Annotated in this window: 74 protein-coding genes and 6 pseudogenes (1 of these 80 only partly in view); 41 read left to right on the top strand and 39 right to left on the bottom strand. The window is 47.8% G+C overall.

Annotated features, from left to right (window positions below; translation table 11 throughout):
• Positions 1-78: 78 nt before the first annotated feature.
• Both BEB42_RS16490 and mdtI read left to right on the top strand, forming a co-directional pair.
• Positions 79-237, top strand: a pseudogene (locus BEB42_RS16490) (multidrug transporter subunit MdtJ); the annotation flags it as partial.
• Complete coding sequence (mdtI, locus tag BEB42_RS16485; RefSeq protein ID WP_105267473.1) at positions 224-553, top strand: multidrug/spermidine efflux SMR transporter subunit MdtI; 330 nt, start codon at positions 224-226, stop codon at positions 551-553. The pseudogene BEB42_RS16490 and the gene mdtI, both read left to right, overlap by 14 nt.
• A 38-nt stretch (positions 554-591) precedes the next feature.
• Here mdtI and BEB42_RS16480 read toward each other — a convergent pair whose 3' ends face one another.
• The 3 genes from BEB42_RS16480 to asr form a co-directional block, all read right to left on the bottom strand.
• Entirely contained in the window at positions 592-1413 is an 822-nt protein-coding gene (locus BEB42_RS16480) for a trypsin-like serine peptidase (protein ID WP_105267472.1), read from the bottom strand.
• Between the two features lie 99 nt (positions 1414-1512).
• Complete coding sequence (locus BEB42_RS16475) at positions 1513-1596, bottom strand: hypothetical protein (RefSeq protein ID WP_000233092.1); 84 nt, start codon at positions 1594-1596, stop codon at positions 1513-1515.
• 92 nt (positions 1597-1688) lie between these two features.
• Complete coding sequence (gene asr, locus BEB42_RS16470; protein ID WP_236942408.1) at positions 1689-1997, bottom strand: acid resistance repetitive basic protein Asr; 309 nt, start codon at positions 1995-1997, stop codon at positions 1689-1691.
• A gap of 255 nt (positions 1998-2252) precedes the next feature.
• Between asr and BEB42_RS27205 the strand changes: the two genes are divergently transcribed.
• Positions 2253-2372 (top strand): KPN_01571 family protein, encoded by a 120-nt coding sequence (locus BEB42_RS27205; protein ID WP_001299090.1) that lies wholly within the window; start codon positions 2253-2255, stop codon positions 2370-2372.
• Positions 2373-2419: 47 nt separating this feature from the next.
• On the opposite strand, the gene BEB42_RS16460 is transcribed toward BEB42_RS27205, so the two are convergent.
• Positions 2420-3673, bottom strand: a complete 1254-nt coding sequence (locus tag BEB42_RS16460) for an MFS transporter (protein ID WP_000091858.1) — start codon at positions 3671-3673, stop codon at positions 2420-2422.
• 106 nt (positions 3674-3779) lie between these two features.
• Here BEB42_RS16460 and BEB42_RS16455 point away from each other — a divergent pair, with 106 nt between their 5' ends.
• From BEB42_RS16455 to bioD, 3 genes are all read left to right on the top strand, one after another.
• Positions 3780-4673 (top strand): LysR family transcriptional regulator, encoded by an 894-nt coding sequence (locus tag BEB42_RS16455; protein ID WP_001019560.1) that lies wholly within the window; start codon positions 3780-3782, stop codon positions 4671-4673.
• A gap of 134 nt (positions 4674-4807) precedes the next feature.
• On the top strand, positions 4808-6028 hold the full coding sequence (gene mlc / locus BEB42_RS16450; protein ID WP_105267470.1) for a sugar metabolism global transcriptional regulator Mlc: 1221 nt from the start codon (positions 4808-4810) through the stop codon (positions 6026-6028).
• Between the two features lie 124 nt (positions 6029-6152).
• Positions 6153-6848 carry a dethiobiotin synthase gene (bioD, locus tag BEB42_RS16445; protein ID WP_000919226.1) on the top strand — a complete coding sequence of 232 codons (696 nt, stop codon included), beginning with the start codon at positions 6153-6155 and terminating at the stop codon, positions 6846-6848.
• Here the strand turns inward: bioD and BEB42_RS16440 are convergent.
• The 7 genes from BEB42_RS16440 to BEB42_RS16410 all read right to left on the bottom strand — a co-directional run bounded on the left by BEB42_RS16440 (position 6801) and on the right by BEB42_RS16410 (position 15197).
• Positions 6801-7484 (bottom strand): chloride channel protein, encoded by a 684-nt coding sequence (locus BEB42_RS16440; protein WP_172954549.1) that lies wholly within the window; start codon positions 7482-7484, stop codon positions 6801-6803. The two genes, bioD and BEB42_RS16440, sit on opposite strands and share 48 nt — an antisense overlap.
• A gap of 157 nt (positions 7485-7641) precedes the next feature.
• Positions 7642-8256, bottom strand: coding sequence for a Tat proofreading chaperone DmsD (gene dmsD, locus BEB42_RS16435; protein WP_105267468.1), 615 nt, complete (start codon positions 8254-8256; stop codon positions 7642-7644).
• A 42-nt stretch (positions 8257-8298) separates the two neighbouring features.
• Positions 8299-9153, bottom strand: coding sequence for a selenate reductase membrane anchor subunit YnfH (gene ynfH, locus BEB42_RS16430; protein WP_105267467.1), 855 nt, complete (start codon positions 9151-9153; stop codon positions 8299-8301).
• A gap of 1 nt (position 9154) precedes the next feature.
• Entirely contained in the window at positions 9155-9772 is a 618-nt protein-coding gene (ynfG, locus tag BEB42_RS16425; protein ID WP_032184287.1) for a DMSO reductase like molybdoenzyme iron-sulfur subunit YnfG, read from the bottom strand.
• 10 nt (positions 9773-9782) lie between these two features.
• Positions 9783-12206 carry a selenate/tellurate reductase subunit YnfF gene (gene ynfF, locus BEB42_RS16420; RefSeq protein ID WP_105267474.1) on the bottom strand — a complete coding sequence of 808 codons (2424 nt, stop codon included), beginning with the start codon at positions 12204-12206 and terminating at the stop codon, positions 9783-9785.
• Positions 12207-12266: 60 nt separating this feature from the next.
• Positions 12267-14693 (bottom strand): selenate/tellurate reductase subunit YnfE, encoded by a 2427-nt coding sequence (gene ynfE, locus BEB42_RS16415; protein ID WP_105267466.1) that lies wholly within the window; start codon positions 14691-14693, stop codon positions 12267-12269.
• A gap of 198 nt (positions 14694-14891) precedes the next feature.
• Positions 14892-15197 (bottom strand): DUF1161 domain-containing protein, encoded by a 306-nt coding sequence (locus BEB42_RS16410; protein WP_105267465.1) that lies wholly within the window; start codon positions 15195-15197, stop codon positions 14892-14894.
• Between the two features lie 107 nt (positions 15198-15304).
• Between BEB42_RS16410 and BEB42_RS16405 the strand changes: the two genes are divergently transcribed.
• Positions 15305-16015, top strand: coding sequence for a YnfC family lipoprotein (locus BEB42_RS16405; RefSeq protein ID WP_077760064.1), 711 nt, complete (start codon positions 15305-15307; stop codon positions 16013-16015).
• A gap of 2 nt (positions 16016-16017) precedes the next feature.
• Here BEB42_RS16405 and speG read toward each other — a convergent pair whose 3' ends face one another.
• Together speG and BEB42_RS16395 are read right to left on the bottom strand one after the other, a co-directional pair.
• Complete coding sequence (gene speG / locus BEB42_RS16400; RefSeq protein WP_001138584.1) at positions 16018-16578, bottom strand: spermidine N1-acetyltransferase; 561 nt, start codon at positions 16576-16578, stop codon at positions 16018-16020.
• 34 nt (positions 16579-16612) lie between these two features.
• A complete protein-coding gene (locus BEB42_RS16395) occupies positions 16613-16954 on the bottom strand; it encodes a DUF1283 family protein (RefSeq protein ID WP_000705193.1) in 342 nt (113 codons plus the stop codon).
• Between the two features lie 134 nt (positions 16955-17088).
• Here BEB42_RS16395 and BEB42_RS16390 point away from each other — a divergent pair, with 134 nt between their 5' ends.
• The 5 genes from BEB42_RS16390 (at position 17089) to BEB42_RS16360 (ending at position 22841) form a co-directional block, all read left to right on the top strand.
• Positions 17089-17415, top strand: a complete 327-nt coding sequence (locus BEB42_RS16390) for a YnfA family protein (protein ID WP_105267464.1) — start codon at positions 17089-17091, stop codon at positions 17413-17415.
• A gap of 205 nt (positions 17416-17620) precedes the next feature.
• A complete protein-coding gene (gene rspA, locus BEB42_RS16380; RefSeq protein WP_001354684.1) occupies positions 17621-18835 on the top strand; it encodes a starvation-sensing protein RspA in 1215 nt (404 codons plus the stop codon).
• Positions 18836-18846: 11 nt separating this feature from the next.
• Complete coding sequence (locus BEB42_RS16375; protein ID WP_000836045.1) at positions 18847-19866, top strand: Zn-dependent oxidoreductase; 1020 nt, start codon at positions 18847-18849, stop codon at positions 19864-19866.
• Positions 19867-19923: 57 nt separating this feature from the next.
• Positions 19924-21291 carry an MHS family MFS transporter YdfJ gene (ydfJ, locus tag BEB42_RS16370; RefSeq protein WP_000151245.1) on the top strand — a complete coding sequence of 456 codons (1368 nt, stop codon included), beginning with the start codon at positions 19924-19926 and terminating at the stop codon, positions 21289-21291.
• A gap of 89 nt (positions 21292-21380) precedes the next feature.
• Positions 21381-22841: a mannitol dehydrogenase family protein gene (locus BEB42_RS16360; protein WP_105267462.1), complete on the top strand. Its 1461-nt coding sequence runs from the start codon at positions 21381-21383 to the stop codon at positions 22839-22841.
• A 35-nt stretch (positions 22842-22876) separates the two neighbouring features.
• Here BEB42_RS16360 and ydfZ read toward each other — a convergent pair whose 3' ends face one another.
• From ydfZ to ydfG, 3 genes are all read right to left on the bottom strand, one after another.
• Positions 22877-23080 carry a putative selenium delivery protein YdfZ gene (gene ydfZ, locus BEB42_RS16355; protein ID WP_000214712.1) on the bottom strand — a complete coding sequence of 68 codons (204 nt, stop codon included), beginning with the start codon at positions 23078-23080 and terminating at the stop codon, positions 22877-22879.
• A gap of 176 nt (positions 23081-23256) precedes the next feature.
• Positions 23257-23943 carry a DNA-binding transcriptional regulator rspR gene (rspR, locus tag BEB42_RS16350; RefSeq protein ID WP_000215540.1) on the bottom strand — a complete coding sequence of 229 codons (687 nt, stop codon included), beginning with the start codon at positions 23941-23943 and terminating at the stop codon, positions 23257-23259.
• A gap of 88 nt (positions 23944-24031) precedes the next feature.
• A complete protein-coding gene (gene ydfG / locus BEB42_RS16345; protein ID WP_096305759.1) occupies positions 24032-24778 on the bottom strand; it encodes a bifunctional NADP-dependent 3-hydroxy acid dehydrogenase/3-hydroxypropionate dehydrogenase YdfG in 747 nt (248 codons plus the stop codon).
• A 136-nt stretch (positions 24779-24914) separates the two neighbouring features.
• Here ydfG and dcp point away from each other — a divergent pair, with 136 nt between their 5' ends.
• A complete protein-coding gene (gene dcp / locus BEB42_RS16335; RefSeq protein WP_105267461.1) occupies positions 24915-26960 on the top strand; it encodes a peptidyl-dipeptidase Dcp in 2046 nt (681 codons plus the stop codon).
• A gap of 44 nt (positions 26961-27004) precedes the next feature.
• Here the strand turns inward: dcp and BEB42_RS16325 are convergent, their stop codons facing one another.
• Positions 27005-27523, bottom strand: coding sequence for a 2-oxo-tetronate isomerase (locus BEB42_RS16325; protein WP_105267460.1), 519 nt, complete (start codon positions 27521-27523; stop codon positions 27005-27007).
• A gap of 278 nt (positions 27524-27801) precedes the next feature.
• Between BEB42_RS16325 and ydeI the strand changes: the two genes are divergently transcribed.
• Together ydeI and dgcZ are read left to right on the top strand one after the other, a co-directional pair.
• Positions 27802-28194: a YdeI family stress tolerance OB fold protein gene (gene ydeI / locus BEB42_RS16320; protein WP_000671737.1), complete on the top strand. Its 393-nt coding sequence runs from the start codon at positions 27802-27804 to the stop codon at positions 28192-28194.
• 254 nt (positions 28195-28448) lie between these two features.
• Positions 28449-29339 (top strand): diguanylate cyclase DgcZ, encoded by an 891-nt coding sequence (gene dgcZ / locus BEB42_RS16315; RefSeq protein WP_000592808.1) that lies wholly within the window; start codon positions 28449-28451, stop codon positions 29337-29339.
• 114 nt (positions 29340-29453) lie between these two features.
• Here the strand turns inward: dgcZ and mgtT are convergent, their stop codons facing one another.
• The 3 genes from mgtT to ydeE form a co-directional block, all read right to left on the bottom strand.
• Positions 29454-29558, bottom strand: a complete 105-nt coding sequence (gene mgtT / locus BEB42_RS26755; protein ID WP_211180496.1) for a protein MgtT — start codon at positions 29556-29558, stop codon at positions 29454-29456.
• Positions 29558-29653, bottom strand: a complete 96-nt coding sequence (gene mgtS, locus BEB42_RS16310) for a protein MgtS (protein ID WP_000901367.1) — start codon at positions 29651-29653, stop codon at positions 29558-29560. Before mgtS ends, mgtT begins: the two co-directional genes overlap by 1 nt.
• Before the next feature lie 126 nt (positions 29654-29779).
• Positions 29780-30967: an efflux MFS transporter YdeE gene (gene ydeE / locus BEB42_RS16305; protein ID WP_105267459.1), complete on the bottom strand. Its 1188-nt coding sequence runs from the start codon at positions 30965-30967 to the stop codon at positions 29780-29782.
• Between the two features lie 194 nt (positions 30968-31161).
• On the opposite strand from ydeE, the gene eamA reads away from it, so the two are divergent.
• Positions 31162-32061, top strand: a complete 900-nt coding sequence (gene eamA, locus BEB42_RS16300; protein ID WP_000087195.1) for an O-acetylserine/cysteine exporter — start codon at positions 31162-31164, stop codon at positions 32059-32061.
• A 30-nt stretch (positions 32062-32091) separates the two neighbouring features.
• Here the strand turns inward: eamA and marB are convergent, their stop codons facing one another.
• The 3 genes from marB to marR are packed head-to-tail and all read right to left on the bottom strand — an operon-like array spanning position 32092 to position 33180.
• A complete protein-coding gene (gene marB, locus BEB42_RS16295; RefSeq protein WP_088541881.1) occupies positions 32092-32310 on the bottom strand; it encodes a multiple antibiotic resistance protein MarB in 219 nt (72 codons plus the stop codon).
• Between the two features lie 31 nt (positions 32311-32341).
• Positions 32342-32725, bottom strand: a complete 384-nt coding sequence (gene marA / locus BEB42_RS16290; protein ID WP_000091199.1) for an MDR efflux pump AcrAB transcriptional activator MarA — start codon at positions 32723-32725, stop codon at positions 32342-32344.
• Positions 32726-32745: 20 nt separating this feature from the next.
• Positions 32746-33180: a multiple antibiotic resistance transcriptional regulator MarR gene (marR, locus tag BEB42_RS16285; protein ID WP_000843424.1), complete on the bottom strand. Its 435-nt coding sequence runs from the start codon at positions 33178-33180 to the stop codon at positions 32746-32748.
• Between the two features lie 211 nt (positions 33181-33391).
• Here marR and marC point away from each other — a divergent pair, with 211 nt between their 5' ends.
• Entirely contained in the window at positions 33392-34057 is a 666-nt protein-coding gene (marC, locus tag BEB42_RS16280) for an NAAT family transporter MarC (RefSeq protein WP_000885028.1), read from the top strand.
• A gap of 24 nt (positions 34058-34081) precedes the next feature.
• Here marC and ydeA read toward each other — a convergent pair whose 3' ends face one another.
• From ydeA to ptrR, 3 genes are all read right to left on the bottom strand, one after another.
• On the bottom strand, positions 34082-35272 hold the full coding sequence (gene ydeA, locus BEB42_RS16275) for an L-arabinose MFS transporter (protein ID WP_088541882.1): 1191 nt from the start codon (positions 35270-35272) through the stop codon (positions 34082-34084).
• Positions 35273-35419: 147 nt separating this feature from the next.
• Entirely contained in the window at positions 35420-36535 is a 1116-nt protein-coding gene (gene yneK / locus BEB42_RS16270; protein WP_000258549.1) for a putative protein YneK, read from the bottom strand.
• Between the two features lie 77 nt (positions 36536-36612).
• Complete coding sequence (ptrR, locus tag BEB42_RS16265; protein WP_105267458.1) at positions 36613-37494, bottom strand: putrescine utilization regulator PtrR; 882 nt, start codon at positions 37492-37494, stop codon at positions 36613-36615.
• 100 nt (positions 37495-37594) lie between these two features.
• Between ptrR and sad the strand changes: the two genes are divergently transcribed.
• The 6 genes from sad (at position 37595) to BEB42_RS16225 (ending at position 44679) form a co-directional block, all read left to right on the top strand.
• Complete coding sequence (sad, locus tag BEB42_RS16260; protein ID WP_105267457.1) at positions 37595-38983, top strand: succinate-semialdehyde dehydrogenase; 1389 nt, start codon at positions 37595-37597, stop codon at positions 38981-38983.
• Between the two features lie 63 nt (positions 38984-39046).
• Positions 39047-39973: a glutaminase B gene (glsB, locus tag BEB42_RS16255; protein WP_105267456.1), complete on the top strand. Its 927-nt coding sequence runs from the start codon at positions 39047-39049 to the stop codon at positions 39971-39973.
• Positions 39973-40332, top strand: coding sequence for a DUF4186 domain-containing protein (locus tag BEB42_RS16250; RefSeq protein WP_001191038.1), 360 nt, complete (start codon positions 39973-39975; stop codon positions 40330-40332). Before glsB ends, BEB42_RS16250 begins: the two co-directional genes overlap by 1 nt.
• Before the next feature lie 138 nt (positions 40333-40470).
• Entirely contained in the window at positions 40471-41889 is a 1419-nt protein-coding gene (locus tag BEB42_RS16240; RefSeq protein WP_000558452.1) for a sensor domain-containing diguanylate cyclase, read from the top strand.
• 227 nt (positions 41890-42116) lie between these two features.
• A complete protein-coding gene (uxaB, locus tag BEB42_RS16235; RefSeq protein ID WP_000854647.1) occupies positions 42117-43568 on the top strand; it encodes a tagaturonate reductase in 1452 nt (483 codons plus the stop codon).
• 196 nt (positions 43569-43764) lie between these two features.
• Positions 43765-44679: a bestrophin family protein gene (locus BEB42_RS16225; protein ID WP_001353193.1), complete on the top strand. Its 915-nt coding sequence runs from the start codon at positions 43765-43767 to the stop codon at positions 44677-44679.
• A gap of 3 nt (positions 44680-44682) precedes the next feature.
• Here BEB42_RS16225 and tam read toward each other — a convergent pair whose 3' ends face one another.
• Genes tam through lsrA form a run of 7 tightly spaced genes read right to left on the bottom strand, consistent with a single transcriptional unit; the run spans position 44683 to position 51297 of the window.
• Complete coding sequence (tam, locus tag BEB42_RS16220) at positions 44683-45441, bottom strand: trans-aconitate 2-methyltransferase (RefSeq protein ID WP_001286549.1); 759 nt, start codon at positions 45439-45441, stop codon at positions 44683-44685.
• A gap of 56 nt (positions 45442-45497) precedes the next feature.
• Positions 45498-45788, bottom strand: a complete 291-nt coding sequence (lsrG, locus tag BEB42_RS16215) for a (4S)-4-hydroxy-5-phosphonooxypentane-2,3-dione isomerase (protein ID WP_000558527.1) — start codon at positions 45786-45788, stop codon at positions 45498-45500.
• 23 nt (positions 45789-45811) lie between these two features.
• Positions 45812-46687 carry a 3-hydroxy-5-phosphonooxypentane-2,4-dione thiolase gene (lsrF, locus tag BEB42_RS16210; protein WP_000774178.1) on the bottom strand — a complete coding sequence of 292 codons (876 nt, stop codon included), beginning with the start codon at positions 46685-46687 and terminating at the stop codon, positions 45812-45814.
• 26 nt (positions 46688-46713) lie between these two features.
• A complete protein-coding gene (gene lsrB / locus BEB42_RS16205) occupies positions 46714-47736 on the bottom strand; it encodes an autoinducer 2 ABC transporter substrate-binding protein LsrB (protein ID WP_000172468.1) in 1023 nt (340 codons plus the stop codon).
• 11 nt (positions 47737-47747) lie between these two features.
• Positions 47748-48740: an autoinducer 2 ABC transporter permease LsrD gene (lsrD, locus tag BEB42_RS16200; RefSeq protein WP_001222709.1), complete on the bottom strand. Its 993-nt coding sequence runs from the start codon at positions 48738-48740 to the stop codon at positions 47748-47750.
• Positions 48740-49768 carry an autoinducer 2 ABC transporter permease LsrC gene (gene lsrC, locus BEB42_RS16195; protein WP_000911194.1) on the bottom strand — a complete coding sequence of 343 codons (1029 nt, stop codon included), beginning with the start codon at positions 49766-49768 and terminating at the stop codon, positions 48740-48742. The genes lsrD and lsrC overlap by 1 nt, the downstream gene beginning before the upstream one ends.
• Positions 49762-51297: an autoinducer 2 ABC transporter ATP-binding protein LsrA gene (gene lsrA / locus BEB42_RS16190; protein ID WP_000958013.1), complete on the bottom strand. Its 1536-nt coding sequence runs from the start codon at positions 51295-51297 to the stop codon at positions 49762-49764. The genes lsrC and lsrA overlap by 7 nt, the downstream gene beginning before the upstream one ends.
• Positions 51298-51546: 249 nt before the next feature.
• On the opposite strand from lsrA, the gene lsrR reads away from it, so the two are divergent.
• The 6 genes and pseudogenes from lsrR (at position 51547) to BEB42_RS27100 (ending at position 62498) form a co-directional block, all read left to right on the top strand.
• Positions 51547-52500: a transcriptional regulator LsrR gene (gene lsrR / locus BEB42_RS16185; protein WP_000154346.1), complete on the top strand. Its 954-nt coding sequence runs from the start codon at positions 51547-51549 to the stop codon at positions 52498-52500.
• Between the two features lie 78 nt (positions 52501-52578).
• Positions 52579-54171, top strand: a complete 1593-nt coding sequence (lsrK, locus tag BEB42_RS16180; RefSeq protein WP_105267455.1) for an autoinducer-2 kinase — start codon at positions 52579-52581, stop codon at positions 54169-54171.
• Between the two features lie 528 nt (positions 54172-54699).
• Positions 54700-60120, top strand: a complete 5421-nt coding sequence (locus tag BEB42_RS16175; RefSeq protein WP_105267454.1) for an ECSE_1600 family autotransporter — start codon at positions 54700-54702, stop codon at positions 60118-60120.
• Positions 60121-60334: 214 nt separating this feature from the next.
• On the top strand, positions 60335-60601 hold the full coding sequence (hipB, locus tag BEB42_RS16170) for a type II toxin-antitoxin system antitoxin HipB (protein ID WP_001296726.1): 267 nt from the start codon (positions 60335-60337) through the stop codon (positions 60599-60601).
• Complete coding sequence (gene hipA, locus BEB42_RS16165; protein ID WP_105267453.1) at positions 60601-61923, top strand: type II toxin-antitoxin system serine/threonine protein kinase toxin HipA; 1323 nt, start codon at positions 60601-60603, stop codon at positions 61921-61923. The genes hipB and hipA overlap by 1 nt, the downstream gene beginning before the upstream one ends.
• Before the next feature lie 190 nt (positions 61924-62113).
• Positions 62114-62498: pseudogene (locus tag BEB42_RS27100) on the top strand (hypothetical protein).
• A 115-nt stretch (positions 62499-62613) separates the two neighbouring features.
• On the opposite strand, the gene BEB42_RS16155 reads toward BEB42_RS27100, so the two are convergent.
• The 3 genes and pseudogenes from BEB42_RS16155 to BEB42_RS26740 all read right to left on the bottom strand — a co-directional run.
• Entirely contained in the window at positions 62614-62808 is a 195-nt protein-coding gene (locus BEB42_RS16155) for an MbcA/ParS/Xre antitoxin family protein (protein WP_000956368.1), read from the bottom strand.
• Positions 62809-63758: 950 nt separating this feature from the next.
• On the bottom strand, positions 63759-65201 hold the full coding sequence (locus BEB42_RS16140; RefSeq protein ID WP_105267452.1) for a hypothetical protein: 1443 nt from the start codon (positions 65199-65201) through the stop codon (positions 63759-63761).
• A gap of 243 nt (positions 65202-65444) precedes the next feature.
• A pseudogene (locus BEB42_RS26740) lies at positions 65445-65591 on the bottom strand (helix-turn-helix domain-containing protein); the annotation flags it as partial.
• Positions 65592-65911: 320 nt separating this feature from the next.
• Here BEB42_RS26740 and BEB42_RS16130 point away from each other — a divergent pair.
• On the top strand, positions 65912-67867 hold the full coding sequence (locus BEB42_RS16130; protein ID WP_105267451.1) for an ankyrin repeat domain-containing protein: 1956 nt from the start codon (positions 65912-65914) through the stop codon (positions 67865-67867).
• Positions 67868-67922: 55 nt separating this feature from the next.
• Here the strand turns inward: BEB42_RS16130 and BEB42_RS16125 are convergent.
• The 3 pseudogenes from BEB42_RS16125 to BEB42_RS16115 form a co-directional block, all read right to left on the bottom strand.
• A pseudogene (locus BEB42_RS16125) lies at positions 67923-68060 on the bottom strand (helix-turn-helix domain-containing protein); the annotation flags it as partial.
• Between the two features lie 85 nt (positions 68061-68145).
• Positions 68146-68292, bottom strand: a pseudogene (locus tag BEB42_RS16120) (IS481 family transposase); the annotation flags it as partial.
• A gap of 89 nt (positions 68293-68381) precedes the next feature.
• Positions 68382-68552, bottom strand: a pseudogene (locus BEB42_RS16115) (alpha/beta hydrolase); the annotation flags it as partial.
• A gap of 455 nt (positions 68553-69007) precedes the next feature.
• Between BEB42_RS16115 and fimA the strand changes: the two are divergent.
• From fimA to BEB42_RS16060, 11 genes are all read left to right on the top strand, one after another.
• Positions 69008-69571, top strand: a complete 564-nt coding sequence (gene fimA, locus BEB42_RS16110; protein WP_024218640.1) for a type 1 fimbrial major subunit FimA — start codon at positions 69008-69010, stop codon at positions 69569-69571.
• A 361-nt stretch (positions 69572-69932) separates the two neighbouring features.
• Positions 69933-70643 carry a fimbria/pilus periplasmic chaperone gene (locus BEB42_RS16105; RefSeq protein ID WP_105267450.1) on the top strand — a complete coding sequence of 237 codons (711 nt, stop codon included), beginning with the start codon at positions 69933-69935 and terminating at the stop codon, positions 70641-70643.
• Positions 70644-70686: 43 nt separating this feature from the next.
• Positions 70687-73338, top strand: coding sequence for a fimbria/pilus outer membrane usher protein (locus BEB42_RS16100; RefSeq protein WP_074500969.1), 2652 nt, complete (start codon positions 70687-70689; stop codon positions 73336-73338).
• 13 nt (positions 73339-73351) lie between these two features.
• A complete protein-coding gene (locus BEB42_RS16095; protein WP_000682252.1) occupies positions 73352-73882 on the top strand; it encodes a fimbrial protein in 531 nt (176 codons plus the stop codon).
• 12 nt (positions 73883-73894) lie between these two features.
• The gene (locus tag BEB42_RS16090; RefSeq protein ID WP_001082282.1) at positions 73895-74398 is read left to right on the top strand and encodes a fimbrial protein; all 504 of its coding nucleotides are present in this window, start codon (positions 73895-73897) and stop codon (positions 74396-74398) included.
• 58 nt (positions 74399-74456) lie between these two features.
• Complete coding sequence (locus tag BEB42_RS16085) at positions 74457-75371, top strand: fimbrial protein (RefSeq protein WP_000516692.1); 915 nt, start codon at positions 74457-74459, stop codon at positions 75369-75371.
• Between the two features lie 348 nt (positions 75372-75719).
• Positions 75720-77999, top strand: a complete 2280-nt coding sequence (gene ydeP / locus BEB42_RS16080) for an acid resistance putative oxidoreductase YdeP (protein ID WP_000726740.1) — start codon at positions 75720-75722, stop codon at positions 77997-77999.
• A gap of 247 nt (positions 78000-78246) precedes the next feature.
• Positions 78247-78444, top strand: a complete 198-nt coding sequence (gene safA, locus BEB42_RS16075) for a two-component system connector SafA (RefSeq protein ID WP_000543389.1) — start codon at positions 78247-78249, stop codon at positions 78442-78444.
• A gap of 74 nt (positions 78445-78518) precedes the next feature.
• On the top strand, positions 78519-79280 hold the full coding sequence (gene ydeO / locus BEB42_RS16070; RefSeq protein WP_000060466.1) for an acid stress response transcriptional regulator YdeO: 762 nt from the start codon (positions 78519-78521) through the stop codon (positions 79278-79280).
• 398 nt (positions 79281-79678) lie between these two features.
• Positions 79679-81361 carry a sulfatase-like hydrolase/transferase gene (locus BEB42_RS16065; RefSeq protein WP_001353200.1) on the top strand — a complete coding sequence of 561 codons (1683 nt, stop codon included), beginning with the start codon at positions 79679-79681 and terminating at the stop codon, positions 81359-81361.
• Between the two features lie 51 nt (positions 81362-81412).
• On the top strand, positions 81413-81542 hold the 5' end (the start) of the coding sequence (locus BEB42_RS16060) for an anaerobic sulfatase maturase (RefSeq protein WP_010360803.1). The gene runs 1031 nt beyond the window's last position; 130 of the gene's 1161 nt are visible here — the first part of the coding sequence; its start codon is at positions 81413-81415; its stop codon lies off the right edge, out of view.

Here is an 81542-nt window from a genome sequence, read left to right as displayed (position 1 = left end):
AGCTGATAGAAACAGAAGCCACTGGAGCACCTCAAAAACACCATCATACACTAAATCAGTAAGTTGGCAGCATCACCTTTATTGATTACCTTGTTTAGCGTTTTGTTATTCGATGAAAGTTTATCGCTGATGAAAATTGCCGGGTTAACGACCCTGGTGGCTGGGATTGTATTAATCAAATCAGGTACCCGTAAAGCGCATAAACCTGAACTGGAGGTGAACCATGGCGCAGTTTGAATGGGTTCACGCCGCCTGGCTGGCATTGGCAATCGTGCTGGAAATCGTTGCTAACGTTTTTTTGAAATTTTCTGACGGCTTTCGTCGCAAAATCTATGGTTTGCTCTCCCTGGCGGCGGTGCTGGCTGCCTTTAGTGCGCTTTCTCAAGCCGTTAAAGGGATTGACTTGTCTGTAGCCTATGCATTGTGGGGCGGATTTGGTATTGCCGCCACGTTAGTTGCAGGTTGGGTTTTGTTTGGTCAACGTTTAAATCGCAAAGGCTGGATTGGTCTGGTCTTGCTGTTGGCTGGAATGATTATGGTGAAGTTTGCCTGATGAACACGCTGCCCGTGCTGTCGGGCAGCGTTTGAATACTATTTTTGCAAAAGTTGGTCTAGCTTGTCGCGAAAACCAGTGACAGAAATGGCCCGGTTATCGGCACGCCAGCGATCTTTCGCGGCAGGAGCCGAACTTTGTACCCCAATTAATTGCCAGCCGTTATCGGTATGCAACATCAGAGGCGAACCGCTGTCACCCGGCAAGGTATCGCACTGATGTGACATCACCGACGTTTGCGCCCAGCCAGTTACTTCACAGTTTTGATGACTGTACAACGTATCGAGATGATCTTCAGGGTATCCCGCCTGAGTCACTTTACGACCTGCCTCTTTTAATGCGGCGGTAAGCGCGGCTTTATCTCCCTCAAATAACGGCAATGGTGTAATGCCAGAAGGGGGATTACGTAGCACAATCAAACCGAAGTCCCACGGCGCAGCTGCGGGAGGAACAATCCAACCATCCCCATCTGCTTTTAACCGCTTTCCCAGTGTCGGGTCAACGCGGCCTTCTATGTCGTGGATCTCATAGCGCCAAAGACCTTTATTTGACACAAAACGCAGCGCCACCGCTTTATCGGCTTTACCCTTTGGCGGCGTCAATAAACAGTGTCCTGCCGTTAATGCCAGATTGGGTGCAATCAGCGTCGCCGTACATAAATTGCCGCTTGCCGTTTCCAGTTGCCCAACCGCATCCCACGGTGATTGGGTCGTGTCATTCACGGGCACACGATCATCATGACCAAAAAACAGGGTGCTGACCTCATCGTTTGCCGATTTGGCAACGTCTGGTTTATCTGCAAACACAAAAGCAGACGTCAAACTAATTGCACCCAACACTACAGCAATGGTTGTACGCATATCACACTCTGGTGGGTAATTATGATTATTAAAAGCAAACCCTCATAAATACTATAGACGGGACGGGATGAAAGTGGGAGTAAAATCAGATAACTACGATCAGGAAAGATAAAAACGGGTGGCAATCAGTGCGCATAAAATAAGGATGATAAGAATGAACTCAAAGCGATAACGACCCACCATACTACCCTCCGCTAAAGGCGGTGCTAAACGTTACCCGCTTAGCACCGTAATTTTCAGGCGCGAGGGGGCGCGCCAGCATTACTGTTGAAAACTTACGCTGCGGGTTGTGCAGCAGGTTTTGCCGGTTGCTGATGGCTGTGTTTCTTGGCGTGTTTTTTCGCTGCCTGCGCTTTTTGTTCAGGGGCTTTCTGTTCAACTTTCGCATTTTTATGATGCTTTTTAGCCGCCTGCGCTTTCTGGGCAGGTGCTGCTTTATGCTGTTTTTTATGATGTGTAGTTTTCGCCGGCGCTGCTTTGGTGGTCGTCGCAGTCGGAGCAGGTGTGGTCGCAGTCTCTGCAGCAAAGGCGGCAGAAGACAGACCCATAGCAGCGGCAACAACCAGAGCTAATACTTTTTTCATTGTCATACCCTCAATTTGTTTTTTCATTTAACCCCACTGCGGGGCCGTTGAAATAACTATATCCCTGGGAATGGCAGACTTCCGTGAGTGGTTGGTTTCAGCGTGTAACGATATGTACAAACGTTAAATAAATTACAGCGTTGATAATAACGTATTGTGACTTAAGGGAAATTTAGCTACCAATAATAGTAGTCTTGATCGGGTTAACTATTTTACTACTTACAAAGCGGTAGAATAACTGCGCATCAGTAATAAATGACACACAGCAAAATGAATCCGTTTATTTGGGTACTTATAATCCTGATGACACTAGATGCGCTGCGGGAATTGGCTGGCGCTTCGTCTATTTTAGGATGGCTATTAACGTTGGTTTGAGCAGGCAATAAGTCCGGATGGGTATTTACCGCAGTCCGGACTTATTTTTAGGCGTGCAGACGACGATGCAAACGCGTCCCGACCAGCAGAGCAATGACCAGCATCAGAGCAATAAATGCGCCGACGCCGTTCCAGCCATAGTTATGCCAGAAAACACCACCCAGCGTCCCGGCAATACTCGACCCCAGATAGTAACTGAACAGATACAGCGAGGAGGCCTGGCCTTTAGCGCGTTTTGCGCGGGGGCCGATCCAGCTGCTGGCAACTGAGTGGGCTGCGAAGAATCCGGCTGAGAAGAGTAACATTCCGGCAAAGATTAGCCACAGCGAGCTGAATAAGGTCATCAGTAAACCAAACAGCATAACCCCCGTCGAAAACAACATCACCGGACCGCGCCCATAACGGGTGGTCATGGTTCCGGCTTTGGGTGAGCTCCATGTACCGGTCAAATAAGCCAGCGATAATAAGCCAACCACGGCCTGACTGACATGCCAGGGGGAGAGCATCAACCGATAGCCGATGTAATTAAACAGCGTGACGAACGACCCCATCAGCAAAAAGCCTTCTGCGAACAATAACGGCAATCCCCGGTCACGCCAGTGCAGACGAAAGTTGATAAATAACGTCTTAGGTCGCAGGGAAGTTGGACGAAAATGGCGTGATTCCGGGAGGATCTTCCAGAACATTAACGCCGAGGCCAGTGCGAAACAGCCGATTGCCGCCAGTGCAATTCGCCAGTTGAAAAAGTCCGTGAAGACACCGCTAATTAAGCGTCCGCTCATGCCGCCAATTGAGTTGCCGCTGATATACAACCCCATCGAAAAGGCCACGAAACTGGGGTGGATTTCCTCGCTAAGATAAGTCATGCCAACAGCTGCCACGCCACTTAACGAAAGCCCAATCAAAGCGCGCATAATCAAAATGCCGTGCCAGCTGGTCATCATTGTCGAAAGTAACGTACAAATGGAGGCCAACAGTAGCGCCGTGACCATCACTGGTTTGCGACCAATGGCATCGGATAGCGGGCCAGTAAACAGCAAACCGATAGCCAACATCGCCGTTGAAATGGACAGTGAAATACTACTGTTCGCAGGCGTTAAGCCAAACTCCTGCGAAAGCACCGGAAGGATAGGTTGCACACAATAGAGAAGTGCGAAGGTTGCCAGTCCGGCAGAGAAAAGCGCCAGGGTGACGCGCATAAATTGCGGCGTACCGCGTTTAATAAATTGATTTGGCTGAGAAATGCTTTGCTTGTCAGTGACGCTTGCCGGAGCGCCATCAACAGTTGTAGTACGGCTCACTTGAAATCCTTGCTAAATATGCCTGTGGATCAGGCTTATGAATAGATTAGGAAAATCGAATTGTTCTGTCTAATATATTAATAATCTCAAATAAGATGTTTTAAATATGAATATTGAACTTCGTCATCTGCGTTACTTTGTTGCTGTTGCGGAAGAGCTGCATTTCGGGCGCGCCGCTGCCCGCCTGAATATTTCGCAACCACCGCTAAGTCAGCAGATTCAGGCGCTGGAGCAACAAATTGGTGCCCGACTGCTGGCAAGGACCAATCGCAGTGTATTGCTGACGGAAGCAGGAAAACAGTTTCTTGCAGATAGTCGGCAAATCCTGTCTATGGTGGATGACGCTGCCGCTCGCGCTGAAAGGCTGCATCAGGGCGAAGCGGGGGAGTTGCGCATTGGTTTTACTTCGTCCGCTCCTTTTATTCGGGCGGTGTCCGATACGTTATCGCTGTTTCGTCGTGATTATCCCGATGTCCATTTACAAACCCGCGAAATGAACACTCGCGAGCAAATCGCTCCGCTCATTGAAGGAACGCTGGATATGGGATTGCTGCGTAACACAGCGTTACCGGAGACGCTTGAACACGCAGTCATCGTCCATGAACCGCTTATGGCGATGATCCCGCACGATCATCCCCTGGCAAATAACCCGAGTGTAACGCTGGCTGAACTGGCGAAAGAACCCTTTGTCTTTTTTGATCCGCACGTAGGGACAGGGCTGTATGACGATATTCTCGGGCTGATGAGACGTTACAATTTGACGCCCGTCATCACTCAGGAGGTGGGTGAGGCAATGACCATCATCGGTCTGGTTTCCGCTGGTCTGGGTGTTTCAATTTTGCCTGCGTCATTTAAACGTGTTCAGCTCAACGAAATGCGCTGGGTGCCGATTGCTGAAGAGGATGCGGTTTCTGAAATGTGGTTGGTCTGGCCGAAACACCATGAACAAAGTCCGGCTGCGCGTAACTTTCGTATTCATCTGCTGAATGCTCTCAGGTGAGGGAAATTTCAGCGAAAAAGCCCGAAAAATGTGCTGTTAATCACATGCCTAAGTAAAAATTTGACGACACGTATTGAAGTGCTTCACCATAGCCTACAGATTATTTCGGAGCGCGAAAATATAGGGAGTATGCGGTGGTTGCTGAAAACCAGCCTGGGCACATTGATCAAATAAAGCAGACCAACGCGGGCGCGGTTTATCGCCTGATTGATCAGCTTGGTCCAGTCTCGCGTATCGATCTTTCCCGTCTGGCGCAACTGGCTCCTGCCAGTATCACCAAAATTGTCCGTGAGATGCTCGAAGCACACCTGGTGCAAGAGCTGGAAATCAAAGAAGCGGGGAACCGTGGCCGTCCGGCGGTGGGGCTGGTGGTTGAAACTGAAGCCTGGCACTATCTTTCTCTGCGCATTAGTCGCGGGGAGATTTTCCTTGCTTTGCGCGATCTGAGCAGCAAACTGGTGGTGGAGGAGTCGCAGGAACTGGCGTTAAAAGATGACTCGCCATTGTTGGATCGTATCATTTCCCATATCGATCAGTTTTTTATCCGCCATCAGAAAAAACTTGAGCGTCTGACTTCGATTGCCATTACCTTGCCGGGAATTATTGATACGGAAAATGGTATTGTACATCGCATGCCGTTCTACGAGGATGTAAAAGAGATGCCGCTCGGCGAGGCGCTGGAGCAGCATACCGGCGTACCGGTTTATATTCAGCATGATATCAGCGCATGGACGATGGCTGAGGCCTTGTTTGGTGCCTCACGCGGGGCGCGCGATGTGATTCAGGTGGTTATCGATCACAACGTGGGGGCGGGCGTCATTACCGATGGTCATCTGCTACACGCAGGCAGCAGTAGCCTCGTGGAGATTGGTCACACGCAGGTCGACCCATATGGGAAACGCTGTTATTGCGGGAATCACGGCTGCCTCGAAACCATCGCCAGTGTGGACAGTATTCTTGAGCTGGCACAGCTGCGTCTCAATCAATCCATGAGCTCGATGTTACATGGACAGCCGTTAACCGTGGACTCATTGTGTCAGGCGGCATTGCACGGCGATCTGCTGGCAAAAGACATCATTACCGGGGTAGGCGCACATGTTGGGCGCATTCTTGCCATCATGGTGAATTTATTTAACCCACAAAAAATATTGATTGGCTCACCGTTAAGTAAAGCGGCAGATATCCTCTTCCCGGTCATCTCGGATAGCATCCGTCAGCAGGCCCTTCCTGCGTATAGTCAGCACATTAGCGTTGAGAGTACTCAATTTTCTAACCAGGGTACGATGGCAGGGGCTGCGCTGGTAAAAGACGCGATGTATAACGGTTCTTTGTTGATTCGTCTGTTGCAGGGTTAACATTTTTTAACTGTTCTACCAAAATTTGCGCTATCTCAATTTGGGCCAGGAAAGCATAACTTAGACTTTCAAGGTTAATTATTTTCCTGGTTTATATTTGTGAAGCATAACGGTGGAGTTAGTGATGCTGAAGCGTTTCTTTATTACCGGTACAGACACTTCTGTAGGGAAAACGGTGGTTTCCCGCGCATTGCTACAAGCGTTAGCCTCCCAGGGAAAAACGGTTGCGGGATATAAACCCGTAGCGAAGGGGAGCAAAGAGACACCCGAAGGGCTGCGTAATAAAGATGCCCTGGTGTTGCAGAGTGTTTCAACTATTGAACTGCCTTATGAAGCAGTTAATCCTATTGCGTTAAGCGAAGAAGAAAGTAGCGTGGCGCACAGTTGCCCAATCAATTACACCCTCATTTCAAACGGCCTGGCAAACCTGACCGATAAAGTCGATCATGTGGTGGTCGAAGGTACTGGCGGTTGGCGCAGTCTGATGAATGATTTGCGTCCGCTCTCTGAATGGGTGGTGCAGGAACAACTGCCGGTGTTGATGGTTGTCGGTATTCAGGAAGGTTGCATTAACCATGCACTGCTAACAGCTCAGGCGATTGCCAACGACGGGCTGCCGCTCATTGGCTGGGTGGCTAACCGAATCAACCCAGGACTGGCGCATTATGCGGAAATCATTGATGTGCTGGGTAAAAAACTTCCAGCACCGCTCATTGGTGAACTGCCTTATTTACCGCGCGCCGAACAGCGTGAACTGGGGCAATACATCCGCTTAGCTATGCTGCGCAGTGTGCTGGCGGTAGATAGAGTCACGGTGTAACGTCCGCGAAATTACCGACGCAATTACGCAGGCAATCAATAAACCGGGGAGTAGCTGATACTCCCCGGTCATTTCACATATCATCAACGTCGACATAATCGGCGCGTGCGTGGTTGCCGCCAACAGTGTCGCCATCCCGGTCAATCCGAGTAAAAGCGTAATTTCTTCGCCATCAGGGAACCATAATCCCAGGCTACGACCATACAACATGCCAATGGCAAGACCGATAAATAGCGTCGGTGTAAAAACACCACCGGGCGCGCCAGAACCACTACTCGCCAGAACGGCAAACAGTTTGCAAAGGAAGATCCCGCCAATGATCATAAACAGTGGCGGGGCGGTTAAAAAGGATTGTACGGTGCTATAGCCGTTGCCCCACACGGCAGGGGTGAACAGAGAAAGCAGGCCCACGATCAACCCGCCGAGCGCCGGAGTTAGCAGCCGTCGCCACGGAGAAAGATTCGTCGCTGCATTGACCAGACTGCCGGAGTCATTATTGAGGAACAGCCATTCCAGTAGCAGCATCGCGTGACGAAACGCGGCAACGGCAAAGGCCGCAAGAATACCGACTATTGTTGCGATAAGCAGACGGCGGAACATAGTGCGCAGATCCGGATAGCTGTGTAGATGGTGCATGAGCAGAAATGGACAATGAAACACGAGCGACTATTTTGCGGCAAAACAGGTTATCGGCAAAAGCAGTGCGTGCTTAAAGCGATAAAATACGTGACGTTGTAACGTATTATTGCCGAATGACGCGTGATTGTCGCCATCCGGCACTATTGCGGCAACTTTATCGAAACAGTGGTTTAACCGCGACAGGAATCAACAGTTGTGATTGCCATTGCGCCAGCGTTAAGCGAGCCAGTTCACCCAGCGCACGGTAGAAAGGGTGTTCTGCTTTTTCGATAAAAATGTCAAGAAATCGTGTTGACCACGGAAAAAGGTGCCATGCCAGCAATTCTTCACATTCTGTCTGGCGACCATTCTCCGCCAACCACGCAGCCATCAACAGCAGTGAACCAAAATGATCTTCCGGTTCGTTTTGCTTCATTTCGAACTGAATGCCTTTCTCGCGCATCCATTGACGAAGTGCCAATGTTGAATCGCCAAACAGCACAGATTCGCGATCCAGCCAGACCGACCCCCACGGCGGAGACGGCAGTTCCCACGGGCCGACAAACAAACGCTGCCAGGCCTGGGCGCGAGTCTCTTCACTCTGTGCCTGAAAAGCCGTCACCAGCGGCGCTAATGACGCTTCTGGTAGAGGCCACTGAGTTTCCCAGCCGTCACTGGTGAGTACCGCAACCAGAGGTGCGGCTTCTGCACTCTCTGGAGCGTAATAAAACAGCGCGCCCAACACGCGCGCCGCGACAGAAAAATTATCTTGCTGTGAAAAATGGGTCATTCCTAACATCCTGAAATGTGCGGGTTGCCCCGCACCAATTTGTTAACCTGCAATAGCCATTCCTACTGTCATGTGCAGGCCATAAAAGAGCACACGCCCGATCATCTCACCGCCAAGTATGAGGATTAGCCCCAGAATAAGTCCGGCAACGTGAGGTTCGCGGCGACGAATGAGCGGGCAAAGCCAGCATCCAAGACCTGCGCATAACAATACCACACGCCAGACCTGTAAGGAGGCGTAATCTGGTACCAGTGCGCTGGCTTGTTGCACGGATGAGTGAATAGACGCCAGAGACAAACCTTGCAGCACAATCACCCCGGCACAAGCGATCAGCGCCAGAACGCTAATGATGGCAAATGGTGTGGTATTAAATGTAACGCGAGCTGCCCGCAGAATTGCGGCAGCAAGTATTGGACCGCTCAACAATACCGTCAGGAAGAAAGCCAGCGTAGTGTAACCGTTATGCCAGGTTGGCACGGTGTCGATTTGATACACGCAGGTCATCATCCAGACGAAAATGACGCCGAGCGCCATGCTGACAAGTAACCAGAGTTTCCCCAACGCTTGCGGCATTTTACCGATGACCGCTACCAGCCACCATAATCCGCCAACGGCAAAAAATATTGAACCGGCAGCAATCTCGTTACTCAGACCAGAAGCACCGATTCGATTCAGCGAGTTAAACGCCCGCAGTGGCGATCCCAGGTGCATGACAGAGGCAATAAACCCGATGGCCATCAACAGCCAGAGGAAAAACATGCCACGAACAATGTGCTGACGGTCTGCGTCATTTTTGGCGGCGAACCAGCCAATTCCGCTAACAATCAGCGCGCCTACTACGCATTGACCCAATACGGTAAAGATAACCAGTGGCCATTCATGCCATCCATTTCCCATTTTACACTTCCTCCGGATTAGCCAGATAACCAGTGGTATCGCCGGTCGGGCGGCTGTTGGCGTTAGGTTTGATAACGATATTGGGTTTTGTGAAATGCGCGCGCGGCAGTGGCGCGACGGCAGCCAGAGTGCCGTGCTTCTGGCGTAGCTCTTCAATTGGACCGAACTCAAGTGCACGCAGCGGGCAGGATTCGACGCATATGGGTTGTTTCCCCTCGGCGACGCGCGAATAACAACCATCGCACTTCGTCATGTGCCCTTTTTCAGCATTGTACTGTGGTGCGCCGTACGGACAAGCCATGTGGCAGTAGCGGCAGCCGATACAAACATCTTCATCAACCACCACAAAGCCATCTTCACGCTTATGCATTGCGCCGCTGGGGCAGACTTTTGTACATGCGGGGTCATCGCAATGGTTACAGGAGATGGAGAGATAATAAGCGAACACGTTCTGGTGCCAGACGCCATTATCTTCCTGCCAGTCGCCGCCAGCATATTCATAAACACGGCGGAAACTGACTTCCGGGCCAAGATCTTTAAAATCTTTGCACGCCAGTTCGCAGGTTTTACAGCCAGTACAGCGGCTGGAATCGATAAAAAATCCATATTGTGTGGTCATGGGCTACTCCTTAAACCTTTTCGATCTGGACGAGATTGCTGTGCGACGGGTTTCCCTTTGCCAGCGGTGAAGGGCGGTGAGAGGTCAGAATATTGATACTGCCGCCGTGATCGACCCGGTCACCAAACATATCCGCTTTAAGCCACGCACCTTGCCCGATGGCGGTAACGCCAGGCAGAATACGCGGAGTCACTTTTGCGGCAATCAGCATTTCTCCATTATTGTTAAATACCCGCACTGTATCGCCATGACGGATACCGCGTGCCTGAGCATCAATGGGGTTGATCCACACCTCTTGTGGGCAGGCCTGCTGTAACACATCAATATTGCCGTAGCTGGAGTGGGTACGTGCTTTGTAGTGGAAGCCCGTTAGCTGCAGTGGATAGGTTTTCCGCAGGGGATCGTCCCAGCCATCAAAACCTGGGGTATACGCAGGAAGGGGATGAATAATTTCATCTTTTTTCAATTCCCAGGTATCCGCAATCGTCGCCAGTCGTTCAGAATAAATTTCGATTTTCCCCGAAGGTGTTTTCAACGGGTTTGCCTGTGGATCTTCACGGAATGCGCGGAAAGCGACGTAATGTTCTTCCGGGCATTTTTTCTTAAAGATCCCGGTCGTTTTCATCTCCTCGTAGTCCGGCATCTCAGGGTTACGTTCCTTCGTTTTCGCATGGAGATATTTGATCCATTCATGCTGGCTGCGACCTTCAGTAAAAGTTTGATAAACGTCTGGTCCTAAGCGTTTCGCGACTTCACTCAGAATCCAGTAGATGGGTTTGCGTTCAAATTTTGCCGAGGTGGCGGGTTGGGCGAGGATCACATAGCCCATATTCCCTGCAGATTCATGAGAGATAAGGTCTTCTTGCTCTGTTGGCATCAGGTCGGGCAACAGGATATCGCAATACTTAGCCGAGGCCGTCATGAAGTGGTCAATGCCAACAATCATCTCGCACTTGCTGTCATCCTGAAGCACCTCATGGGTGTGATTGATGTCGCCATGTTGATTGATCAATGTGTTACTGGCGTAGCACCATAAAAACTTGATGGGGACATCCAGTTTTTCTTTTCCACGAATACCATCACGGGTCGCGGTCATTTCCGTACCGTGGTCGATGGCATCTGTCCATGTAAAGACGGAAATCTGCGTTTTAACGGGATTATCAAGCATCGGGAACCATTCGACCCCCAGATCCCAGCTACCTTCGCGTACACCTGAGTTGCCGCCGTTTATGCCGACGTTACCGGTGAGAACGGAAAGCATGGCAATAGCGCGGGACGTTTGCTCGCCGTTGGAGTGTCGTTGTGGCCCCCAACCCTGACAAATATAAGCAGGTTTTGCTGAACCGATCTCTCGTGCCAACTGGATAATTTTTTCTGCCGGGATGCTGGTGATTTTTGCTGCCCATTCCGGCGTTTTAGCTATGCCGTCAGGCCCTTCGCCCAGAATATAGGCTTTATAATGCGCGTTACGTGGTGCGTTGGCGGGCAGCGTTTTTTCATCGTAACCAACACAATATTTGTCGAGAAATGGCTGATCGACCATGTTTTCCGTAATCAGTACCCAGGCAATCGCACAGGCCAGTGCGCCATCGGTGCCGGGGCGAATGGGCAGCCATTCATCTTCACGCCCGGCAGCTGTGTCGTTATAACGTGGATCAATGACGATCATGCGTGCGTTTGAACGTTCGCGGGCTTGCTCGACGTAGTAAGTGACACCACCGCCGCTCATCCGGGTTTCTGCCGGGTTATTTCCGAACATAACGACCAGCTTCGTATTGGCGATATCATCCGGGCTGTTGCCATCATTGGCACCGAACATATAACTCATTGCGGCACTGATCTGTGCGGTACTGTAGCTGCCATAGCGACTGAGAAAACCACCACAAGAGTTCATCAGACGGTACGGGACGTTTGAGTTGGTGATGTTTCCGCCATCTACGCCTGTTCCGTACAGGACATGTACAGCCTCATTGCCGTAATCTTTTAGGATCCGCCGAAGATTATCACTGATGGTCTCCAGGGCTTCGTCCCAACTTATCCGTTCAAATTTACCTTCACCGCGCTTGCCGACGCGCTTCATGGGATATTTCAACCTATCAGGATGATTCATCCGTCGGCGGATAGAGCGCCCGCGTAAACACGCGCGAACCTGATGATTACCGTAGACGTCGTCACCTGTCGTATCAGACTCCACCCAGTACACGGTGTCATCTTTCACATGCAAACGTAACAGACAGCGGCTCCCGCAGTTAACGGTGCAGGAACTCCAGACCGCTTTCTCTTCTACCGGAGCCTCTGCCGCTCGGACCATTTGGGAAAATGGCAGAGTGAAAGCACTGCTTGCCAGCGCGAGACTGCCAAGTGCGGAGGTTTTCATCAGACTTCTACGGCTGATTTCAGCCTTCATGAGCGCCTCTGTGGTATGGATTTTCATCATTACTCACTTATTGCTTTTCAAAAAAAATGTCATGCCAGAATTTATGGTTGTAGTGGGTTATATTTTTTCGATCTCGACCAGATTAGTGTGCTGCGGGTTTCCCTTCGCCAGTGGTGAAGGGCGCAGAGTGGTTAGCGTATTCACACAGCCGCCGTGGTCGATTTTATCGCCAGACATATTGGCCTCGTGCCAGGCTCCCTGGCCCATAGCGCTAACTCCAGGGAGAATGCGTGGTGTCACTTTGGCTGGTAGCCGAACTTCGCCACGATGGTTAAACACCCGCACCATATCGCCGTTGGCAATCCCACGTTTCTGTGCATCTATAGGGTTGATCCACACTTCCTGACGGCAGGCTGCCTTCAGGACATCAATGTTGCCGTAGGTCGAGTGAGTACGAGATTTGTAATGGAAACCAAACAGTTGTAGCGGGAAGGTACTACGTTCAGGGGCGTCCCAGCCTTCGAAGGTTGAGGCATAAACCGGCAGTGGGCTTATTACTTCATCTTTTTCGAGTTCCCAGGAACGGGCAATTTCCGCCAGCTTGCTGGAATAAATTTCAATCTTACCGGAAGGCGTTTTAAGTGGATTTGCCTCGGGGTCGTCACGAAATGCTTTGTAGGCGACAAAATGACCATTGGGATCTTTACGCTTATAGATACCCATTTTTTTCAGTTCGTCGTAAGACGGTAACGCCGGATCTTTGGCAAGCATTTTGGCGTACAGATGTTGTAACCATTGTTCCTGAGTGCGGCCTTCAGTGAATTTTTGGTAGACGTCAGGGCCAAGACGTTTCGCGACTTCACTTAGGATCCAGTAAATCGGTTTGCGTTCGAATTTTTCGCTGGTGACTGGCTGGAGGAAAATGAGATATCCCATGTTACCGGCGTAATCGTTAGGAATAATATCTTCCTGCTCAACGGTCATCAGGTCTGGCAGCAGAATGTCGGCATATTTTGCCGATGAGGTCATAAAGTTTTCGATGACCACAATCATTTCGCATTTCGATTCGTCCTGCAGAATTTCATGCGTTTTGTTAATGTCAGAATGCTGATTAACCAGGGTATTTCCCGCGTAGTTCCAGATGAACTTAATGGGCACATCCAGTTTATCTTTGCCGCGGACGCCGTCGCGGATTGCCGTCATTTGCGGGCCATGATCGATAGCATCTGTCCAGCTGAAGCAGGAGATTGATGTTTTGACCGGACTATCCAGCACCGGCAGGCGTTCTATGGTAATGGTATAGGTGGATTCACGCGCGCCACTATTTCCGCCGCTGATGCAGACATTGCCCGTCAGAATAGGCAACATCGCAATAGCGCGTGCAGTCAGCTCGCCGTTTGCCTGGCGTTGCGGTCCCCAACCCTGGCAAATATAAGCGGGTTTTGCTGTGCCGATTTCACGCGCCAGTTTGATGATACGGTCCACCGGGATACCGGTAATTTGCGAAGCCCACTGCGGCGTTTTTGCTGTTTTATCGTCACCATCACCAAGAATATAGGCTTTATAGTGGCCATTTTTTGGTGCATCTGCGGGTAAGGTTTTTTCGTCATAACCGACGCAGTATTTATCGAGAAAAGGTTGATCAACGAGATTTTCGTTAATCAATACCCAGGCAATGCCTGCTACCAGCGCGGCATCAGTGCCCGGGCGAATAGGAAGCCATTCGTCTTCACGACCGGCAGCCGTGTCGGTATATCGCGGATCGATAACAATCATTTTTGCGTTCGATTTCTCGCGCGCTTTTTCAAGCAGATAAGTGATCCCACCACCGCTCATGCGGGTTTCTGCCGGGTTGTTACCAAACATCACGACCAGCTTGCTGTTTTCAATATCCGAGGTGCTGTTGCCATCATTACTGCCGTAGGTGTAGGGCATGGCACAGGAAATTTGCGCGGTGCTATAGGAGCCATACTGATTGAGTGAACCGCCGTAGCAGTTCATCAGGCGTTTGACCGCCGAGGCTGATGGCGAAGAGCGGGTCATATTGCCGCCAACGATCCCCGAAGAGTACTGAATATAAACAGCCTCATTGCCATATTGTTCGACGGTTTTTTTCAGGCTACTGGCGATAGTATCCAGGGCTTCATCCCAGCTAATCCGTTCGAATTTGCCTTCGCCACGTTTGCCCACGCGTTTCATTGGGTAATTCAAGCGATCGGGATGATTAATACGTCGACGGATGGACCGACCGCGCAAACAGGCGCGTACTTGATGATTGCCATACTCGTCGTTGCCGGTGTTGTCAGTTTCCACCCAAGTGACTTCATTATCTTTAACATGTAGACGAAGTGCACAGCGGCTACCACAGTTGACGGAACAGGCACCCCAGACCACTTTTTCGCTGGCCTGTTGTACCGCTGCCGCTGCACTGCGCAGGGTGAACGGTAAAGAAAAACCGCCTGCAGCCAGCGCCAGAGAACCTATCGCGGTAGATTTAACGAGTGTTCTGCGGCTGATGCCCACCATTTGTTCATTTTTGGACATAACTCACTCCCTGTTCTTTATCGTTATATAAAAGTTTATATATTGAATATTTAGCGCGCTAACAATAGAGGGAGTCTACCCATTTTGGGTTAAGAATTATTAATCCATATCAATAGAAGGGTATGAGTAATAAGGCGGGATTATGTTGTATGTTCATATCGCCGGACCTGTTGAATCCGGCGTTTAATCAATAATGTGTTACTGCGGTTCGGCAGGCGCGCCATCCTGGGTAGACTGCGCGGGGGCAGAGACGTTACCGCTGGTGGTGCGGGTATAGAGAATTTTATGCGTATCATTAGCACAATGCCCGACGACCTGGGAATCAGGCTGATCAACCTGGTCATTGGGTACAATACTTAACGTGAAGCTGCTTTCAGGTACGCCATTATTGATAATACGCTGTGATATATCGCTCTTTATGCGCTCACAGGAAACCGGGACGGCGAGTACCGCGGGTGAGGTGAGTGCGAGCAGAAGCGCGGCACAGCAAGTTGAGAGTTTCATCATAAGCTCCTTACGCGAATATAACTTCTTTAAGCATAGCATTTAACGTGTAAAGTACTGTATTTGCTACTATGATTGAGAATCATCTCTACTGTCTGGTGACTGTTGTGAAATACAAATTACTGCCATGCTTACTCGCGATATTACTCACAGGATGTGACCGCACAGAGGTAACACTTTCATTTACCCCTGAGATGGCCAGTTTCTCTAATGAATTCGATTTTGATCCGCTGCGTGGTCCGGTAAAAGATTTCACTCAGACATTAATGGATGAGCAAGGTGAAGTGACGAAACGTGTTTCGGGGACTTTGTCGGAAGAAGGCTGTTTTGATTCACTCGAATTACTGGATCTGGAAAATAATACCGTGGTTGCCCTGGTATTGGACGCCAATTATTACCGTGATGCCCAGACGCTGGAGAAAAGAGTACGTTTACAGGGAAAATGCCAGCTAGCAGAATTACCTTCTGCCGGGGTGAGTTGGGAAACCGATGATAATGGCTTCGTGATTAAAGCCAGCAGCAAACAAATGCAGATGGAATATCGCTATGATGAGCAGGGGTATCCGCTGGGTAAAACCACGAAAAGTAACGACAAAACATTATCTGTCAGCGCCACGCCATCAACGGATCCGATCAAAAAATTAGATTACACCGCGGTTACTTTACTGAATAATCAACGGGTAGGTAATGTAAAACAGAGCTGTGAATATGACAGTCACGCCAATCCGGTGGACTGTCAGCTAATCATTGTTGATGAAGGAGTAAAACCCGCCGTCGAACGGGTTTATACCATCAAAAATACTATCGATTATTATTAATGCTATTGTGCGGTCGGCTTCAGGAGAGTCTGACCCGGTGTTTTGTGCTCTGCCAGATACTGATGCTGGAATATGCACATGCGAATGGCATTCCGATATTGACCATTAATAAAGAACTCATGCATCAATTCACCTTCAACCGTAAAGCCAAGCTTGCGGTAAATGTGAATTGCTTTTTCGTTCTCTTTATCGACGATCAGATACAGCTTATAGAGATTGAGAACGGTGAAGCCATAGTCCATTGCTAATTTTGCGGCACGCGTTGCCAGACCTTTCCCCTGATACTCCGGGGAGATAATTATCTGAAATTCTGCGCGGCGATGGACATGGTTAATTTCCACCAGCTCCACCAGACCGGCTTTTTCGCCGTCACATTCCACCACAAAGCGCCGCTCGCTCTGATCGTGAATATGCTTATCATACAGATCAGAGAGTTCAACGAAGGCTTCGTAGGGTTCCTCAAACCAGTAACGCATCACACTGGCGTTATTGTCGAGTTGATGTACATAGCGTAAATCTTCACGCTCCAGCGGACGTAGCTTAACACTGTGGGCGCTTGGCATAACGTGTCCTTACATTCCTTAAATCAATAACAGGTTAGGGGGTAATAACGCGGCCAGTTCGACGGTCCAGGCAGCGCAATGTATTTGGCTCCCAGTAGGCATTGATGTTGGCACTTTGCTCGCATTTATCGCGGTTATCAAAAGCGGCGTCGGCTTTATCCCACTCTTTTTCAGTGCGTTTATTCACTTTCTGTCGCAGATTGCGCGTGTCATTCCATTGTTCTTTTTCCATTGCTGCGTGCTGGCGGCTTTGTGCACTGTCGCCAGACTCAATCACCAGTTTGTTAGTTTCGGCATGGGCCGTTGTGCTCAATGCCAGTGCGCAAGGCAGCAGAAAAGCGAGCAGGCCAATTCGTTTGCTGAGAGTAATTTTCATAATTCATTCCCTGTATGAATGATTAAAGGTGATTCTACACCATCCACTGCGAACGCAAAACGTACCAGGAGGATGTTTATATTGATGATATTATGTCGTCCTATAACTATACATGATGTCAATAAGTGACAAAGATGATTAAAACAACGTTACTATTTTTTGCTACTGCGCTGTGTGAAATTATTGGATGCTTTCTGCCCTGGTTGTGGTTAAAACGAAACGCCAGTATCTGGCTGTTGCTTCCGGCGGGGATTTCACTGGCGCTATTTGTCTGGTTGTTAACGTTGCATCCTGCGGCGAGTGGGCGTGTTTACGCGGCTTATGGTGGCGTTTATGTCTGCACGGCGTTGATTTGGCTGCGCGTTGTGGATGGCGTGAAGTTAAGTCTTTATGACTGGACGGGGACGTTGATTGCGCTTTGCGGCATGTTGATCATTGTTGCGGGCTGGGGGCGCGCGTAAGGACATAAATCCATTTTATCAATAAGATACAAGGAAGTGTCAGCTGACAAAAGGTATTCTATTTCATCTTTTGTCAACCATTCACGGCGCAAATATACGCTTTTTTTTGTGATCACTCCGGCCTTTTTTGATCTTCATACTTGTATGGTAGTAGCTCAGTTGCGTAGATTTCATGCATCACGACAAGCGATGCAAGGAATCGAACATGAAAATCGTAAAGGCTGAAGTTTTTGTTACCTGTCCGGGGCGTAATTTCGTCACATTAAAAATCACCACTGAGGACGGTATTACGGGCCTTGGGGATGCCACCCTCAATGGACGTGAGCTTTCCGTGGCCTCTTATTTGCAGGATCACCTTTGTCCGCAGCTTATTGGTCGCGATGCACAGCGTATCGAAGATATCTGGCAGTTTTTCTATAAAGGTGCTTACTGGCGTCGCGGTCCGGTGACGATGTCGGCCATTTCAGCGGTTGATATGGCGCTGTGGGATATTAAAGCCAAAGCTGCCAACATGCCGCTTTACCAGTTACTCGGCGGCGCGTCTCGAGAAGGGGTGATGGTTTATTGCCATACCACCGGTCACAGTATTGATGAAGCTCTGGATGATTATGCCCGTCATCAGGAGCTGGGATTCAAAGCCATCCGCGTGCAGTGCGGAATCCCTGGTATGAAAACCACCTACGGCATGTCGAAAGGCAAAGGTCTGGCTTATGAACCCGCAACCAAAGGACAGTGGCCGGAAGAGCAGCTGTGGTCGACGGAGAAATACCTCGATTTCATGCCGAAATTGTTTGACGCGGTACGTAACAAGTTTGGTTTTAATGAACATTTGCTGCATGACATGCACCATCGCTTAACGCCTATTGAAGCAGCACGCTTTGGTAAAAGCATTGAAGATTATCGCATGTTCTGGATGGAAGACCCGACGCCTGCGGAAAACCAGGAATGCTTCCGCCTGATTCGCCAACACACCGTCACGCCAATTGCAGTGGGTGAAGTCTTCAACAGCATTTGGGACTGCAAACAGCTGATTGAAGAACAACTTATCGACTATATCCGCACCACGCTGACTCACGCGGGGGGGATTACCGGTATGCGCCGGATTGCCGATTTTGCTTCGCTGTATCAGGTACGTACTGGCTCACACGGTCCTTCCGATTTGTCGCCAGTCTGCATGGCTGCAGCGCTGCACTTTGATCTGTGGGTCCCCAATTTCGGTGTCCAGGAATACATGGGTTATTCCGAACAAATGCTTGAAGTCTTCCCGCACAACTGGACTTTCGATAACGGCTATATGCATCCGGGCGATAAACCAGGTCTTGGCATCGAATTCGATGAAAAGCTGGCGGCGAAATATCCCTATGAACCTGCTTATCTGCCAGTCGCACGTCTGGAAGATGGCACGCTGTGGAACTGGTAAGGAGTAAGATAATGAAAAGCATTTTAATTGAAAAACCGAATCAACTGGCAATTATCGAACGCGAAATACCCACCCCGTCAGCGGGTGAAGTACGAGTAAAAGTGAAACTTGCCGGAATTTGTGGTTCAGATAGCCATATTTATCGTGGGCATAATCCTTTTGCGAAATATCCGCGCGTCATTGGACATGAATTCTTTGGCGTCATTGATGCAGTGGGTGAAGGCGTGGAAAGCGACAGAGTCGGTGAACGCGTTGCTGTCGATCCGGTGGTCAGCTGTGGGCATTGCTATCCGTGCTCTATAGGTAAGCCGAACGTTTGTACGACACTGGCTGTATTAGGTGTGCACGCTGACGGTGGTTTCAGTGAATATGCAGTGGTGCCGGCAAAAAATGCGTGGAAAATTCCTGAAGCAGTGGCCGATCAATATGCGGTGATGATCGAACCTTTTACCATTGCGGCTAACGTTACCGGTCATGGTCAACCGACTGAAAATGATACCGTTCTGGTTTACGGTGCAGGTCCAATCGGCCTGACGATCGTTCAGGTATTAAAAGGCGTCTATAACGTTAAGAATGTGATTGTTGCCGATCGCATTGATGAACGACTGGAAAAAGCGAAAGAGAGCGGGGCAGACTGGGCGATTAATAACAGCCAGACACCGCTTGGCGAGATTTTCGCTGAAAAAGGCATAAAGCCGACATTAATTATCGATGCGGCTTGTCATCCTTCAATCCTGAAAGAAGCCGTAACGCTGGCTTCTCCAGCGGCACGTATTGTATTGATGGGCTTCTCCAGTGAACCGTCTGAAGTGATTCAGCAAGGAATTACCGGAAAAGAACTCTCTATTTTCTCTTCACGCTTAAATGCAAATAAATTCCCGGTCGTTATCGACTGGTTAAGTAAAGGGTTAATTAAACCAGAAAAACTAATTACCCATACGTTTGATTTCCAGCATGTTGCTGATGCCATTAGTTTATTTGAACAGGATCAAAAGCATTGCTGCAAAGTCTTACTCACTTTTTCTGAATAATACCAATAACGGCGAGTAAGTAGTACGCATCTTACCTCTTTTTTAGAGATAACCATTATGACAATAGAAAAACACGAAAGAAGCACTAAGGATTTGGTGAAAGCAGCAGTATCGGGATGGCTGGGCACTGCGCTTGAATTCATGGATTTCCAGTTATATTCGCTCGGCGCAGCGTTAGTGTTTCATGAAATATTTTTTCCTGAATCATCAACGGCAATGGCGTTAATTCTGGCAATGGGAACCTACGGTGCAGGTTATGTGGCGCGTATTGTCGGAGCATTTATTTTCGGCAAAATGGGCGACAGAATCGGGCGTAAAAAAGTGCTCTTTATTACCATCACTATGATGGGGATCTGTACCACCTTAATTGGTGTGCTGCCGACCTATGCACAAATTGGTGTGTTTGCGCCAATTTTGCTGGTGACGCTGCGTATTATTCAGGGGCTGGGGGCAGGCGCGGAAATTTCCGGTGCCGGTACGATGCTGGCGGAATATGCGCCAAAAGGTAAGCGCGGAATTATCTCCTCATTTGTTGCTATGGGGACTAACTGCGGAACCTTGAGCGCAACGGCAATCTGGGCCTTTATGTTCTTCATTCTCAGTAAAGAGGAACTGTTGGCGTGGGGATGGCGTATACCGTTCCTGGCGAGCGTTGTCGTGATGGTCTTTGCTATCTGGTTGCGTATGAATCTGAAAGAAAGCCCGGTCTTTGAGAAGGTTAACGACAGCAACCAACCGACAGCAAAACCTGCACCTGCTGGTAGCATGTTCCAGAGCAAATCCTTCTGGCTGGCAACAGGGCTGCGTTTTGGTCAGGCTGGTAACTCAGGTTTAATTCAGACTTTCCTTGCAGGCTATTTAGTGCAGACGTTATTGTTTAACAAAGCAATTCCAACAGATGCATTGATGATCAGTTCGATTCTCGGCTTTATGACCATTCCGTTCCTTGGTTGGTTATCCGATAAAATTGGTCGCCGGATCCCGTATATTATTATGAATACCTCTGCGATTGTGCTGGCGTGGCCAATGCTTTCTATCATCGTAGATAAAAGCTATGCCCCGAGCACCATTATGGTTGCACTGATTGTGATTCATAACTGTGCGGTGCTGGGATTATTTGCTCTGGAAAACATTACCATGGCAGAAATGTTCGGCTGTAAAAATCGCTTTACCCGGATGGCCATTTCTAAAGAAATTGGTGGTCTTATCGCTTCCGGTTTTGGTCCTATCCTGGCGGGTATTTTCTGCACCATGACGGAATCCTGGTATCCGATCGCCATTATGATCATGGCATATTCAGTGATTGGTTTAATCTCTGCGCTGAAAATGCCAGAAGTGAAAGACCGTGATTTAAGTGCACTGGAAGATGCCGCGGAAGATCAACCGCGTGTTGTAACAGCTGCGCAACCTTCAAGAAGTCTGTAAATCCTCCATCCCTTCTCTTACCGGAGAGGGGATTTTTTATTCATATAACAAAACATGCAGCTTGCCATATTTAAATTTAAGGAATTGTTATGGGAAATAATTTGTTATCAGCAAAAGCGACGCTCCCTGTTTATGATCGTAATAACCTGGCCCCAAGAATTGTTCATTTAGGCTTTGGTGCATTTCACCGTGCGCATCAGGGCGTGTATGCCGATATTCTTGCTACGGAACATTTCAGTGACTGGGGATATTATGAGGTCAATTTAATCGGCGGCGAACAGCAAATTGCCGATTTACAACAGCAAGATAATCTTTATACCGTTGCGGAAATGTCGGCCGATGCGTGGACGGCTCGCGTCGTTGGCGTCGTTAAAAAAGCCTTGCACATACAAATAGATGGCTTAGAAACCGTGCTGGCTGCGATGTGTGAACCGCAAATCGCGATTGTCTCTCTGACAATCACCGAAAAAGGGTATTTCCACTCTCCGGCGACCGGACAGTTAATGCTCGATCACCCGATGGTCGTTGCCGACGTGCAAAATCCCCACCAGCCGAAAACTGCAACAGGGGTGATTGTTGAGGCGCTGGCTCGCCGTAAAGCGGCAGGACTTCCCGCATTTACCGTCATGTCATGTGACAACATGCCAGAAAACGGTAATGTTATGCGTGACGTTGTCACTTCCTACGCGCAAGCTGTTGATGTAAAACTGGCACAATGGATCGAAGAAAACGTGACTTTCCCATCAACAATGGTGGACCGTATTGTGCCCGCAGTGACAGAGGATACGCTGGCGAAAATCGAACAACTTACCGGTGTGCGCGATCCTGCTGGCGTTGCCTGTGAACCTTTCCGCCAGTGGGTAATAGAAGATAACTTTGTTGCCGGACGTCCGGAATGGGAAAAAGCGGGAGCCGAACTGGTTAGTGATGTGCTGCCTTATGAAGAGATGAAGTTGCGCATGCTCAACGGCAGTCATTCATTCCTGGCGTATCTTGGATATCTTGCGGGATATCAGCACATTAATGACTGCATGGAAGATGAAAATTATCGCCGTGCGGCACATGCCTTGATGTTGCAGGAACAGGCGCCGACGCTGAAAGTGCAGGGCGTGGATCTGCAAAATTATGCGGATCGACTAATTGAACGCTACAGTAATCCAGCGTTACGCCATCGAACCTGGCAGATTGCGATGGATGGCAGCCAGAAATTGCCACAGCGGATGTTGGATTCTGTTCGCTGGCATCTGGCGCATGACAGCAAGTTCGATCTGCTGGCGCTGGGCGTCGCGGGTTGGATGCGTTATGTCGGTGGTGTTGATGAACAGGGAAATCAGATAGAAATCAGTGACCCACTGTTACCTGTTATTCAGAAGGCAGTACAAAGTAGTGCTGAAGGGACAGCGCGCGTCCAGTCATTGCTGGCAATTAAGGCGATCTTTGGTGATAATTTACCAGGCAATAGTTTGTTTACGACAAAAGTAACGGAAGCGTACTTGTCTTTATTAGCGCATGGCGCGAAAGCGACCGTGGCGAAATATTCCGTGAAGTAAAAAAAGCAATGCCGCCATCGGCGGCATTCACACGCTTAGTTCATGCCGAGACGAATCAGGTCCAGAGGTGCCAGTTTCTCTTCACAACCTTCAACAACGACGGTTTTTCCGCGGCGGATTTGCTCAGCGGTCAGACCTTCAGTATCAATCGACAGGATTTTGCCAGTGTGACCGGTGCCGCTAACCATAACACGGCTGCCAGTGGTGATTGCGTTACGGTTACGATCGTAGGTCGTCATAGGTGTTTTCTCCTTTCTGATTTACAGTCGAAGCCCACGTAACGGGCGCAATATAAATACTCCTGTCGAGTGAAATATTTTTTGTTTTTGATCAAGCTCACATCTTTTTTGATGCATGCATGAGCCATATGACGGAGGGAAAAACTCTCACCCCGGATGGGATGAGAGGAAATGAATTACTCTTCGCTAAACCAGTCGCTGTTTTCCTGGCGGATCTGGCGCACGGATTCGCTGATTTCCTGCAAATGTTGCGTCATTGCACGTTCTACCGCATCGCCATCACGTTTTTGCAGGGCAGAGAAAATCTCAAGATGCTGGCGTAACAGCATTTCTGGTGGAGAAACGTGGTCGAAACTCATATAGCGCACGCGATCAACGGTCGCTTTCAGGTTCTCAATGGTATCCCACGCCAGTTGACAGTCGGCAATCTGCGTCAGGAGTTGATGGAAGTTGTCATCAAGTTCAAAAAAATCATCCAGTTGCTTGCGCTCAATGGCAATGCGTTGCTGGTGAAGATTTTGTTCCAGTTGGTAGCACTGGCTTTCGGTAATCATGCTCGCCGCCCGACGCGCCACCGCGCACTCAATGGCCTGACGGATAAAACTGCCGTTGTGCACCTGGGCCATGGAAATTTTGTTGACGTAGCTGCCACGCTGCGGACGAATTTGAATCAGGCCGTTTTCCGCCAGTTTAATAAAGGCTTCACGAACCGGCTGGCGTGACACATTGAAACGAACAGAAACTTCTTTTTCCGACAACGGTGTGCCTGGTGCAATCAGGCAATGGACAATGTCGCGGCGAAGAATACGATAAATCTGCTGATTGACAGGCTGTGTGGGATTAAGTTGCGTTTCGACGGTCATTCGTTCTTGCTTGTGAGTGAGTTAACTGCATGAGTCTACCACTTTTTTGTGACAAGCAATAACCCGGCAGTTACGCCGGGTATAAAAATTACTGACGGTGGACATTCAGTCCGGCATAGCTTTGGGTAACCGGCATCATTTCCAGGGTATTGATATTGACGTGAGCAGGCAGCGTTGACACCCACCAGACGGCTTCGCTGACATCTTCTGGCGTCAATGCAACTGTGTTTTGATAGGTTTTTTCGGCTTTACCGTCATCACCTTTAAAGCGGACATTAGAAAACTCGGTGCCACCCACCAGTCCCGGTTCGATGTCTGTGACACGTACTGCCGTACCGTGCAGATCTGTGCGTAGATTAAGGCTGAACTGACGAACAAACGCTTTCGTCGCACCATAAACGTTACCACCAGTATACGGCCAGCTGCCTGCCGTGGAGCCAATGTTAATGATATGACCATGATTACGTTCAACCATACCCGGTAAGACGGCCCGCGTCATATATACCAGGCCTTTGTTGTTGGTATCAATCATCGTTTCCCAGTCTTCAACGCTGGCTTTATGCGCAGGTTCCATGCCCAGCGCCAGACCGGCATTGTTTACCAGGATATCAATATTGCACCACTCGGCAGGAAGCGATGCCAGCATCTCTTCAATAGCGGCGCGATTACGAACGTCCAGTTGGGCGATATACAGATTATCACCCAGTTCGTCTTTTAACTCCTGCAACCGCTCCTGGCGACGGCCAGTGGCGATAACTTTATGCCCTTGTTGAATAAAACGACGAGTAATGCATTCACCAAAACCTGCCGTTGCTCCAGTTACTAAAACGATCATCTCACTGTTCCTCAACGCTTTTGTGTGTCAATAACATAGCACGTGATGCTTAAGAGCGGGTAATACTGGTTTGCAAGATTGCACTCCGTTATCAGTAAGCCTACGCTATGGAACACCTCGCGTTCAGGAGAAGAAAATGACAACAATGAATCCTTTCCTTGTGCAAAGCACACTGCCGTATCTGGCTCCCCATTTTGATCAAATTGCCAATCATCACTATCGACCGGCATTTGATGAGGGAATGCAGCAAAAGCGGGCCGAAATTGCCGCCATTGCGCTCAACCCGCAAACACCTGATTTCAACAATACTATTCTGGCACTGGAGCAGAGTGGGGAACTGCTGACCCGCGTCACCAGCGTTTTTTTTGCGATGACTGCGGCGCATACCAATGATGAATTACAGCGTCTTGATGAGCAGTTTTCCGCTGAACTGGCAGAACTGGCTAATGATATCTATCTGAACGGTGAATTATTCGCGCGAGTAGATGCTGTCTGGCAGCGCCGTGAATCCGAGGGGCTTGATAGTGAATCCATTCGCCTGGTGGAGGTTATTCATCAACGTTTTGTCCTTGCCGGAGCCAAACTTGCACAAGCTGATAAAGCAAAATTAAAAGTTCTTAATACAGAAGCTGCGACCCTGACCAGCCAGTTTAACCAGCGGTTACTTGCGGCAAATAAATCCGGCGGTCTGGTTCTGGACGATATTGCGCAACTGGCTGGGATGAGCGAACAGGAGATTGCGCTGGCGGCAGAGGCGGCTCGCGAGAAAGGTCTGGATAACAAATGGCTTATTCCGCTGCTGAATACCACCCAGCAACCGGCGCTTGCTGAACTGCGCGATCGCGCGACGCGTGAAAAACTATTCACTGCGGGCTGGACGCGGGCAGAAAAAAATGACGCTAACGATACCCGTGCCATTATTCAACGGCTTGTGGAGATCCGCGCGCAGCAGGCAAAACTGCTTGGTTTCCCTCATTATGCTGCATGGAAAATCGCCGATCAGATGGCAAAAACGCCAGAAGCAGCACTCAACTTTATGCGGGAAATTGTTCCAGCGGCGCGTCAACGTGCGAGCGATGAATTAGCCTCCATACAGGCGGTTATCGATAAGCAGCAGGGCGGGTTTAGCGCGCAGCCGTGGGACTGGGCATTTTATGCCGAACAGGTACGGCGGGAGAAATTTGATCTTGATGAGGCGCAGCTCAAGCCATATTTTGAATTAAACACGGTGTTGAATGAAGGTGTATTCTGGACCGCGAATCAGCTCTTCGGTATTAAGTTTGTCGAACGTTTTGATATTCCTGTCTACCATCCTGACGTTCGTGTGTGGGAAATTTTTGATCATAATGGCGTGGGGCTGGCGTTATTTTACGGTGATTTCTTCGCCCGTGATTCAAAAAGCGGCGGTGCATGGATGGGCAATTTTGTTGAGCAATCAACGCTGAATGAAACGCATCCGGTAATTTATAACGTCTGCAATTATCAGAAACCCGCCGCTGGGGAGCCTGCGTTGTTACTCTGGGATGATGTGATAACCTTATTCCATGAATTTGGTCATACGCTGCACGGCCTTTTTGCCCGCCAGCGTTATGCCACGCTTTCCGGTACCAACACGCCGCGTGATTTTGTCGAATTTCCATCGCAAATCAACGAACACTGGGCAACGTATCCGCAGGTATTCGCTCGCTACGCCCGGCATTATCAGAGCGGGGCAGCAATGCCTGACGAACTGCAACAGAAAATGCGTAATGCCAGCCTGTTCAATAAAGGGTATGAGATGAGCGAACTGCTTAGCGCCGCGCTTCTCGATATGCGCTGGCATTGCCTGGAAGAAAACGAAGCAATGCAGGATGTCGATGATTTCGAATTGCGGGCGCTGGTGGCGGAAAATATGGATCTTCCTGCTATACCGCCACGCTATCGCAGCAGTTATTTCGCCCATATTTTTGGTGGCGGATATGCCGCAGGTTATTACGCTTATCTGTGGACACAAATGTTGGCCGATGATGGTTACCAGTGGTTTGTTGAGCAGGGCGGATTAACGCGTGAAAATGGGCTGCGTTTTCGCGAGGCGATCCTTTCCAGAGGTAACAGCGAAGATCTGGAACGCCTGTATCGACAATGGCGCGGTAAGGCTCCTCAGATTATGCCGATGCTGCAACATCGTGGCTTGAACGTATAAACACCACCAATGGCTGTCCTGGAGATATCGCCAGGCCAGCCTGGTTATAGCAGTAATTGCAGCAGCTGGGCGAGGGCAAACCTCACCGCTAAAGCTAATACCGTTTCGCAGTCGCCAGCAAAATGCATAACCGCAGTGTAGTTCTGGCCTTTAATATGCCACGCGAACCAGACGGTACCCGCTGGCGTACCATCTTCACCGCCCTCCGGTCCGCCGTAGCCGGTAATGGCAATACTGACATCAGCATCCGCACGCTCTATGGCACCGGTTGCCATTTCTGCTGCCACTTTCTCACTCACCGCAGAATATCGTTCAAGAGATTGCTGGCTTACGCTGAGGATTTTCATCTTTGCCTGATAGGTGAAAGTAACAAATCCTGCACCGTAAAATTTTGGTGTATCTTCAGCTGCACACAGGGCGCTAGCCAACTTACCGCCGGTGCATGATTCGGCGGTAGTTAAGCGTAATTGATCCGCAATAAGTTTTTGACTCAACGCGGATGTCAGGTTTTCAATAGTGTCGGTATCTGCAAGTTGTACAATTTTATCTCTATTAATGTTCACTGTTGTTTGTCCACGCTATTATTTACAAAGGTAATTTACTTTTTCTGTATACTCTTCCGTTATAATAATTTTCAAATTTATAAATCCGATTATTCTGAAAATGAGTTTAAGACTCTTTAATCTTCTTCTTAACTTTAGTGAGTAAAATTCTCTGAATATTTGACAGCTAGTTGCCTGATTTTAAATGCCTTATAACAATTGGCAGTATTCTTATTTGGCAATTATAAAAATAGCAACCAGACTTAATAAGTCAAACCAAACGCAATTAAGGAGTTAGTATGAAATTTCAGGCCATTGTATTAGCAAGTTTTCTTGTCATGCCTTATGCGTTGGCAGATGACCAGGGCGGTTTAAAACAGGATGCAGCGCCACCGCCGCCTCATGCAATAGAAGATGGCTATCGCGGAACCGATGATGCAAAAAAAATGACCGTTGATTTCGCAAAAACCATGCATGATGGCGCTTCGGTTTCACTACGCGGTAATTTGATTTCTCACAAAGGAGAAGACCGTTACGTTTTTCGCGATAAGAGCGGTGAAATTAATGTTGTTATTCCTGCGGCAGTCTTTGATGGACGAGAAGTTCAGCCGGACCAGATGATCAACATTAGCGGCAGTCTGGATAAGAAAAGCGCGCCGGCCGTCGTTCGGGTCACTCATTTGCAGAAATAAAAATAAATTAGCCTGATGGCCTGAACAACTGGGCCATTAGGGTATTGGGTTATGCTATTTGTCATCCTTTTAATTGCGATAATGCAGAGTTACTTTATAGAATTAAACACTTTTTTATCTGCTGATTTTGTTTTAAATCACAATGTTATCTCAGAGATGGCTCATAACTTCGGATTTCTATGAAAATATTGACGTAATTTTGCTTTTCTCTCGTTAGAATAGCGCGCACAAGGAACTGTGAAAAAGGAGTGGCAATGATCAAGAAGACAACGGAAATTGATGCCATCTTGTTAAATCTCAATAAGGCTATCGATGCCCACTACCAGTGGCTGGTAAGTATGTTTCACAGCGTGGTCGCGAGAGATGCCAGTAAGCCAGAAATAACGGATAACCATTCTTATGGACTGTGCCAGTTTGGTCGGTGGATTGATCATCTGGGGCCACTCGATAACGATGAATTACCTTACGTTCGGCTAATGGATTCTGCCCATCAACATATGCATAACTGTGGTCGGGAATTAATGCTGGCTATTGTTGAAAATCACTGGCAGGACGCGCATTTCGACGCCTTTCAGGAAGGGTTGCTTTCTTTTACTGCGGCATTAACTGATTACAAAATTTATTTGCTGACGATCCGTAGCAATATGGATGTTTTGACGGGTTTGCCGGGTCGTCGGGTTCTTGATGAATCCTTTGATCATCAGTTACGCAACGCTGAGCCTCTGAATCTTTATTTAATGTTGTTGGATATTGACCGATTTAAATTGGTTAATGATACCTACGGGCATTTAATCGGCGATGTAGTATTACGCACCCTGGCAACTTACTTAGCCAGTTGGACGCGCGATTACGAAACGGTTTATCGCTACGGTGGCGAAGAATTTATCATTATTGTCAAAGCGGCTAATGATGAAGAAGCATGTCGTGCAGGTATCAGAATTTGCCAGTTAGTCGATAACCATGCCATCACACATTCTGAAGGGCATATCAACATTACCGTGACTGCAGGTGTGAGTCGCGCATTTCCTGAAGAGCCTCTGGATGTGGTCATTGGAAGAGCGGACCGGGCAATGTATGAGGGTAAGCAAACCGGAAGAAATCGCTGCATGTTTATTGACGAACAAAATGTGATTAACCGAGTTTAAGCTCCGTTTAACATTCATTGAGAAAACTGATGCTACTGTGTCAACGATCCGTTATCAGTGCAGGAAAATGCCTGTTAGCGTAAAAGCAAAACACAAATCTATCCATGCAAGCATTCACCGCCGGTTTACTGGCGGTTTTTTTTCGCCGTCATAAAAATCAGGCCCCTTGTACACAACTGTAACAAGGGGCCGGTTAGGTGAGGGATTATCTCCGTTCATTAGTCATCCCATTTGTGGCTGAAATACGCGGCCAGAAAACCAGAAAATAAAATTATTCCCAGTACGGCCATAAAAACATTCATATTACCCAGCATTATTTGCCTCCGTTTATGGTGTGGTGTGTTTCCTCGCTTACCTTAATTTTCATCTCAATGTGAAAGATATTAGCAGAGGTAACCTAAACGAAGGCTGAATTAAATTTTTATTGTGTTCGACTTAAATCAACAAAGCGCGGGCTGCCCCCACGGTCTTGCACGAATTCCTTTTAACATCAGCACCCACGCAGCAACGATCACCAACGCTAAGATGATAAACAGCGAGAAAGGCGGCATACTGGTAAGCACTATGCCACTCACTAATGGGTTAATCGCAGCACCAAGCCAGCCTAAAGACTGGGCGGAAAAATAGCTGGCTTTCATTCCTGGCGGCGCAATATGGTCAATCAACATATACTCGCCCGGCGCATAAATGATTTCACCGACAGTAAATACCGCAGCTGACATACCCCACAATAGTAGGCTGTTGCCGGAAAAAATAAAACCGACCAGCCCGATGACGAAACAGAGGGTGCCTGCTGTCATCAGCGCGCGGATGTTAGCCGGATTAAGGCGGCGGCCCACGGAATACTGCAATGTAACCACCATCGCAGCATTAACCGGAAGAACAACCGCGACCACCTTTTCGGCAAAATCACCATCAGCAATTACCATCACATATTGTGAAATGCATGAAGCAAATGCGCCGCTAACAAAAGAAGCCAGAAAGCCAGAGCAGGTAAACCACAACAGTGCTTTATCTTGTAATAAAACTTTCGGCGACCAGACACTGCCTGTTTCCGTGGCGATGATTTTCTCGCTGCGCTTTACCCAAATTTGAATGAAAAGCATGGGAAACGCGGAACAGATAGCTGCCAGCCAAAAGGGCAGATTGATGCTCTGCATCACCAACAGCGTGCCGAGCGGCGGACCGATGGTCCAGCCAATGTTGAGCATGGTGTAGTTGATTGAGAAGATTTTCGTTTTGCTGGTGGACGAAAGATTGTCGGCAAACCAGGCTTTCAACACGGTAGCAAAAACGGAATAGGCGCAGTTAATAAGGGCAAAAAAGAGCACCACCAGCGTCACGTTATTCACTAAAGGAATGGCAATAAAACCGCTGGCGAAGGCGGTAATTGACAGTAACATATAGCGTTTCTTGTCGAACTTATCCGCCAGGATACCAAAACCGAGGCTAAAAACGACGCCAATAGTGAGCGCAATTGTCATCGCATAACCAATGAGATCGACACTCAGGCTGTACTGGCGACTCAAGTAAATAGTCATAAATGGCAGCGTGGCACCGCGTCCGATAGTTAATAACAACGACGAGGCGAGAAGGGCGCAAGTAGAGCGTCTCAGAGATAAGTTCATTTGGCTGTCCGGCAGTGCGTTTCGTTATGTTTTGTTTTAGAGATGTAAAGAAATAGCATGGCAAAAATCCGAAGTATAGCGACTTATTTGCGCATTAATGCCGTCGTAACCGGCGACTAACGAATCAACTGTTAAAGAAAAGTAAATTCAGCTAAGTTGATTGCTTACAAAAGATGAAATTCAGAGGCGGTAGAATGTCGCGAAAAGATGGGGTGTTGGCGCTACTGGTAGTGGTCGTATGGGGGCTAAATTTTGTGGTCATCAAAGTGGGGCTTCATAACATGCCACCGCTGATGCTGGCCGGTTTGCGCTTTATGCTGGTCGCTTTTCCGGCCATCTTTTTTGTCGCACGACCGAAAGTACCACTGAATTTGCTGCTGGGGTATGGATTAACCATCAGTTTTGCGCAGTTTGCCTTTCTGTTTTGCGCCATTAACTTTGGTATGCCTGCTGGACTGGCCTCGCTGGTGTTACAGGCACAGGCGTTTTTTACTATTGTGCTCGGTGCGTTTACTTTTGGCGAACGGCTGCACGGTAAGCAACTGGCGGGGATCGCGTTAGCGATTTTTGGCGTACTGGTGTTAATCGAAGATAGTTTTAACGGTCAGCATGTGGCGATGCTCGGCTTTATGTTGACCCTGGCGGCAGCATTTAGTTGGGCGTGCGGCAATATCTTCAATAAAAAAATAATGTCACACTCAACGCGTCCGGCAGTGATGTCGCTGGTCATCTGGAGCGCATTAATCCCGATCATTCCTTTCTTTGTTGCCTCGCTGATTCTCGATGGTTCCGCAACCATGATTCACAGTCTGGTCACTATCGATATGACCACCATCTTGTCTCTGATGTATCTGGCGTTTGTGGCGACAATTGTTGGTTATGGGATCTGGGGGACGTTACTGGGACGCTATGAAACCTGGCGGGTTGCACCGTTATCGTTACTGGTGCCCGTAGTAGGACTGGCAAGTGCGGCACTATTGCTGGATGAACGCTTAACGGGTCTGCAATTTTTCGGTGCGGTGCTCATTATGACCGGGCTGTATATCAATGTATTTGGCTTGCGGTGGCGTAAAGCCGTGAAAGTGAGAGGCTAAAAGGCCCCGAGATGTCGGGGCCAGAATAAATTACATAGCGTGTTGATTATAATAGGGCACGCCGAGCGCATCCGACTTATCACTGCCAGTACCCATGTGATTTAAATCAAACGGTGGTTGTTCCTGCGATGGAGGAACAACCACCACATTGGCACAGGAAGTAACAACCGGCTGCGTGGTTTGTTCCGCAAAGCTCTGCGCGGAGAAGAGAATAAGCGCAGTTACCATTGCGGATAAAAGTGGTTTCATGATTGCCTCAGTGACGTTGTCACGTTATCAACTAGCTGTTGTAATGATTTAATGGATGTAAAAAGCGCGATTCGCCCTGCATATTGGTCATCCGGTATTTATGTGGCGGAACATCAAAGTAATTTTTGAAGGTTCGGGTCAGAGTTTGTTGCGACTCGAAGCCATATCGTTCTGCCAGATAGAGTATCGGCTCGTTACTTTCCTTCAGCTTTTGCGCGATTTCCGTCATCTTACGGCTGCGGATGTATTGGCCTAGTGAATGACCGGTTTCTTTTTTAAACATCCGTTGCAGGTGCCATTTGGAGTAACCCGAACGCTCTGACACTTTCTCCAGTGACAGTGGCGATTCCAGGTTATCCTCGATCCAGTCCAAAATGCTATGAATGGTAATAGCGTCAGTATTGCGTCTGGACATCGTCATACCTCTTTTTTTGTTTACGGCAGGACTTTCTTAAGCAAATGCTCAAGTGTTGCCACTTCGTCCGCCGTCAGGTTTTTTGTTAATTCTTGATGCAGGTCCTGGCCAACTAATTGATGGCATTGTTCACATATTGCCGCGCCGCTGGTGGTAAGTTTTACCAGTACGCCGCGCTTGTCATTCGGGTTCGGCAACCTTTCCACCCAGCCTTTACAAACCAGGCGATCCAGCATACGGGTCAGCGCTCCCAGGTCGACCGACAACACTTTTTTCAGTTCAACCGGAGTAATACACGACGCGCAGCGGATAGAGCAGAGCACCTTAAACTGTGCCGCGGTAATATCCAGCGGAGACAGATACTCGTTAAGCAGGCGATCTTTCTTCTGATTAACCATATGGATTAAGCGACCCAATGGAATAATTTCATTGAACAGATCGCTGGTACTTTTCACATTAGTTGCCCTGGCAAGTAATTAGTTGCAGGGGATAATATTGCCCAGGCAAGTATAAGTCAAATGAATGAATTGACCGATGCCACGTTTTGCTAAATCGGTTCAAGTTTTGGTCAATGCGATTTAAGGCTAGCTAAAGAGTGACACTTTATCGTTGTTTACCCCTTATACTTTTCGCTGATAACCCAGATACACAGGATAACAACCACCAATGTTAGATTTGTTTAAAGCAATAGGCCTGGGGCTGGTGGTGTTACTGCCGTTAGCTAACCCATTAACAACTGTCGCGTTATTTCTTGGTCTGGCAGGCAACATGAACAGTGCCGAACGTAATCGTCAGTCGTTGATGGCCTCGGTGTACGTCTTTGCCATCATGATGGTGGCGTATTACGCCGGGCAACTGGTGATGGATACATTTGGCATTTCGATTCCCGGTCTGCGAATTGCAGGCGGCTTAATCGTCGCGTTTATCGGTTTTCGGATGCTCTTTCCGCAACAGAAAGCGATTGATTCACCGGAAGCGAAAAGCAAGTCGGAAGAGCTGGAAGATGAACCCAGCGCCAATATTGCCTTTGTACCTCTGGCAATGCCTAGTACCGCCGGTCCGGGAACCATTGCGATGATTATTAGCTCGGCGTCCACTGTGCGTCAGAGTTCAACCTTCGCTGATTGGGTACTGATGGCTGCGCCGCCGCTGATTTTTTTCCTGGTGGCGGTTATTTTGTGGGGAAGTCTACGCAGCTCTGGCGCAATTATGCGGCTGGTGGGCAAGGGGGGAATTGAAGCGATCTCCCGTCTGATGGGATTCCTGCTGGTATGTATGGGTGTGCAGTTTATTATTAACGGCATCCTGGAAATCATTAAAACGTATCATTAAAAAAGGCCCGAATGGGCCTTTCAACTATTGCGTCTGTTCTTCGAGTGTCACTGGCCAGCGGCGAAAAATGATGATTGACCATATTAACGCGGCAAAAGCAGGCACCGCGCCCACATAACCAATCATCGACATTGACCAGTGCAGACTGACCTGATTACCTACCAACGCGCCAGCGCCGATTCCAATATTAAATATTCCCGAGAATAGCGCCATCGCGACGTCGGTGGCATCTGGTGCCAGCGCCAGCACTTTAACCTGCATACCAAGCCCGATGATCATCATCGCGATCCCCCAGAAAATACTCAGCACCCCGAGGTGTATTTCACTGTTCGCCGAAGGTAGCAGCAGTGCGAGGCACACCAGCAACAACGCAATCGCCGTACTCACCAACGCAGACGCATACTGATTACCCAGTTTACCGAAAATCACGCTGCCAATAATGCCCGCACCACCGAGTAATAACAGTAATGCCGTGGCAAAGTTGGCGCTGAATCCCGCAATGTTTTGCACAAAAGGCTCGATATAGCTGTATGCCGTGTAATGGGCGGTGACAACCACCACAGTTAACAAATAAATGCTCATTAATGCCGGGCGGCGGAACAATAGCGGAAGGCTTTTCAACGACCCTGAATGCTCGCTGGGGAGTAAGGGAAGTAACTTAATCAGGCACAGAAGGGTGATAAATGCCCCGATACCGATCGCGAAGAAGGTCATACGCCAACCGAAATACTGCCCCACAATGCGCCCGAGAGGTAAACCTAATACCATCGCCAGAGCTGTACCGGTGGCAATTAAACTCAATGCCTGTGCTCGCTTTCCGGCCGGAGCCATACGGATCGCCAGAGACGCCGTAATCGACCAGAAAATCGCATGTGCAAAAGCCACACCAATGCGACTGATCACCAGAACGGTAAAGCTCCACGACAAAAACGACAGTACGTGGCTGGCAATAAACACCACAAACAGGCAGATCAGTAATTTGCGGCGTTCAACCTGGCTTGTCATTAGCATAAAAGGCAATGACATTAGCGCCACTACCCATGCATAAATGGTTAACATGATACCGACTTGAGCGGTTTGCATATGGAAACTTTGTGCGATGTCAGAAAGCAGGCCAACAGGGACAAATTCGGTAGTATTGAAGATGAAAGCGGCGACTGCCAGCGTAACGACCCGTAGCCACGCCACTTTGCGGGAAACAGTGTTTGTTGTCATAACAGATTATCGGGTGAGTTGCGAAAAGTAATGAAATGATCTTAAAACGGTTAATGATGTGAATACAATGCATTTGTGATCTAGATCGCATTTCCATCTCTCTGACGGTTGTTCTGTCACGCGTCAGAGAGTTGTTAACATCACATTTTAATGACGATCAGGAAGGTCTGGCGTTTTGGTGGCTGATGGTAAAGGTGGCCTCACAGGGGAACGAGGCCTGTTGTCCAGTAGTTCTTCGTTACTAATTTTGGGCGGAATTTCATTTTTTACAAAAAGTTTTAAAATCTTGCGTGCCATACGATGGATACTTTTATCTTCACTTAATAATGCCGGTATCAACACATCATTCAGGTCATTTTCATTAGGTTTCATAAAAATTTGAAAGTGCAATAACATATTTGTAAAAAATAAGAATAGACTCTGAAAGTGAGGTATTTCTTTGTTTGATAAAAGCGATAAAAAGCAGATACAAACTTCAGGTAGTACTTGTTTGTTAGAACCTAATGAATCCATGAGGTTTTGTAATAACTCCTCTTTTAATGGGCTATCCTTTATGTCGTAGATGGCGGTGATTAAGTTTGGGTTTTTATTCGCGAACCACCTGTGGACCTGCGGCTTATTCCATAGTCGGGGGAGTATGACAAAATTACCACGAGAGATAAAGTTCAGTACGAACAAATCAAACTGACGTAAGTAATCTGCAGCGGTATGATGCTCAGGAGGAAGAGGTTCAATATGTGGAGTATGAGACCTTTTGATGGGGACGCCGGGGCTGATCATTGGAAATTGTTCAATAAAGTCATTAAGAAACAGAAAGAGCACACGCTCGACGCCGGTCTGAAAGGCCCGACCCATAGTGACAGGCTTTGGGTCGGGAGCACAATAAATATTAATTTCCCCATCGTGGCGAAAATTATCTAAATAAATAGGGCTTAAATTTATTACTACCTGAAATTCAATGTTTTCTTTATGTCTTCCATTCTTAACAGGATAAGTGAGTTTAAATTGAACCTTTTCATTGTATAGCGTGTCGTTATCTCGGAAAGTTGTCCTCTGTATATAAGATAGGTTATCAAGATTATTGAATATCTTTTTGGTGTTTGAATTGATGTTTAAAGACGTACGCCACTCCTCATCACATATTATAATGCTGAGCGCATCAATAAAATCCTTCAAAACTTCTTTTACCTGAGGTGCAATATTGCGAACGGGAAAATCATCAGGAAGTGAGATGAAATTGCTGATGCTTACTGGCGTAACCATATTTGCCCCATATAGTCATAAGTCATCGGAACATCACTATATAGAGCATATGAGCTGCAAGAACTATCAAAAATAGCTCATTGGGAAGACTGTTTTGCTGAGTCAGGCACATCGAGCAGTTGAATAAACGCCTCAAGCGGACGCGTTTTCGCACCGCGACGCCAGACCAGCCATGTTGTTAACCAACGCCATTGCTCAGCTAACGGCCACGCCTCAACCTGGTGATGCCCCGGCATACTTTCCAGCATAGAGCGTGGAATAAGCGCAATGCCAGCTCCTGCGACCACACAGGCCAACATTCCGTGATAAGACTCCATCTCATGGATAGTTCCCGGAGCGGCACCGTCAGCATGAAACCAGCTCTCGAAGTGGCGACGATACGAACAATTGGCGCGGAAGGCATAAATGTTACTGCCATTCACCTGACTGGCACGGGTTACTGGCGCATGTCCTTGTGGCGTGACAATCATCAACTCCTCGCGGTAGACCGGTATTCCATCAATAGCAGTATGGTTAATGGGCCCATCAATAAATGCCGCATTCAGTTTTCCCTCCAACACACCTTCCAGCATGGTGCCGGAAGGACCGGTGGAAAGCGAAAACTGAATTTTGGGATAACGACGGTTAAACTCCGCCAGCGTGGGCGGAATGCGCACTGCTGCGGTGCTTTCCAGCGAACCAAGAGAAAACAAACCCTGTGGCTCATCGCCAGCGACAACGTTCCGTGCTTCATCCACTAACGCGAGAATGTGTTGGCTATAGCGTAAAAAGTTATGCCCGGCAGGCGAGAGACGTAGACGCTGATTCTCGCGAATAAACAGATCAACCCCCAGTTCTGTTTCCAGCTGGCGTAGACGGGTAGTGAGATTCGACGGCACGCGATGCACTTTTGCTGCAGCCTGGGTAATGCTGCCAGCTTCGGCAACCGCGTTGAACATCTCCAGTTGGGTCAGATCCATGGCATTCTCAATTCGTGAATAAGTGGCTTAATATTATTCATTTTCAAGCAAGAGTAAATCTGCGTATCTTTTTACCATAACCCATAAAGGAGATACCCCGATGACCATTACTCCGGCAACCCATGCAATTTCGATAAATCCTGCCACTGGTGAACAACTTTCTGTGCTGCCGTGGGCTGGCGCTGACGATATAGAAAACGCACTTCAGCTGGCGGCAGCAGGCTTTCGCGACTGGCGCGAGACAAATATAGATTATCGTGCTGAAAAACTGCGTGATATCGGTAAGGCTCTGCGCGCCCGTAGCGAAGAAATGGCGCAAATGATCACCCGTGAAATGGGCAAACCGATCAACCAGGCGCGTGCTGAAGTGGCGAAATCGGCGAATTTGTGTGACTGGTATGCAGAACATGGTCCGGCAATGCTGAAAGCAGAATCTACGCTGGTGGAAAATCAGCAGGCGGTTATTGAGTATCGACCGTTGGGGACGATTCTGGCGATTATGCCGTGGAATTTTCCGTTATGGCAGGTGATGCGTGGCGCTGTTCCCATCATTCTTGCAGGTAACGGTTACTTACTTAAGCATGCGCCGAATGTGATGGGCTGTGCACAGCTCATTGCCCAGGTGTTTAAAGATGCGGGGATCCCGCAAGGCGTATATGGCTGGCTGAATGCTGACAACGACGGTGTGAGTCAGATGATTAAAGATTCGCGCATTGCTGCAGTCACGGTGACCGGAAGTGTTCGTGCGGGAGCGGCTATTGGCGCACAGGCTGGAGCGGCACTGAAAAAATGTGTACTGGAACTGGGCGGTTCGGATCCGTTTATTGTGCTTAACGATGCCGATCAGGAACTTGCGGTGAAAGCGGCGGTAGCCGGACGTTATCAGAATACCGGACAGGTTTGTGCAGCGGCAAAACGCTTTATTATCGAAGAGGGAATTGCTTCGGCATTTACCGAACGTTTTGTGGCAGCTGCGGCAGCCTTGAAAATGGGCGATCCCCGTGACGAAGAGAACGCTCTCGGACCAATGGCTCGTTTTGATTTACGTGATGAGCTGCATCATCAGGTGGAAAAAAACCTGGCGCAGGGCGCGCGTTTGTTACTGGGCGGGGAAAAGATGGCTGGGGCAGGTAACTACTATCCGCCGACGGTTCTGGCGAATGTTACCCCAGAAATGACTGCTTTTCGGGAAGAGATGTTTGGCCCCGTTGCGGCAATCACTATTGCAAAGGATGCAGAACATGCGTTGGAACTGGCTAATGATAGCGAGTTCGGCCTTTCAGCGACCATTTTCACCACCGACGAAACACGGGCCAGACAGATGGCGGCACGTCTGGAATGCGGTGGCGTGTTTATCAATGGTTATTGTGCCAGTGATGCGCGAGTCGCCTTTGGTGGCGTGAAGAAGAGTGGCTTTGGTCGTGAGCTTTCCCATTTCGGTTTACATGAGTTCTGTAATATCCAGACGGTGTGGAAAGACCGGATCTGACGCTACATATTCAGCTCTGATATACTCGCAGGTCTTTTCAGACCTGCGGTCCAGGAGTAGAAAGTGGCAGTCGCCATGGATAATGCAATTTTAGAAAACATCTTGCGGCAAGTGCAGCCGCTCATTGGTCAGGGTAAAGTCGCGGATTATATTCCGGCGTTGGCTACGGTAGACGGTTCCCGGCTGGGCATTGCTATCTGTACCGTTGACGGACAGCTTTTTCAGGCCGGAGACGCACAAGAACGTTTTTCCATTCAGTCTATTTCCAAAGTGCTGAGTCTCGTTGTCGCCATGCGTCATTACTCCGAAGAGGAAATCTGGCAACGCGTCGGCAAAGATCCGTCTGGATCACCGTTCAATTCTTTAGTGCAACTCGAAATGGAGCAGGGTATTCCGCGTAATCCGTTTATTAATGCCGGTGCGCTGGTGGTCTGCGATATGTTGCAAGGGCGATTAAGCGCTCCTCGGCAACGTATGCTGGAAGTCGTGCGCGGCTTAAGCGGTGTGTCTGATATTTCCTACGATACGGTGGTAGCGCGTTCCGAATTTGAACACTCCGCGCGAAATGCGGCTATCGCCTGGCTGATGAAGTCGTTTGGCAATTTCCATCATGACGTGACAACCGTTCTGCAAAACTACTTTCATTACTGCGCTCTGAAAATGAGCTGTATAGAGCTGGCCCGGACGTTTGTCTTTCTGGCTAATCAGGGGAAAGCTATTCATATTGATGAACCTGTGGTGACGCCAATGCAGGCGCGGCAAATTAACGCGCTGATGGCGACCAGTGGTATGTACCAGAACGCGGGGGAGTTTGCCTGGCGGGTGGGACTACCGGCAAAATCTGGCGTTGGTGGCGGTATTGTGGCGATTGTTCCGCATGAAATGGCCATCGCAGTCTGGAGCCCGGAACTGGATGATGCCGGTAACTCGCTTGCGGGCATTGCTGTCCTTGAACAATTGACGAAACAATTAGGGCGTTCGGTTTATTAATGCAGTCTCTCGATCCACTCTTCGCGCGTTTATCCCGTTCAAAATTTCGCTCTCGCTTTCGTTTGGGTGTGAAAGAGCGTCAGTATTGTCTGGAGAAAGGCGCGCCAGTCATCGAACAACATGCGGCGGATTTTGTCTCTAAACGTCTTGCTCCGGCATTACCGGCTAACGACGGTAAGCAAACCCCCATGCGCGGGCATCCGGTGTTTATCGCTCAGCACGCCACTGCAACCTGTTGTCGCGGTTGTCTGGCTAAGTGGCATAACATTCCGCAGGGTGTTTCGTTAAGCGAGGAACAACAACGTTATATCGTGTCGGTAATCTATCACTGGTTGGTTATACAGATGAATCAGCCATGATAATTGCGGAAAACGATAAAATAGCATTCCCAGGATATCTTTATTTGCCGCCGCTGTCAGCGAACATGCTATCCTTTATGAGAATTTACTTATTACGTTGAGATAATTGCCACCCGCAATTGTATGGACAGATAATTAATGCATGTACAGCCCATTTCAACTTTCCGTTTGTTCCAGGAAGGTCATCTGCTACGTAATAGCATCGCTATTTTTGTGCTAACCACGCTGTTCTATTTTATTGGTGCAGAGTTACGGCTGGTTCACGAACTTTCTCTTTTCTGGCCGCTGAATGGCGTAATGGCGGGGGTGTTTGCCCGCTATGTCTGGCTTAATCGACTGCATTACTATGCGATCAGTTATGTGGCAATGCTGGTTTATGATGCCATAACCACCGAATGGGGGCTGGTTTCACTGGCTATCAATTTCTCCAATATGATGTTTATTGTTACCGTCGCCTTACTGGTCGCGCGGGATAAGCGTCTGGGGAAAAATAAGTACGAGCCAGTAAGTGCCTTACGGCTATTTAATTACTGTCTGATTGCCGCATTATTATGCGCTATTGTCGGGGCGATTGGTTCGGTCAGTATTGATAGTCTGGATTTCTGGCCTTTGCTTGCCGACTGGTTCAGTGAGCAATTCTCAACGGGCGTGTTGATCGTGCCTTGTATGCTGACGTTGGCAATTCCTGGAGTGCTGCCGCGCTTTAAAGCAGAACAGATGATGCCCGCTATCGCGCTTATTGTGTCGGTTGTTGCCTCGGTAGTCATTGGCGGAGCGGGGAGTCTGGCGTTCCCGCTGCCTGCATTAATCTGGTGTGCAGTGCGCTATACGCCGCAGGTAACATGTCTGTTGACCTTTGTCACCGGTGCGGTGGAAATCGTACTGGTGGCAAATTCGGTGATTGATATCTCGGTCGGTTCGCCGTTCTCCATTCCGCAAATGTTCTCCGCACGTCTCGGTATTGCCACGATGGCGATATGCCCAATTATGGTTTCTTTTAGCGTGGCAGCGATCAATTCGCTAATGAAGCAAGTTGCGCTGCGAGCCGACTTTGATTTTCTGACTCAGGTTTACTCACGGTCAGGTCTTTACGAGGCGCTGAAAAGTCCATCGCTTAAACAGACACAACATCTGACTGTCATGCTGCTTGATATCGACTATTTCAAAAGCATTAACGATAACTATGGACATGAATGTGGCGATAAAGTGTTAAGCGTGTTTGCCCAGCATATTCAAAAGATTGTCGGTGATAAGGGGCTGGTGGCGCGAATGGGCGGCGAAGAATTTGCTGTTGCAGTGCCATCGGTGAATCCTGTCGATGGTCTGCTAATGGCGGAAAAAATCCGTAAAGGCGTTGAACTGCAACCGTTCACCTGGCTACAAAAAACGCTTTATCTCACGGTAAGTATTGGCGTCGGTAGTGGTTGCGCATCGTACCGAACGCTGACCGATGACTTTAATAAATTGATGGTCGAAGCCGATACATGTCTGTATCGCTCGAAGAAAGATGGGCGCAACCGTACCAGCACTATGCGTTACGGTGAGGAAGTTGTCTGACATCTTTATTCATACAGAGCGATTTTAACGGAATGTGTTCTACCACTTTATTGAGCGAATAAAAGGCGTAGTTCCTCGATTAAACCATGATCCGCGCCACACTTTTCTCATAAAACTGCTCATTAATCATCAGGAGTTGATCAAAACAGGGGTTCGGCGTATTAAAGTTTGCTAACCTGTCGTACCAATTCAAACAGGTTGTATGACTAATCAGAAGGGAACCCATTGTGAAAACACTAAATCGTCGCGATTTTCCCGGTGCACAGTATCCAGAACGTATCATTCAGTTTGGTGAAGGTAACTTCCTGCGCGCCTTTGTTGACTGGCAAATCGATCTCCTGAATGAGCACACCGATCTGAATTCTGGCGTGGTCGTTGTTCGTCCGATTGAAACTTCATTCCCGCCGTCATTGAGCACGCAGGATGGTCTGTACACCACCATTATCCGTGGTTTGAATGAGAAGGGGGAGGCGGTTAGCGACGCGCGTCTGATTCGCTCGGTTAATCGTGAAATCAGCGTCTACAGTGAATACGATGAATTCCTGAAACTGGCGCACAACCCGGAAATGCGCTTTGTTTTCTCTAACACCACCGAAGCGGGTATCAGCTACCATGCGGGCGATAAATTCGATGACGCGCCAGCGGTAAGTTATCCGGCAAAACTGACCCGTCTGCTGTTCGAACGTTTTAGCCATTTCAACGGAGCGCAGGATAAAGGTTGGATCATCATCCCATGTGAACTGATCGACTATAACGGCGATGCACTGCGTGAACTGGTGCTGCGCTACGCGCAAGAGTGGGCACTACCAGAAGCATTTATTCAATGGCTGGATCAGGCTAACAGCTTCTGTTCTACGCTGGTGGACCGTATCGTTACCGGTTATCCGCGTGATGAAGTGGCTAAACTGGAAGAAGAACTGGGTTATCACGATGGTTTCCTCGACACCGCTGAACACTTTTACCTGTTTGTGATTCAGGGGCCGAAATCCTTAGCGACTGAGCTGCGTCTGGACAAATATCCGCTCAACGTGCTGATTGTTGACGATATTAAACCGTATAAAGAGCGCAAAGTGGCAATCCTCAACGGTGCACACACGGCGCTGGTGCCGGTGGCGTTCCAGGCAGGACTGGATACCGTAGGTGAAGCGATGAACGATGCTGAAATTTGCGCATTCGTTGAAAAAGCCATCTATGAAGAGATTATTCCGGTACTGGATCTGCCTCGTGAAGAACTGGAATCTTTCGCCAGTGCAGTCACCGGGCGTTTCCGTAACCCGTACATTAAGCATCAGCTGCTGTCTATCGCGCTCAACGGTATGACTAAGTTCCGCACCCGCATCCTGCCGCAGCTGCTGGCAGGGCAGAAGGCAAACGGCACACTACCGGCGCGCCTTACTTTCGCATTAGCGGCATTGATTGCCTTTTATCGCGGTGAGCGTAACGGAGAAGCGTATCCGGTACAGGACGATGCACACTGGCTGGAACGTTATCAGCAACTCTGGAGCCAGCATCGTGACCGTGTTATCGGTACCCAGGAACTGGTTGCTATTGTGTTGGCAGAAAAAGACCACTGGGAGCAGGACCTGACGCAAGTGCCTGGTCTGGTCGAGCAGGTTGCTAATGACCTGGATGCGATTCTCGAAAAAGGGATGCGCGAAGCTGTTCGTCCGTTGTGCTAATACTTTGAACCCGGTTTCGACCGGGTTTCTTATTTCACTATATTAGTTACAACATCCTATGTACCTTTATCATTAACAGGTGCCACATGCAGCACCTGTTAATGTTGTAAGCTTGTAGGTAATTTGTAAGTAGTGTCTTGAGAATGTGATCGTAATCACGTTTAATAGGGCGACTTTTCCACGCCTGAAGATAACCATGATCGTTCGTCCACAACAACACTGGCTGCGCCGTATTTTTGTCTGGCACGGTTCAGTATTATCCAAGATATCCTCGCGCTTACTACTCAATTTTCTCTTTTCTATCGCTGTTATTTTCATGCTGCCCTGGTACACGCATTTGGGAATCAAATTCACCCTCGCACCGTTCAGCATTCTCGGTGTCGCCATCGCCATTTTTCTTGGTTTTCGTAATAACGCCGGTTACGCCCGTTATGTTGAAGCGCGAAAACTTTGGGGACAGTTGATGATTGCCTCTCGGTCGTTACTGCGTGAGGTAAAAACGACATTGCCGGATTCGGCAAGTGTAAGGGAGTTTGCCCGGCTGCAAATCGCCTTCGCCCACTGTTTACGCATGACATTACGCAAACAACCACAGGCGGAAGTGCTGGCACATTATCTCAAGACTGAAGATCTTCAGCGTGTACTGGCTTCAAACACTCCAGCTAACCGTATTTTGTTGATAATGGGGGAGTGGTTGGCGGTTCAGCGACGCAATGGACAGCTTTCAGATATCCTGTTTATTAGCCTCAACGATCGGCTTAACGATATTTCAGCGGTTCTGGCAGGCTGCGAGCGCATTGCCTACACGCCAATTCCCTTTGCCTACACCCTGATTTTGCATCGTACCGTTTATCTGTTTTGTATCATGCTGCCGTTCGCGCTGGTTGTGGATCTGCATTACATGACGCCTTTTATCTCTGTGCTGATTTCCTACACTTTTATTTCGCTGGATTGTCTGGCGGAAGAACTGGAAGATCCCTTCGGTATTGAAAACAATGATTTACCGCTGGATGCCATCTGCAACGCTATTGAAATTGACCTGTTACAGATGAACGATGAAGCAGAAATTCCAGCAAAAATTCTTCCCGATCGTCATTACCAGCTGACGTAATATTTACTCCGTACGCCGGGCAACAATAAACAGACGCGGAAATGCCAGCAGTATCTGTCCGTTCTCCTGAAGGGGATACTGCTCTTCCAGCATCTGATGGTAGCGCGTAAGAAAATGCTGCTGTTCGCTCTCGGTCAGATCCTGTAACCACGGACGTAATCCAGTGGCGGTCACCCAATCGATAATCGCCTGGTGCGACGGCATCTGGTGATAGTAAGTGGTTCGCCAGATATCGACCTCACATCCGGCTTCGCTCAAAATATCGTAGTAAGCATGAACGCCAGCCAGCGGCTCACGCCCGCGATCCGGATAATTTTGTTCCCAGGCGACTTCGCGCATGAGCACATGGGTTGGCTCTAGCCAGTTATCTGGCATCTGTACTGCCAACACACCATGCGAATTAAGTAAAGAAACCAGATGAGGGAACAATTCGTAGTGGTCGGGCAGCCATTGCAGTGAGGCATTAGCAAAAATCAGATCGAGTGCCTGTTCCGGTTGCCAGTTGCGGATGTCTGCTTCCACGAACTGGCAGTCTGGCAAAGCACTGCGCGCTTCAGCAATCATCGCCGGAGACGAGTCGATGCCTGTTATCCTGGCCGCAGGCCAACGTTGATGCAGCAGGGCGGTGCTGTTACCTGGGCCACAGCCAAGATCGGCAACGTATTCGATATTCTCCAGCGGCACTCTGGCAAGCAGCTCCACCGCCGGACGCGATCGTTCAGCGGCAAAGTGCAGATATAAAGAGGGGTTCCAGTCAGACATATTTTTACTCCCGTCAGCGCGTTACCCCAATTGTAGATAAAACTGATAAATTCGCCTCACGGCATCAACCCATTGAACAGACGTTTTTTACGCGGCCCGGTCATTAAAGATTCCAGTTTTGCGACACAGGTTTTGTAGTGGGGCGTGGTTTTATGGAACGCCACTGCGTCTTCATCTTTATAGGCTTCGTAGATATAAAAGCGCGAATTCACTTCCGGGTCCTGTAAGACATCGAAGCGCAAATTGCCTTCTTCCTGTACCGAGCCCAGGTGGTTCTGGCGAAAAACTTCGATAAACTCGTCAACCTTGTCTTCATGAACGTTAATTTCAACCAGTGTGACGTGCATAATTCTTCTCCTTAAATCCGCAGTTACTGTTTTTCACTCAGATAGAGTTCATATGCCCGATCAGCCGTTTCGTTATGGTGTACCACCGCCTGTACGGCTTTCATCATCGCCACCGGATGGTCAGACTGGAAAATATTACGCCCCATATCCACACCAGAAGCGCCCTGATCGATAGCCTGCCAGCACATTTCCAGCGCCTCGCGCTCCGGTAATTTTTTACCGCCAGCAATAACAATGGGTACCGGACATCCGGCAACAATCCGTTCAAAACCTTTATCGACATAATAAGTTTTGATAATCTGCGCCCCCATTTCAGCGGCGATTCGGGTAGCCAGCGAGAAATAACGTTGGTCGCGCACCATATCTTTGCCCACGCCAGTCACGGCCATGGTCGGCATTCCTACTTTCATTCCGGCATCGACCAGCTGAATAATATTTTTAATCGACTGATGTTCATATTCGCTGCCGATATAAACCTGCGCCGCCACCGCGCAACTGTTCAGGCGCACGGCGTCATCCATCGATAACGCCACGGCTTCATTACTTAATTCCGCCAGAATAGAGTTCGCACCTGACGCCCGCAGTACCACCGGCTTATTGGTCGCCGGGGGAACTACGCTGCGCAAAATGCCGCGCGTACACATTAATACATCGGCATGTTCAAACAGCGGGGCGATATTTATATCGATGCGTTCTAGTCCGGTAGTCGGCCCCTGAAAATAACCATGGTCAAAGGCCAGCATCACGGTTTTACCCGTTTTCGGATTAAAAATCCGCGATAAGCGTGACTGCATTCCCCAATCCAGCGCACCGCAACCTTTCAGGGTAAAAGGGATATTTTGTTGCGGTTGATCGGTGCGAAAATCTTTACCATCTTTAATATCGTCTAAATCTGCCATAACGTACTCCGGTTAAGTAATGCACATCAGAAATCGTATTTGCCGATATTCTCTTTGTTGAATATCACGCGCTCCGGTAACAGTACGATGCCATTACCATCCGCTTCGTAGTCATAGCCCTGAACGCTGTTTGGCGAGACTTCAACCTGACCTACGTCCTGAATATTCAGCTTGTCGCCCGTTTTCATTGATCCTTTTTTCAATAATGCATCCGCGACATAAACTGAAATTTTGCCTTGCTGAACCACATCCCACAGGCCAAATTCTTTCACCGTGCCGCGCTCTACATACGGACGCATCACGTTTGGCGTACTGAATCCGACAATCGCAACTTTGTCATTTTTCAGGTTTTCTGCGGCTTGTGCGGCAGCGGGCAGGGCGTTGGCGTCCGGGGCGATAATGGCGTCGAGATCGCTATAGGCTTTTAATATTCCTTCTGCGGTTTGTAACGATTTAGTGGCATCGTTATAGCCAAACTGCGTAGTGACAATTTCCCAGCCTGGATGCTCTTTGGCGATTTTCGCTTTCGCTTCTTTCACCCACTGGTTTTGGTCCGTAACGGTGGGGCTTGAGTAGAAAAACGCGACTTTGGCTTTGTCTTTATTCACCTGACGCGCCGCCATATCCACCAACATACCTCCCAACTGGGCGGGCGTTCCCTGATTAATGTAGTAAGAGCGGCACTCCGGTTTGGTATCAGAGTCCCAGGTCAGCACTCTCACGCCACGTTGCATGGCGCGTTTCAGTGCCGGACACAAGCCATCAGGCGAAACCGCAGAAACGATAATGGCGTTATACCCCTGATTGACGAAGTTATTAATCAACTGTACCTGACCAGAAACACTGGGTTCTGTCGGCCCGTCGTAGGTCACATCAACGCCCAGCTCTTTACCAGCTTGTTGTGCGCCGTTGCCACCGCTGGTAAAAAATCCCACGCCAACCAGTTTGGGAATAAAAGCAATACGCTCTGCGGCCTGCACATTCATAGAGATTGCGGCAATGCCAAGAGCGCTAAGTAAGGCGATTTTCTTAAAGCGATGAAGTGTCATGAAGATATCCTTTATGGCAATGGGTTATTGGCCCGACGCGCCAGCCACTCTTTAATTTGCTGGCGATGCAGGCTAACGGAACGACCTACGACAACGACGATAAGCAGCGCACCGGAAAGGGCGCTGGACACCTGATTTGGCACTCCTGCCATTTGCAAACCTTGTTGCAAATATCCCACTAGTAAAACCGCAATGGCGGTGCCGATAATGGAACCGGAACCACCATAAATATTGGCACCGCCAAGCACCACGGCGGTGATGGCGGGCATCAGAAACGACGCACCGAGATCGGAACGTGCTGAACCAAAATACGATACCAGCAGCACAGCGGCGACCGCAGACGCCAGCCCCGTCATGGCATAGAGTGCACATAAGGTGCGGTTAACTTTAATCGCGCTATAAAGCGCCACGCGCGAGCTTTGCCCAATCAAAAACACATTACGTCCTGCATGGGTTTTATGCAGCCAGAGCCAGAAAACGAGGAGACATATCAGAAAGATAATCAGCGGAACGGGGAGTCCCAGCACATCCAGGTTAGCGAAATCTGTAAACGCCATCGGGAATCCACCAATACCTTCGTACCCCGTCGCTCCGGCGATCCCGGAAAGCAGCAGAGCGCTTCCGGCAAACAGATACAGCGTGCCAAGCGTAATCACCAGCGGGTTAACTTTGGTATAGATAATTAATCCGGCGTTAATCAGCCCGCACAATGCGCCGAGCAGAAAGGTCAGAAGAATCGCCAGCGGCATCGGCACGCCGCTTTGAAACAGTACGCCTAATGCAATGGCGCACAAGCCGATGGTCGAGCCAAACGAAATATCGATCCCGCCACTGACAATCACCATCGTCAGCGGTAGGGCGACAATGCCAATGCAGATAAAGTCACTGGTGCTGAACAGCAACATATTGAGATCTAACATCCGCGGGTTAATTGCACCAAATGCGACAATCTCAATAACGAGCAGTGCGGCAAGAGCTAGTTCCCAACCGTAGCGAATACGCATTACGCGGCCTCCCGTTTTTTACCTGACGAAGCGGGTTTAACGGATGGCGGTGGCGTCATAAAGCGGGCATATTTTTGCCGCCGTAGATTACGTTCCAGCGCACAACGCAGGCGTCCATCAAACACCAGCACCGCCAGCAGAACCAGGCCCGCGATAAAATCATTCCACCATGCCGGAATGCGCAACAGCACCAGTACACTATCGATCTGCGTCAGGAACCATGCGCCGAGTACCGCACCGATGATCGCACCGGAACCGCCGAGCAAACTAATACCGCCCAGCACGCAGGCTGCAATCGCTTTCATCTCCAGCCCGGTACCGGTCTGGTTGGGAATAAAACCGATCTGCGAAGCAAACACAATCCCCGCCAGTGCCGCCATGCAGCCGTTCAACGAAAATGCCACAATCCTAATGGCTTCCGTACGAACGCCCAGTTGACGAGCGCCCTGCAAATTATCGCCCGTGGCATAAAAACTGCGTCCAAACGCCGTCTTCGCCAGCAGCCAGGCCATAAATGCCACCAGAATTATCGTCAACCAACCAATTGCTGAAACGCCAAACAGCAGCGGGGCGGAGAGTTGTTTCAGTTCGGCGGGTAACCCCTCAATCCATTTACCGCCAGTCCACAGCAACATGATGCCCCTGTACAATCCTAATGTACCGAGCGTGGCAACAATGGCAGGGATCTTTAGCCACGCGACCAGGACACCGTTGAAAAATCCCGCGAGCAAACCAAGCAGTAAAGTCGCGACACAAGCAACAGGTAGTGAATACCCCGCGTTCAGTAACATTCCCAACAGCACTGCGCACATTCCGGTAATCGAACCTACCGAAACATCGATATTGCGCGTGAGCATCACCAGCGTCGCGCCCATTGCCAGCAGGATCAGGATTTGCGCGCTGCTATAAACCATGGTCAGCGTTTGCATACTTAAATACTGGCGGTCGAGAAAACTGGGTAATACAAACAGCAACACCACCGCCAGCAGTGCCGTGATTTCACGGTTGTTCTGGATAAACTTCAGCATGATGCCTCCTGACGCTGACTATCGCCGAAGGCAACGCGCATAATGGTCTCGACATTAATATCGCGTCCGGTCAGTGCAGAGTGGGCAATTTCGCCCTGATGCATCACATATACGCGATCTGCCATCAGTTCGATCTCTTCCAGATCAGAGGAGATAAGCAGCACAGCCACATTTTGTGCGGCGATGCTGCGCAACAGCTGGTAGATATCATTACGGGCCGAGACATCCACGCCGCGCGTCGGCTCATCGACAATCAAAACTTGCGGCGAAGCTTCCAGACATTTGGCAATCAGGATTTTTTGCTGGTTGCCGCCGGATAAGGTCCGCGCAGCTTGTTCCGGTTGGTTAAATTTAATATTCAGAGCCCGACGATAACGTTCCAGTGTGGCGTTATCTTTCGCGGTTTTCGCCCAGAATCCACGAAGGTTATGAGTAAGGGCGCAGACATTCCAGGCCAGCGAAGCATCGAGATTCAGTCCGGATGACTGGCGATCTTCCGGCAGATAAACCAGACCGCGCAGTAAACGTTCTCCAGTGGATAATCTATTGATCTCTTTACCATTCAGCATAATGCGTCCGCCACGCAAAGTACGCAGACCATAGAGCGTCTCGGCCAGTTCTGTGCGTCCGGCCCCCACCAGCCCAGCCAGACCCAGAATTTCTCCGGCATTAAGCGTCAAGCTGACATTCATAAAACCTTCGCCGGTCAGGTTTTCCAGTGTCAGCACCGGCGTTCCGGCGGCATGTTGTGGGCGGTTGCCAGGTAACTCCAGCCATAATTTTTGGCTGGCAGAGAGCGATTTTTCCCGTAGCGCTGGCGTGATGGCCTGAATAATGTCGTCGGTAGACAGTTCGCTGGTTTTGCCGCTTAAGGCGATGGTTCCGTCGCGCATCACGCTAATTCGATCGGCAATCTGGCGAATTTCCGGCAGCTTATGCGAGATAAAAACAATACCCACGCCAGTAGCAAGCAACTCTTGCAAGCGACTAAACAAACGTTCGGTTTCGGCGGGGGTAAGCGAGGCGGTAGGTTCATCGAGGATCAGAATCCGCGAGTCGCGCATCAGCCCGCGGAGGATTTCCACCATTTGGCGATCGGCGACATCCAGCGATCCTGCCAGACTATGCAGATCAAACTGGCAGCCCAGCGCCGCCAGCAAGTTCTTCAGTTTCTGCATGGAGAGCTGTTTTTTTGCCAGCCCAAACAGAATGTTTTCTTTTATCGACAGGCTTGGGAAAAGCAGCGGTTCCTGGGGAACGAGATAAATACCCAACTGATGAGCATGAACTGGCGTTAATCTGGTGTAGTTGTTGCCCCCAATCTCCAGCGTACCGCTATCAGCAGGGGTAATACCGGCAATGATCTTCATTAACGTCGATTTACCGGCACCATTGCCGCCAAGCAGGGCGTGGACTTCCCCCTGATGCAACGTAAAATCGATGCCTTTCAGGACATTAACCCCTGAATACTGTTTATAAACCGAGCGGGCGCAAAGTAGCGGTAACGCGCGGGTATCACTCGTTAGCATGTTTCCCCCGTTCAGTTTTGCAGGTGAGTTTTGAACAAATGTATTTCTGCTTTCAATTTGTTCATAAACCTTAGGTGGACATTGCACATATTTCCGACGAATAGATCACAATTTATGCTATTTTGATTTTCACGGTTGCGTTTGTTCATGCTCGTAGAGTCAAACTGTGGTTGCTATCACAGATATAAATGCGCAAGAACTGAACAATTGCATTAAAGATTTAAATATGTTCAAAGTGAAGAATGAATTATGACAATCAACGATTCGGCAATTTCAGAACAGGGAATGTGTGAAGAAGAACAGGTCGCGCGGATCGCGTGGTTTTACTATCACGACGGGCTGACCCAGAGCGAGATCAGCGAGCGTCTCGGGCTGACCCGTTTGAAAGTGTCGCGATTACTGGAGAAAGGGCATCAATCCGGCATTATTCGCGTACAGATTAATTCTCGCTTTGAAGGCTGTCTGGAATATGAAACTCAATTACGTTGTCAGTTTTCGCTGCAACATGTCCGGGTGATCCCTGGGCTTGCGGATGCTGATGTCGGCGGGCGACTAGGGATAGGCGCGGCGCATATGTTGATGAGTTTACTTCAACCACAACAGATGCTGGCGATTGGTTTTGGCGAGGCAACCATGAATACGCTGCAACGCTTAAGTGGTTTTATTTCGTCGCAGCAAATTCGCCTGGTCACGCTCTCCGGTGGCGTCGGTTCTTATATGACGGGTATCGGGCAGCTTAATGCGGCGTGCAGTGTGAATATTATTCCGGCTCCGCTGCGGGCATCCTCCGCTGACATTGCCCATACGCTAAAAAATGAAAATTGCGTCAAAGATGTTCTGTTAGCCGCACAAGCTGCGGATGTGGCGATTGTCGGCATTGGGGCCGTGAGTCAACAAGACGACGCGACGATCATTCGCTCCGGTTATATCAGTCAGGGCGAACAGTTAATGATTGGCCGAAAAGGGGCGGTTGGCGACATTTTAGGCTACTTTTTTGATGCAAAAGGTGACGTTGTCACGGATATTAAAATACATAACGAACTGATTGGCTTACCTTTAAGCGCGCTGAAGACCATTCCCGTCCGGGTTGGCGTGGCAGGGGGAGAAAATAAAGCCGAAGCCATTGCCGCTGCAATTAAAGGCGGCTATATCAACGCACTGGTTACCGATCAGGACACAGCAGCGGCGATTTTACGTAGTTAAATTTGCATGACCTTATTACCGGGAATGATGGAGAACGTATAGAGGAACAGACAGAACGCATAAGCCGAGGATAATCTAATGGCTCGACTCTTTACCCCTTCAGAATCAAAGTACTACCTGATGGCGCTGGATGCAGGCACCGGAAGTATTCGGGCTGTGATATTCGACCTGGAAGGCAATCAAATAGCAGTGGGACAGGCGGAGTGGCGGCATCTGGCAGTACCGGACGTTCCTGGTTCTATGGAATTTGATCTCAACAAAAACTGGCAACTGGCGTGTGAGTGTATGCGCCAGGCGCTGCACAACGCCGGCATAGCCCCGGAGTATATTGCTGCCGTTTCGGCATGTTCGATGCGCGAAGGCATTGTTTTATATAACAATGAAGGAACACCGATCTGGGCCTGCGCCAATGTGGATGCCAGAGCGGCGCGCGAAGTTAGCGAACTTAAAGAACTGCACAACAATACCTTTGAAAACGAAGTTTATCGCGCCACCGGACAAACGCTGGCTTTAAGCGCTATTCCCAGATTACTTTGGCTGGCGCACCATCGTTCTGATATCTACCGACAGGCGTCGACCATCACCATGATCAGCGACTGGCTGGCCTATATGCTCAGCGGTGAACTGGCGGTGGATCCCTCTAACGCTGGCACCACGGGACTTCTTGATCTAACCACCCGTGACTGGAAACCTGCATTGCTGGATATGGCCGGACTGCGGGCCGATATTCTTTCTCCTGTCAAAGAAACCGGCACATTGCTGGGCGTGGTAAGTTCACAAGCGGCGGAACTCTGCGGTCTGAAGGCGGGCACTCCGGTGGTCGTTGGAGGAGGCGACGTGCAACTTGGTTGCCTGGGGTTAGGCGTTGTCCGTCCGGCACAAACCGCTGTTCTTGGCGGTACATTCTGGCAGCAAGTTGTAAACTTAGCCGCGCCGGTGACAGACCCAGAAATGAACGTGCGCATTAATCCTCATGTTATTCCTGGCATGGTACAAGCTGAATCTATAAGCTTTTTTACCGGACTCACCATGCGCTGGTTCCGCGATGCTTTCTGTGCCGAAGAAAAACTGATTGCCGAACGTTTAGGCATCGACACCTATACGTTGCTTGAAGAGATGGCAAGTCGTGTGCCGCCTGGGTCGTGGGGCGTAATGCCGATATTCTCCGACAGAATGCGCTTTAAAACCTGGTATCACGCTGCGCCTTCCTTTATTAATTTGTCTATTGATCCGGATAAATGTAACAAAGCGACATTGTTCCGTGCGCTGGAAGAAAATGCGGCGATTGTATCAGCGTGTAACTTGCAGCAAATCGCTGATTTCTCGAATATTCATCCTTCATCGTTAGTCTTTGCAGGCGGAGGTTCAAAAGGGAAATTATGGAGTCAAATTCTCGCTGATGTCTCGGGATTACCCGTCAATATTCCGGTGGTCAAAGAAGCCACCGCATTAGGATGTGCCATTGCAGCTGGCGTCGGTGCCGGAATTTTTTCATCAATGGCAGAAACCGGAGAACGCCTGGTTCGCTGGGAACGGACGCACACACCAGACCCGGAAAAGCATGAACTTTATCAGGATTCACGCGATAAGTGGCAGGCAGTTTATCAGGATCAGCTGGGGCTGGTTGATCATGGACTGACGACGTCGTTATGGAAAGCGCCTGGGTTATAGTTTCATTGACAGCCACATCATGATGACTGTGGCTGTTAGTTTTTGAGTATTGGTATTCTTATTTCCCTTCTTTAGAGCTGGCTTGTTAAATGCCAGCTTGCAGATTCATCGTTCCATCACCAGTACTATATTCAAGGGAAAATTGCTATTTTTCTTAAAGCATTAAGCATAACCCTTATTTTATAGCAAATATTCCTAAAGGCATTAATGGATGAAAAAGGGTTTTAATAAACTTCTTTTTTAGCAATTAGTGCTATTCTTTGTTAAATATGATGATGATAATCTTCTTATTGAAAGAAACAGTTTTCTTATTAAGCAACAATAACTCATGGTTCATTTTTAAATAAAATAAGAACTATGCAATTTTTAATCTATCGATTCGAAAGTATTAGCAAATTAGCCAAATTGACACCTTCCCACCTCCAACCAACACTCAATACAGACCTCTGACAACTTAATAAGTTTCATTTTTAACGTCTGATGGCTCATCTCTTTCGTGGCTGTATTGTTTGTATATGGAGCGTTTATATGAATAGAATCTATCGCGTGATATGGAATTGCACCCTACAGGTATTTCAGGCCTGCTCGGAATTAACTCGCAGGGTAGGTAAAACATCAACGGTTAATTTGCGTAAATCCTCTGGATTGACAACGAAATTCAGTAGATTGACGCTGGGTGTTTTGCTGGCACTAAGCGGTTCAGCGTCTGGTGCGAGTCTGGAAGTTGATAATGGTCAGATTACCAATATTAATACTGATGTTGCTTACGATGCCTACCTGGTTGGGTGGTATGGCACTGGAGTGCTTAATATTTTGGCTGGCGGTAATGCCTCCTTAACCACTATTACTACCAGCGTCATTGGTGGTAATGAGGACTCAGAGGGCACCGTTAACGTTTTGGGTGGCACCTGGCGATTGTATGATAGCGGAAATAATGCAAGGCCTTTAAATGTGGGTCAATCCGGAACGGGGACGCTGAATATTAAACAGAAGGGTCACGTTGACGGAGGATATTTAAGGATAGGTTCTTCGACAGGAGGCGTCGGGACGGTCAATGTTGAAGGAGAGGACTCGGTTCTGACGACCGAATTATTCGAAATAGGGAGTTACGGTACAGGCTCATTAAATATTACGGATAAGGGTTACGTCACGAGTTCAATAGTCGCCATTGTAGGATATCAGGCGAACAGTAATGGTAAGGTTATCGTTGAAAAGGGTGGCGAGTGGCTAATAAAAAATAATGATTCCTCAATTGAATTTCAAATTGGTAATCAAGGGACGGGCGAAGCAACTATTCGCGATGGGGGGCTAATTACGGCTGAAAATACGATTATCGGTGGCAACCTCACCGGTATCGGAACCCTGAATGTGCAGGATCAAGACTCTGTCATCACGGTACGCAGACTCTATAATGGATATTTCGGTAATGGCACAGTCAATATTTCCAATAATGGACTGATTAATAATAAAGAATATTCATTGGTGGGCGTTCAGGACGGGTCCCACGGTGTCGTCAACGTGACCGATAAAGGGCATTGGAATTTCCTCGGAACGGGCGAAGCTTTCCGCTATATCTATATCGGTGATGCTGGCGACGGTGAACTTAATGTCTCGAGTGAAGGCAAAGTAGATTCGGGAATTATCACTGCGGGGATGAAAGAAACAGGCACAGGCAACATTACTGTTAAGGATAAGAACTCCGTTATCACTAATCTCGGAACTAATCTTGGTTATGACGGCCGCGGCGAAATGAATATCAGTAATGAGGGGCTTGTTGTCAGCAACGGAGGAAGCTCACTCGGTTATGGAGAAACCGGCGTCGGGAAGGTTAGCATCACCACGGGGGGGATGTGGGAGGTCAATAAGAATGTCTATACCACTATTGGTGTTGCGGGCGTCGGAAACCTCAATATCAGCGATGGCGGTAAGTTCGTATCGCAAAATATTACTTTTTTGGGCGATAAAGCAAGCGGTATCGGCACACTGAACCTGATGGATGCGACATCATCGTTCGATACTGTAGGTATCAATGTCGGTAATTTTGGTAGCGGCATCGTAAATGTCAGTAATGGTGCCACCCTTAATTCAACGGGCTATGGATTTATCGGAGGAAATGCCTCCGGTAAGGGGATAGTTAATATTTCAACGGATAGTCTCTGGAATTTAAAAACGTCATCTACTAACGCCCAATTGCTACAGGTCGGTGTATTAGGCACGGGTGAACTGAATATTACCACCGGAGGTATAGTTAAAGCGCGTGATACACAGATAGCTCTCAATGACAAAAGTAAGGGCGACGTGCGGGTGGATGGGCAGAACTCTCTTCTTGAAACATTCAATATGAACGTAGGGACGACTGGCACAGGTACGTTAACCCTGACGAATAACGGCACGCTGAATGTCGAAGGTGGAGAAGTTTACTTAGGTGTTTTTGAGCCTGCTGTAGGAACGCTAAACATTGGTGCTGCTCACGGTGAGGTGGCGGCAGATGCCGGGTTTATCACCAATGCGACGAAAGTGGAGTTTGGTCTTGGCGAAGGCGTTTTTGTCTTTAATCATACCAATAACAGTGATGCCGGCTACCAGGTCGATATGCTGATTACGGGTGACGATAAAGACGGAAAAGTGATGCATGATGCAGGCCATACGGTGTTCAATGCAGGGAATACTTATAGCGGTAAAACGCTGGTCAATGACGGCCTCCTGACTATTGCGTCACATACGGCAGATGGGGTAACAGGCATGGGTTCGAGTGAAGTAACCATTGCAAGCCCCGGTACGCTCGACATTCTCGGATCAACGAACAGCGCAGGAGATTACACGCTGACCAATGCGCTCAAAGGCGATGGCTTGATGCGAGTGCAGCTGTCATCCTCCGACAAAATGTTTGGCTTTACCCATGCAACAGGAACTGAATTCGCCGGTGTTGCCCAACTGAAAGACAGTACCTTCACACTGGAACGCTACAACACCGCTGCGCTTACTCACGCGATGCTTCAGTCTGACAGTGAAAATACCACATCGGTAAAAGTGGGAGAGCAATCCATTGGTGGACTAGCCATGAATGGCGGTACGCTCACTTTCGATACGGATATACCTGCTGCGACGCTTGCGGAGGGATATATCAGCGTCGATACACTGGTTGTCGGCACGGGTGACTACACCTGGAAAGGCCGTAACTATCAGGTAAACGGGACGGGCGACGTGCTTATCGACGTGCCTAAACCGTGGAATGATCCCATGGCGAATAACCCTCAGACTACGCTCAATTTGCTGGAACACGATGATAGCCATGTCGGCGTTCAACTGGTGAAGGCGCAAACGGTTATTGGGTCGGGTGGCTCATTAACGTTACGTGATTTACAGGGCGACGAGGTGGAAGCGGACAAAACGTTACACATTGCACAAAACGGAACAGTGGTCGCCGAGGGTGATTATGGATTCCGACTCACGACCGCACCTGGTGATGGTTTGTATGTTAACTATGGGCTGAAAGCGCTGAACATCCATGGTGGGCAAAAGCTGACGTTAGCCGAACATGGCGGAGCCTATGGCGCAACGGCCGATATGTCGGCAAAAATCGGTGGTGAAGGGGATCTGGCAATCAATACAGTGCGACAGGTTTCGCTTTCCAACGGTCAGAACGACTATCAGGGGGCAACCTATGTTCAGATGGGGACATTACGTACCGATGCGGATGGCGCGCTGGGCAATACTCGGGAACTGAACATCAGCAACGCGGCCATCGTCGATCTTAATGGATCGGAGCAGACGGTAGAGACATTCACCGGGCTGATGGGTTCGACTATTTTGTTCAAAGAAGGTTCGCTGACGGTGAATAAAGGTGGGATCAGTCAGGGCGAACTGACAGGTGGCGGAAACCTGAATGTTACAGGGGGAACACTGGCTATCGAGGGGCTTAATGCACGCTACAATGCGTTAACCAGCATTAGCCCAAATGCGGAAGTCAGCCTCGACAATACGCAGGGGTTAGGCAGAGGAAATATTGCCAATGACGGTCTGTTAACGCTAAAAAACGTGACCGGCGAACTGCGCAATAGCATAAGCGGTAAAGGTATCGTGAGCGCAACCGCCAGCACAGACGTAGAGCTGGATGGCGATAATAGCCGCTTTGTGGGGCAATTCAACATCGATGCAGGCAGCGCGCTCAGCGTCAACGAGCAGAAAAACCTGGGTGATGCTTCCGTAATCAATAATGGCCTGCTCACCATCGCCACTGAGCGTAGCTGGGCGATGACGCACAGTATCACCGATAGCGGTGATGTGACAAAACTGGGGACCGGGATCCTGACTCTTAACAACGATTCCGCGGCGTATCAGGGTACGACGGATATCGTGGGTGGTGAAATTGCTTTCGGTTCCGACTCTGCCATTAATATGGCAAGTCAGCACATTAATATCCATAACAGCGGTGTGATGTCGGGAAATGTCACCACTGCAGGTGATGTGAACGTTATGCCTGGGGGGACACTGCGTGTCGCCAAAACCACTATCGGCGGCAATCTGGAGAATGGTGGCACGGTTCAAATGAATAGCGAAGGGGGGAAACCGGGGAATGTACTGACCGTTAACGGCAACTATACCGGAAACAATGGCCTGATGACGTTCAACGCGACGCTGGGCGGCGATAATTCACCCACGGATAAAATGAACGTGAAAGGCGATACCCAAGGGAACACTCGCGTTCGGGTTGATAACATTGGCGGCGTCGGTGCACAAACGGTCAACGGTATTGAACTCATTGAGGTTGGCGGTAATTCTGCAGGTAACTTCGCGCTGACCACCGGAACTGTCGAAGCTGGGGCTTACGTCTACACGCTGGCTAAAGGGAAGGGGAATGACGAGAAAAACTGGTATCTAACCAGTAAATGGGAAGGCGTAACGCCACCGGATACACCCGATCCCATCAATAATCCTCCTGCTGTGGATCCGGAAGGCCCATCAGTTTATCGCCCGGAGGCCGGAAGCTATATCAGCAACATTGCCGCAGCCAACTCGCTGTTTAGCCATCGTTTACACGACCGTCTGGGTGAGCCGCAGTATACAGATTCACTGCATTCTCAGGGTTCGGCAAGCAGTATGTGGATGCGTCATGTCGGAGGGCACGAACGTTCAAGGGCCGGTGACGGTCAGCTAAATACTCAGGCTAACCGCTATGTATTGCAGCTAGGCGGCGATTTGGCGCAGTGGAGTAGCAACGCGCAGGATCGCTGGCATCTCGGCATCATGGCAGGCTATGCCAATCAGCACAGTAATACTCAGAGTAATCGTGTGGGTTATAAATCGGATGGGCGCATCAGCGGTTACAGCGCTGGGATGTACGCGACCTGGTATCAGAACGATGCGAATAAGACCGGCGCTTATGTTGACAGCTGGGCGCTGTATAACTGGTTTGATAACAGCGTCAGTTCCGATAATCGTTCTGCTGACGACTATGATTCTCGCGGTGTGACGGCCTCTGTTGAGGGTGGATATACCTTTGAAGCGGGAACATTTAGCGGCAGCGAAGGGACGCTGAATACCTGGTACGTCCAGCCACAGGTGCAAATCACCTGGATGGGTGTGAAAGATTCTGACCATACCCGGAAAGACGGAACACGCATTGAAACGGAAGGTGACGGAAACGTGCAAACGCGACTTGGGGTGAAAACCTACTTGAACAGTCATCACCAGCGCGACAATGGTAAACAGCGTGAGTTCCAGCCTTACATTGAAGCGAACTGGATCAACAACAGCAAAGTCTACGCCGTGAAGATGAATGGTCAAACCGTAAGCCGTGATGGTGCGCGTAATCTCGGTGAAGTACGTACCGGGGTTGAGGCGAAAGTAAATAACAACCTTAGCCTGTGGGGGAATGTTGGTGTGCAACTAGGTGATAAAGGCTATAGCGATACTCAGGGCATGCTGGGTGTGAAATATAGCTGGTAAACCGTATAAGCCGCATGTCGAAGATGGCATGCGGCTGCTTAATATTGCCGACTTCAAACGACTTTTAAATCCTCCTTTTTATCCGCGATCGCGGATATCACAGTGTTTATCCCGTAGAGCGGATAAGATGTGTTTCCTGATTGACTTTATCCCCACTAAAGGATAAAACTGATAATATCCCCTTGAGCGGATAAATATGCTGTGGACGTATGACATGATGAGCTTTCAGAAGATCTATAGCCCAACGCAATTAGCGAATGCAATGAAACTGGTTCGTCAGCAAAATGGCTGGACGCAGAGCGAGCTGGCGAAAAAAATCGGTATTAAGCAGGCGACAATTTCCAATTTCGAAAACAATCCTGACAATACCACGCTCACGACATTTTTTAAGATTTTACAGTCGCTTGAACTCTCAATGACGCTATGCGACACGAAAAATGCCTCGCCAGAATCAACAGAACAGCAAGATCTGGAGTGGTAATGCCTAAACTTGTCACTTGGATGAACAACCAGCGGGTAGGCGAGTTAACGAAGTTAGCCAATGGCGCGCACACCTTTAAGTATGCACCGGAGTGGTTAGCCAACCGTTATGCCAGACCGTTATCACTTTCGCTGCCATTGCAGAGGGGGAATATCACCTCTGATGCCGTATTTAACTTCTTCGATAACCTGTTACCCGATAGCCCGATTGTACGTGACCGGATCGTTAAACGTTATCATGCTAAATCCAGGCAACCGTTTGATTTATTGTCAGAAATAGGGCGAGATAGCGTTGGTGCCGTAACGTTATTACCCGAAAGTGAAACCATAACGCGCCCGATAATGGCATGGGAACAGCTCACTGAAGCCAGGCTTGAAGAAGTATTAACGGCTTATAAAGCAGATATCCCTCTAGGCATGATTAGAGAAGAAAATGACTTTCGCATCTCGGTTGCTGGCGCGCAGGAGAAGACAGCGCTGCTCAGAATAGGCAATGACTGGTGCATTCCGAAAGGAATAACGCCGACGACGCACATCATTAAATTACCGATTGGCGAAATCAGGCAGCCCAATGCGACGCTCGATCTCAGCCAAAGCGTTGATAATGAGTATTACTGTCTGCTGCTGGCGAAAGAACTTGGGTTGAATGTGACGGACGCAGAAATCATTAAAGCGGGAAATGTGCGCGCGTTAGCGGTCGAACGTTTTGACAGGCGTTGGAATGCTGAGCGAACGGTTTTACTTCGCTTGCCACAGGAGGATATGTGTCAGACATTCGGTTTACCTTCATCGGTGAAATATGAATCAGATGGAGGCCCAGGCATCGCGCGGATCATGGCTTTTTTGATGGGGTCAAGCGAGGCGCTGAAAGATCGCTATGATTTTATGAAGTTTCAGGTGTTCCAGTGGTTGATTGGCGCAACGGATGGCCATGCAAAAAACTTCTCCGTATTTATTCAGGCTGGCGGCAGTTATCGACTCACGCCATTTTACGACATCATTTCAGCATTTCCGGTATTGGGTGGCGCAGGAATACACATCAGCGATCTCAAACTGGCAATGGGGCTTAACGCATCCAAAGGCAAAAAAACGGCAATCGATAAAATTTATCCGCGACATTTTCTGGCGACAGCAAAGGTGCTGAAATTTCCGGAAGTGCAGATGCATGAAATCCTGAGTGACTTTGCCAGAATGATTCCGGCAGCACTGGATAACGTGAAGACTTCATTACCGACAGATTTTCCGGAGAACGTGGTGACGGCAGTTGAAACCAATGTGTTGAGGTTGCACCGTCGCTTAAGCCGAGAATACAGTATTAAGTAAGATATGGGGTTTGGCCGTTGTTAATGAGCAGGACAATCATGACCGCCAACGGCTGGATTCTCCCTTGGTTTATGTTGGTGCGCATAATGTATATTATGTTAAATTGCCTACGATGGTAAACAACTTCATATCTCTCCATTGCCTCTCACGAAAGGAACTGGACACACTGATCGAGCACGAATTACAACTGATGCTGGCTGAAGGCTTTGACAAGTCCCCTATTTCCGCCAAGGCCCTGCATATTCGGCTCAAGGCAAAAGGTATCGTTAAGGTGGTTTAAGTACGCTGAGCAGCCTTGAGCGAAAACGCCTAATTGCTGCCTATGTTGATCAGCAACTTGGCCCGTTGAATCTACGCCCAAAAGAAAAACAGCAATACGTCAACCGCAAAACCCGTCAGGCCTTGCTGGCCAGAAACCAGCAGTTGCAGGCGGAAGTCAGTGAACTGCAAGACCGACTGGCGCAGAATACCCTATCGTTGATAGAAATTGTCAAAGCGGTAAAAATCAATACGGTTATTCCGGTGGAAAGTCTGTTGCCAAACATGTAATTCGGGAGTTACACAAGTCGTCATAATGCTGGTTATAATTTTCGGCAAAGGGCATGGACGATTTCTTTCCGTCATTCTGTATATTGCTTACCTTCCCAAATTTCTCCAACCGTTAGTTGGAGAAATTAGATGAGTCGTAAATCATGAATAAACCCCTTGCTCTATTCGAAAAATGAGCATGGCAACTTTCAACACCCCCTCTTCTGAGTCCATTATCTCAGAGGGCGTTTTCCACTGTAATGCTCTGTTTGGTTCATTGCACCAGTTTAATGCTGCACTTTCGTTACCTTCAAAAAGATCAATAGCCTTTTGAAGAACATCATTTTTTGTCAGCATGTTTTACACCTGAAGACGTTTTGAGTGCTTCGATAAGACTACTTCGCTCTTCCTCTGTCATCCGGGATATGAGCAATGCAAGTTCTGCTGTTGTCTGATCATCACAAAAAAAGTAGTTCAACGGCACGTTTAACTCTGCCGCCATCCGTCGAATCGTATCAATATCGGGGACATGGCGCCCTTTCTCATAATGATTCATACGACTGCTAGCCGATGCGGGATCAAAGCCAACATGAAGAATTGATAATTGCCGTGCCGAGCAGAGAAAATGAATTCCGGAAACTTTCTCTTGAGCAAGATAAAACACATATTAAGATAAATGAAAAAATAAAAACACTGATTAGGATTGGTAATAAAAATATTACAATAAGGCAATGAATTTTAAAAAGGATTTGAAGTTTAATACAGTCATGAAAAAGAGAGGGCAAAGCCGACCCCGCCCTCTCCCTTCATGCACTGATAAGCCTCACTAATAGGAGTGTTAGCAGCGCGTACCACTGTATGCTAGACCTGAAAAATATAATCTCAGTCAGTCCCAGATGCAACCTTTAACACTTCAACGCAACAAATTAAACAACGAATAGCCACAAACGTGTAGACAGTGCACTGATACGGATAAAAGTAACGCTCCTGAATTGCTCAATCAATGATATATACCCTGTTTTACTGACATATCTGACAGCGGGTGGATTTCCTTCAATTATTGATATAACACCATACGCACTACATCTGTCTCCACCAGAATATGAGGTGAAATTGTTGCGCACCGGTTAATCCGGGTGTACTGGTCAAACTGTTTTTACGGTGCGCCTGTTTTATAGCCTTCAGTTGCGCAATGCGTCGACTTCGCATGGTTTTCCTCATGACTGCCGCTTTACCATTGCGCAATTCACCGATGTAGTCGGTGCCCCCCGGAAAATCAAACGGTTCTGGTTGTTCTCTGTACTGCTTCAGGGCGTATAGCCCGATACCTCAGCAGACGGGTTTTCCCCGGAGCGAGGCCTCTGGGGTTCATAATTAATCGTACAGCCAAAGTACCAAGCGTTCGGCCGGCTGGGCGGCCGGCTGGGCTTGCTGGTCAGTTTGTTCCAACACACATTAAGCATCTCCAGTCCGCTGGGCAGGCGGTCCGGCAGGCTGGTCAGCTGGTTATTACTCACATCAAGCACCTTCAGCCTGACGGGCAGCACCGGCAGATGGATCAGCTGGTTATTACTCGCATTAAGCGTCCTCATATAGCCGGGCAGCTCCGGCAGGCTGCTCATGAGGTTAAAACGCACATCAAGCGTCACCAGCCCGGCGGGCAGCGCCGGCAGGCCGGACAGCTGATTATTACTCACATCAAGCATCACCAACCCGGCGGGCAGGACCGGCAGGCTGCACAGCTGGTTTCTACTCACATCAAGCTTCTCCAGACTGGCGGGCAGCACCGGCAGGCTGCACAGCTGGTTTTTACACACATAAAGATGCTTCAGCCCGGCGGGCAGGACCGGCAGGCTGTCCAGCCAGTTTCTTCTCACATCAAGCTTCTTCAGCCCGGCGGGCAGGACCGGCAGGCTGTCCAGCAAGTTTCTTCTCACATAAAGCTCCTCCAGCCCGGTGGGCAGGACCGGCAGGCTGCACAGCTGGTTTCCACTCACATCAAGCTTCTCCAGCCCGGCGGGCAGCTCCGGCAGGCTGGTCAGCATCAGATTTGCCAGTTCTAGTTCCAGTGCCGAAGCTCTATTGCATGCTCTATTGTATATATATGCCTTCACCCTACTAAGAGCTTCTGCCCTGTATTCCCCGGGAGCATTCACCTTGGCCCAGGCACGCCATGCCGTTATCTGGGCCACCCAGTCCGGGACTTTATCGATATACTTCCGGAGCAGTTTACAGTGTGGTTTATCGCCAGTCAGAGTTACAGACAACGCTACTTTTGGCATACCTGGTATGTACATTGTCATGATGGGCTCATCGACGACGGACAGGTTCAGTAAGAGCCCTATCGGCGGGTCTTCCTTTTTGGCCGGGATGGTGTAAATATTGGGATTGTCTGTGGACTCGAAGCTCAGGAACATATTTGTCAGCTGATCACTTTTGGTCAAACATTGATCGTGAAGGAGGGAACGACAAACCATGTGGATGAAAGTTTCTTCGGATGCGTTGTGTAATATGGTTGTATAATCTGATGAGGATAAATCATCCCAGTTTTCTATCTTGCTGGTCTTGCTGGTCTTGCTGGTCTTGCTGGCTGCGATATCGTTTAATGAATTGTTTAATAAATCGGTTAATACATAGCCGATATGAAGACGGTTTGCTGTCTGGCTGGATTTATCGGGTGCCCAATATTCATTTTCATTGGGTTTAACATATACACCGGATGCACCGGATAAAGAAGTAGGCTGGAGCATGATACCTCACAAAAATGTGTTGATGAAAAGCCGGATTCTGTCCATATTCCCGTGGACCGGCTATCAAAATTCGCGCATTTTGCCAGGTATTCATGTGGTTAAAATTTATCTGGTGCGTTTCCGGTGGTTTTGCAGTTCACCAGTTACAATCGCTAGCAACGGCACATTTATACTCAACATAAGTTAAATCATATTGACTGTTAACTTACTTCATGAACCAAGATGCATCGTCAATGGCGGCTTAACATGGCGTCCTGTCTCATAATGATTCATACGACTGCTAGCCGATGCAGGGTCAAAGCCAACAAGGAGACCCAGAGAGCGCTGTGATAATCCCGCCCTGCATCTCGCTTCCTTAAGTCGCTCTGGTATCGGATTTTTTTCAGACACTGATTCATCTTCATTTGCCTCGAATGCTTAGAACGAAGAATGGAATGAATCGTATCATCATGTGACCCCGTAAATTTCTCGTTCAAGTCAGTTGCAACTCGAATTCGAATATCGTGAGGCAGGTGCCCCAGGTGGGGTAACTTCTGAATGACAAAGGCATAAAAGAAATCATTTAAAATGAGCGATATTTGATAGTTTTTCTCCGGTTTTAAAATAGTATCAATAGTATCAGGTGAATCTTTATCCCGACATTATCCGGGATAATATTCAGATTTCTGTTAATGTCAGTAATGGGTTCGATAAATTAAAAGGTGATTATTATGATGTCCGTTAATGGTGATGTCCACACTATAATACTCAGATCTTCTACTACAAATACTACAAAAGACCTGTACTATGATGGAAACATGATGCCACTGGCGGGTGTCAAAGCCATACTTGATACAAGTACCGGAGGATTTTCCAGTTGGGTCAAAAAGTTATTATATGCTATTGCTCATTTGTTAGGAAGCGAAAAAATTCCGAACAATGAGAATATGCGGGAAGGCATGGAATATCTTAAATTGATTTTTAAAAGCGCCATTCAGGAAGAGAAGTACAGATATGTCATCCGGGATGAGAGTGGCGAGGTTTATGTAGAAATAAACTTTGACCCGGAAGCGAAACAGTTGTTCATCAGTTGTGCCGGGGGGAAAGAATCAATATGTTGTACAGAAAAAGAGTTTACAAACGTTAAACAAAACCTCATAGAAAAATATTGTCCGAGAAATTACCAAACCTCCTATGATCTGGTTGCGAACAAGCTTTACAGGTATGACATTTTAGAAGAGCTGATGGCTTGCGACAACAGGGGTGAGAGCATTTTGTTCAGGGCTATGCGGGACGGGGATACAGATTTGATTGAAAGCCTTCACCTGTCCGAACTTACCGGTAAAGGCGGACTCACCTCCAGTAAGATGCTAAAATTACTGGAGGCGTCAAGCGAAGGGGGTACCCCGGGTTTGTATATGGCCATGAAGAACGGACGCTATGACATGCTGGATACAATACTGGGCTTGCTCGCCAAACTGCCCGATAATTATAACATTAACAAAAATGATGTACTGAGGTTACTGAAAGCAAAAAACTCTGATCCGAGATCTAATTCGATTGAAGGGTTGGAAATTGCCATGACGGAAGGACATGATAAAATACTGAAAACGATGTTGGAAATGCTTCCCAACGTGGTCAAGAGGTTTGGAATTACCGGCGATGAGATGCGGGATTTTATCAATCCACGTAGGGGTGATGATCGTGCTTTGAGCAAAGCCATGCTTAATGGGAAAGAAAACATAGTGACCGCTATGCAACGGTTACTCCCCGACCATGCCGAGAAATTACAACTCAGCAAAGAGGATGTCTTTAATATACTGTCTTCATTCAACGATAAAACTTCCCAAAACCCCTCGCGTTTATTTAAGGTCATGTCACATGGGAAGGTAAATATGCTGAAGTTCATGCTGGATAATCTCTGCGCGCTACCGGAGGAGGTATTTACCAAAGAGGATATTCTGGGTTTCCTGGCTGTAAGAAATGCGAATGGCATGACGGGGATGGCGCATGCTATGTCTTATGGTCATGTGGAAATAGTGAAGGCCATGCTGGACCGTCTCTGCTCGATGAAGGGGGAGTTTAATATTACCAAAGACTATGTCCTCAATAATATACTGGCTTCAAAAAACGGCAACGGCTGGACAGGGATATCTTTAGCCATAGCGCACGGACATGTGGAAATACTGAAGACCATACTGGACGCGCTCCCCATGCTGAATGATAATTTTGACATTACCGGCGCGGATATACAAAAGTTTCTGTTTGCAAAAATCGACGAAGACATCTCGGGTTGGACCAAAGGTATGGACAGAGGGAATAAGGACAAACTGATAAGCATGTACAAAATGCTGTTCGATAACATACTGATGGATAATAAGTCAGATATTCCTGTTGATTTGCTGAGGGAATTAAATATTGTCAGCCATATTGTATTGACAGAAACTGGAAAACCAAAAACAGACGAAATAGCAAGGCAGTCTGAAACCAGACTCACCTACGGACAACTCCGGCAATGGAGTGAACCGTGTGTACGGCGGGCGGCCAGGAGTTTAGAGGATTACTGTCGGAACCTAAACATTAATGTGGACACTGTCAAACCCTACCTGACCCCAGACGGGCTTACTCCCCTCGGCGTAGAGATGCGGGATAATGTAAAAGTGCCGGGGCTCACTATTGTGGAGTAAGGTCCTGCACATCCCGTGGCCCCCTGCATGGCTATAGCATGGAAAGCGGAAGAAAAAGCGCAATGAGGTCGTAGGACGAACGGTTCGGGGAAGGCTGAAGAGTACGTATCTGGTCCTGAAGACCGGATAAACCTTCATCGGTCCAACGTTTAAGCCACTTGTAGCTCGTGGCAGGAGAAATGCCGTAGTGACGGACCCTGTAAATAATTCTGTGTAACTGCCCACGATTAAAGGTGGCCGCTCAGGCGGTCACCGTATTCGATAATAAATTGTGTGATTCATAGACATCGTTTCAATTTTCTCAGCTCAAGTTCAAGCTGGTTATTCTGTTCCTGTATATGCTCCTCATTGGGCTGATAGTTTGCGTGAACGGCATCAGAGTATGGCGTTTTCTTAGCAAGTTCAAAGTAGCGCGCCATCGGAGTTATCAGCCACCCACAGCTGGTCAGGATGTTCTGCCACGAACTGACGATTCACACAGTCGCCTGCGGCAACGACTTTCCTGCTGACTGTAAACAGAACGACGGTCGGCGGTGAAATAACGGTCTTTGCCCTCACCTACGCCATGGCCCAGCGCCCGGCTCATGTCGTACATCACGTTAGTAGCCATCGCTTTCACGCGGGCATCCATTGCGGCGTCGTTCAAAACCATACCTCCCCAGCCGCAAATACCGGGTAACCTGATACTTCACAATAAGATTGGTGCGTGGATGATAGATTGCCAAATAATAATCCATCAAGAAATAATGACAGCAAAAAACATCAAACATTCCTAATGTTATTTGGCCATATAAAACATTAATAACTCTTGACCTTTCCTGACATTTTCCATATTCGCAATCATATTCTGTTTAGACGTTGTTTATAAACATCATGCATAATGAAATCGTCATGTTATTTGGCGATTTAAAAAAGTCTTTGAAAATACTCTCTACAACAAGTGCAGTTATAAGCTTGTTGTGACTGAGCGTCCTTGTGATTTAAAGATATTATCGTTCTTCATCAGATGTAATAACTCAGGAAATTATATTTTCAGGGTGACAGGCTAATCAAGAATGATTCTTTTTTATAAGCAATAACCGAATGACTGAATTGTTCTATTTCTTTATTCAGCTGCTTAAATATAAACATTGGAGAATTATGAAACTCAAACATGTCGGAATGATTGTCGTTTCTGTGTTGGCGATGTCTTCGGCTGCGGTTAACGCAGCCGAAGGTGATGAGTCAGTTGCGACCACCGTAAATGGCGGTGTTATTCATTTTAAAGGTGAAGTGGTAAATGCCGCTTGTGCGATTGACTCAGAATCAATGAACCAAACGGTTGAGCTGGGTCAGGTCCGTTCTTCTCGCCTGGCTAAAGCGGGTGACCTCAGTAGCGCTGTAGGCTTCAATATCAAGCTGAATGATTGTGATACCAATGTTTCCAGTAATGCGGCTGTTGCATTCCTTGGGACTACTGTCACCAGTAATGACGATACGTTGGCGCTTCAGAGTTCAGCGGCAGGCTCTGCCCAGAATGTCGGTATCCAAATTTTGGACCGTACGGGGGAGGTATTAATACTGGATGGGGCAACTTTTAGCGCTAAAACTGACTTGATTGATGGCACGAATATACTGCCATTCCAGGCTCGTTATATTGCCCTCGGGCAGTCAGTGGCCGGTACTGCAAATGCAGATGCGACCTTCAAAGTCCAATACCTATAATTCAGTATTCAGGTGGCTATGCGTCATCTGAAATTAAAACAGGGTGTGTGTGGCATGGCTACTCACACCCGAAAAAATTCATCAATGTTTATCTCATTATTACTAAGGAATGACTTATATTTTGGAACGATATGAAAAAATCATAGAGTATCTAAACGATTAATAAACAAGACTGTTAAAATTACTGTGATTTTAAAAATCACTCTGAAGACAATTTTTTATTTCAATAGAGAACCAAATTTTATTACCAGCGCATTAAGTCTGGAAACCCGGCCATCCGCCATAGCATTAGCAATATTTACCATTTTCTGATGTGACGGTTTCCCCCGCTTAGCCTATCAACACATGGAGAACACATCAGATGCAGACGACTCGTACGCCCTACTCTGTTTCTTTTATGGCGACAGTATTACTTTCATTGATCTTTCTTTGCCATAGTACCATTGCCAATGCAGCGGTAGCTCTAGGTGCAACTCGTGTAATCTTTCCAGCAAATCAGAAACAGGTTTTATTGCCTGTCACGAATAATGATCCTGCCAGTGTCTATCTTATTCAGTCATGGATAGAAAATGCGGGTGACCAAAAAGATACCCAGTTTGTCATTACCCCACCGCTTTTTTCGATGCAAGGCAAAAAAGAGAATACGCTGCGGATTATCAACGCCACTAATCATCAGTTACCGGGCGACCGGGAAAGTCTGTTTTGGGTAAATGTCAAAGCTATTCCTGCTATGGAAAAAGATCAGAAAAATGCAAATACATTACAGCTCGCAATTATTAGCCGCATAAAAATGTTCTATCGCCCAACGAATTTGGCATTGGCACCTGACCAAGCTCCGGAAATGCTTCGTTTCCGCCGCAGTGGTAGCAAACTGACACTTATTAATCCGACCCCCTACTTCATTACCGTAACGAATATGAAAGCAGGAAATAACGATCTCCCAAACACCATGGTGCCTCCAAAAGGTGAGATTTCTGTGGATATCCCTCATGGTGCATCCGGGGATATCAGCTTTCAGACGATCAATGATTACGGTGCATTAACACCGCGTATTAAGGCAACCATGCAGTAACAACTGACCTAATTAATAAGCATAAACTCAATCGGAACTAATAATGACAGCCTTTCGTGCCGCATTTAAGGCATATCGTATGCATCATGTGTTACTACTGCCTCGCTTTGCACGGCTTACCTTTGCCCTTGGCTTAGCTACAGCGGTTTTTCCCGTAGAAGCAGAGTATTATTTTAATCCACGGTTTTTAAGCAATGATCTTGCTGAGTCTGTTGATTTATCTGCCTTTGCTAAGGGACGCGAGGCACCACCTGGTACATATCGGGTCGATATTTATTTGAACGACGAATTTATGACCACTCGGGATGTTACTTTTGTTGCAGATGATAATAACGCAGATCTCACCCCATGTCTGAGTACAGACCTTCTTGTCAGTCTTGGCATAAAAAAATCAGCGTTATTAGCCAATAAGGACCATTTGGCAGGAAAAAATGTGCCGGATAACAACGCATGTACACCACTTCAGGATCGTTTGGCTGATGCATCTACTGAGTTTGATGTTGGTCAGCAACATCTGTCGCTCTCCGTTCCGCAGATTTATGTCGGCAGAATGGCCCGTGGTTATGTCTCTCCTGACCTGTGGGAAGAAGGAATAAACGCAGGCCTACTGAACTATAGTTTTAATGGTAATTCTATCAACAATCGTAGTAACCATAACGCCAGCAAAACCAACTATGCATATCTGAATTTGCAGAGTGGCATCAACATTGGCAGCTGGCGACTACGTGATAACTCAACGTGGAGTTATAACAGTGGGAGTAACAACCCATCTGACAGCAATAAATGGCAACATATCAATACGTCTGCTGAACGTGACATTATTCCCTTACGCTCACGGTTAACGGTGGGTGATAGTTATACCGATGGCGATATTTTTGAAAGTGTGAACTTTCGTGGCCTTAAAATAAACTCAACGGAAGCGATGTTGCCCGATAGCCAACATGGTTTTGCTCCGGTGATTCATGGTATAGCCCGTGGCACAGCCCAAGTCAGTGTTAAACAGAACGGATACGATGTTTATCAGACTACGGTCCCTCCCGGCCCTTTTACTATTGATGATATTAACTCTGCGGCTAATGGCGGTGATCTGCAAGTTACGATAAAAGAGGCAGACGGCAGTATTCAGACTTTATATGTCCCTTATTCATCTGTCCCGGTTCTCCAACGTGCTGGTTATACGCGTTATGCACTTGCCTTGGGAGAATATCGTAGTGGAAATAACCTGCAAAGCTCCCCAAAATTCATTCAGGGCAGCGTAATGCATGGTCTGGAGGGAAACTGGACACCTTATGGCGGGATGCAAATTGCAGAAGATTATCAAGCTTTCAACGTGGGTATTGGTAAAGATCTTGGCCTTTTAGGTGCCTTTTCTGTCGATATCACGCAAGCCAATACGACACTTGCGGATGATACTCGTCACAGCGGACAATCGGTAAAATCTGTTTACAGTAAATCTTTCTATCAGACGGGAACGAATATCCAGGTCGCAGGATATCGATATTCTACGCAAGGATTTTATAACTTATCTGACAGTGCATACAGTCGAATGAGTGGTTACACCGTCAAGCCTCCGACCGTAGACACCAATGAACAGATACAATTTATTGATTATTTTAATCTGTACTATAGTAAGCGTGGTCAGGAACAAATAAGTATTTCCCAGCAGCTTGGAAATTACGGTACGACCTTTTTCAGTGCCAGTCGCCAAAGTTACTGGAACACGTCACGCAGCGATCAGCAAATATCATTCGGGTTAAATGTACCGTTTGGCGATATTACGACTTCGCTGAATTACAGCTATTCCAGTAATATATGGCAAAACGATCGGGATCATTTACTCGCTTTTACACTTAATGTTCCCTTCAGTCATTGGATGCGTACAGACAGTCAGTCGGCATTTCGTAATTCAAACGCTAGTTATAGCATGTCAAACGATTTGAAAGGTGGTATGACCAATCTATCTGGGGTTTATGGCACACTGCTGCCGGATAATAACCTGAATTATAGTGTTCAGGTCGGTAATACCCGCGGAGGTAATGCATCATCTGGCACCAGTGGTTACAGTTCTCTTAATTATCGAGGGGCTTACGGTAATACTAATGTCGGTTACAGTCGTAATGGCGATAGCAACCAGATTTACTACGGAATGAGTGGTGGAATTATTGCTCATGCTGATGGTGTCACCTTTGGACAGCCGATGGGCGACACTATGGTTCTGGTTAAGGCTCCTGGCGCGGAGAATGTTAAAATAGAGAACCAGACAGGAATACATACAGACTGGCGTGGCTATGCAATATTACCATTTGCGACAGAATATAGAGAAAATCGTGTCGCTCTTAACGCTAATTCCCTTGCCGATAATGTTGAACTGGATGAAACCGTTGTCACGGTCATCCCTACTCATGGTGCTATTGCCAGAGCAACATTTAATGCACAAATCGGCGGTAAAGTATTAATGACTCTGAAATACGGCAATAAACCAGTTCCATTCGGTGCAATTGTGACTCACGGTGACAATAACAATGGCAGCATTGTTGCTGAAAATGGTCAGGTCTATCTTACAGGACTTCCACAATCAGGAAAATTACAGGTTTCATGGGGCAACAATGCAAACGCTAAATGTGTTGTTAATTACAAGCTTCCTGAAGTCTCTCCTGGGAACTTACTGAGTCAGCAAACAGCAGTCTGTCGCTAAGGAACACTAGGTTATGAAACACAATAGCATTATTTTCCTCGGTTTATGTCTGGGGTTAACCACCTATTCTGCTTTATCTGCAGATAGCGTTATTAAAATTAGCGGGCGCGTCCTGGATTATGGCTGCACAGTTTCATCTGATTCGCTTAATTTTACCGTAGACCTACAAAAACACAGTGCCAGGCAATTCCCAACGACTGGAAGCACAAGTCCAACCGTTCCTTTCCAGATTACGTTAAGTGAATGTAGCAAAGGGACAACAGGGGTTCGGGTTGCATTTAGCGGGATAGAGGATTTAGAAAATAATACTCTGCTGAAACTGGATGAAGGAAGCAATTCTGCTTCCGGTTTGGGTATTGAAATTCTGGACGGAAATATGCGCCCAGTAAAATTAAATGACCTTCATACCGGAATGCAGTGGATCCCTCTGACTCCTGATCAGGATAATATTTTGCCTTACTCGGCCCGTTTGAAGTCAACACAAAAGTCCGTCAATCCAGGACTGGTTAGCGCTTCGGCAACATTTACCCTTGAATTTCAATAATCAGAGTGAGATATGAATAGAACTTTCCAAAGACTTCTGTTGGCTACGCTCTGTGCGCTATTTTCGGCAACTCTCCAGGCCGCTGATGTCACTATCACTGTTAATGGTCGGGTAGTTGCTAAACCCTGCACTATTCAAACCAAAGAAGCTAGCGTTAATCTCGGGGATCTTTATACACGCAATCTGCAACAACCAGGTTCTGCATCTGGCTGGCACGATATTACTTTGTCATTAACCGATTGTCCGATTGAAACAAGTGCAGTGACGGCAATCGTAACAGGTTCAACTGACAATACGGGTTATTACAAAAATGAAGGTAGTGCCGAAAATATTCAAATAGAGCTGAGGGATGATCAGGAGGCGACGTTAAAAAGTGGCGATAGCAAAACGGTTATTGTTGATGAGATCACACGTAATGCACAGTTTCCACTTAAGGCAAGAGCTATCACGGTGAATGGAAACGCAAGCCAGGGAACGATCGAGGCGCTAATCAATGTGATCTATACATGGCAATAACATCGATTCGATTTTATAAGCCTCTTTTTTAAATCAATTTTTAACCTAAGGATTTATCATGGGAAAAAAAATTAGTATAAATGTCCTGTTCTGTATTTATTTTCTTTTGATGGCAGGTAAAGTCTTCGCCTTCAGTTGTAATGTTGATGGTGGGTCAAGTATTGGCGCAGGTACAACTTCTGTGTATGTTAATCTCGATCCTGTCATTCAACCAGGTCAAAATCTGGTTGTAGATTTGTCTCAGCATATAAGTTGCTGGAATGATTACGGCGGCTGGTACGACACAGATCATATTAACTTAGTACAAGGCTCAGCTTTCGCAGGCTCCCTACAGTCATATAAAGGATCGCTGTACTGGAATAATGTGACCTACCCCTTTCCGTTGACGACAAATACCAACGTGCTGGATATTGGTGATAAGACACCGATGCCCTTACCGTTAAAACTCTATATTACCCCTGTCGGGGCGGCCGGTGGCGTTGTCATAAACGCGGGAGAAGTTATTGCTCGCATTCATATGTATAAAATTGCAACGTTAGGAAGTGGAAATCCGCGTAACTTTACATGGAATATTATTTCAAATAACAGTGTTGTTATGCCAACGGGCGGCTGTACCGTTGATAGTCGTAATGTCACAGTGAGTCTCCCGGACTTTCCTGGAAGCGCAGAAATACCCTTGGGCGTATATTGCTCAAGTGAGCAAAAGCTCTCATTTTATCTTTCGGGCGCTACCACTGACAGTGCCCGACAAGTGTTTGCTAATACAGCACCTGACGCAACAAAAGCATCAGGAGTCGGTGTCTCCCTGATGCGTAATGGAAAAATACTGGCTACGGGAGAAAATGTCTCCCTGGGAACTGTAAATAAAAGCAAAGTACCCCTGGGCTTAAGTGCAACTTATGGACAGACAGGAAGCAAGGTCGCAGCTGGAGCAGTACAGTCAGTCATTGGCGTTACATTTATCTATGAATAATTGTGATGTTGACCCTGTTATACTTTAGGTTGTGCTTTCCATTCACTAAAATTACGCGGATAATTCTTTCCTGAAAGAAATTATCCTACACCTGTAAGAAAATCCGCGCACAATTGAAGTCAGAGTCTTATTTTATATATTGAAAAGTATGTTAACTTAAAGACTATGAGAGATGATGCTTAACTTATCGCATTTATACTATTCTGTTATGTGACGATAATGAGTTAAAAATAGAATGAGAGTAGCCCCCTACTCTCATATATCCAAATGGCCGATAAACCCATTATATATACTGCGCATCATCGCTATTACAAATCCTAATAATTCATTTCCACACAGGATAAGCTGATGAAGAAAAAAATTGAATCCTACCAGGGAGCTGCCGGTGGTTGGGGGGCTGTCAAATCTGTAGCGAATGCAGTCCGTAAGCAGATGGATATACGCCAGGAAGTGATTGCCATGTTTGACATGAATAAGCCAGAAGGCTTTGACTGTCCAGGATGTGCATGGCCAGATCCTAAGCACAGCGCGTCATTCGACATTTGTGAAAACGGCGCAAAAGCAATCGCCTGGGAAGTCACCGATAAGCAGGTGAATGCCTCTTTTTTCGCTGAGAATACGGTTCAATCATTACTTACCTGGGGAGATCACGAACTCGAGGCTGCGGGGCGTCTCACTCAACCTTTGAAATATGATGCCGTCAGCGACTGTTACCAGCCATTAAGCTGGCAACAAGCTTTCGACGAAATTGGCGCACGTCTTCAAAGTTATAGTGATCCAAATCAGGTTGAATTCTATACTTCGGGCCGCACTTCCAATGAAGCTGCCTTTCTTTATCAGCTTTTTGCCCGTGAATACGGTACCAATAACTTTCCCGACTGCTCAAACATGTGCCATGAACCGACCAGCGTGGGTTTGGCAGCGAGTATCGGCGTGGGTAAAGGGACCGTGTTACTGGAAGACTTTGAGAAATGCGATTTAGTAATTTGCATTGGGCATAACCCTGGTACAAACCACCCTCGCATGCTGACTTCGTTGCGCGCTTTAGTGAAACGGGGAGCGAAAATGATTGCCATCAATCCTCTGCAGGAGCGTGGCCTGGAGCGATTTACCGCACCACAGAACCCGTTTGAAATGCTGACGAACTCCGAGACTCAATTGGCTAGTGCTTACTATAATGTGCGCATTGGTGGCGATATGGCGTTGCTAAAGGGGATGATGCGCCTGTTAATTGAGCGCGATGATGCTGCAAGTGCTGCGGGTCGGCCCTCATTGCTGGATGACGAATTCATTCAAACGCATACCGTCGGCTTTGACGAGCTACGCCGTGACGTTCTCAATTCCGAGTGGAAAGATATCGAACGTATTTCTGGACTAAGTCAGACACAAATCGCCGAACTTGCTGATGCATATGCCGCTGCCGAACGAACCATTATCTGTTACGGAATGGGGATCACTCAGCACGAACATGGTACCCAGAACGTACAGCAACTTGTCAATCTGCTGTTGATGAAAGGTAACATTGGCAAGCCTGGTGCGGGTATCTGCCCACTACGTGGTCACTCTAATGTACAGGGCGACCGAACCGTCGGTATCACCGAGAAACCGTCTGCCGAGTTTCTGGCTCGCCTGGGTGAGCGCTATGGCTTCACCCCACCTCATGCACCTGGACATGCTGCAATCGCCAGCATGCAAGCAATATGTACGGGGCAAGCTCGAGCATTGATCTGCATGGGGGGCAACTTTGCACTGGCAATGCCAGATCGGGAAGCGAGCGCTGTACCGTTAACGCAATTAGATCTGGCGGTACACGTTGCCACAAAGCTTAACCGCTCTCATCTGCTGACCGCACGGCATAGCTATATTCTGCCGGTTCTGGGACGTAGCGAGATTGACATGCAAAAAAGCGGTGCGCAGGCGGTAACCGTTGAGGATTCAATGTCAATGATTCATGCCTCGCGTGGCGTGTTAAAACCCGCAGGTGTCATGCTGAAATCAGAGTGTGCTGTGGTCGCGGGAATCGCGCAGGCAGCGCTCCCTCAGAGCGTGGTGGCCTGGGAGCATCTGGTGGAAGATTATGATCGCATTCGCAATGACATTGAAGCTGTGCTGCCAGAGTTCGCCGACTATAACCAGCGCATCCGCCATCCTGGTGGTTTTCACCTGATAAACGCAGCTGCTGAAAGGCGCTGGCTGACGTCGTCAGGTAAGGCTAATTTCATTACCAGCAAAGGGCTGTTAGAAGATCCCTCTTCGGCGTTTAACAGTAAGCTGGTCATGGCGACAGTACGCAGTCACGATCAGTACAACACGACGATTTATGGTATGGATGATCGCTATCGAGGGGTATTCGGTCAACGAGATGTGGTCTTTATGAGTGCTAAACAAGCTAAAATTTGCCGTGTAAAAAACGGCGAAAGAGTTAATCTTATTGCGCTTACGCCAGATGGTAAGCGCAGCTCACGCCGCATGGATAGATTAAAAGTGGTCATTTACCCTATGGCTGACCGCTCACTGGTGACCTATTTTCCAGAATCGAATCACATGCTAACACTTGATAACCACGATCCATTAAGTGGCATTCCTGGCTATAAAAGTATTCCGGTTGAATTAGAACCATCAAATTAATTCGCCTCCTCATTTCTTCTGCTGTCATCCGCACAGCAGAAGAATTCCTCATTGACCATTGTCGCGCAATTTACTCACATGTGCTAAATTAAACTGCTCGCTATAAGATATATACCTCTGCCTACAGCTGTAAGAAACTCCGCTCAGTACTGAAGCACCAGTCCTATTTCCTCTTTTTTCCAGCCTGTTATATTAAGCATACTGATTAACGATTTTTAACGTTATCCGCTAAATAAACATATTTGAAATGCATGCGACCACAGTGAAAAACAAAATCACGCAAAGAGACAACTATAAAGAAATCATGTCTGTAATTGTGGTTGTCTTATTACTGACACTTACGTTGATAGCCATTTTTTCGGCAATTGATCAGCTGGGTATTTCAGAAATGGGTCGCATTGCAAGAGATCTTACACATTTCATTATCAATAGTTTGCAAGACTGAAAATAAACAGCAAATTATAAATATGAAATGTTAAAAAAGTATCGATAAAAACTTTATTGTTTTAAGGAGATAAAATGTCGCTCGTTTGTTCTGTTATATTTATTCATCATGCCTTCAACGCTAACATTTTAGATAAAGATTACGCCTTCTCTGATGGTGAAATCCTGATGGTAGATAACGCTGTTCGTACGCATTTTGAACCTTATGAGCGGCATTTCAAAGAAATTGGATTTAATGAAAACACCATTAAAAAATATCTACAATGCACTAATATTCAGACAGTGACTATGCCTGTTCCTGCGAAGTTTTTACGTGCTTCAAATGTACCAACTGGATTACTTAATGAAATGATTGCTTATCTCAACTCTGAAGAACGCAATCATCAGAATTTTTCTGAACTTTTGCTTTTTTCTTGCCTGTCTATTTTTGCTGCATGCAAAGGTTTCATTACATTATTAACTAACGGTGTGCTATCCGTATCAGGGAAAGTGAGAAACATTGTCAATATGAAGCTGGCACACCCATGGAAACTAAAAGATATTTGTGATTGCCTGTATATTAGTGAAAGCCTGCTGAAGAAAAAACTAAAGCAAGAGCAAACGACATTCTCACAAATTCTTTTAGATGCCAGAATGCAACACGCAAAAAATTTGATACGCGTAGAAGGTTCAGTCAATAAAATTGCCGAAAAATGTGGTTATGCCAGTACATCTTATTTTATTTATGCTTTCCGCAAACATTTCGGCAACAGTCCAAAGAGAGTTTCAAAGGAGTACCGTTGTCAAAGGCACACGAATATGAACACGGCCAACACGATGAATGCTTTGGCTAATTGATTATTCGCTCACGAATAGTCAACCACACGCTAAGTAAGAATTAAAGGGGCAGCTATTACCTGCCCCAATGTGTCATTACGAATTGTATTTTATGATGAGAATTGGTGATATACATCACATATTTATGCATCTAAATAATCTGTTTCATGTTTATTTATGATCCCAATGCAATAAATTGCCATCAAAACACATAAATACACTAAATATCAATTAGTTAGATATTTATCATTGAAAAATTACTTAGCTCAACAGAAAGCAATGTCAACGCTTTTTAGACTGTTGTTTCTCTTTTTTTAGCCAGATCTGCTATCTCTTTATGTGACTCACTTCACTTACATCATCTTATTTCTCTTCGTAAAATTACTTTGGAATTAAGTACAATAAGAAGAGGAACATTTATGAAGTCTGCATTGAAGAAAAGTGTCGTAAGTACCTCGATATCTTTGATACTGGCATCTGGTATGGCTGCATTTACCGCTCATGCGGCAGATGATGTAAAGCTGAAAGCAACTAAAACAAACGTTGCTTTCTCAGACTTTACGCCGACTGAATACAGCACTAAAGGAAAGCCAAATATCATCGTACTGACCATGGATGATCTGGGTTATGGACAACTTCCTTTTGATAAGGGTTCTTTTGACCCAAAAACAATGGAAAATCGTGAAGTTGTCGATACCTACAAAATAGGGATAGATAAAGCCATTGAAGCTGCACAAAAATCAACGCCAACACTCCTTTCGTTAATGGATGAAGGTGTACGTTTTACTAACGGCTATGTGGCGCACGGGGTTTCCGGTCCCTCCCGCGCCGCAATAATGACCGGTCGAGCGCCCGCTCGTTTTGGTGTGTACTCCAATACTGATGCTCAGGATGGTATTCCGCTGACAGAAACTTTCTTGCCTGAATTATTCCAGAATCATGGTTATTACACTGCAGCAGTAGGTAAATGGCACTTGTCAAAAATCAGTAATGTGCCAGTACCAGAAGATAAACAAACGCGTGACTATCATGACAACTTCACCACATTTTCTGCGGAAGAATGGCAACCTCAAAACCGTGGTTTTGATTACTTTATGGGATTCCACGCTGCAGGAACGGCATATTATAACTCCCCTTCTCTGTTCAAAAATCGTGAGCGCGTCCCCGCAAAAGGTTATATCAGCGATCAGTTAACCGATGAGGCAATTGGCGTTGTTGATCGTGCTAAAACACTTGATCAGCCTTTTATGCTTTACCTGGCTTATAATGCTCCGCACCTGCCAAACGACAACCCTGCACCAGAGCAATATCAGAAGCAATTTAATACCGGTAGCCAAACAGCAGATAACTACTACGCTTCCGTTTATTCTGTTGATCAGGGCGTAAAACGCATTCTTGAACAACTAAAGAAAAACGGACAGTATGACAATACAATAATTCTATTTACCTCCGACAATGGTGCAGTTATCGATGGTCCTCTGCCGCTGAACGGAGCGCAAAAAGGCTATAAGAGCCAGACTTATCCTGGCGGTACCCATACACCAATGTTTATGTGGTGGAAAGGAAAACTTCAGCCCGGTAATTATGACAAGCTGATTTCCGCAATGGATTTCTACCCGACAGCTCTTGATGCAGCCGATATCAGCATTCCAAAAGAGCTAAAATTGGATGGTGTTTCATTGCTGCCCTGGTTGCAAGATAAGAAACAAGGTGAGCCACATAAAAATCTGACATGGATAACATCTTATTCTCACTGGTTTGATGAGGAAAATATTCCATTCTGGGATAATTACCACAAATTTGTCCGCCATCAGTCAGACGATTACCCGCATAACCCCAACACCGAGGACTTAAGCCAATTCTCTTATACGGTGAGAAATAACGATTATTCGCTTGTCTATACAGTAGAAAATAATCAGTTAGGTCTATACAAACTGACGGATCTACAGCAAAAAGATAACCTTGCCGCCGCCAATCCGCAGGTCGTTAAAGAGATGCAAGGCGTGGTAAGAGAGTTTATCGACAACAGCCAGCCACCGCTTAGCGAGGTAAATCAGGAGAAGTTTAACAATATCAAGAAAGCACTAAGCGAAGCGAAATAACTAAACCTTCATGCGGCGGATTTTTCCGCCGCCTTATTGAGCGAGATAGCGATGCACGTTACAGCCAAGCCCTCCAGTTTTCAATGTAATCTCAAATGTGATTACTGTTTTTACCTTGAAAAAGAGTCGCAGTTTACTCATGAAAAATGGATGGATGACAGCACTCTTAAAGAATTCATCA

The sequence above is a fragment of the Escherichia sp. MOD1-EC5990 genome, assembly GCF_002965285.1.
Taxonomy (GTDB): Bacteria; Pseudomonadota; Gammaproteobacteria; order Enterobacterales; family Enterobacteriaceae; genus Escherichia; species Escherichia coli_F.
Note: the sequence above shows the minus strand (reverse complement) of the source record. Positions and strands in the feature narration are given on the sequence as shown.

Excerpts from the sequence above, each read along its gene's own strand:
- ydfJ (WP_000151245.1), top strand. The coding sequence starts at position 19,924 with ATGACAATAGAAAAACACGAAAGAAGCACTAAGGATTTGGTGAAAGCA.
- BEB42_RS16225 (WP_001353193.1), top strand. The coding sequence starts at position 43,765 with ATGATCGTTCGTCCACAACAACACTGGCTGCGCCGTATTTTTGTCTGG.
- BEB42_RS16100 (WP_074500969.1), top strand. The coding sequence starts at position 70,687 with ATGACAGCCTTTCGTGCCGCATTTAAGGCATATCGTATGCATCATGTG.
- ydeP (WP_000726740.1), top strand. The coding sequence starts at position 75,720 with ATGAAGAAAAAAATTGAATCCTACCAGGGAGCTGCCGGTGGTTGGGGG.
- BEB42_RS16480 (WP_105267472.1), bottom strand. The coding sequence starts at position 1,413 with ATGCGTACAACCATTGCTGTAGTGTTGGGTGCAATTAGTTTGACGTCT.
- fimA (WP_024218640.1), top strand. The coding sequence starts at position 69,008 with ATGAAACTCAAACATGTCGGAATGATTGTCGTTTCTGTGTTGGCGATG.
- ydeE (WP_105267459.1), bottom strand. The coding sequence starts at position 30,967 with ATGAACTTATCTCTGAGACGCTCTACTTGCGCCCTTCTCGCCTCGTCG.
- eamA (WP_000087195.1), top strand. The coding sequence starts at position 31,162 with ATGTCGCGAAAAGATGGGGTGTTGGCGCTACTGGTAGTGGTCGTATGG.
- lsrR (WP_000154346.1), top strand. The coding sequence starts at position 51,547 with ATGACAATCAACGATTCGGCAATTTCAGAACAGGGAATGTGTGAAGAA.
- dgcZ (WP_000592808.1), top strand. The coding sequence starts at position 28,449 with ATGATCAAGAAGACAACGGAAATTGATGCCATCTTGTTAAATCTCAAT.
- ydeO (WP_000060466.1), top strand. The coding sequence starts at position 78,519 with ATGTCGCTCGTTTGTTCTGTTATATTTATTCATCATGCCTTCAACGCT.
- marB (WP_088541881.1), bottom strand. The coding sequence starts at position 32,310 with ATGAAACCACTTTTATCCGCAATGGTAACTGCGCTTATTCTCTTCTCC.
- lsrC (WP_000911194.1), bottom strand. The coding sequence starts at position 49,768 with ATGCTGAAGTTTATCCAGAACAACCGTGAAATCACGGCACTGCTGGCG.
- ynfF (WP_105267474.1), bottom strand. The coding sequence starts at position 12,206 with ATGAAAATCCATACCACAGAGGCGCTCATGAAGGCTGAAATCAGCCGT.
- mgtT (WP_211180496.1), bottom strand. The coding sequence starts at position 29,558 with ATGAACGGAGATAATCCCTCACCTAACCGGCCCCTTGTTACAGTTGTG.
- hipB (WP_001296726.1), top strand. The coding sequence starts at position 60,335 with ATGATGAGCTTTCAGAAGATCTATAGCCCAACGCAATTAGCGAATGCA.
- tam (WP_001286549.1), bottom strand. The coding sequence starts at position 45,441 with ATGTCTGACTGGAACCCCTCTTTATATCTGCACTTTGCCGCTGAACGA.
- BEB42_RS27205 (WP_001299090.1), top strand. The coding sequence starts at position 2,253 with ATGACACACAGCAAAATGAATCCGTTTATTTGGGTACTTATAATCCTG.
- rspR (WP_000215540.1), bottom strand. The coding sequence starts at position 23,943 with ATGACCGTCGAAACGCAACTTAATCCCACACAGCCTGTCAATCAGCAG.
- hipA (WP_105267453.1), top strand. The coding sequence starts at position 60,601 with ATGCCTAAACTTGTCACTTGGATGAACAACCAGCGGGTAGGCGAGTTA.
- BEB42_RS16090 (WP_001082282.1), top strand. The coding sequence starts at position 73,895 with ATGAATAGAACTTTCCAAAGACTTCTGTTGGCTACGCTCTGTGCGCTA.
- BEB42_RS16440 (WP_172954549.1), bottom strand. The coding sequence starts at position 7,484 with ATGCACCATCTACACAGCTATCCGGATCTGCGCACTATGTTCCGCCGT.
- mgtS (WP_000901367.1), bottom strand. The coding sequence starts at position 29,653 with ATGCTGGGTAATATGAATGTTTTTATGGCCGTACTGGGAATAATTTTA.
- ynfG (WP_032184287.1), bottom strand. The coding sequence starts at position 9,772 with ATGACCACACAATATGGATTTTTTATCGATTCCAGCCGCTGTACTGGC.
- bioD (WP_000919226.1), top strand. The coding sequence starts at position 6,153 with ATGCTGAAGCGTTTCTTTATTACCGGTACAGACACTTCTGTAGGGAAA.
- dcp (WP_105267461.1), top strand. The coding sequence starts at position 24,915 with ATGACAACAATGAATCCTTTCCTTGTGCAAAGCACACTGCCGTATCTG.
- BEB42_RS16095 (WP_000682252.1), top strand. The coding sequence starts at position 73,352 with ATGAAACACAATAGCATTATTTTCCTCGGTTTATGTCTGGGGTTAACC.
- asr (WP_236942408.1), bottom strand. The coding sequence starts at position 1,997 with ATGAAAAAAGTATTAGCTCTGGTTGTTGCCGCTGCTATGGGTCTGTCT.
- BEB42_RS16250 (WP_001191038.1), top strand. The coding sequence starts at position 39,973 with ATGCAGTCTCTCGATCCACTCTTCGCGCGTTTATCCCGTTCAAAATTT.
- BEB42_RS16085 (WP_000516692.1), top strand. The coding sequence starts at position 74,457 with ATGGGAAAAAAAATTAGTATAAATGTCCTGTTCTGTATTTATTTTCTT.
- ynfH (WP_105267467.1), bottom strand. The coding sequence starts at position 9,153 with ATGGGAAATGGATGGCATGAATGGCCACTGGTTATCTTTACCGTATTG.
- BEB42_RS16065 (WP_001353200.1), top strand. The coding sequence starts at position 79,679 with ATGAAGTCTGCATTGAAGAAAAGTGTCGTAAGTACCTCGATATCTTTG.
- BEB42_RS16105 (WP_105267450.1), top strand. The coding sequence starts at position 69,933 with ATGCAGACGACTCGTACGCCCTACTCTGTTTCTTTTATGGCGACAGTA.
- safA (WP_000543389.1), top strand. The coding sequence starts at position 78,247 with ATGCATGCGACCACAGTGAAAAACAAAATCACGCAAAGAGACAACTAT.
- BEB42_RS16360 (WP_105267462.1), top strand. The coding sequence starts at position 21,381 with ATGGGAAATAATTTGTTATCAGCAAAAGCGACGCTCCCTGTTTATGAT.
- lsrF (WP_000774178.1), bottom strand. The coding sequence starts at position 46,687 with ATGGCAGATTTAGACGATATTAAAGATGGTAAAGATTTTCGCACCGAT.
- BEB42_RS16410 (WP_105267465.1), bottom strand. The coding sequence starts at position 15,197 with ATGAAACTCTCAACTTGCTGTGCCGCGCTTCTGCTCGCACTCACCTCA.
- BEB42_RS16175 (WP_105267454.1), top strand. The coding sequence starts at position 54,700 with ATGAATAGAATCTATCGCGTGATATGGAATTGCACCCTACAGGTATTT.
- BEB42_RS16390 (WP_105267464.1), top strand. The coding sequence starts at position 17,089 with ATGATTAAAACAACGTTACTATTTTTTGCTACTGCGCTGTGTGAAATT.
- lsrG (WP_000558527.1), bottom strand. The coding sequence starts at position 45,788 with ATGCACGTCACACTGGTTGAAATTAACGTTCATGAAGACAAGGTTGAC.
- lsrB (WP_000172468.1), bottom strand. The coding sequence starts at position 47,736 with ATGACACTTCATCGCTTTAAGAAAATCGCCTTACTTAGCGCTCTTGGC.
- ydfZ (WP_000214712.1), bottom strand. The coding sequence starts at position 23,080 with ATGACGACCTACGATCGTAACCGTAACGCAATCACCACTGGCAGCCGT.
- BEB42_RS16395 (WP_000705193.1), bottom strand. The coding sequence starts at position 16,954 with ATGAAAATTACTCTCAGCAAACGAATTGGCCTGCTCGCTTTTCTGCTG.
- BEB42_RS16140 (WP_105267452.1), bottom strand. The coding sequence starts at position 65,201 with ATGCTCCAGCCTACTTCTTTATCCGGTGCATCCGGTGTATATGTTAAA.
- lsrA (WP_000958013.1), bottom strand. The coding sequence starts at position 51,297 with ATGCTAACGAGTGATACCCGCGCGTTACCGCTACTTTGCGCCCGCTCG.
- marA (WP_000091199.1), bottom strand. The coding sequence starts at position 32,725 with ATGTCCAGACGCAATACTGACGCTATTACCATTCATAGCATTTTGGAC.
- ptrR (WP_105267458.1), bottom strand. The coding sequence starts at position 37,494 with ATGGATCTGACCCAACTGGAGATGTTCAACGCGGTTGCCGAAGCTGGC.
- BEB42_RS16455 (WP_001019560.1), top strand. The coding sequence starts at position 3,780 with ATGAATATTGAACTTCGTCATCTGCGTTACTTTGTTGCTGTTGCGGAA.
- BEB42_RS16240 (WP_000558452.1), top strand. The coding sequence starts at position 40,471 with ATGCATGTACAGCCCATTTCAACTTTCCGTTTGTTCCAGGAAGGTCAT.
- rspA (WP_001354684.1), top strand. The coding sequence starts at position 17,621 with ATGAAAATCGTAAAGGCTGAAGTTTTTGTTACCTGTCCGGGGCGTAAT.
- ydeA (WP_088541882.1), bottom strand. The coding sequence starts at position 35,272 with ATGACAACAAACACTGTTTCCCGCAAAGTGGCGTGGCTACGGGTCGTT.
- lsrD (WP_001222709.1), bottom strand. The coding sequence starts at position 48,740 with ATGCGTATTCGCTACGGTTGGGAACTAGCTCTTGCCGCACTGCTCGTT.
- BEB42_RS16475 (WP_000233092.1), bottom strand. The coding sequence starts at position 1,596 with ATGGTGGGTCGTTATCGCTTTGAGTTCATTCTTATCATCCTTATTTTA.
- marC (WP_000885028.1), top strand. The coding sequence starts at position 33,392 with ATGTTAGATTTGTTTAAAGCAATAGGCCTGGGGCTGGTGGTGTTACTG.
- speG (WP_001138584.1), bottom strand. The coding sequence starts at position 16,578 with ATGCCAAGCGCCCACAGTGTTAAGCTACGTCCGCTGGAGCGTGAAGAT.
- mdtI (WP_105267473.1), top strand. The coding sequence starts at position 224 with ATGGCGCAGTTTGAATGGGTTCACGCCGCCTGGCTGGCATTGGCAATC.
- yneK (WP_000258549.1), bottom strand. The coding sequence starts at position 36,535 with ATGGTTACGCCAGTAAGCATCAGCAATTTCATCTCACTTCCTGATGAT.
- dmsD (WP_105267468.1), bottom strand. The coding sequence starts at position 8,256 with ATGACCCATTTTTCACAGCAAGATAATTTTTCTGTCGCGGCGCGCGTG.
- BEB42_RS16375 (WP_000836045.1), top strand. The coding sequence starts at position 18,847 with ATGAAAAGCATTTTAATTGAAAAACCGAATCAACTGGCAATTATCGAA.
- ydfG (WP_096305759.1), bottom strand. The coding sequence starts at position 24,778 with ATGATCGTTTTAGTAACTGGAGCAACGGCAGGTTTTGGTGAATGCATT.
- lsrK (WP_105267455.1), top strand. The coding sequence starts at position 52,579 with ATGGCTCGACTCTTTACCCCTTCAGAATCAAAGTACTACCTGATGGCG.
- ynfE (WP_105267466.1), bottom strand. The coding sequence starts at position 14,693 with ATGTCCAAAAATGAACAAATGGTGGGCATCAGCCGCAGAACACTCGTT.
- sad (WP_105267457.1), top strand. The coding sequence starts at position 37,595 with ATGACCATTACTCCGGCAACCCATGCAATTTCGATAAATCCTGCCACT.
- BEB42_RS16130 (WP_105267451.1), top strand. The coding sequence starts at position 65,912 with ATGATGTCCGTTAATGGTGATGTCCACACTATAATACTCAGATCTTCT.
- ydeI (WP_000671737.1), top strand. The coding sequence starts at position 27,802 with ATGAAATTTCAGGCCATTGTATTAGCAAGTTTTCTTGTCATGCCTTAT.
- BEB42_RS16155 (WP_000956368.1), bottom strand. The coding sequence starts at position 62,808 with ATGCTGACAAAAAATGATGTTCTTCAAAAGGCTATTGATCTTTTTGAA.